The sequence below is a fragment of the Trebonia kvetii genome, assembly GCF_007827045.1.
In the GTDB taxonomy this organism is placed as follows: domain Bacteria; phylum Actinomycetota; class Actinomycetes; order Streptosporangiales; family Streptosporangiaceae; genus Trebonia; species Trebonia kvetii.
In genome coordinates this window covers 1-111,799 of sequence record NZ_RPFW01000012.1, presented here as the reverse complement: position 1 = coordinate 111,799, position 111,799 = coordinate 1, and the positions used below count along the sequence as shown (strand labels likewise).

At 68.7% G+C, this 111,799-nt stretch carries 104 protein-coding genes, 17 tRNA genes and 4 pseudogenes; 73 read left to right on the top strand and 52 right to left on the bottom strand.

What is annotated here, in order from left to right; all coding sequences use genetic code 11:
- Nucleotides 1-32: 32 nt before the first annotated feature.
- The gene (locus EAS64_RS41330; protein WP_145862178.1) at nt 33-1,424 is read left to right on the top strand and encodes an aspartate aminotransferase family protein; all 1,392 of its coding nucleotides are present in this window, start codon (nt 33-35) and stop codon (nt 1,422-1,424) included.
- Nucleotides 1,425-1,459: 35 nt separating this feature from the next.
- Here EAS64_RS41330 and ispD read toward each other — a convergent pair whose 3' ends face one another.
- Nucleotides 1,460-2,173: a 2-C-methyl-D-erythritol 4-phosphate cytidylyltransferase gene (ispD, locus tag EAS64_RS41325; RefSeq protein ID WP_145862230.1), complete on the bottom strand. Its 714-nt coding sequence runs from the start codon at nt 2,171-2,173 to the stop codon at nt 1,460-1,462.
- A gap of 108 nt (nt 2,174-2,281) precedes the next feature.
- Between ispD and EAS64_RS41320 the strand changes: the two genes are divergently transcribed.
- Nucleotides 2,282-3,475 (top strand): DUF5941 domain-containing protein, encoded by a 1,194-nt coding sequence (locus EAS64_RS41320; protein WP_145862177.1) that lies wholly within the window; start codon nt 2,282-2,284, stop codon nt 3,473-3,475.
- On the opposite strand, the gene EAS64_RS41315 is transcribed toward EAS64_RS41320, so the two are convergent.
- Nucleotides 3,446-4,201, bottom strand: a complete 756-nt coding sequence (locus EAS64_RS41315; protein WP_145862176.1) for an SDR family NAD(P)-dependent oxidoreductase — start codon at nt 4,199-4,201, stop codon at nt 3,446-3,448. The genes EAS64_RS41320 and EAS64_RS41315 overlap by 30 nt on opposite strands.
- A gap of 113 nt (nt 4,202-4,314) precedes the next feature.
- Between EAS64_RS41315 and EAS64_RS41310 the strand changes: the two genes are divergently transcribed.
- On the top strand, nt 4,315-5,598 hold the full coding sequence (locus tag EAS64_RS41310; protein ID WP_246116134.1) for a glycosyltransferase 87 family protein: 1,284 nt from the start codon (nt 4,315-4,317) through the stop codon (nt 5,596-5,598).
- On the opposite strand, the gene EAS64_RS41305 is transcribed toward EAS64_RS41310, so the two are convergent.
- Nucleotides 5,519-6,109, bottom strand: a complete 591-nt coding sequence (locus EAS64_RS41305; protein WP_145862174.1) for an HD domain-containing protein — start codon at nt 6,107-6,109, stop codon at nt 5,519-5,521. The two genes, EAS64_RS41310 and EAS64_RS41305, sit on opposite strands and share 80 nt — an antisense overlap.
- A 76-nt stretch (nt 6,110-6,185) precedes the next feature.
- Between EAS64_RS41305 and EAS64_RS41300 the strand changes: the two genes are divergently transcribed.
- Both EAS64_RS41300 and EAS64_RS41295 read left to right on the top strand, forming a co-directional pair.
- Entirely contained in the window at nt 6,186-9,068 is a 2,883-nt protein-coding gene (locus tag EAS64_RS41300) for a hypothetical protein (RefSeq protein WP_145862173.1), read from the top strand.
- A gap of 652 nt (nt 9,069-9,720) precedes the next feature.
- Nucleotides 9,721-10,320, top strand: a complete 600-nt coding sequence (locus tag EAS64_RS41295; RefSeq protein ID WP_145862172.1) for a hypothetical protein — start codon at nt 9,721-9,723, stop codon at nt 10,318-10,320.
- 16 nt (nt 10,321-10,336) lie between these two features.
- On the opposite strand, the gene EAS64_RS41290 is transcribed toward EAS64_RS41295, so the two are convergent.
- Nucleotides 10,337-10,936, bottom strand: coding sequence for a hypothetical protein (locus EAS64_RS41290; protein WP_222850005.1), 600 nt, complete (start codon nt 10,934-10,936; stop codon nt 10,337-10,339).
- 499 nt (nt 10,937-11,435) lie between these two features.
- Nucleotides 11,436-12,236, bottom strand: a complete 801-nt coding sequence (locus EAS64_RS41285) for a TetR/AcrR family transcriptional regulator (protein WP_145862170.1) — start codon at nt 12,234-12,236, stop codon at nt 11,436-11,438.
- Nucleotides 12,237-12,979: 743 nt separating this feature from the next.
- Here EAS64_RS41285 and EAS64_RS41280 point away from each other — a divergent pair.
- The 3 genes from EAS64_RS41280 to EAS64_RS46540 all read left to right on the top strand — a co-directional run bounded on the left by EAS64_RS41280 (nt 12,980) and on the right by EAS64_RS46540 (nt 14,528).
- Nucleotides 12,980-14,017 (top strand): LacI family DNA-binding transcriptional regulator, encoded by a 1,038-nt coding sequence (locus tag EAS64_RS41280; protein ID WP_145862169.1) that lies wholly within the window; start codon nt 12,980-12,982, stop codon nt 14,015-14,017.
- 169 nt (nt 14,018-14,186) lie between these two features.
- Nucleotides 14,187-14,263, top strand: a tRNA-Met gene (locus tag EAS64_RS41275).
- An 82-nt stretch (nt 14,264-14,345) separates the two neighbouring features.
- Complete coding sequence (locus EAS64_RS46540; protein ID WP_246116129.1) at nt 14,346-14,528, top strand: hypothetical protein; 183 nt, start codon at nt 14,346-14,348, stop codon at nt 14,526-14,528.
- Between the two features lie 18 nt (nt 14,529-14,546).
- On the opposite strand, the pseudogene EAS64_RS47795 reads toward EAS64_RS46540, so the two are convergent.
- Nucleotides 14,547-15,143, bottom strand: a pseudogene (locus EAS64_RS47795) (tyrosine-type recombinase/integrase); the annotation flags it as partial.
- 32 nt (nt 15,144-15,175) lie between these two features.
- Nucleotides 15,176-15,817 (bottom strand): TMEM175 family protein, encoded by a 642-nt coding sequence (locus EAS64_RS41265; RefSeq protein ID WP_145862168.1) that lies wholly within the window; start codon nt 15,815-15,817, stop codon nt 15,176-15,178.
- Nucleotides 15,818-16,038: 221 nt separating this feature from the next.
- Between EAS64_RS41265 and EAS64_RS41260 the strand changes: the two genes are divergently transcribed.
- Both EAS64_RS41260 and EAS64_RS41255 read left to right on the top strand, forming a co-directional pair.
- Nucleotides 16,039-16,464, top strand: coding sequence for a hypothetical protein (locus tag EAS64_RS41260; RefSeq protein ID WP_145862167.1), 426 nt, complete (start codon nt 16,039-16,041; stop codon nt 16,462-16,464).
- 271 nt (nt 16,465-16,735) lie between these two features.
- The gene (locus EAS64_RS41255) at nt 16,736-17,647 is read left to right on the top strand and encodes a hypothetical protein (RefSeq protein ID WP_145862166.1); all 912 of its coding nucleotides are present in this window, start codon (nt 16,736-16,738) and stop codon (nt 17,645-17,647) included.
- Nucleotides 17,648-17,669: 22 nt separating this feature from the next.
- Here the strand turns inward: EAS64_RS41255 and EAS64_RS41250 are convergent, their stop codons facing one another.
- The 3 genes and pseudogenes from EAS64_RS41250 to EAS64_RS47790 form a co-directional block, all read right to left on the bottom strand.
- Nucleotides 17,670-18,578, bottom strand: a complete 909-nt coding sequence (locus tag EAS64_RS41250; protein WP_145862165.1) for an SAM-dependent methyltransferase — start codon at nt 18,576-18,578, stop codon at nt 17,670-17,672.
- A gap of 150 nt (nt 18,579-18,728) precedes the next feature.
- Nucleotides 18,729-19,436, bottom strand: a complete 708-nt coding sequence (locus EAS64_RS46530) for a hypothetical protein (protein WP_246116127.1) — start codon at nt 19,434-19,436, stop codon at nt 18,729-18,731.
- Nucleotides 19,437-19,567: 131 nt separating this feature from the next.
- Nucleotides 19,568-20,002: pseudogene (locus EAS64_RS47790) on the bottom strand (RNA polymerase sigma factor); the annotation flags it as partial.
- A 449-nt stretch (nt 20,003-20,451) separates the two neighbouring features.
- On the opposite strand from EAS64_RS47790, the gene EAS64_RS41240 reads away from it, so the two are divergent.
- Nucleotides 20,452-21,786 (top strand): hypothetical protein, encoded by a 1,335-nt coding sequence (locus tag EAS64_RS41240; protein WP_145862163.1) that lies wholly within the window; start codon nt 20,452-20,454, stop codon nt 21,784-21,786.
- A 107-nt stretch (nt 21,787-21,893) separates the two neighbouring features.
- Here EAS64_RS41240 and EAS64_RS41235 read toward each other — a convergent pair whose 3' ends face one another.
- From EAS64_RS41235 to EAS64_RS41225, 3 genes are read right to left on the bottom strand one after another with little or no spacing between them, the layout of a single operon-like run.
- Nucleotides 21,894-22,292 carry a nuclear transport factor 2 family protein gene (locus EAS64_RS41235; RefSeq protein ID WP_145862162.1) on the bottom strand — a complete coding sequence of 133 codons (399 nt, stop codon included), beginning with the start codon at nt 22,290-22,292 and terminating at the stop codon, nt 21,894-21,896.
- A 35-nt stretch (nt 22,293-22,327) separates the two neighbouring features.
- Entirely contained in the window at nt 22,328-22,864 is a 537-nt protein-coding gene (locus tag EAS64_RS41230; RefSeq protein WP_145862161.1) for a histidine phosphatase family protein, read from the bottom strand.
- Between the two features lie 9 nt (nt 22,865-22,873).
- Complete coding sequence (locus EAS64_RS41225) at nt 22,874-23,380, bottom strand: GNAT family N-acetyltransferase (RefSeq protein ID WP_145862160.1); 507 nt, start codon at nt 23,378-23,380, stop codon at nt 22,874-22,876.
- A gap of 43 nt (nt 23,381-23,423) precedes the next feature.
- Here EAS64_RS41225 and EAS64_RS41220 point away from each other — a divergent pair, with 43 nt between their 5' ends.
- From EAS64_RS41220 to EAS64_RS41205, 4 genes are all read left to right on the top strand, one after another.
- Entirely contained in the window at nt 23,424-23,987 is a 564-nt protein-coding gene (locus EAS64_RS41220; RefSeq protein ID WP_145862159.1) for a GNAT family N-acetyltransferase, read from the top strand.
- A gap of 312 nt (nt 23,988-24,299) precedes the next feature.
- The gene (locus EAS64_RS45325; protein ID WP_222850004.1) at nt 24,300-24,476 is read left to right on the top strand and encodes a hypothetical protein; all 177 of its coding nucleotides are present in this window, start codon (nt 24,300-24,302) and stop codon (nt 24,474-24,476) included.
- Between the two features lie 58 nt (nt 24,477-24,534).
- Nucleotides 24,535-25,647, top strand: coding sequence for a threonine aldolase family protein (locus EAS64_RS41210; protein WP_187366550.1), 1,113 nt, complete (start codon nt 24,535-24,537; stop codon nt 25,645-25,647).
- Between the two features lie 21 nt (nt 25,648-25,668).
- On the top strand, nt 25,669-26,205 hold the full coding sequence (locus EAS64_RS41205; RefSeq protein WP_222850003.1) for a GNAT family N-acetyltransferase: 537 nt from the start codon (nt 25,669-25,671) through the stop codon (nt 26,203-26,205).
- Here EAS64_RS41205 and EAS64_RS41200 read toward each other — a convergent pair.
- The 3 genes and pseudogenes from EAS64_RS41200 to EAS64_RS41190 all read right to left on the bottom strand — a co-directional run bounded on the left by EAS64_RS41200 (nt 26,175) and on the right by EAS64_RS41190 (nt 29,296).
- A complete protein-coding gene (locus EAS64_RS41200) occupies nt 26,175-26,675 on the bottom strand; it encodes a GNAT family N-acetyltransferase (RefSeq protein WP_145862157.1) in 501 nt (166 codons plus the stop codon). The genes EAS64_RS41205 and EAS64_RS41200 overlap by 31 nt on opposite strands.
- 20 nt (nt 26,676-26,695) lie before the next feature.
- Nucleotides 26,696-27,181 (bottom strand): annotated as a pseudogene (locus EAS64_RS41195) (nucleotidyltransferase domain-containing protein); the annotation flags it as partial.
- A 198-nt stretch (nt 27,182-27,379) separates the two neighbouring features.
- Entirely contained in the window at nt 27,380-29,296 is a 1,917-nt protein-coding gene (locus EAS64_RS41190; protein ID WP_145862155.1) for an HNH endonuclease signature motif containing protein, read from the bottom strand.
- A 130-nt stretch (nt 29,297-29,426) separates the two neighbouring features.
- On the opposite strand from EAS64_RS41190, the pseudogene EAS64_RS41185 reads away from it, so the two are divergent.
- Nucleotides 29,427-29,540: pseudogene (locus EAS64_RS41185) on the top strand (VOC family protein); the annotation flags it as partial.
- Between the two features lie 62 nt (nt 29,541-29,602).
- Here EAS64_RS41185 and EAS64_RS45320 read toward each other — a convergent pair.
- On the bottom strand, nt 29,603-29,938 hold the full coding sequence (locus tag EAS64_RS45320; protein WP_222850002.1) for a hypothetical protein: 336 nt from the start codon (nt 29,936-29,938) through the stop codon (nt 29,603-29,605).
- 1,012 nt (nt 29,939-30,950) lie between these two features.
- Between EAS64_RS45320 and EAS64_RS43135 the strand changes: the two genes are divergently transcribed.
- From EAS64_RS43135 to EAS64_RS41100, 19 genes are all read left to right on the top strand, one after another.
- A tRNA-Trp gene (locus EAS64_RS43135) sits at nt 30,951-31,018 on the top strand.
- Between the two features lie 217 nt (nt 31,019-31,235).
- A tRNA-Pro gene (locus tag EAS64_RS43130) sits at nt 31,236-31,310 on the top strand.
- A gap of 1 nt (nt 31,311) precedes the next feature.
- Nucleotides 31,312-31,383: transfer RNA gene (locus tag EAS64_RS41175), tRNA-Phe, on the top strand.
- Nucleotides 31,384-31,539: 156 nt separating this feature from the next.
- Nucleotides 31,540-31,624 (top strand) — tRNA-Leu (locus EAS64_RS41170).
- A gap of 4 nt (nt 31,625-31,628) precedes the next feature.
- Nucleotides 31,629-31,705 (top strand) — tRNA-Thr (locus EAS64_RS41165).
- 1 nt (nt 31,706) lies between these two features.
- Nucleotides 31,707-31,783, top strand: a tRNA-Gly gene (locus tag EAS64_RS41160).
- A 1-nt stretch (nt 31,784) separates the two neighbouring features.
- Nucleotides 31,785-31,858, top strand: a tRNA-Leu gene (locus tag EAS64_RS41155).
- 470 nt (nt 31,859-32,328) lie between these two features.
- A tRNA-Ile gene (locus tag EAS64_RS41150) sits at nt 32,329-32,400 on the top strand.
- Nucleotides 32,401-32,457: 57 nt separating this feature from the next.
- A tRNA-Lys gene (locus EAS64_RS43125) sits at nt 32,458-32,528 on the top strand.
- A 6-nt stretch (nt 32,529-32,534) separates the two neighbouring features.
- Nucleotides 32,535-32,608: transfer RNA gene (locus tag EAS64_RS41145), tRNA-Arg, on the top strand.
- A gap of 11 nt (nt 32,609-32,619) precedes the next feature.
- A tRNA-Glu gene (locus EAS64_RS41140) sits at nt 32,620-32,692 on the top strand.
- A 6-nt stretch (nt 32,693-32,698) separates the two neighbouring features.
- A tRNA-Glu gene (locus tag EAS64_RS41135) sits at nt 32,699-32,770 on the top strand.
- Between the two features lies 1 nt (nt 32,771).
- Nucleotides 32,772-32,845, top strand: a tRNA-Met gene (locus EAS64_RS41130).
- A 205-nt stretch (nt 32,846-33,050) separates the two neighbouring features.
- A tRNA-Val gene (locus EAS64_RS41120) sits at nt 33,051-33,122 on the top strand.
- A 2-nt stretch (nt 33,123-33,124) separates the two neighbouring features.
- Nucleotides 33,125-33,201, top strand: a tRNA-His gene (locus EAS64_RS43120).
- Nucleotides 33,202-33,445: 244 nt separating this feature from the next.
- On the top strand, nt 33,446-34,468 hold the full coding sequence (locus EAS64_RS41115) for an LLM class flavin-dependent oxidoreductase (RefSeq protein WP_145862154.1): 1,023 nt from the start codon (nt 33,446-33,448) through the stop codon (nt 34,466-34,468).
- A gap of 131 nt (nt 34,469-34,599) precedes the next feature.
- Nucleotides 34,600-34,938 carry a hypothetical protein gene (locus EAS64_RS41110; protein ID WP_145862153.1) on the top strand — a complete coding sequence of 113 codons (339 nt, stop codon included), beginning with the start codon at nt 34,600-34,602 and terminating at the stop codon, nt 34,936-34,938.
- 172 nt (nt 34,939-35,110) lie between these two features.
- Nucleotides 35,111-36,739 carry an ABC transporter substrate-binding protein gene (locus EAS64_RS41105; RefSeq protein WP_222850001.1) on the top strand — a complete coding sequence of 543 codons (1,629 nt, stop codon included), beginning with the start codon at nt 35,111-35,113 and terminating at the stop codon, nt 36,737-36,739.
- Between the two features lie 65 nt (nt 36,740-36,804).
- Nucleotides 36,805-38,097 (top strand): NtaA/DmoA family FMN-dependent monooxygenase, encoded by a 1,293-nt coding sequence (locus EAS64_RS41100; protein ID WP_222850000.1) that lies wholly within the window; start codon nt 36,805-36,807, stop codon nt 38,095-38,097.
- Between the two features lie 52 nt (nt 38,098-38,149).
- Here EAS64_RS41100 and EAS64_RS41095 read toward each other — a convergent pair whose 3' ends face one another.
- Nucleotides 38,150-38,653: a flavin reductase family protein gene (locus EAS64_RS41095; protein ID WP_145862151.1), complete on the bottom strand. Its 504-nt coding sequence runs from the start codon at nt 38,651-38,653 to the stop codon at nt 38,150-38,152.
- Entirely contained in the window at nt 38,650-39,135 is a 486-nt protein-coding gene (locus EAS64_RS41090) for an NADPH-dependent FMN reductase (protein ID WP_145862150.1), read from the bottom strand. Before EAS64_RS41090 ends, EAS64_RS41095 begins: the two co-directional genes overlap by 4 nt.
- Before the next feature lie 216 nt (nt 39,136-39,351).
- Here EAS64_RS41090 and EAS64_RS41085 point away from each other — a divergent pair, with 216 nt between their 5' ends.
- From EAS64_RS41085 to EAS64_RS41060, 6 genes are all read left to right on the top strand, one after another.
- The gene (locus EAS64_RS41085; RefSeq protein WP_145862149.1) at nt 39,352-40,617 is read left to right on the top strand and encodes an MFS transporter; all 1,266 of its coding nucleotides are present in this window, start codon (nt 39,352-39,354) and stop codon (nt 40,615-40,617) included.
- A 158-nt stretch (nt 40,618-40,775) separates the two neighbouring features.
- Nucleotides 40,776-42,758: a dipeptide ABC transporter ATP-binding protein gene (locus EAS64_RS41080; RefSeq protein ID WP_145862148.1), complete on the top strand. Its 1,983-nt coding sequence runs from the start codon at nt 40,776-40,778 to the stop codon at nt 42,756-42,758.
- Between the two features lie 16 nt (nt 42,759-42,774).
- A complete protein-coding gene (locus EAS64_RS41075) occupies nt 42,775-44,088 on the top strand; it encodes an NtaA/DmoA family FMN-dependent monooxygenase (protein WP_145862147.1) in 1,314 nt (437 codons plus the stop codon).
- A gap of 13 nt (nt 44,089-44,101) precedes the next feature.
- Complete coding sequence (locus EAS64_RS41070; RefSeq protein ID WP_246116133.1) at nt 44,102-45,415, top strand: NtaA/DmoA family FMN-dependent monooxygenase; 1,314 nt, start codon at nt 44,102-44,104, stop codon at nt 45,413-45,415.
- Between the two features lie 48 nt (nt 45,416-45,463).
- Nucleotides 45,464-46,342, top strand: a complete 879-nt coding sequence (locus EAS64_RS41065; protein WP_145862145.1) for an ABC transporter permease — start codon at nt 45,464-45,466, stop codon at nt 46,340-46,342.
- 34 nt (nt 46,343-46,376) lie between these two features.
- On the top strand, nt 46,377-47,372 hold the full coding sequence (locus EAS64_RS41060) for an ABC transporter permease (protein WP_145862144.1): 996 nt from the start codon (nt 46,377-46,379) through the stop codon (nt 47,370-47,372).
- Nucleotides 47,373-47,417: 45 nt separating this feature from the next.
- On the opposite strand, the gene EAS64_RS41055 is transcribed toward EAS64_RS41060, so the two are convergent.
- The 3 genes from EAS64_RS41055 to EAS64_RS41045 all read right to left on the bottom strand — a co-directional run bounded on the left by EAS64_RS41055 (nt 47,418) and on the right by EAS64_RS41045 (nt 50,941).
- The gene (locus EAS64_RS41055) at nt 47,418-48,185 is read right to left on the bottom strand and encodes a GntR family transcriptional regulator (protein ID WP_145862143.1); all 768 of its coding nucleotides are present in this window, start codon (nt 48,183-48,185) and stop codon (nt 47,418-47,420) included.
- Nucleotides 48,186-48,287: 102 nt separating this feature from the next.
- Entirely contained in the window at nt 48,288-49,589 is a 1,302-nt protein-coding gene (locus EAS64_RS41050) for an NtaA/DmoA family FMN-dependent monooxygenase (protein WP_222849999.1), read from the bottom strand.
- A gap of 128 nt (nt 49,590-49,717) precedes the next feature.
- On the bottom strand, nt 49,718-50,941 hold the full coding sequence (locus EAS64_RS41045) for an MFS transporter (RefSeq protein WP_145862141.1): 1,224 nt from the start codon (nt 50,939-50,941) through the stop codon (nt 49,718-49,720).
- Between the two features lie 165 nt (nt 50,942-51,106).
- Between EAS64_RS41045 and EAS64_RS41040 the strand changes: the two genes are divergently transcribed.
- Nucleotides 51,107-52,420: an NtaA/DmoA family FMN-dependent monooxygenase gene (locus EAS64_RS41040; protein WP_187366549.1), complete on the top strand. Its 1,314-nt coding sequence runs from the start codon at nt 51,107-51,109 to the stop codon at nt 52,418-52,420.
- Between the two features lie 26 nt (nt 52,421-52,446).
- Here the strand turns inward: EAS64_RS41040 and EAS64_RS41035 are convergent, their stop codons facing one another.
- From EAS64_RS41035 to EAS64_RS41025, 3 genes are all read right to left on the bottom strand, one after another.
- Nucleotides 52,447-53,139, bottom strand: a complete 693-nt coding sequence (locus EAS64_RS41035; protein WP_145862139.1) for a riboflavin kinase — start codon at nt 53,137-53,139, stop codon at nt 52,447-52,449.
- Between the two features lie 302 nt (nt 53,140-53,441).
- A complete protein-coding gene (locus EAS64_RS41030) occupies nt 53,442-54,188 on the bottom strand; it encodes a DUF1707 SHOCT-like domain-containing protein (RefSeq protein WP_145862138.1) in 747 nt (248 codons plus the stop codon).
- Nucleotides 54,189-54,310: 122 nt separating this feature from the next.
- Nucleotides 54,311-55,213 (bottom strand): Gfo/Idh/MocA family protein, encoded by a 903-nt coding sequence (locus EAS64_RS41025; protein ID WP_145862137.1) that lies wholly within the window; start codon nt 55,211-55,213, stop codon nt 54,311-54,313.
- Nucleotides 55,214-55,270: 57 nt separating this feature from the next.
- Between EAS64_RS41025 and EAS64_RS41020 the strand changes: the two genes are divergently transcribed.
- Complete coding sequence (locus EAS64_RS41020; protein ID WP_145862136.1) at nt 55,271-55,867, top strand: Maf family protein; 597 nt, start codon at nt 55,271-55,273, stop codon at nt 55,865-55,867.
- Nucleotides 55,868-55,885: 18 nt separating this feature from the next.
- On the opposite strand, the gene EAS64_RS41015 is transcribed toward EAS64_RS41020, so the two are convergent.
- From EAS64_RS41015 to EAS64_RS41005, 3 genes are all read right to left on the bottom strand, one after another.
- A complete protein-coding gene (locus EAS64_RS41015; RefSeq protein WP_145862135.1) occupies nt 55,886-56,536 on the bottom strand; it encodes a pyridoxamine 5'-phosphate oxidase family protein in 651 nt (216 codons plus the stop codon).
- Nucleotides 56,533-57,468, bottom strand: coding sequence for a polyphosphate kinase 2 (ppk2, locus tag EAS64_RS41010; protein ID WP_246116125.1), 936 nt, complete (start codon nt 57,466-57,468; stop codon nt 56,533-56,535). The genes EAS64_RS41015 and ppk2 overlap by 4 nt, the downstream gene beginning before the upstream one ends.
- A gap of 86 nt (nt 57,469-57,554) precedes the next feature.
- Nucleotides 57,555-59,255, bottom strand: coding sequence for an amidohydrolase (locus EAS64_RS41005; protein WP_145862133.1), 1,701 nt, complete (start codon nt 59,253-59,255; stop codon nt 57,555-57,557).
- 50 nt (nt 59,256-59,305) lie between these two features.
- On the opposite strand from EAS64_RS41005, the gene rnhA reads away from it, so the two are divergent.
- Nucleotides 59,306-59,749 carry a ribonuclease HI gene (rnhA, locus tag EAS64_RS41000; RefSeq protein ID WP_145862132.1) on the top strand — a complete coding sequence of 148 codons (444 nt, stop codon included), beginning with the start codon at nt 59,306-59,308 and terminating at the stop codon, nt 59,747-59,749.
- A gap of 30 nt (nt 59,750-59,779) precedes the next feature.
- On the opposite strand, the gene EAS64_RS40995 is transcribed toward rnhA, so the two are convergent.
- Complete coding sequence (locus tag EAS64_RS40995; RefSeq protein WP_187366548.1) at nt 59,780-60,718, bottom strand: transglycosylase SLT domain-containing protein; 939 nt, start codon at nt 60,716-60,718, stop codon at nt 59,780-59,782.
- Nucleotides 60,719-61,043: 325 nt separating this feature from the next.
- Here EAS64_RS40995 and EAS64_RS40990 point away from each other — a divergent pair, with 325 nt between their 5' ends.
- The gene (locus EAS64_RS40990; RefSeq protein ID WP_246116124.1) at nt 61,044-61,517 is read left to right on the top strand and encodes a MaoC family dehydratase; all 474 of its coding nucleotides are present in this window, start codon (nt 61,044-61,046) and stop codon (nt 61,515-61,517) included.
- A 36-nt stretch (nt 61,518-61,553) separates the two neighbouring features.
- On the opposite strand, the gene EAS64_RS40985 is transcribed toward EAS64_RS40990, so the two are convergent.
- Nucleotides 61,554-62,282 carry a CTP synthase C-terminal region-related (seleno)protein gene (locus tag EAS64_RS40985; RefSeq protein ID WP_145862130.1) on the bottom strand — a complete coding sequence of 243 codons (729 nt, stop codon included), beginning with the start codon at nt 62,280-62,282 and terminating at the stop codon, nt 61,554-61,556.
- Nucleotides 62,283-62,357: 75 nt separating this feature from the next.
- Between EAS64_RS40985 and EAS64_RS40980 the strand changes: the two genes are divergently transcribed.
- Complete coding sequence (locus tag EAS64_RS40980; RefSeq protein WP_145862129.1) at nt 62,358-63,260, top strand: LysR family transcriptional regulator; 903 nt, start codon at nt 62,358-62,360, stop codon at nt 63,258-63,260.
- Between the two features lie 194 nt (nt 63,261-63,454).
- Here the strand turns inward: EAS64_RS40980 and EAS64_RS40975 are convergent, their stop codons facing one another.
- Together EAS64_RS40975 and EAS64_RS48105 are read right to left on the bottom strand one after the other, a co-directional pair.
- Nucleotides 63,455-64,591, bottom strand: coding sequence for an SPFH domain-containing protein (locus tag EAS64_RS40975; protein WP_145862128.1), 1,137 nt, complete (start codon nt 64,589-64,591; stop codon nt 63,455-63,457).
- Between the two features lie 4 nt (nt 64,592-64,595).
- A complete protein-coding gene (locus tag EAS64_RS48105) occupies nt 64,596-64,865 on the bottom strand; it encodes an NfeD C-terminal domain-containing protein (RefSeq protein WP_145862127.1) in 270 nt (89 codons plus the stop codon).
- An 84-nt stretch (nt 64,866-64,949) separates the two neighbouring features.
- Between EAS64_RS48105 and EAS64_RS40965 the strand changes: the two genes are divergently transcribed.
- Entirely contained in the window at nt 64,950-66,413 is a 1,464-nt protein-coding gene (locus tag EAS64_RS40965; RefSeq protein ID WP_222849998.1) for an MFS transporter, read from the top strand.
- Between the two features lie 6 nt (nt 66,414-66,419).
- Here EAS64_RS40965 and EAS64_RS40960 read toward each other — a convergent pair whose 3' ends face one another.
- From EAS64_RS40960 to metX, 5 genes are all read right to left on the bottom strand, one after another.
- A complete protein-coding gene (locus EAS64_RS40960; RefSeq protein WP_145862126.1) occupies nt 66,420-66,962 on the bottom strand; it encodes a hypothetical protein in 543 nt (180 codons plus the stop codon).
- Between the two features lie 165 nt (nt 66,963-67,127).
- Nucleotides 67,128-67,994 (bottom strand): L,D-transpeptidase family protein, encoded by an 867-nt coding sequence (locus tag EAS64_RS40955; RefSeq protein ID WP_145862125.1) that lies wholly within the window; start codon nt 67,992-67,994, stop codon nt 67,128-67,130.
- Between the two features lie 118 nt (nt 67,995-68,112).
- A complete protein-coding gene (locus tag EAS64_RS40950) occupies nt 68,113-68,595 on the bottom strand; it encodes a CoA-binding protein (RefSeq protein WP_145862124.1) in 483 nt (160 codons plus the stop codon).
- Nucleotides 68,592-69,944 carry an O-acetylhomoserine aminocarboxypropyltransferase/cysteine synthase family protein gene (locus tag EAS64_RS40945; RefSeq protein WP_145862123.1) on the bottom strand — a complete coding sequence of 451 codons (1,353 nt, stop codon included), beginning with the start codon at nt 69,942-69,944 and terminating at the stop codon, nt 68,592-68,594. The genes EAS64_RS40950 and EAS64_RS40945 overlap by 4 nt, the downstream gene beginning before the upstream one ends.
- 19 nt (nt 69,945-69,963) lie before the next feature.
- On the bottom strand, nt 69,964-71,175 hold the full coding sequence (metX, locus tag EAS64_RS40940; RefSeq protein ID WP_145862122.1) for a homoserine O-acetyltransferase MetX: 1,212 nt from the start codon (nt 71,173-71,175) through the stop codon (nt 69,964-69,966).
- 78 nt (nt 71,176-71,253) lie between these two features.
- Between metX and EAS64_RS40935 the strand changes: the two genes are divergently transcribed.
- From EAS64_RS40935 to EAS64_RS40905, 7 genes are all read left to right on the top strand, one after another.
- Nucleotides 71,254-71,805, top strand: coding sequence for an OsmC family protein (locus EAS64_RS40935; protein WP_145862121.1), 552 nt, complete (start codon nt 71,254-71,256; stop codon nt 71,803-71,805).
- Nucleotides 71,802-73,055 carry an NAD(P)-binding domain-containing protein gene (locus tag EAS64_RS40930; RefSeq protein WP_342782121.1) on the top strand — a complete coding sequence of 418 codons (1,254 nt, stop codon included), beginning with the start codon at nt 71,802-71,804 and terminating at the stop codon, nt 73,053-73,055. The genes EAS64_RS40935 and EAS64_RS40930 overlap by 4 nt, the downstream gene beginning before the upstream one ends.
- Before the next feature lie 190 nt (nt 73,056-73,245).
- Nucleotides 73,246-73,470, top strand: coding sequence for a hypothetical protein (locus EAS64_RS40925; RefSeq protein ID WP_145862119.1), 225 nt, complete (start codon nt 73,246-73,248; stop codon nt 73,468-73,470).
- 127 nt (nt 73,471-73,597) lie between these two features.
- A complete protein-coding gene (locus EAS64_RS40920) occupies nt 73,598-74,833 on the top strand; it encodes a glycosyltransferase (RefSeq protein WP_145862118.1) in 1,236 nt (411 codons plus the stop codon).
- A 37-nt stretch (nt 74,834-74,870) separates the two neighbouring features.
- The gene (locus tag EAS64_RS40915) at nt 74,871-75,956 is read left to right on the top strand and encodes an S-(hydroxymethyl)mycothiol dehydrogenase (protein WP_145862117.1); all 1,086 of its coding nucleotides are present in this window, start codon (nt 74,871-74,873) and stop codon (nt 75,954-75,956) included.
- An 8-nt stretch (nt 75,957-75,964) separates the two neighbouring features.
- Entirely contained in the window at nt 75,965-76,705 is a 741-nt protein-coding gene (locus EAS64_RS40910; RefSeq protein ID WP_222849997.1) for a sulfotransferase-like domain-containing protein, read from the top strand.
- Between the two features lie 17 nt (nt 76,706-76,722).
- Nucleotides 76,723-77,622 carry an aminotransferase class IV gene (locus EAS64_RS40905; RefSeq protein ID WP_145862116.1) on the top strand — a complete coding sequence of 300 codons (900 nt, stop codon included), beginning with the start codon at nt 76,723-76,725 and terminating at the stop codon, nt 77,620-77,622.
- A 17-nt stretch (nt 77,623-77,639) separates the two neighbouring features.
- Here the strand turns inward: EAS64_RS40905 and EAS64_RS47020 are convergent, their stop codons facing one another.
- Nucleotides 77,640-77,765, bottom strand: coding sequence for a hypothetical protein (locus tag EAS64_RS47020; RefSeq protein WP_281283395.1), 126 nt, complete (start codon nt 77,763-77,765; stop codon nt 77,640-77,642).
- Nucleotides 77,766-77,827: 62 nt separating this feature from the next.
- Here EAS64_RS47020 and EAS64_RS40900 point away from each other — a divergent pair, with 62 nt between their 5' ends.
- Nucleotides 77,828-78,028, top strand: a complete 201-nt coding sequence (locus EAS64_RS40900) for a hypothetical protein (RefSeq protein WP_145862115.1) — start codon at nt 77,828-77,830, stop codon at nt 78,026-78,028.
- Between the two features lie 90 nt (nt 78,029-78,118).
- Here the strand turns inward: EAS64_RS40900 and EAS64_RS40895 are convergent, their stop codons facing one another.
- On the bottom strand, nt 78,119-78,604 hold the full coding sequence (locus EAS64_RS40895) for a GbsR/MarR family transcriptional regulator (RefSeq protein ID WP_145862114.1): 486 nt from the start codon (nt 78,602-78,604) through the stop codon (nt 78,119-78,121).
- Between the two features lie 60 nt (nt 78,605-78,664).
- On the opposite strand from EAS64_RS40895, the gene EAS64_RS40890 reads away from it, so the two are divergent.
- The 3 genes from EAS64_RS40890 to EAS64_RS40880 all read left to right on the top strand — a co-directional run bounded on the left by EAS64_RS40890 (nt 78,665) and on the right by EAS64_RS40880 (nt 83,352).
- A complete protein-coding gene (locus tag EAS64_RS40890; protein WP_145862113.1) occupies nt 78,665-79,603 on the top strand; it encodes an ABC transporter ATP-binding protein in 939 nt (312 codons plus the stop codon).
- Nucleotides 79,600-81,252: an ABC transporter permease gene (locus EAS64_RS40885; protein ID WP_145862112.1), complete on the top strand. Its 1,653-nt coding sequence runs from the start codon at nt 79,600-79,602 to the stop codon at nt 81,250-81,252. The genes EAS64_RS40890 and EAS64_RS40885 overlap by 4 nt, the downstream gene beginning before the upstream one ends.
- A 252-nt stretch (nt 81,253-81,504) precedes the next feature.
- Complete coding sequence (locus tag EAS64_RS40880) at nt 81,505-83,352, top strand: hypothetical protein (protein ID WP_145862111.1); 1,848 nt, start codon at nt 81,505-81,507, stop codon at nt 83,350-83,352.
- Between the two features lie 102 nt (nt 83,353-83,454).
- Here EAS64_RS40880 and EAS64_RS40875 read toward each other — a convergent pair whose 3' ends face one another.
- Nucleotides 83,455-84,261 carry a hypothetical protein gene (locus EAS64_RS40875; protein ID WP_145862110.1) on the bottom strand — a complete coding sequence of 269 codons (807 nt, stop codon included), beginning with the start codon at nt 84,259-84,261 and terminating at the stop codon, nt 83,455-83,457.
- Between EAS64_RS40875 and EAS64_RS40870 the strand changes: the two genes are divergently transcribed.
- The 5 genes from EAS64_RS40870 to EAS64_RS40850 all read left to right on the top strand — a co-directional run bounded on the left by EAS64_RS40870 (nt 84,233) and on the right by EAS64_RS40850 (nt 87,966).
- Nucleotides 84,233-84,616, top strand: a complete 384-nt coding sequence (locus EAS64_RS40870; RefSeq protein WP_145862109.1) for a hypothetical protein — start codon at nt 84,233-84,235, stop codon at nt 84,614-84,616. The two genes, EAS64_RS40875 and EAS64_RS40870, sit on opposite strands and share 29 nt — an antisense overlap.
- 6 nt (nt 84,617-84,622) lie before the next feature.
- Nucleotides 84,623-85,147 carry a hypothetical protein gene (locus EAS64_RS40865; RefSeq protein WP_145862108.1) on the top strand — a complete coding sequence of 175 codons (525 nt, stop codon included), beginning with the start codon at nt 84,623-84,625 and terminating at the stop codon, nt 85,145-85,147.
- Nucleotides 85,148-86,027: 880 nt separating this feature from the next.
- A complete protein-coding gene (locus tag EAS64_RS40860) occupies nt 86,028-86,972 on the top strand; it encodes a hypothetical protein (protein WP_145862107.1) in 945 nt (314 codons plus the stop codon).
- Between the two features lie 333 nt (nt 86,973-87,305).
- A complete protein-coding gene (locus EAS64_RS40855) occupies nt 87,306-87,662 on the top strand; it encodes a RipA family octameric membrane protein (RefSeq protein ID WP_439333642.1) in 357 nt (118 codons plus the stop codon).
- Between the two features lie 228 nt (nt 87,663-87,890).
- Nucleotides 87,891-87,966 (top strand) — tRNA-Thr (locus EAS64_RS40850).
- A gap of 363 nt (nt 87,967-88,329) precedes the next feature.
- Here the strand turns inward: EAS64_RS40850 and EAS64_RS40845 are convergent.
- The 7 genes from EAS64_RS40845 to EAS64_RS40815 all read right to left on the bottom strand — a co-directional run bounded on the left by EAS64_RS40845 (nt 88,330) and on the right by EAS64_RS40815 (nt 95,116).
- On the bottom strand, nt 88,330-89,289 hold the full coding sequence (locus tag EAS64_RS40845) for an endonuclease III domain-containing protein (protein WP_222849995.1): 960 nt from the start codon (nt 89,287-89,289) through the stop codon (nt 88,330-88,332).
- Nucleotides 89,290-89,482: 193 nt separating this feature from the next.
- Entirely contained in the window at nt 89,483-90,298 is an 816-nt protein-coding gene (locus EAS64_RS40840; RefSeq protein WP_145862104.1) for an ExeA family protein, read from the bottom strand.
- Nucleotides 90,295-90,675: a hypothetical protein gene (locus tag EAS64_RS40835; RefSeq protein ID WP_145862103.1), complete on the bottom strand. Its 381-nt coding sequence runs from the start codon at nt 90,673-90,675 to the stop codon at nt 90,295-90,297. The genes EAS64_RS40840 and EAS64_RS40835 overlap by 4 nt, the downstream gene beginning before the upstream one ends.
- Nucleotides 90,668-91,516 (bottom strand): DDE-type integrase/transposase/recombinase, encoded by an 849-nt coding sequence (locus EAS64_RS40830; RefSeq protein WP_145862102.1) that lies wholly within the window; start codon nt 91,514-91,516, stop codon nt 90,668-90,670. The genes EAS64_RS40835 and EAS64_RS40830 overlap by 8 nt, the downstream gene beginning before the upstream one ends.
- 40 nt (nt 91,517-91,556) lie before the next feature.
- Nucleotides 91,557-92,183 (bottom strand): helix-turn-helix domain-containing protein, encoded by a 627-nt coding sequence (locus tag EAS64_RS40825; protein WP_187366546.1) that lies wholly within the window; start codon nt 92,181-92,183, stop codon nt 91,557-91,559.
- 93 nt (nt 92,184-92,276) lie between these two features.
- Nucleotides 92,277-92,897 (bottom strand): hypothetical protein, encoded by a 621-nt coding sequence (locus tag EAS64_RS47015; protein ID WP_187366545.1) that lies wholly within the window; start codon nt 92,895-92,897, stop codon nt 92,277-92,279.
- Nucleotides 92,898-93,682: 785 nt separating this feature from the next.
- The gene (locus EAS64_RS40815) at nt 93,683-95,116 is read right to left on the bottom strand and encodes an IS1380 family transposase (protein WP_145861536.1); all 1,434 of its coding nucleotides are present in this window, start codon (nt 95,114-95,116) and stop codon (nt 93,683-93,685) included.
- Between the two features lie 271 nt (nt 95,117-95,387).
- Here EAS64_RS40815 and EAS64_RS40810 point away from each other — a divergent pair, with 271 nt between their 5' ends.
- From EAS64_RS40810 to EAS64_RS40800, 3 genes are all read left to right on the top strand, one after another.
- Nucleotides 95,388-95,753 (top strand): hypothetical protein, encoded by a 366-nt coding sequence (locus tag EAS64_RS40810; RefSeq protein ID WP_145862100.1) that lies wholly within the window; start codon nt 95,388-95,390, stop codon nt 95,751-95,753.
- 149 nt (nt 95,754-95,902) lie between these two features.
- Nucleotides 95,903-96,661 (top strand): transposase family protein, encoded by a 759-nt coding sequence (locus EAS64_RS40805; RefSeq protein ID WP_145851078.1) that lies wholly within the window; start codon nt 95,903-95,905, stop codon nt 96,659-96,661.
- A 60-nt stretch (nt 96,662-96,721) separates the two neighbouring features.
- On the top strand, nt 96,722-97,945 hold the full coding sequence (locus tag EAS64_RS40800) for an HNH endonuclease (RefSeq protein ID WP_145862099.1): 1,224 nt from the start codon (nt 96,722-96,724) through the stop codon (nt 97,943-97,945).
- Nucleotides 97,946-97,953: 8 nt separating this feature from the next.
- Here the strand turns inward: EAS64_RS40800 and EAS64_RS40795 are convergent, their stop codons facing one another.
- Nucleotides 97,954-99,204 carry a serine/threonine-protein kinase gene (locus EAS64_RS40795; protein WP_187366544.1) on the bottom strand — a complete coding sequence of 417 codons (1,251 nt, stop codon included), beginning with the start codon at nt 99,202-99,204 and terminating at the stop codon, nt 97,954-97,956.
- A gap of 623 nt (nt 99,205-99,827) precedes the next feature.
- Here EAS64_RS40795 and EAS64_RS40790 point away from each other — a divergent pair.
- Nucleotides 99,828-100,364, top strand: coding sequence for a dihydrofolate reductase family protein (locus EAS64_RS40790; RefSeq protein ID WP_145862097.1), 537 nt, complete (start codon nt 99,828-99,830; stop codon nt 100,362-100,364).
- Between the two features lie 256 nt (nt 100,365-100,620).
- Here EAS64_RS40790 and EAS64_RS40785 read toward each other — a convergent pair whose 3' ends face one another.
- Nucleotides 100,621-101,097: a winged helix-turn-helix transcriptional regulator gene (locus EAS64_RS40785; protein WP_222849994.1), complete on the bottom strand. Its 477-nt coding sequence runs from the start codon at nt 101,095-101,097 to the stop codon at nt 100,621-100,623.
- Nucleotides 101,098-101,189: 92 nt separating this feature from the next.
- Here EAS64_RS40785 and EAS64_RS40780 point away from each other — a divergent pair, with 92 nt between their 5' ends.
- Nucleotides 101,190-101,813 (top strand): malonic semialdehyde reductase, encoded by a 624-nt coding sequence (locus EAS64_RS40780; RefSeq protein ID WP_145862096.1) that lies wholly within the window; start codon nt 101,190-101,192, stop codon nt 101,811-101,813.
- Between the two features lie 311 nt (nt 101,814-102,124).
- On the opposite strand, the gene EAS64_RS40775 is transcribed toward EAS64_RS40780, so the two are convergent.
- Entirely contained in the window at nt 102,125-102,700 is a 576-nt protein-coding gene (locus tag EAS64_RS40775) for a TetR/AcrR family transcriptional regulator (protein WP_145862095.1), read from the bottom strand.
- Nucleotides 102,701-102,808: 108 nt separating this feature from the next.
- On the opposite strand from EAS64_RS40775, the gene EAS64_RS40770 reads away from it, so the two are divergent.
- Both EAS64_RS40770 and EAS64_RS40765 read left to right on the top strand, forming a co-directional pair.
- The gene (locus tag EAS64_RS40770; protein WP_145862094.1) at nt 102,809-103,348 is read left to right on the top strand and encodes a cupin domain-containing protein; all 540 of its coding nucleotides are present in this window, start codon (nt 102,809-102,811) and stop codon (nt 103,346-103,348) included.
- 13 nt (nt 103,349-103,361) lie between these two features.
- On the top strand, nt 103,362-104,315 hold the full coding sequence (locus EAS64_RS40765; RefSeq protein WP_145862093.1) for an alpha/beta hydrolase: 954 nt from the start codon (nt 103,362-103,364) through the stop codon (nt 104,313-104,315).
- Nucleotides 104,316-104,547: 232 nt separating this feature from the next.
- On the opposite strand, the gene EAS64_RS40760 is transcribed toward EAS64_RS40765, so the two are convergent.
- Nucleotides 104,548-105,048: a DUF4188 domain-containing protein gene (locus EAS64_RS40760; RefSeq protein ID WP_145862092.1), complete on the bottom strand. Its 501-nt coding sequence runs from the start codon at nt 105,046-105,048 to the stop codon at nt 104,548-104,550.
- Nucleotides 105,049-105,458: 410 nt separating this feature from the next.
- Here EAS64_RS40760 and EAS64_RS40755 point away from each other — a divergent pair, with 410 nt between their 5' ends.
- Nucleotides 105,459-106,631, top strand: coding sequence for a hypothetical protein (locus EAS64_RS40755; RefSeq protein ID WP_145862091.1), 1,173 nt, complete (start codon nt 105,459-105,461; stop codon nt 106,629-106,631).
- Nucleotides 106,632-106,956: 325 nt separating this feature from the next.
- Here the strand turns inward: EAS64_RS40755 and EAS64_RS40750 are convergent, their stop codons facing one another.
- Complete coding sequence (locus EAS64_RS40750; protein WP_222849993.1) at nt 106,957-107,118, bottom strand: hypothetical protein; 162 nt, start codon at nt 107,116-107,118, stop codon at nt 106,957-106,959.
- Between the two features lie 699 nt (nt 107,119-107,817).
- Between EAS64_RS40750 and EAS64_RS40745 the strand changes: the two genes are divergently transcribed.
- Nucleotides 107,818-108,855, top strand: coding sequence for a transposase (locus EAS64_RS40745; protein ID WP_145862089.1), 1,038 nt, complete (start codon nt 107,818-107,820; stop codon nt 108,853-108,855).
- A 1,303-nt stretch (nt 108,856-110,158) separates the two neighbouring features.
- Nucleotides 110,159-111,634 carry a protein kinase domain-containing protein gene (locus EAS64_RS40740; protein ID WP_187366543.1) on the top strand — a complete coding sequence of 492 codons (1,476 nt, stop codon included), beginning with the start codon at nt 110,159-110,161 and terminating at the stop codon, nt 111,632-111,634.
- The last annotated feature ends 165 nt before the right edge of the window (nt 111,635-111,799 follow it).

Below are 111,799 nucleotides of genomic sequence, written 5' to 3'. Positions count from 1 at the left end.
GCGACCCCCGCACCCCCGACAAGGATCGTGTGATGGGCTTTGATCTAGGCGCTGAGCTGGCGGCGGTTCGCGGCCAGGGGTATGACCTGCACTCCAAGTACCTGAACCCGCAGCTGCCGCGCACGCTGCACACCATCGGCTTCGACAAGGACTACGTGCGCGGCGAGGGCGCCTACCTGTACGACGCGGAAGGAAACGCATACGCGGACTTCCTGTCCGGCTTCGGGGTGTTCGCCGCCGGCCGGTCCCACCCGGTGATCAAGAAGGCGCTGCAAGACGCCATCGACATGGACTTCGCGGCGTGGACCCAGTTCGACTGCCAGCCGATCATGGGCCTGCTCGGGCAGAAGCTGCTCGCCAAGGCTCCCGGTCTTGAGCGCGTTTTCTTCTGCAACAGCGGCACCGAGGCCGTCGAGTCGGCGCTCAAGTTCGCCCGCCACTCCACCGGCAAGGGCCGCGTCCTCTACGCCCGCCACGGCTTCCACGGCCTGACCGCCGGGTCGCTGTCGGTCAACGGCGCGGAGGAATTCAAGGCCGGCTTCGGCCCGCTGCTGCCCGGTACGGAGATACCGCTCGGCGACATCGCCGCCCTGGAGGCGGAACTGCGCAAGGGCGACGTCGCCGCGCTGATCGTCGAGCCGGTGCAGGGCCACGGCGTGCTGATGACGCCGCCCGGCTTCCTGCCCGCGGCGAAGACGCTGCTGCACAAGAATGGCGCGCTGCTGATCTGCGACGAGGTTCAGGTCGGCCTCGGCCGCACCGGCCGGTTCTTCTCCTACCAGTACGACGACGTCCAGCCGGACATCGTCACCGTCGCCAAGGCGCTGTCCGGCGGCTACGTTCCGGTCGGCGCGATGCTGACCACGGACAAGATCTTCTCCTCCGTCTACTCCTCGATGGACAAGGTCATGGTCCACTCCACGACCTTCAAGGGCGGACCGCTCGCCATGGCCGCGGGCCTCGCCGCCCTCGCCGTCATCGACGACGAGGGCCTGGTGGAGAACGCGGAGCGGCGCGGCGCCGAGCTGATGCGCGGCCTCGAAGGCCTAGCCGCCAAGTACGACCTGATCAAGGACGTGCGCGGCAAGGGCCTGATCATCGGCATCGAGTTCGGCCGGCCGTCGGGGCTGAAGGCGAAGGCCGGCTGGGCCATGCTGCAGAAGGCACGCGTCGGGCTGTTCGCCCAGATGGTCGTCGTCGCACTGTTCCAGCGGCACCGGATTCTCACCCAGGTCTCCGGTGACCACATGGAGGTCATCAAGCTCATCCCGCCGCTGATGATCGGGGAGGCGGAGGTCAAGCTGTTCGTGGACGGCCTCGCCGACGTGCTCGACGACGCGTCCAAGGGGTCGGGTCTGATGTGGGACTTCGGCCGGACTTTGATTAAGCAGGCTGTCAGACAACCACTCGTCGGACGCACCTGACATCACTTCCGAAGCATGAGTCCCACAAGAGCTGGCTATGGCGCTTGAGTTGGCCTGCGGATGCGGATTAGGGCTTCGGCTATTTCCAGGTCGGCGGGGTGGGTGATTTTGATGTTGTCTTCGCTGCCCGGGATTATGTGCACGGGGGTGTCCGGGAGGTAGCGGAGGACAACGCCGCAGTCGTCGGTGGGCTGGAACTCCGGGTCAGCGGCCGCCAGCGCGTGCGCCTTGACGATCGTTTCCAGGTGGAAGCACTGAGGGGTCTGCGCGCGATAGAGGGTTTCGCGCGGCGGAACATGTGCGATGACGCCGTCATGGACAGTCAGGATCGTGTCGGAGGTTGGTACCGCCGTGCCGATGGCCTCGTGGTCCTCGAGCGCTCCCAGGCAGTCGGCGATGATGCGCCGGGTGACCAGCGGGCGGGCCGCGTCGTGGATGAGGACGCCAGTCTCGTTCCCCCGGTGCCGGGCGCCTATGTACGCGAGGGCGGCGCGAACCGAGTCCGAGCGAGTGACGCCGCCCTCGATGATCGCGCTGACCTGATCGCCGACCAGTCGCTTTGACTCCTCGTGGTAGGCGAGCGGCATGACGAGCAGAATCTCGTCGATTCCCGGGGCGGCGGCGAACGCGGCGACGCAGTGCTCGACGAGCGTCCTGCCGTCGAGGGTGAGCAACTGCTTGGGCAGTGCCGCGCCGAACCGGGTGCCCACGCCGCCGCCGAGCACCACCGCCACCATGCGTTTCGCCATCACATCTGCGGACTTTACCCGGTGCGTCGCGCACCGATTCCCGAAGGATTCACTGCTGCGCGGCTACGCTGAGATAACGGCTCCGTATCAATGAATCCGAGGGCGGGCATGAATGGCCACCTGAGCGCGCGCCAGTCAGCAGCGCTCTCCCGGCTTTCGCCGCTCACACTGTCCCAGATCTCGGTGGGCTTCGCGATGATCGCGGCGGTATGGCTGACCGTCGCCTCGGTGCACGGCGAGGTGATCGCGCTCGTCGCGGCGATAGCCGTGGTGGTGTGCGGCCACGCGGGCCGCGTGCTGGCCGGCCGGCGTCCGGCCACTGTGGTGGAGTGGGGCCTGATCGGCTGCGGCATGCTCGCCGAGCTGATCATTTACGTGGCGATCGCGGCGTCCGTCAGCCTGCACATGGCGGGCTCACAGCCAGGCCTGGCAGCGACGGTGCTGCGCGGCACGTTCGTCGCAAGTCTGGGCGGCCCCGGCGCAGACGGCGTGTGGCAGCTGGCGATCATGGCGGCGATCATCACGCCGCTACTGCCCATGGTGGACCTGTGCGTGCACGGCCCCTCGCTGCCGGGCAGCCGGCTGCGGGTCTTCGGGCCGCCTGGTGACGTCAGGCTGCCCGTCGTGTGCGCAGCCGACCTGCTGTTCGGCGCCCGGGCGGCCTTCCTCGCCGTGTTCGTGCTCGGCCTCGCCGCCCTCGCCGCGACCGTCATCGACGGCAATCGCCAGGCGCGGGACCGCGGCGAGCTTCGGGGCTACCGCGGGGACGGCCGGATCTCGGTGTGGATCGGCGGATGGGTCGGCGGCCGGGTGCCGCCGCTCGCCCCGCTGGTCGTCGGGCTGCTGGTGACCGGGGTGCTGACCGCCCTCGGGCTGCGGAACCAGCCGGGCATCCTGCTGCTCACCCCGGTCGAGGCGATGCTGCTCGCCGCGTTCGCCTCCTGGCATCCGCACGACGGGCGGAGCGACTGGGTGGTGCCGCCGCTGCTCCACGCGGCCGAGTACGTGTTCCTCGCCGAGATAGGCTTCGCCTGCCGGGTCTATCCGCCGCTCACCTTCGCCGTGGTCTCGGCGGTCGGGCTCAGGCATCTCGACCTCGGCTACCGGGTGCGCGGCGGCCTCGCGGCTGGCATCGACAGGCGCGCGCTCGGCTGGGAGGGCCGGATGATCGTCGTCGGCATCGCCGCGGCGGTCGGCATCGCGCCGGTGGCGTACGGCGCGCTCGCCTTCTACATGTGGTGGCGGGTCCTCAGGGACTGGCTCGTCGGCTGGTCAGCTCGACATCCCGCCGTCAACCGCTAGCGTCGCTCCGGTCATGAAGGAGCTGTCGTCGCTGGCCAGGAAGACCATGGCCCGCGCGATCTCCTCGGGTCCCGCGTGCCTGCCGAGAGGGATCATGCCGTCGAAGATGGCCGCCGCGGTGTCCCTGTCGGCGCCGGTCGCGGCCTCCTCGACGATGTGCTGGAACTCGTTGTTCACCGGGCCCGGGTGGATCGTGTTGACCCGGATGCCGCGCGGCGCGAGCTCGGCGGCGATCGTCCGCATCAGCCCGACCTGGGCGTGCTTGGCAGTCGAGTAGCCGGCGATCTGCGGTGCGGCGGTGAGGCCGACCACGCTCGAGGTGAAGATGATGGACGCCCCGCCCGACAAGTACGGCACGGCGTGCTTGGCGAGCAGGAAGGCGCCGCGGACGTGCACCGCGAGGCTCTGGTCGAAGGAGTCCTCCGGATAGTCGGCGATCGGCCCGGTCGCGCCCTTGATCCCCGCGTTGGCCACCACCACATCGAGCCGGCCGAACCGCTCGACCGCCGCGTCGACGGCGGCCTTGACCTGAGCGGAGTCGGTAACGTCCGTCAGCTGCCAGGCGGCGCGCTCGCCGAGTTCCGCCGCGCCCGCCTTCAGGCCGGACTCGGAGATGCCCGCGAGGAAGACGCTCGCTCCCTCGGCTGCCATCGCGCGGGCGGTCGCCATGCCGATGGACCCCTCGCCGCCGGTGATGATGGCGACCTTGCCGTCTAGACGTCCCATGGCGCAATACTGGCAACACGCACAGCTACCCGTCTACCGTGCCCAGTTGTAATGATCACAGGGAATTGGGTTGACCCGGTTTGCGGCCGCCCGCCGGGTAGAATCTGCCGGTGATGGGTGGCACAAGGCCTGGTGCCGGATTCGAGTCACCGGCTGCCATGCGGCGACGCTGGCTGGCCGGCATCTTCGCCATCTCGCTGCTCTGGGCGGTTCTGGTCGCGGTCTTCAGTTCCGACCCGGTCCACCAGCTCTGGGGCGAGATGGCCGCGGTCGGATACGGGCTTGCCCTGCTCTGCGTGGTGGCGCTCAGGCACGGGCGGACCGCGGACCTCGCGGTTGGCCTGTCCTTCGCCGGGGCGCTGCTCGCGCCGCTGGCGTGGATGGCGGCCAAGGGCCTTGAACAGCCGGAGGTGGCGGTCGTCGCCAATTCCGGCTACACGCTTATCCACCAGGGCACCCCCTACGCGGACGCCGCCGTGCTCGCCGGGGCTCAGGATCCCAACCAGTACAACCCCTACCTGCCGGTGATGGCGCTGTTCGGGCTGCCGCGCGCACTGCTCGGTCACGGCATGCTCACCGATCCGCGGATTTGGTTCGGCGTGGTGTTCCTCGGCATATTCTGGCTCGCGCTGCGGCGCGGCGGTGCGCTCGACCCGGGCCGCTGGACGATTCTGGTGGCCGCGAGCCCGGTGATCGCCTTCGAGCTTGCCGTCGGCGGGACCGACGTGCCGATGGTGGCGTTCCTTTGCCTCGGATTCGCCTATCTGTGGCGGCGGCAGCCGGTCCTGGCCGGCTTCGCGCTGGGCATCGGCGCGGCGATGAAGGCGACCGCGTGGCCCGCGCTGCTCGTCGCCATCGCGCTGCTCGCGGTCCGCGACGGCAAGCAGGCCGTCGGCCGCTTCACGCTCACCGCGGTAGGCGTGGTCGTCGCATGCGTCGGCCCGTTCGTACTCGGCCACCCGAAGGCGCTGGTCGAGAACACGATCATGTTCCCGCTCGGGCTGGCTAGTGTCACCTCTCAGGCGTCGAGCCCGCTGCCCGGGCACATCATCTCCGCCACCTGGCCGCACGCCGGGCACACCGTGGTCGTCGTGCTGCTCGCGCTGTCTGGGTTGGCGGTGGCGGTGTCGCTTGTGGCCCGGCCGCCGCGAACGGTGTCCCGCGCTGTGGCGCTGCTCGCGGGTGCGATGACGCTCATGTTCGCGCTGGCGCCGTCCACCAGGTTCGGCTACTTCATCTACCCGGCCACGCTGGCGATCTGGCTGCTCGCCATCCGCGCGGGGAACGAGGTCAGGCAGCGGCAGGAGGAAGAGCCGCCTACGCCAGATCTCGATGAGCCTCCGCCCAGCTCGCGTACCATTCCGCCCACCATGCCCGCGCCGCGGCCAGTGGCATGATGTAGCGGACCGTCTGCGCGTAGTACTCCCGCTGCTTCTGCGGCGCGAGGTTGCGCAGCGTCTGCACGTTGGATGCCCGGTCGGCGAGCTTCACGAGGATCGCGTCGTCCGGCGCGTCCGCGAGACCCTTCAGGTACGCCTCCTTGGACGCCTTGCGGTCGGCGCCGCCGGCCGTCTCCGGCTTGGTGACCCAGGCGACCATGCCCGCGACCCGGTCGCCGAACGCAGTCCGTACGTCCTCGATGGTGCAGGGCGTGTCCTCGACCACGTCATGCAGCACGGCGGCGCACAGCACGTCGGGGTCGGTGACGCCGGCGCCGCGGACCAGGACCTCGACCGCCTCGAGCAGGTGCTCGGCGTAGGGCGCTCCGGTCGGGCGCTGCTGATCGCCGTGATAGGCGAGCGCGAACCCGACCGCCGCCGCCAGCGCGTCGCAGGTGGATGCGGGCAGCAGGCGGCGCAGCTCGGGCTCCGCGCGCTGCCACGTCTGCCAGTTGGTGAACACTTCCATACGGATTAGTGTGCGACGGCGCGGCCCTGCCGTGGCGGGAAAGAGTCGCATACGTTCTCCGTCTACAGTGGGGTCCGTGCGCCTACGACTGCCTGCCGTGCGCGTCCGTGGAGGCGATACCCCGGACGAGACGACCGCCCGCGCCGCATCGGCCGCCGGGCCGCGAGCGACGGCCCGGCCGCAGGCGGCCGCCGGGCCGAAAGCGGCCGCCGGAGAGCCGGGTGCCGTCGAGGCGAAGTACGCAACCGTTCGGGATCGAGATAAGCGGAAGCGGCCGGGAACGGTTAGCGGCGCGCGAGCCGCGGCGGGGCGGCTGCGGCCCTATTACTCGCGGTTGTCCGAGCCGGCCGGGCGGGCGGCCGCGCGCGGGCGGGAGCTTGCCCGCCGCTGGTGGTGGCTGCCTGGCTGGGCCTTCGCGGCGGTCACGATCGCGCCTGCGCTGCTGGCCGTGGCGTGGCTGGCGCCGGGGGTGGGGATGCTGCTCGCGGGGCGGCTGCTGCCGCTGCCGATGGTGATCATCTTCGTGCCACTTGCGGTCGCGCTGTGTTACTTCGCGATGCGGCGGCTGCCGGTCAGCTGGCCGAGGTTCGGCGACTCCATCGACGACGTTCCGCCCGCAGCGGCCGCCGCTCCTGCGCCGGCTGGCGATCCGGCGGTGACTGCCGATCTCGCGGATGCCGCCGAGCTTGCCGGGGCAGCCGGTCCGGAACGGCGTCAGGTGCCGCTCGGCGCGCTGCTGGCGACGGTGGCGATCGCGGCCGGGTTCGGAGTGTGGCAGGCGGTCTTCCGGTCCGAGCAGCTGTTCGCGGCCCGCGATCCCGGCATCTACCTGCAGTACGGCTACTGGATCGCCGAGCACGGCACGGCGCGGATTCCCACCTCGGCCGCCGCGTTCGGCAACGCCGCCGGGCTGAGCTTCGCGAGCACGGGCTTCACCGTGTCGGGCGGATCCCTCATGCCGGCGTTCCTGCCCGGGCTGCCGCTGGTCCTCGCCGCGGGGACCTGGCTGGGCGGCCTTGGCGGCACGCTGTTGATGCCGGCGGTGCTCGGCGGCTGCGCCGTGCTCGCATTCGCCGGGCTCGTGGGGCGGCTGTGCGGCGCGTGGTGGGCGGCAGCCGGCGCGCTCGTGCTCGCGGTGAGTCTGCCCGAGGTATACGCGTCGCGCACCCCGTTGAGCGAGCCACTCGTGCAGATCCTGCTGTTCGGCGGGCTGTCGCTGTTTACCGATTCACTGTCGCGGCCGCTAACGCTGTCACAGCCGCTTCCGCTAGGCGGGGCCGCATGGGCGCGGCGCGGCGGGCTCGCGCTTGCCGGGCTCGGCGGCCTCTCGCTCGGCCTGACCGTGCTCGTCTCCATCGGATCGCTCGGCGTCCTGCTGCCCGCCTTCCCCGTCCTTGCCTACCTGTTCGTGGCCGGGCGGCCGCAGGCTGGGCCGTTCGGGATCGGCCTCTTCATCGGCATCGGGCTCGGCCTGGCCGCGGGTCTCGAGCTGTCGCGCGCGTACCTGGCAAGTGTGTCGACCCAGTTGCACCTGATCGGACTGTGCGCGGCTGGGTTCGGCGTGGTCACTGCTCTCGTGGCGCCGCTCGCTTTCCCTGGCTTCCGCGACCGGATGCGGCGCATCGTGCGCGGCCGGCTGCACATCGTCGGGCTCGGCGGCGAAGAGGTAGCCCTGCCGTCGCTTGGGATGGTGGCGCAGTGGCTGGCCGTGGCGCTCCCGGTGCTCGTGCTCGTCGGCTTCGCGCTTCGGCCCTACTTCCAGACCGTCCGCGGCCAGACCGATCCGGCGGTAGCCAGGCAGGTCGCCTCGCTGCAACGGCTCGAGGGCCTCCCCGTCGACGGCCTGCGCCAGTACTTCGAATCGAGCCTCGACTGGGTGCTGTGGTATCTCGGCGTGCCGGCCGTGATTCTCGCCTGCGCGGGAGCGGCCGTGCTCGGTAGGCGTTCTGTGCGGTTGCTGATCACCGCGGGCACATCCGCCACGCCTTCTGGTCCATACACCGCACCGGGGTCGGCTGCCTCTCCCGCTTCAGAGTCATCCGCCGCTAGTTCGTCTCCCGCGTCTCCTGGTTCAGAATCACCGGCCGCTGGCGCCTCTCCTGCATCGGCAGAGGAACCTGCTCTCGACTCAACCGCCACCTTCAACACACCCGCCTTCCTTGAGGCGTCCGCCTCTTTTGAGTCCTCTCTCGCCGCGGCGCGGCTGTGGGGGCTGCCGTTCCTGATCATCGCCTGGTCCGTGGTCACCGTCCTGTGGGACCCGGCCGTCGTCCCTTGGCAGCCGATGGCAGTCCACCGCCTGGTACCCGTGGTCTTCCCAGGTCTCTTGCTGCTCGCGCTGTGGGTGTCGTCACGCCTGACTTCACGAGCATCGCTGCTTGGCGCCTCACGCCTGGCCGTCGGCCTTGTCGGCACCTGCTGCGTGCTGGCCCTGGCGATCCCGCCGCTCGTTACGACCCTGAACCCCGGTCTCGCTCCCAAGGCGTCGGTGAGCCGTTATTCGTCAGGGGTCGCGAAGCTGGTCAGCCGCATCCAGCTGCGCGGCGTCGGCGCTTCGTCCACCTACGGCGGCTCGGTGGCCGCCGCCACGAGGCTGTGCTCCGCCATCGGCAAGTCCGCAAGCGTGATCTTCATTGACGCCGCGACTGCGGCGAACTTCGCGCCGATCGTCCGCGGCCAGTGCGGCCAGCCAGCCGCGACGCTTGTCACGTCCGCGGCGTCCGCGGCCTCCGCCGCGGCGCTGCTCGAGAAGGCCGCGACCGCGATCGAGAAGGCCGGCCGCCGCCCGGTGATCCTCGGCCCGACTCGGTCCGCGGTGTCCCTGTTCGGGGTCGTGCCCAAGCACGTGGTCGCACTGAAGACGCAGCGGGACGCCGAGGTTCTTACCGGGCCGCCCGCTGGCACGTGGCCGGTTTATTACTCGGTATGGATGGCGTCGCCGCTCGGTTCTGACACCTGACATAAGCCGCAATTCTCCACATGCGACGGCCTCTCTGCTTACTGCGGGTAATTCCCTTGAGGATGTCGAGGCTTGCCCGGGGAGGCGATAAGGTGCCCTCCAACGGTGCCCTTTCACCGTCGGCGGTGCGATTCCGAGCACGTAAATCTGGCAAGGATTTGTTCCACATTGCGGGACGCTTCCATACCGCGCGGCCGCGGTTGCCGTCCGGCACGGGGCTCTGGGGGCTGCGCGCCCTTGCGGAAGCGGCCGCGGCTACGTCTCGCGTTTCCTTCAGGTAATGCAATGGGTATTGCATCTGCCAGTGCGGATGCACGTGAAGTCACAGGATCAGGCGCAAAACGGAAACTTTATGATAAAGAACGATGGGTTCGTCTTACTTGTCTTGACATAAGCCACGGTCGACCGCGTAGAAATCGTTCTTGGGGCGTCAGAAGATCCAGGGCGGGATCTTCTCTGCCGCCGACCGCGCAACGGGCCGCTTCCGGGTAGCCTGGCGCGCGGGACCGACGAAGCGATGAGCGGCGGGGGATCCTTGACGGAGTTTACAGAACCGGGGCAGCGTCCTCGTACCCGCGAGGCCAACTCAGCTGACGGGCCTGCGCCGCTGGCGAGCCGTGTGGTCCGCGTGTCACTTGGCCGCGGGGAGTGGATGCTGACGCTTCCTCCGTCCAGGAGCGCCACGGCGCAGCATCTGCGCCAGGCTGCCAGCATCCTGGCCGGCCGGATCCGGGGTGAGTCCGGCGCCTCCAGGCAGTGGATACAACGAGTCCCAGGCAAGACCATCGACGCGCAGCTCGGCCCGGCCGTGCTCTACTGCACCTTGACGCGCACCGTGCTGTGCTGCCCGGAAGAGCAGATCGCCGAAAGTGCCGCGCTTGGCATTTCGGCCCTGTCCGCGTATTTCGAATACAGGCACGACGGGATGGTGCTGGCGGTAAACCGGGTTCCCTGCGATGACTTGCCGGTGGTGCTGCATCCCGCGGCCATCGTTGCGCATGCGGCCGGAGCTGCCCTCCGGGCGCAAGTGTACGTTTGCGCAAGCCTGGTAAGCCGGCCGCTAGCCGCCGCGATCGAGCGGCTCGGCACCGCCTGGCTCGCCTACGCCGGGTCGGCGGGCGTGGTGGCGGCGAGCCGTCCAGCCGTATCCTGCCGTCGGCGGAAGGCACGTGGCCCGGCCGGCGCCTGCGATCCGCTCCCGCGCCTGGCCCGCGCCCCGCGGTGGACACAGCGCCCTGGTTACCTCGCCTGACCGAGGCGCCGCCGGTCTAGCCGCGCACCGCCACCAGCTGCGCATGAGCCGTCCACACGTGACCGATCATGTCGGCAAGCCCCGCGTCGATCAGCCGTTCGCAGATCAGGAAGACGCATGACCTGGGGCTCACCGCAACGGCGACAGGGTGCACCGGACTGTCGTGGCTGACTTGTTCGACCGTGATCGTGCGGGCTGCGTCCCCCGCACGGGGGCGGGAGAAGATCTCAGCCTCGTTGGCGACCGTCGACAGGGCCGCGGCGCCGAGGGCTTCCAGCTGGGCGGCCGGACAGTAGAGCACCGCGGTTCCGTGCCGGTAGTGCAGGACAGCGCCGATGTCCGGCGTTCCCTGACTGGAGCGCACGCGAACGATGGCCGTGGCCTGTGTCGGTGCGAACCGGAACCGCGCCTCCCCTGCCAGGATCCCGGCTAGCCCACGCGTGATCTCCGGGTTCGCACTGCCCGTTCCCGGCGGAGGAACGGCAAGGATCCACTCGTGAGCAGAAATAAGCGTCCTGGCCATGTTTCTGCTGCTCTTCGGCCACGCCGGACTGAGCAATGCCGCTCCGCCGGTTCCCGGCAGGGCCTCGATGGCCACAGATACATGCTGCTTCACGGTGCCCCCACCTGATCATCGCCGACGGCCGCGCGGACGGCGTCCAGCCTCGCAACGCAGTGCGCGGGGAGTCAGGCCAGACGGCTGGCCGAGGCCAGCCCACCAAAAGGGTGCAAGCGCAGGCTAAGCAATTGCGTCAACGGCTGTCAATGCCTTCCCGCGCCACGCTTCTGACACCTGAAACCCTTACGGCGCCGACGGTTTGGTCTCTCATATGCACCTGGGAACGATGCTCACCCAAAGGTCGGTATGGTTACCATCTCCTGTGGTATGGTCCTGCTTGATCACGGAAGGTAGTCAAGTAGCAGCCGTGAGGTGAGCAGGCTCTCCATCCGCGGCTGACTTCTGAACTTGCCGGTTCCCGTACTCGAACCAGCTAGGGAGCGATGATCAGGCCGCGCCCAATGAGGGAGAGAGTCGGCCGTCGCCGCTGGCCCTGCACCCGCGAACGAACAGGGGCCGTCCGCGGGTGCAGGGCCGCCGAATCCTGACAGGCGGACTAGCTGTCGGCCTGGCGCGGAATGGCCCCGACCCGGTCCTGGCCAGCGTCGTCCGGTGCAGTTAGCAGCCCAGGCATCTTCTTGTTCACGAAATCTGCGGCGGCGGCCAGTGTTTCGCGGTCGAGGGCTTTGCCGCCCTGGGGCTGGGCGACGATGACCATGACGGTGGCGCCTGGATCGCCATCGCTAGCCGGGATCTCGACTTCGGCGGTTGTCAGCGTATGACCGCGGACCGACCGGGCGAGGATGCCGAGCAGCACGTCGAACCCGGCCTCGTCGCCAAGCGGGACGGACGGGTCGCCTGGGCCGCTGCCGAACTCGCGCAGCAAGAACTCGGTCATCAGTTCCGGCTCACCGCGCGCCAAACCGAGGTCAGACATCGCCGCGGTGATCTCCGCATGGAATGCCTCACGCACCTCTTCAAGGGCTTTCGCGGCCGCGACCGCTCCCGGCACCGGCCGCGAGCCAGTTGCCGTGGCGGCCCAGTTTCGCATGGCCGCGTCGGCGGCAGGCGACTCGGCCGCGCGCCGCCGCAAGGCCCGTAGCCGGTCAAGCGGGTCGCGGATCAACTGAACATACTGCGCATCCCGCTCGCGCTGCTGGCGGCGATCTTCCGACCAGGCTGCCAGCACGACGCCGTACCAGTCCTCCGCGTTGCGGAAGTAATGGGTGAAGCTGCCCTTGGTCACGCCGAGTTTCCGTGAGGCCTCGTCGATGGTGATCTCTGCCAGGTAGCTGCCCTCGGCGAGCAGGCGCAGCCCGTGGTTCACCCACTCCTGGCGGTCCACCGCCTTAGTCATTGCAGGCCCCCACTCCTGGCCGGCACGACGGTAGTGCGAAGGATTGCATCCCTGCCGTCACTCATGGGCTTCCCCCCACAGTTACCGCCCCATGGTAAGCCCTGGGGACGGGATTCTCACGCTCGTGCCCGAGTGGCCAGTGGGTCGGCAGAGCGCGTGTACGGCCAGGCAGGGGGCCGCGGGGGGGTGTCTGGTTGCCTGTCATGACTTCTCTCGCAGAGCCGGCGTTGGCGTGCTGCCAGGAAACGGAGTTACGGTCAGACGGCCGGGAGGCTGAGGGGACATCCCGTACATACTGCCGCAAGAGTCCCGTACATACTGCCGCAAACGGGGCAGATGAAACATCCGTCATGCAACCGTTTGCCCGGCGAGTGCAGAGACAGGACGAAGCTTACCGTGCGCCGTCGGATTGTCACTGAAATGCAAGATTTCCCTGAACACGTTCCGTCACGGGTCATCATCCGTTTGCGAAATCTGGCTCACCAGAAGCTCCGGTTATCCCTTGACATACCGACGGGCTTGGTTAACATATCTCTCGGTATCACCCCTGTGACCCCTAGTACCGGTGTAGTCGGGGGGCTACCCGCTGGAAGGGGACACGCCGCCGCGGTACCGCGCCGTCAATCGCGGTGCCGCGGCGCAATTAAGCCTGCTCGACACCGCCTCTTTGGGAGCGTAATGACCCTGCTCGACGTGACGGCCGTCCCCGGTTCCCGTCGCCGTCATTTCATTGGATTGATCCCGTGAGCCACCTCGCGGTGGGACCGCCCGCCGTCCGGATCCGTGACGTCGCCGCCGCCGCAGGCGTCCACCCCTCTACCGTCTCGCGGGCGCTGAACGCCGCGACCCGCAGAATGATCACACCCGCCACCATAATGCGCATTGAGCAGGCGGTTAACACGCTTGGTTACGTGCCCAACCAGGCCGCGGTCACGCTCCGCACGCGCAGCAGCCGCACTGTTGGCCTATTGGCCAGCGGACTGGGCGGCCCGCTGCTGCGCGGGGCGGAAACCGTGCTGCGTAGCGCTGGCTACATGATGATCGCCGTCGCCGCGCCCACCGCCGACTCCACCGAGGCGGCCGTCAGCGGGCTACTTGGCCGGCAGACGGATGGCATTATCGTGGCCACGTCCTGGCCGGAGGGGGACCGGCCGACGTCGCTCATCGGCAGGGTCCCGGCGGTCTCGACCTTCGGACCTGCCCCTTACTCGGTTGCCCCTGACCTCAGAGCCGCGGCCTACCTGGCAGCGGCGCACCTGGCCGAGCTCGGTCACGAGACGGTGGCCTGCGTCAGCGCACCTGGCGCACCGCTCGACTGCGAGCTTCTCGCCGCCGCTGCCCGTACCGCAGGGCTTACCGTCCCTGAGGAACTCGTCGCGATCGCGGATGGCCTCACCGTCAACGGCGGCGAGCGCGTCTGCGGCAGGCTCCTCAGCTCCGGCGTCCCGTTCACAGCGGTTCTCACCGGCAGCGACATTCTCGCCGCCGGGTGCTGCACTGCCCTCAAGGCGGCCGGCCGGCCGTGCCCGGCCGCCGTTTCTGTCACAGGCGTCGGCGACCTGCCGCTGTCTGCCATCCTGCCGGTGCCGCTGACAACCATCAGGCTGCCCTGGTTTGAAGTCGGCGTGAAGGCCGCACAGTTGCTGCTCGCCCGGCTCCGCCACCCGAGCGAGCCCGAAAGAGAGATCCGCCTGCCTGCTGCACTCATTCCGCGAAGTTCGACGGGCCCGTTGTGCGTGCCGTACCCGAGAACTTCGGCGGACTCGTTGAGTGTGCCGTAGCGAGCAGAGGGGGCGGGCCGCGGGCGCGCAAGCGCCCGCGGCACGATCTCGCCAAGGCCAGGCATAGGTGCCAGGTGCCAGGTGGGCCTCGCGTGACTCTGGCCGTCTCCTGCCACACCGGCAACTGATTTGCTTACAACGCCAAGAGTTCATAGAGTGTGGTTACCGACGCGGGGTGGAGCAGTTCGGTAGCTCGCTGGGCTCATAACCCAGAGGTCGTAGGTTCAAATCCTACCCCCGCTACCAAGGTCAAGGCCCGGTTCTCGAACAGAGAGCCGGGCCTTTGACTTGTAGTTGTGCACGGATTTGTGCACGGGAACCTTCGTTCATGCCTCGTCGGCCCGGTCGGGCGCGTCGCCTGGTCGTCGGCCGTAGTGTCTTCGGTCACAAGCAGGCCGCCGATGATGAGGTCAGCGAGCGTGTTCGCAACCTCGCGGTCGGCTTCGAGGTCGGTCTGCACGTCCTGCTTCATCGTGAACGCGACGTCGGCATGCCCGATGCGCTTGGATAGCGACTTCCAGTCGATCTTCGCGTTGCGGCCCGCGGTCGCATAGCTGTGGCGGACGTCGTGCAAGTCGATCTCCGGCAGGTCGGCCGCCTTGGCCAGTCGCTTGAAGCGGCGGGTGATCGTGTCGGGATGCGGAGGCTTGCCGTTCTCCCAGCAGAACAGGACGCCGTCATCTTCGTACTCCGGCCCGAAGTCCTTGCGCTCCTGGTCGAGCATTTCGACGTGGGACTTGAGGACGGCTTGGGTGAACGGGTCCAGCGCCAGGAGGTGCTGCGCGTTCTCCGTCTTGCCGTCCGACTCGATCACCTTGCCGTCGACGACGACGCGTGTCTTCTCGATCTGAAGTGTTCCGGCGTCGAGGTCGAGCAGGTCGACGCGTGCGCCCGCCAGATCCGATGTGTGTTGACGACCGTCTTGGGTTCGAGACCAGGAGGCAGCGCCGCCTTGCGGTCGGCGTTCTTCGCTCCTTGCCGAATTGGCTTGCTCGACTCGACCGGCTGACCAAGGCGGCGCCTGCGGCGCCGCTGCCCCGCTCCCGCGCCGGGCTCGGCCTTGGGAGGCCCGCCCGGCGCAAGCCGGGCCACACCGGCAGTACACACGGATCAAGATGGCGCTCATACGCCACTCAGGCCGGTGCAGCGATTAGCGGTCTACGTATGCCGGAATAGCGCCCGTGCGGTCTCTCGGAACGGCACCACTAGGTACACCGCGAGACCGAAGTAAAGCGCTACCGCCAGTCTCGGCAGGGCGAGCCCGACGAGGATCGCGATCACGTACCCGGTGACGACGGGCAGGAATTTCCGTTGTGTGCTCTGCAGCTCCTCGCCCTCTCCTTTCTGCGAGTAGAGGTGCTCGCGCCGCGCATACGCGTCCAGGGCGGCCCCCAGGACGCGGATTGCCAGGAGCGTGAGCCCGTACAGGGTGACGTACACCCGTTCGAAGCTGGCGTTATGCAGGGCTTCCGCGATGAGCCGGGTCGGGAACGGCAGGAAGACCACCACGAGCAAAACGAGCAAGTTAAGTCGCAGGAAGAGCGAATCAGTCCGCGCGAGGCGATCGGTCAAGGCGGTGTGGGCGAGCCACGCACCGCCGATCGTCAGGAAGCTGATGACGTAGGCCAGGTAGAAGGGCCAGGCATGAAGCACCTGCTGCAGGGCTGTGCCCGGCGGGCGAACCGCGAGGTCCAGGACGAGCAGCGTGATGGCGAAGCCGAACACGCCGTCGCTGAATCCTTCCATCCGGTCCTTGCTGAGAACCCGGCCACCGTGCGGACGGTCTGGGTCAGCTGGCACGGCACTGCCTCCTTCCCGTCAGCGAGCCGGATCGACTCCCTGATTGTCAGTCGTCACAGGTCGGATGGTCTTCACTCCCAGGGGGTGAAGTGCGGCCACGACGCCAGCGCGCATCCTGGCATTGACCGACAAGACAGCGTGGCCCTGGGTTGGCGATATGTGCCTGCCGAGCACGGAGGTCTTTCGCTGCGTGACCGAAACCACCGCATCCTGGAGGACACATGAGACCGGTAAGTGCACCGGACACGCACAGGTGGCTGCTGCTTCCGGCCGCCGTCCTGATCCTGGCCGGGCTGGCCGCCGGATGCAGCAGCAGCAAGCCCGCCTACTGCACCGACGCCGCCAACCTCAAGACCTCCGTCCAGAACCTCGACAATGTCGACGTCGCCAAGAACGGCCTCAGCTCCCTGCAGACCGCGCTGAACAGCGTCAAGACCAACGCAGCATCGTTTTCCGCCAACGCGAAATCCGCGTACCCGTCGCAGACCGCGGCACTGAACACCTCGCTGACCGCCCTGCAGACCGCGATCACCTCCGCGAAGGGACAGTCACGCGTAACCGCGGCCAGAGCGGTCGCGCCAGCGGTCACCCAAGTCAAGAACTCAGCCAACGCGCTGCAAAGCGCCGCATCGGGCAAATGCCAGTGAACATCACCCCTGTGGGCGAAACCGGGAGACCGGCAAGGGATATCAGGAAGGCGACGGCCACCAGGACGACGAGCAGGTCAGCGAGACGCGCCGAGACGCGGGAGACGCCCAAGACGCACGTCGTATGGCTCATAACCCAGAGGTCGCAGGTTCAAATCCTGCCCCCGCTACCAAGGTGAGAGGCCGGATCCGAATGAGGATCCGGCCTCTTGCTTGTTGTCTGCGCCGGATGCCGCTTCTAGTTTTGCGGGAGCTGGTCCACAATCGGACCATGCGCACGCCGGAGAAGGTGCTGTCATTTGCCTGCCTGGCAGTGGGCGGTGCTGCTGCGGGGTATGTCTACTTCGTCCGAGTCCTTCGACCTGCGCCGCCTGCGGTCGCATGCCCTTCGGGGCTGGTTGACGACTGGCGCTGCGCCTCCTACCAGGTCATCGTCTCGAAGCCGTTTTTCCTTCTGGCCGGCGCCTTGATCGGAACCTGGTTCGCCTACGCGCTGGTGAGGCTCTACACGGCTCCAGGACCAAGCTTCACCTGGCGCGAGGGCTTGGTAACTGCGCCGCCGGTGCTGGCCATGACCGCCTGGATCATTGCGTTGCACCCCGGCGTGAGCTGGTTCTGGGCGGACAGTCTCGGGTGGTGGGAGGTGCTTTTCTTCCTCCTAGCGGCCGTCCTGGTTCGGCTTGCGATCGGAGTCGCATCGGTCGCGAAGGTGCGGGGCGGCCTCATCCTGGCCTTTGGCGTGCCGATCATTTTCGCTAGCCTCGGGTACGCCTACATAACGCTCTTCCAGTTGCCCCCGGTCGGGCATTCATGCCCGGCATTCGCACAGGCATCCGACTGCACCTACCACCCGCTCATCGGCGAGAGCAGACCGTGGGTCTTCCTCGGTCTCTTGGCAGGCATATGGCTGGCGTATGCCGTTGCGGTCGGCGTGGCGGGGGCGCCGCGGCGGACCCTGGACTGGATAGAGTGCGCGATCGTGCTGCCCACGATGACGGCTGTGATCTGGTGGGCGCTGGCCGTTGGCCCTGACCAGGCGGGCGGAGGCTACGTAGATCGCTTCGTCCTCGCGGTATGCCTTACCGCAGTCCTCAGGCTCCTCCTCGGTGCGAGGATCGTAAGTAGAGAGGTGTCGGGCATGCTCGCCAAACTCGGCATGGTAAGAAAGACGGCGGCCAGCTGACAGTTCGACCACCGCCTGCGCATCATGGGCGAGTCCTGAGCCGCTTCCTTCCTACACCGCCGAGGACGCGGATTTGCCCGGTTTTGGCGGGCGTGGTGCAGCGCCACCGGGCTACGTCAGTCAGGCCTGGCGCGGCGAGGTCCAGTTCGTTGAACAGGTCACGGATGGCGCTTCCGGCGCGGGGGACCACCGGGCTGGTTGCCCCCAGGTATGCGTCCGTGATCTCGTCGATGATGGTCTTGTCCGCGCCATCGGTGGCCACATGCGAGATGACCAAGTAACTGCCCGGGACCATCTGTCGCTGGAGCGCGGCGACGATCTTCCGGGGTTGTTCGTCCTCGGTGATGAAATGAAGCACCGCCACGCACAGCAACGCGACCGGCTGCGACAGGTCGATCCGGTCGGTTAGTTGCGAATTGGTGAAGACGGCCTCGGGTTGGCGGATATCGCCGTCGATCACCGTCACTCCATCGTCCTGGCCGCACAGCGCCCGGCCGTGAACCGTGACGACTGGGTCGTTGTCGACGTAGACGACCCGCGCGTCTTGCTGGATTCCCTGCGCAACCTCGTGCACGTTCGGCGAGGTGGGCAGCCCGGTTCCCAGGTCTATGAACTGCCGGATGCCCTTGCCGGCCAGGAACTTCACCGCGCGCTCAAGGAACCGTCGGTTCGCTAGGGCGAGCGTCCGGGCCTGCGGGTAGGCGGCGATGACCCGTTCCGCCGCTTCCCTGTCGGCGGGAAAGTGGTCCTTCCCGCCGAGGTAGTAGTCATACATTCGCGCCGGGCTCGGAACCCCGAAATCAGGCATCGTCGGCTGACTCCTGCTCATCCCGGCCCCCATCTCGAATCCGGTGAAGCGGCTGTGCCATGCCATCACCATGTCTCGCGAATCGGTGAACAGCCCGGCCTTGCCGAGCCCGACCCGGAACACGGCTCCTCAATGCGTTAAACCGATTGGAGCGCTAGAGGCGTTACCGAAGCGTGCATGACCGCGTTGATCATCGACCTGACGGTCCGTGGCAGCACATGCCAGTGCACGGGAACCCGGGCCAGGGCCGGCGGCGGAGAAGTAAGGAACAGCTCAGCTGCTCCCCTTGTCCTTACTCTTCCCCTTGCCCTTCCCCTTGGCCTTCGCCTTCCCGTTCCCGTTGCTTTTTGTTTTTCCTTTTGCCTTCCCGTTTCCGTTGTTGCCCTTAGCGTTGCTGCTCGCCGCGCTCGTGGGGGCCGTCGGAGTTTTCGCTCCGCTTGTGGCGGGACCCGCGCTCGGGCCTGAGATCTTCCCGGTGTCTCCGGCGCTTGGCACAAGATGACTGGCGCTCACGCTGAGAGTGGGCGCGCCGCTACCGCTGTGCGACGGGCCCGTCAGGGCGGGCGCGGGCCAGCCAGGCGCGGGCCCGGGCGCGCCGAACGTGCTGTGTGCGAACCGCTGCAGCGGCGCGGGCAGCGCATTCGCGACAGCCGTTCCGCACAGCCCCGCCGCGAGGGCCGTCGTGATCGCGGCGACCAGGATGGGAGTCTTTCTGGCGTGCGGGCGCTTGAGTGTTTGCTTTACGGCCCGGGTACGCAGGGGACTAGTTGCCAGCACGAACGCGTCGATGGCGGCTGCCTCGTCGGACAGCTCACGTTCAGTACCGGGCTGGGCTGCCGCTTTAAGGACCGCCGCCAAGGCGTGCTGGGAGCCGGAGGCATCGGGACACGGGTCGAGGCCTGCCAGCAGTCGCTCGGCGATCGCGTCATCGAGCGATCGTCCGGGAGCGCCAGGCCAGCGCAAGCGAGGGAGGTGCAGCATCTTAGCCAGAAGACTGTTGGACGCTGGCATAACGTTATGGCTTCCTGTCCAGATGCCACGGTCCTGATATGACGCGGCCTGTAGGTTGCGCGTCCCGTCACGGAGGCATCGCCGTCGAGCCGCGCGCTCAGGGAGCGCAGCCCGCGGTGGGTCGCGACGCGGACCGCGCCCGGGCTCTTACCGACGATCCTCGCGACCTTGGCAACGTCAAGCCCGGCCACGACACGCAGAATGACTATCTCGGCCTGCTCACGCGGCAGCGTTGCGATGAATGCGAGTGCTGCCTCGGTTGATATGCCTTCCAGGACCCTGGCGGCAGTGTCGTCGGGCGCGGGCCGGTCCATGCGCTCGGTATCCGCCGTGGACCGTTCCGGATGCCTTGTCTCGTATCGCCGCAGGTCGATCACCCGACGGCGGGCCATGGTGAAGAGCCAACCGCGGAATTCCAGCTCGCCGCCGCGAAACCGGGCGATCCGCCTCGCGACTTCAAGCCACACTTCGCTAGCTAGATCCTCGGCCGCCTCTCCAGCCGACAGTCGCAGGTAACGCAGCAGCATCGGGTGCATGTCCCGCCACAATCTGCCGAAGGCAGCGCCATCCCCAGTGGCCGCACAGCGTAGCACTTCGCGGAATTCCGGACCCACCACGGAATAAACGTAAGTGACGCATGCCTGCCTGTCACCTTTTTCGAGAGGCCTTCTCCGTTGCCCTGATCACATGAACCAGATGCAGGCAAATTTGAAACGTAAAAGTATCATTTCAAACACTGTGGACAACTGATGACTTTCTAATTCTCCGTTCCGGTGTAAGGGCGCCCCGCGGACCAGTATCCAGCTCATCGAGGTTTGCGGATGGACCCGGAGCCGCGGGCGGGTTAGGCTTCGCGTGTCGGCGTGAGAGGGCGCCGCCGGGTTCGCGGGCAGGACCTGAGTCCACCTCTGTTCCGGGTAGTACGTTCCGGCAAGACCGTCTTCTTACCGAGCCCACATGCGAGCCTGGGCCGTGAGGAGACATCATGCCCGAGCTTCCGGACCGCCCTAACCTCGACCAGCTTCGCCGCCAGGCCCGCGAGCTGCTTCGCGGAGCCGCCGACGGCGAGCCATCTGCCCTGATCCGGCTCCGTGCGGTCTCAGCACGGGTATCGCTGTCGGCGGCCCAGTTGGCGCTGGCCCGCGAGTACGGCTTCGCCAGCTGGCCAGCGCTGCACGCCGAGGTGCAGCGCCGCCTGACCGAGCTGCCCGCTCCCGGGGAGGAAGCTGGGCGGGCCGGGACTCGCTGGTCGTTCGGCGGAGCCGCCGCCATCCAGACGGCGGCGGGAACGCTGTATCCGGGCGTGCTCGTCGCGAGCCCGGGCGATGCCGCCTTGGACGCATCGCTGATGGTCAACGGACAGCGCCAGGGCCGGCTCGCCGTACCGCCTCGTGATGGAAGCGCGAGGCAAGCGTGGGCGTTCGCGGAGAGCGACGCCCTCAGTGCGCTCGCCGAGACCGTCATCGGAACCGTAGCGCTCACCGACGACCAGGGAACGACCTACGTCCTGCGGGTCAGGGAGATCTCGGGCAGCCCGGGGGGCCAGGGCAGAGAGGACGAGCCGGTGTCCCTGCGCCTTGCGGTGGAACCGGTTCCCGCTCGGGATCGCGGCTGGCTGGAACTGCGCGGCCAGCACGGATCCGCGGCCCGGCTGGTGCCGTCCGCGCGCCCGGATGCGCGCGTCAGCCGCCTGGCGCCGGTGCCGGAGGGTCCCGCCGCGCGGGAACTGTCGGATCTGGCCCTGTACCTGATCGGCCTCATCGGGATCGACCAGAATGACATGGAGCGGCGCTGCGCTGCCGTGCTCGCCAGGGCGGCGGATGTCGAGCAGTCAGCCGAGGCAGGTACCGCCGGCGACCTCCCCGGCCAGCTGGACCGGCTTTGCGCCTTCCTCACCGGCCGCGGCCCGGCCGACGGGCTTCCCCGCGGATGGTCCGGCATGATCAGCGCCGCGAAGCGCGCTGACGGGGCGCAGCTGCATCTTGACATCTCCGCCGCCTTGCCACCGGTCGACGACATCGTAGTGCGGGCCGACAGTCTTGTCTCCGAGCCGGAATCCTGGAGGGTGTATCTGCGCGCCGAACCCGGCTGGTGGACCTACAGCGCCGACCGGGACCACAAGTGGGCTGCGATGCTGGTCCGCGCCGAAGACGACCTCGGCGGCCTGTACCTGAGCCAGTTCGGCGGCAGCACTGGTGACGGCGACCACGAGGAACTTGTCTTGCGGTTCCTGCCCAGGCTCAACCCGCTCGCCCGCGCCCTGACCCTGACATTCACCCGTGCAGCCCAGCAGGCAACCATCGAACTGCGGCTGCCGTGACGGCGCAAGCCGGTGGTAGGGCTGAATGGCAACTGTCACGGGCGTGTCAGGTCGCGGGATAGGGCGGAGCCACGAAACCGTTCGGGATCACGAATTTGATCTTGTCGTCAGTCGGCGATCAGGTCCTCGTCGGAGACGGCGGCGGACACGTGCAGCTGCACCAGCTTCCACGTGCCGTGCTGCCGGACGGCTACCCCGGTCATGCGCAGCGGGATGGTCTTGGCGGGGAATTCGAGTGTCACCTGATCCGCGAACCAGCCGGTGTCGCCGGAGGCCCAGCCCACCGGGGAACCGGGCTCGAACGGAATCCCGCCGTGCTCGGCGAAGTTCTGGTCGACCCGCCTCCTGGCATACGCATCGCCGGTGAACCACTGGTCCGCGCCGTTGCCGACGACCGTGGTCGCCTCGCTCTCCGCGAAGAGGCCGGCCACGGCGACCGGGTCACCGGCCTTCATGCCGTTCAGCCACGACACGGCAAGCTGCTCAACCTCAGGGGACCGTTCCATGTGCCCAAATCTATTGCCTGCGCTGCGGACCCCGGCTAGCCGAGCCGGTACTCCCAGCCTGGCCGCCAGGCGAAGTCCTGCCCGATGAGGTCTTCGAGCGCCGCGCCGCCGATGAAATGGTCCAGGCCCCAGCGGGTGGCCACGTGCCCGATGACGAGAACACGCTGCCCGTCCCAGCGCAACGGCAGGTCAGCGAGAAAGCGGCCGACGCGCGCAACCGCCTGCCGCCAGCTTTCACCGCCCGGATAGGGCCGGTCCAGGTGCCCGAGCCGCCCCCGGTGCATCTCGTCTGCGGGCATCCCGTTCAGCTGCCCGTAGTCGCATTCGCGCAGCCTCCAGTCATGCAGCACCGGAATGCCTGACCCGTCGAACGCAATGGAGGCCGTCTGGATGGCACGGTCCAGGTCAGAGCTGAACACGGCGGCGATGCCGTCATCGCGGCGACGGCCGCCCATATCCCGCGCCTGCACCCGGCCCTGCCCGGACAGCTCGCCGGGCAGCCACCCGGTGGCGCGGCCAGATTCGTTGTCGACGGTCATGGCATGGGTCTCGAAGACAAGCGCGATTGCCACCAGGCAACCCTACGAACCGGGGGTCGCGGACAGGTCGCGCGCGTACCAGATGCCTTCCTTGCCGCCGATCTCGGCCGGATCTGCCTGGCCGACCGGGACGAACCCGGCCTTGGCCAGCACCCGCTGCGACGCGACGTTGTCATTGCTTGTCGCCGCCTTGAGCGTGCGGATGCCGTGCCGCGACGGCGCGAGCCTGCACAGCTCAAGCACCGCCGAGGTCGCCACGCCGCGCCCCGCGGCCCGCTCCGCTACCCGGTAGCCGAGCTCCGCCGAGCCGTCCTTGATCTGGGCCAGGTTGAACCTGCCGAGCACTGAGCCATCGTCGTCGACGAGCACGTAGCAGGCGCGGACGCCGGCCGCCTGCTCGGCGATCAGTTCGCTGTGCTGCTCGGCGAAATGCTCGAAGAACTCATCACCACGGTCAGAGATGGAGCGCGCGAAGAACGCGCGATTGACTAGCTCGAAGTCCAAGACCGCCGAGGCATGGTCGGCGCGCAGCAGTTCCAAGGTGGGCACTGGTCAACTGTAACGAGGAGCCCTGGCCGGCAAGACTCTTGCCATGACGACGACTCCCATGACGATCATGCGGAACAACGCGGAGATCAGGTTCCGCGTCGCCCGGCATGATCAAGCGGCGGACGTACTTTCCGTGCTCGACGAGGCGGCGGCCTGGCTCCAGACACGTGGCATCGCCCAGTGGCCCGCGCGCTTCGAGCCAGCCTGGGTGGAGGACGCGATCCGCCGCGGCGAGACCTGGCTGGTCGAGACTGACGGCTTGGTCGAGGCGACCGTCACGCTTGACTGGTCCGACCCCGTGTGGGCGGACACCGAAGGCAGCGCGGGGTACGTGCACCGGATGGCCGTGCGACGCCAGGGCGCGGGCCTCGGTCGCGTCATTCTCGACTGGGCGGCGGAGGTCGCGCGGCACCGTGGCTGCGGGGCGCTCCGGCTGGATTGCGTGACGTCCAACGGACGGCTGCGCGCCTATTACGAGGCGGCGGGATTCGAATGGCGGGGCGATGTGACGGTGGGCGGAGCCCCAGGCCAGCGGCTTGACGAGGGGCCGGTGACCCAGATCAGCCGCTACGAAATGCCGCTTCACTCGGCCGGGGTGATGGCCTAGCCAGGCGCGGGGCCGCACACTGCCAGCCATGGAGACCCTGCTGACGTCATGGAACGACGCCGAGGCCCGCGACGCGATCGTTGCCTTCGTCCGTTCGGTGAGCGGCGAAGGCTCCGCTTCCTTCGTAGTACCAGCGGAACGGGTGGCGGTCTTCGACAACGACGGCACCCTGTGGAGCGAGAAACCCATCCCGATTCAGCTCGACTTCACCCTGTTCCGCATGGCGGAGCTTGCGCGTCAGGACCGAGCGCTGCTGGACAGGCAGGCCGCCGCCCCATCCTGGCCTGCGGCAACTCCAACGGCGACCTGCCTATGCTGCGCTTCTCCCGTACCGCGGGCCGCGCCGCGCTTCCGTTGCTCGTCCTGCACGATGACGCCGAGCGCGAGTTCGCCTACACCGCGGGCGCCGAGGAGGCGCTCGCGTGGACGAAGCAGCACGGGACGATCGTGAGCGTCAAGCGAGACTGGTCTGCCGTCTTCCCCAGCTGAGGCCTCGCGCGAAACCGCGACGGGTCATTCGCGCGGTTTGCCGCCTAGCATGACGGTCATGTCCTCCGACGATCTCGCCACTCGCATCCGCGCCGCATCCAGGTCGTGTCCCCGGGCCGTCTCCGGGCCGGTCTTCCGTCCGCCGTCGCAGGCCTTCGCGGACCTCGCGCGCGCGTGCGCCGAGCTCGGCGTCGACGAATGGGATACGTACGGCGAATCCGGTCCGGTCGAACGGCTCGAGTCGGAGCTCACGGAGCTCTTCGGAGTGCAGGCGGCCGCGTTCTTTCCGAGCGGGGTGATGGCGCAGCAGGCGGCGCTCCGGGTGCACACCGACCGAGCCGGGACGCGCAAGGTGGCACTGCCCGACCTGAGCCACCTGCTGGTTCACGAGGAGGACGGCCCTCGCCTGCTGCACGGTCTCGAGATCAGCCTGCTGACCCGCGGCTTCCAGCCCCCGGCCGCGCAGCATGTGGAGGCGATCCCCGGCCGGCTCGGCGCCGTGCTCGTCGAACTGCCGCTGCGTGACGCCGGCTGCCTGCTGCCGAGCTGGGAGGACCTCACCGCGCTTTCCGAGGCTTGCCGTGCGCGCGGCGTCGCGCTGCACTTCGACGGCGCTCGCATCTGGGAGTCGCAACCCTGGTTCGGCCGCCCGCTTTCGGAAATCGCCGCACTCGCCGACTCGCTGTACGTCTCGTTCTACAAGGGGCTCGGCGGCCTGGCCGGCGCGGCGCTGCTCGGCCCCGCCGACTTCATCGCCGAGGCGAGACTGTGGCGGCGCCGCCACGGCGGCACCGTCTACCGTCTCACCGCCGAGGCCGTCTCCGCGCTGGCGGGCCTCCGCGACCAGCTGCCGAACATACCGGCCGCGGTGGCGTGGGCCAGGGCGTTCGCGGCCGAACTCCCGTCATTCATCGCGGTGCAGCCGGGTGTGCCGCACACCAACCAGTTCCACGTGTACGCCGCCGGCTCCGCCGACGCGGTCAACGAGCGCGTCCTGGCGATCATCGAGGAGCGCCGCATCGGCTTCCCCGCCTGGCACCCGGCGCAGGAGCCGGGCCGGATCACGACCGAGTTCGCGGTCACCGGTGCGGCGCTCGCACTCGATCCCGCCGAGATGGCGGCTCTTGTCGCCGCGGTGGCCGCGCCGAGCGCCGCCCCTGCCCGGCACTAGCCCATTGATTAATCTGAACGGGTGCATGGTGCCATGGTCAGGCCCGCACGCGTCGAAGACGCGGGGCAGATAGCGCTGGTCCATGTCCGGTCATGGCAGGGCGCTTATCGCGGCCTGATCCCGCAGGCCTTCCTGGACGGTCTCGATGTCGCTCAGCGGACGCGGACATGGGAGCGCGCGCTGGCGGAGACCGATAACCCAAGGGCCGGCGTGCTTGTCGCCGATGACGGCGGAAGCGTGGTCGGCTTCGTCGGCTACTTCCCGAGCCGCGACCCCGACGCGGACCCGGACCTAATCGGCGAGATCGGCGCGATCTACGTGCTGCCGGGCGCCTGGGGCGGCGGGAGCGGCAGGCGGCTCATGGAGGCGGCGCTCGGCCGTCTCGCCGGCGCGGGCTTCACGCAGGTGACACTCTGGGTGCTCGACTCCAACGACAGGGCACGCCGCTTCTACGAGGCGGGCGGCTGGTCCGCCGACGGGGCGGCGAAGCAGGACGACAGCCGGGGCTTTCCGCTCAGCGAGGTCCGCTACCGCAGGTCCTTGTCCAGTTTGAGCTGAAGCGCGGTGTTCCCTGGCTCGGTGAAGCCAAGCGAGCGGTAGAGCGCGATGCCGTCATCCGTCGCGTTCAGTTTGATCACAAGGGCCGGGGTTTCGTCGCGAAACCAGGTGAGGAGTGCCTCGAGGCACGACCTGGCATAGCCGAGGCGACGGAAGCGGGGGTCGGTGCTCATGTTGAAGACGTGGCCGTGCACGCCGCTTAGGTTGCCTGGCGTGGGAGCGTGGTCATCGCAGACGCCAACCGCGCAGCTGACGACCCCGAAGTCCGGTTCGTCGATGACGAAGGCGGCGAAGTCCTGCCCGTCACGCAGTCGCCGGGCGAACCACTCCTCGGTCACGCCGTGCCAGCGCGGGTCGCTGCCCTCGTGCAGCCGCCCCATGTCGGAAAGCATCTGGGCCCGCAGCCGGGTAAGCGCCTCCGCGTCACCGGCTACCGCCCGGCGCACCGCATGCGTCCGCCGCGTCGTCATTCCGTGCGTTCTCCTCTCTCGGCGCGACCCCACCAGACCTGCGGTGCGCGGCGCCGCAGCGCGTCCGGGTAGTCGGGGGTAGGCAATGTGCCGCACAGCACCCGCTTGACCGACAGTTCCGCGAGAACCAGGTAGGTCGGAATGCCCGCCAAGTGAAACAGCAACGGCTCGATGGCGAACCGCCCCTCACGGGACGCGGCGATCTCCCGGTCTACGACGTCCAGGTCGCGGTAGTGGACGTCGGAGCGGCGCCCGTCGATCTCCAGCCAGGCTCCGCCGTTGAACACGCCCCTGCTCCACCCGCCGACCTCGAAGACCTCGCCGGGCCAGCCGGTGTCCCGCAGCGCCTGCGGGTCGAAGTGCCCCCGGTAGTAGACGGAGAAGTCCCAGTCGCTGTCCGGCCGGTGCGTGCCCTCGGCCCGCGAGCCACCAAGCGTGACGGCCTCCACCGCCGGCAGTTCCCCGAGACGCTCCCCGACGTAAGCGAGGAATGCGTCATCGTCCACACGAGGACGCTAACAGCCGCCCCTGCCAGGGGGCATCAGGTTTTCAGGTGGCGGAGCTGCTGCTGGCGGGCCTGCTGCTGCTGGCGGGCCTGCTGCTGGCGGACCCGCTAGTAGCAGACTCGCCAGTCGGCGGGCGCAGTCCGTAGTCGCTGACCGCGCTTTCAGATGCTCGGCCCCGGGTTCGGGCGGCCCGAGTGTTCAGACTTCGTATTCCGTTGGCGTTGTGGTGTGGGTGCGCCCGGAGGGGAGGGTCCACCGCATGACGCCGGGTTCCGGCTGTTCTACGTGCCAGCCGGGTGCCTGCTTGCACCGGTGGTGCCGCCTGCATTTCGGGGCGAGGTTGCACTGGCAGGTGGGGCCCGATGGATGCGGCGTTGTGTGGTCGACGTCGCAGTGGACGGCCTGGGCTAGGCAGCCGGGTGCGGTGCAGGTCGCGGTGCGGGCGCGGACCAGGTGACGGAGCACGCGGCTTGGCAGGTACTGGCTCTCGGCGCTGGCGTGGTCGCAGCCGCCGTCGGCGATCGGGCGGAAGGTGACGTTGAGGCGGCGGAAGAGTGCGGCCAGCTGGGCGCCGGCCTCTGGCGGGGGATGCGCGGGCAGAGCGGTATGGGCTGCGCTGGCGGACCCGTGCGGCCGGGCGGCCGTCTGTGGTGGCGGATGCGCGTGGCTGGCGGGGTGCGTGCTGTCGGCGGGTAGGTCCGCGATCCAGGGGTGCTGGCCGTGGGCGCAGGCGTGCGCGATGGCGGTGCCCTCAGTGCCGATGATCGTCACGCACCAGCGGGTTCTGGGATGGCGGGCGGCGGCGCGGGTGATGTCGCGTGTCTCGTCGGCGTCGAGCAGCCCCCATGCGTCGGCCTGGGCGGGGGCCGTCGACCAGCCCAGCAGCGTGCCGGCCGGGACGAGAAGGTTGATCAGCGCCGGGACCGGAGCTTGGCCTGGGTCCCGGTCAGCGGCTGGGGCTTGAGTGGGCCCCGGCTGCCGCGGTCCTGTGCTGCCCGCGGCCGGTGAAGGGCTTGCGGGATCGCCTGTGGCCGGATCGCCTGTAGCTGGGTTGCCGGCGGCCGGATCGCCGGATGCCGGGTGGCCCGCGTGAATGAGGTCGAGCGGGTCGCGTCCTTGGGTGAGCTCGGCCAGGACGCGGAGCCTGAGCGTGCCGAGGGTGCCGTCCATTCCGGCGTTGCGCAGCCGCACCGCGATGGCGTCCATGTAGGCCTTAGACGCCATGGCGTCGGCGGTGTCCATCTCGCGGCCGGACAGTGCGGCGTTGCCGGAGAGCTCGCGGCGTACCTCGACTCGCTGGCTGATGCGCCGCTCGCGTTCCTTCCGTGCCCTGACCGCTTCGGGAGCGAGCTTCATTTCCATGGCCGCGGCCTTGCGGGCGAGCTGCTCGATCCGCTTCTCTACGGCGTATGCGGACAGCGCCTCATCGGCCGTCGCCACGTCGGTGTCGCTGAGGCTGCGGACATAGTCGGAGATGACAGCCGCCCGCCGGGCGTCGATCAGGCCCTGCGCCATCCCGGTGAGCGTCGCGGGAAGGCGGGCGGTCAGCTGCTGCGCCGTCTCGATCCTGGCCGCGGCTTCGCAGCCGGTGATGCGCAGTTCCGCGGCGAGTTCCTCGCCGGGGAACTCGCCGGCCCGGCAGTGCAACCGGACGCCGCGTGCCGTGTCCGCGGCGAACTCGGCCTCCCGGCGGCGGGCGAACTCGGCGATCACCAGCGTCTGCTTCCACGCCTCCCGGTTCTGCAGCCGCTGCGATGCGCGGAGCAGGCCTATCAGCTGGTCGTCGTCGAGTCGGCCCAGGTCATCGACCGCCTGCTCGGTAAGCGCGGCGAGCACCGGGCCGGGACGGAGCGTGTCCGCCGCCGTACCCTGCCCGAACTGCTGCCCCAGTGACTGCCCGCCAAGGCCATCAGGTCCGCACATGACGGCAAGGAGTTCCCGGTCGATGCCGGTGGCGTCGCCGAGGCTGATCGTCAGCCCCTGAGCCGACTCCCGCTCCGGCGGAACGGGGTTGCGTCCCGCGTCGATTTCCCGGGCAAGCCACGCGGTCCATGCGTCGAAGTCCGACTCGGGACCTGGATCGGGAAGTTGATCCGGCAGTACGAACTCGCTCACAGGTCGGACCTCCTTCCGAATGTCCGCGGCTCTATCGCTGACTATACGAACATCTTAGCGAGGCCATCCGACATTCCGCCGGAAGCGCGGTGCGAGTTTTCAAGATCTTTTCAAGTTGACCCCAGACTTTGTGGTTGCGCGCCTGAGGGATCTCGCCGCGACACCCGCCGATGTCGGCCAGGGCGACGTCTCGTGGACGGTACTCGCCGACCCGGAAGGCAACGAGTTCTGCCTGCTCGCGCCGGGCTAACCCAAACCCTCGTCACTCGCTCACGGCCGCGACTAACCCGGACTTTGCGACCAGGCCTAGCCCCGGACCGTGCGAACCACCTGGGCGTGCTCGCGCATGGTCTCGGTGCCGTCCTTGCCCGGCTGCCGTCCGAACCCGCAGTACATCGCAACGCCGAAGTCGGGGATGTACCTGGACGCGGTATCTACCCGGCGGCGCAGCCCGGCGACGCCGTCGATCGGCAGCACGACACCGAGGAAGACCCGGGCCTCCTTCGGCTCCAGGTCCGCCAGGGGCCGGAAGAACGAGCGGTCCTCGCTGCGCAGGTACCGCGGTCCCGCCAGGTGCAGCCAGTCGACGGTGCGCCCGGAATTGGCGACGGCGAAGTTCGCCATCCGGACCAGCAGCTCCATGTCCCGCGCCTCGTACATCGGCCACTCGGGGGAACGTCCCGTAGCACAGGTGGTAGCCGACGAGGACCTCGGATGGAATCAGCCCGGTCAGCCGCGTCACAGGCCCGGCAAACCGCTCCCATGCTCCCTCCGGCGTCCAGGCAAGCACCCGCTCAAGATCCTGGGTCTCATAGGCAAGGTCCCACTGGATGGCGAGGTCGGCCGGCGGGATCGCGGCGCAGAGCCGGGGAATCTCACGGCTAACCAGGTCCTCGAAACCGCTCGCGGCGATCGGGTAGTCGTGCGCGAAGTCGGCCTTGAAGGCGTTGAGCGCGCTGGCCGGGAACGGCAGGCAGACCTGGAAGCGGACCCCCTCGGGAATGACGCCCGCCATCCGCAGCTCACAGAACACGGCATAGGACGCGATGGCGTCGTCGATGCGCGGCCAGGAATCCCAGTGCAGCCGTTCGGTTCCCGGCCTGACGCCGAACACCGGAGTCTCGTACGCGTGTCGCGGCAACCCGGTGGGTGACTCGGTCTCCGAGAGGGTCACGATGCCCTCGTTCGGGCGGACGAGTCTTTCCCGTTCGTAACTGACCCAGCCCGCGCGGGGACCCGTCTCACCGTCGGGCAGTGCGAACACCAGGCCACCGAAGAAGCTGGCGGCCGATCGAAGCGCCGACTCCGCGGAGTCGGCGGGCAGGCTGCCGACAAGGAGCAATTCGCTGTTCACGCGCCGCGCGGCACCGGAGGCATCCATGATGCCGAACGTACTACAGGGCCTGGGATGCACGCCTGCGCTTCGCTCCCGTTTCGCCAAGCTTCGGAGACCGAGGAATAAATCCTTTGCGTCATGGCGCTACGCCGATTTAGCATGAATGCATGATGTTCAGGCGAGCGACCGAATGCAGCGGGTGGAATCACCCGCTATCGCAGCCTGCCCTGAGCATCGGGAAGGTTCCCTGATTGGATGAAATAAGCCATCCGGGAACCGCCCTCAGGAAACCCTGACGGGCGGTTTTCATTTTTATGCGGATCAGCCAGCGGTTAGGCGGCCTGGCTCCAGACCGGGCGAAATGCGGGTTCGACTCCTGCGGTCCCTGCGGGCCTCTCGTACAGGCCAGTTTCTTGACATGTCCATAGCGTGAGCATCAGCGGCAGGCGCCATCCTGCCGCAATTCGTGATGGCACGGCGGAAGATAGGCCAGCTACACCCGGGGACAGCCTGTACCGGGCGCCGTGCTACGGGGATGGCAGATATGGCATCGGTCGCGCCTTGCAAGCGCTGACGAGCCGGTTCGATTCCGGCCTTCTCCACCGGGAGCGAGGGAGACGGTAACCCGCCTGGCCTGGGACCAGGATGAACCCGGTTCGACTCCGGGGTTCCCGACCATGTGCCTTTAGCTCAACAGGCAGAGCATCCGGTTGAAGCCCGGAGGATGCAGGTTCGATTCCTGCGGGGTGCACCGTGCCTTACAAGCATTGTGGCGATGCGCCAGTCTTCCAAACTGGTGAGCGGAGTTCAATTCTCCGGTGAGGCTCTCAGGCGCTGCAAGCAGCACGGCTGCGGCTCCGCCTTCGTACGGCGGATGACCCGGGTCGGCACCGGGTGGCGGCTCCATGCGCTCGTGGCGGAATGGTAGACGCGCTAGCCCGAGGTGCTAGTGCTCCGCGAGGGGCGTTCCGGTTCAAGTCCGGGCGAGCGCACAATGCCTTCGTAGCTTCAGCGGCCAGAGCGCGTTCCTGGTACGAACGAGGCCACGGGTTCGAGTCCCGTCGGAGGCTCCATGCGGTTGTGGCTCGGCAGGTCAGAGCGTCGGCTTGCCAAGTCGAAGGTCACCGCTTCGAAGCCGGTCAGCCGCTCCAAGCCGTCCTAGCCCAATTGGCGGAGGCGCAGGTCCCAGGCACCTGGCGATCGGGGTTCGAATCCCCGGGACGGTACTCATGGAAGGTGAACCGGCCAGGCGGCCGGGCTCGCCCGCTAAGCGATGCGCCGGTTGCCCGGTGGCGTTCAAGTCGCCCGCCTTCCTCGGAAGATGAACCAGTCAGGCGGCTGGCCCCGGCCGGAAACCGGGCGGCTGTGAGAGCAGTGGCGTTCGAGTCGCCCGTCTTCCTCCATCCCCTGCCTGTTCACACCCGGCCGGGGAGCCGATTTGGAACGAGAACCTGCTAGGTAGCAGGCACCGCCCCGAAAGCGGCTGGCCGCGCGAGCGGTGGGGGTCAGGACCTCCTCGTTCCTCACGGGAAGGTGCGCCGCCGGCGCGGCAACGAGCCTTGAAAGCCCGTGCGGGTCACACCCGGGAGATCGACACTTCCACCTTCCGCTGGCCGCGACCCAGCCGGTCGACGGGGCCGTCCTGATAAGGCGGTATCGCTCGGTTCAACTCCGAGGCGGCCAACGCAGTCACCCTGGCCGGTAGCTCAACGGTCAGAGCGGCGTCCCTATAAGGCGTGCGCAGCGGGTTCAACTCCCGTCCGGCCCACACGAGAGGAGCAGCATGATGAGCAAACAGGCAGCCGGCAACCGAATACAGTTACCGGCCCCGCAAGCATTCAGGCGATGCAGCCGACTTTTAATCGGCGGACCAGGGTTCGACTCCCTGGCGGGGTACTTCAAGCGCCGCTAGCGCAACGGACAGCGCGCCCAGCTTCTAACTGGGGACAGTCGGGGTTCGACTCCTCGGCGGCGTACGCAAGATCATGCTCCGTTGGAGTAGCGGATATCTCACCTGGCCCTCAACCAGGAGATTGCCGGTTCGACCCCGGCACGGAGCACGCAAAGGCCCCATGGTCCATGGGTTAGGATCGCCGCCCTTCAAGCGGCGGGACGGAGTTCGAATCTCCGTGGGGCCACAGCGGGTTGGAGGAGTTCGGTCACCTTGCGGGCCTCATAAGCCTGAGACACGGGTTCAAATCCCGTACCCGCCACGAAGGCACGCCGCACGCCAGGGCTGGTAATGGACGGCAAAGCGCGGCAACTTCATTCCGGTATCCGTTAATGGCAAACGAGCGGGCCGTTAACCCGCTCCTCTTGGTTCGAATCCAAGTGCCGGAGCGTTCCCGTGGTGTAACGGAAAGCACGAGAGATTACGGATCTCTCGGATAGGGTTCGAGTCCTTCCGGGAATACGCGACGATCAGTAGCTCAGCGGCAGAGCACCGGTCCTACAAACCGCAACGCGGGGGTTCGAGTCCCTCCTGATCGACTGTGACCGATTCCGAAGCGGACGAGGAGCCGGGCCGTGATCCCGGTCAAAGAGGGTTGGAGTCCCTCCGGTCACCCCATGCCAGATGTGAGCGACGGCCGCTCAGCCGCCTGTAAAGCGGCCGCTACGGCATCCCCCGTCCGACTCGGGGATCTGGCTCCCTGCTTCCGGTGGCGGATTCCTCCGCTGGGTTTCCGAAGCCCGGGTGCCTGGTTCGACTCCAGGCGGAAGCACCAGGCGATGCTCATGCTGCGGACATGACGGAGGGGCGGGCCGGTTGCGGGGCGGAATGCCAGCACCGGCCCGCCGCGTTGAAGGCCCACGTGAAGAAGATTGGGTTCCTATCCTTCGGGCACTGGTCGGACGCGCCTGGGTCGCAGGTGCGGTCGGGTGCCGACTCGCTGCTGCAGTCGATCGAGCTCGCCGTCGCGGCGGAAGAGCTTGGCGCGGACGGCGCGTACTTCCGGGTGCACCATTTCGCGCAGCAGCTCGGCTCGCCGTTCCCGCTGCTCGCGGCCGCCGGCGCGCGGACCCGCCGGATCGAGCTCGGCACGGCCGTCATCGACATGCGGTACGAGAACCCGCTTTACATGGCGGAGGACGCCGGCGCCGCGGACCTGATCGCCGGCGGCCGCCTGCAGCTCGGCATCAGCCGCGGCTCACCCGAGCAGGTCATCGACGGCTGGCGGTACTTCGGCTACCGGCCGGAGGATGGCAAGAGCGACGCCGACATGGCGCGCGATCACGCCGCGGTGTTCCTCGAGGTGCTGAGGGGCGAGGGCTTCGCACAGCCGAACCCGCGGCCGATGTTCCATAACCCGCCGGGATTGCTCCGGGTCGAGCCGCACTCGCCAGGACTGCGCGACCGGATCTGGTGGGGCGCGGCCTCGCAGGCCACGGCCAAGTGGGCGGCCGCGCAGGGGATGAACCTGCAGAGCTCGACGCTGATCGCGCACGAGTCCGACAAGCCGTTCCACGTGCAGCAGGCCGAGCAGATCCAGGCCTATCGCGACGCGTGGCGGGAGGCAGGCCACACGCGCGAGCCGCGCGTCTCGGTCAGCCGCTCCATCTTCGCGCTGACCGACCGGCAGGACTGGCAGTACTTCGGCACGCGCAACCAGGACGAGGATCACGTCGGCTTCATCGAGCAGGACCTGCAGGCGATCTTCGGCCGCACCTACGCGGCGGAGCCGGACAAGCTGATCGAGCAGCTCAGGGAGGACGAGGCGATCGCGGCCGCCGACACGCTGCTGCTCACGGTCCCCAACCAGCTCGGCGTCGAGTACAACGCGCACGTCATCGAGTCCATCCTGACCCACGTGGCCCCGGCACTCGGCTGGCGCTGAAAGGCCGAAAACACCAAAAAGACCGCTCATCCCGAACGGGTCCGGGCTACTCCCGCCCAGGCCGATTCATCATTGAAGGCGGGCAGGCAAAGACGGGCATAGTGAACCCAGTCCGCCGCTACGATCCAGTCATGTTCGGGAATGACTGGGAACCGGCGACGGCGCGGATCGTCGCGAAGAAGTTCAAAGAGGGCGGCGAGCGGTCGGGCGTCTGGGAGTACGTCGCCGACATCACGCCTGCGTCTGGTGCGCCGGTGTTCCGCGCGAAGCTGACGCAGCCGCACCTGATGTCGCACGTGGTCTGGCTCGCCGAGGGCGCGGAGGTCAGCGTTCTCGCGGACGTCAAGAATCAGAAGGCCAAGTTCGACCGCTCGGACCCCGCGGTGAATGGCAAGGCGAAGCGGAGCGGCGCCGACCGGTTCGACGAGGCGCTGAAGCAGCCGCCGCTGACGCCGCCTCCCGCAAAATAGGCGCAATCTGCGCGCAATAGGTGTCCTGATGAGCTGAAACACGCCGCGGTCAAAGTCGAGGTTCACAACGTCCCCGTTGGCTTTGCCTCGTCAATTCCGCGCCGGAAAGCACGCCGATGTCGTCGTACGCCACCCCCCTAGAGGGCCCGGCAGTCATAGACAGGAGTGTGTTGTGTCTGAGCTCAAGAAAGTGGCGCACGTTTCGCTGGACCGCCGCGGCTTCCTCAAGGCCGGCGCGTGGAGCATAGGCGGCATCGGTCTCATGTCGCTCCTCGACGCCTGTGGCGCCGGATCATCCTCGCCGGCGACGGCCGGCGGCGGGACCACCGCGGTCCTGAACATGCCGTTCCTCGAGGACATGCAGGTTCCCGATCCCGACATCATGTACGAGGGCGAGGGCGTGCAGGTCATGCACGCCGTTTATGACGGGCTCGCCCAGTACAAGCCGGGCACGAACGAGCCGGTTCCGCTGCTCGCGGAGTCGTGGGAGATCTCCACGGACCAGCTGACCTACACCTTCAAGCTGCGGCCGAACGTCAAGTTCCACGACGGCACGATCGCCGACGCGGCGTCCTGGGTGGCGGGATTCAAGCGCCGCGCCGCGATCAACCAGGGACCCGCCTACATGGTGGCCGGGATCAAGGAGGCGGTCGCCAAGGACCCGACCACGCTGGTCGTGCACCTGAAGACGCCGAACAACGCGTTCCTGCACTACCTGGCGTGCCCGTGGCACCCGTTCGCGGTCAGTCCCACGGCCGTCAGGAAGCACGCGGTGGGCGGTGACCTGGCCCAGAAATGGCTGCAGACCCACGATGCGGGCACGGGCGCCTACACGATCAAGGAGTTCGTCCCTGGCAACTACTACCTGCTCGAGAAGTTTCCCGGCTACTGGGGCGGTGACGTGGCCTACGACCAGATCCGGATCACGATCACCCCGAGCGTCTCCACTCAGGAGCTGCAACTGCAGCAGGGGCAGTTCGACGTGATCACCAAGGGGCTGCCGATACCCGACGTGCTGAAGTACCAGAAGAACCCCGACTACGAGGTGCCGGTCACCCTCGGCGGAACCGGCAACGCCATCTGGATCAACCCGAACAAGCCGATGTTCGCGGACAGGAAGCTCCGCCAGGCGCTGGTCCAGGCGATCGACAGGACTCCCGTCGTGCAGACGTCCTACGGCGGACTTGTGCCGGTGCAGAAGGGCTTCTGGATCGACAAGCTCTTCCCGCCGAACCTCGACCCGATCTCCGACACCTTCGACACCGCGCCGTTGCAGGCCCTCGTGGCGAAACTGCCGGACAAGAACGTGGACCTGGCGTGGGGTGCCGACGGCGGGGCTCCGGTGCAGCAGATGGCCGAGCTGGTGCAGACGCAGCTCGCCGCCGTGGGCCTCAACGTCACGGTCCGCCAGCTCCCCACCGCGCAGGTCTTCGACCTGGCCAACCAGCCCCAGGCCAAGCGCCCCGACCTGTTCATCGACTGGCTTGGCGGCGACGCGCTGCACCTGGACACGGTCCTGCGGATCATGCTGCGTACCGGCGCCAAGCCGCTCAACCTATTCAGCTTCACCTATCCCGAGCTGGACAAGCTCATGGACGAGGCGATCCTCCAGCCGACAACGGACAAGATGAACGCCATGTATGTCGAGGCGACGAAATTCGTGATGGACCAGGCGATCTTCGTCCCGCTCTGTTCGCAGCCCTTCCCGATCATCGCGCGCAACTACCTCACCGGAATCGTGCAGGACTCCGATCTCCCCGAGGTCATCTACGCGGACAAGATCGGCAGGAAGCTGTCTTAGCGCCGCGTCAGTCCACACGCCATCAGCTGAGAGGACCAAGAGTCATGTTCCACCTCGGATGGTTCATGGGAAGCGGCTTCAGCGTGCAGACGTGGGCCGGCGACCCGTGGGCGGGAACGACAGGCCGTGACTGGATGAAGGGCGGCCTGTTCATCGACCTCGCGGCCGCCCTCGAGCGGGCCTGCTTCGACTATCTCCTCGTCGAGGACACCTCGATGATCGAGGACGCTCACGGCGGGTCGATGGAGACCACGCTGAAGTACGGCCTACTCGGTCCGAAGAATGATCCGGTGCCGCTGATTCCGCTGCTCACCCAGCGCACCAAGCACATCGGAATCGCGTGCACGCTGTCCACGAGCTTCTACCACCCGTACATGGCGGCGCGCACGATGGCGACGCTCGATCACCTCACCGATGGCCGGGTCGGCCTTAACGTGGTGACCGGCAGCAGTCGCCGGGCCGCGCAGCAGTACGGCTACGACGACCTCGAGCCGCATGACCAGCGTTACGAGAGGGCGCATGAGTGGATGGAGGCGGTCGGCGCGCTCTGGGAGTCGTGGGAGGACGGTGCGGTCCTCGTCGACACGGAAACCCCGCGGTACGCCGACCACACGAAGGTCCATCCGGTCGACTTCGCCGGGAAGTACTTCAGGACGCGCGGTCCGCTCAACACGATCCCCGGTCCGCAGCGGCGCCCCGTCATCGTCCAGGCGGGCGCGTCCGCGGCCGGGCGCGACCTCGCCGCCAAGTACGCCGAATCGATGCTCGCGCACGGGCACAGCATCGAGGCGATGAAGGCGTTCCGTGCGGACATGCACCGCCGGCTGAAGGAGTACGGGCGAGATCCGGGCCAGCTGAAGATCCTGTTTCTCGTCGAGCCCACCCTCGGCGAGACGGACGAGGTGGCCCGGGCGCGCGCCGAGGCTCAGCAGCGGTGGGCACGGACAGACGAGGCGATCGAGCGCCGGCTGTGGGGGCTGAGCTACACCTCAGGCGGCACCCACGACTTCTCCAGGTATGACCTGGACGGCCCGGTGCCCGACGTCTGGGGCAACGGCGAGACAAGCACATTGCGGAATTTCGTCGAGCGCGGGCAAGGTATGACGCTGCGCGAGGCGCTCGCCACGATCGACACCCATTCCGGGCTGGCGTTCACGGGATCGCCCGACAGCGTGGCGGCCCAGATGGGGGAGGCCATGCAGGAGGTCGGCGGCGACGGGTTCCTGCTTTCCCCGGTTGTCACCAGGAGGAACATCGCCGAGATCGCCGACGGACTCGCGCCGGCGCTGCGCAAGCGCGGCCTGATCAGGGACGGCTACAACCACTCAACCTTCCGCGACAACCTGCTGGAATTCTGATCCGCCCTAGTGAAGCGGCCCCGGAGGGACAGTCCCTCCGGGGCCGCGGCACTTAGGCGGCCATGGGGGTCAAGTCGCGGAAGCGGCTGCGGTGGAAGACCATCGGGGCGACGTCCGGATACATCGCGAGCGCCTCGATGGCGAGCAGCACGATGTCGTGGTCGCCGGCCTCGACGACGTTGTAGACCGAGCAGTCCAGCCACAGCGTGGCACCGTGCACGAACACCGAACCCGAGTCGGCAGAGGTCCAGTCGACCCCGCAGAAGCGGTCGCCGTTCTTCGACGCCAGCGAGCGTGCCACGGTGCCGTGTTCGCTCGCGAGGACGCTGAGGCCGAGCCGGTTGAGCCTGGCGAGCCTCGGCCACGTGCTGGAGGTTTTCGCGACGCAGACCGACACCAGCGCCGGAGCGAGCGAGACGGAGGTGAACGAACTGGCGGCCATGCCCTCGGGCGCGCCGTCGATCATCCCGCAGAACGCCGTCACGCCGCTCGGGAAGCAGCCGAACGCCTGCCGCAGCAGGTCCGTGTCGAACTGGCCGTCGCGTGCCGGAATCAACGTGCCACCGCCGGGACGAACTTCCGCGCGACCTTGAGCCAGGCATCGAGATCTGCCGATGTCTCATAATCGGAATCGAGCAGGTACAGGCCCGGCGCGGGGCAGCTGGCGCCGATCTCGACCAAGACTGGCCGTAGCGTCAGCTCGGGCGCCAGTGCGTGGTTGTACGCTGCGCCGAGCATCAGCGGGAAGGTCGGGATTCCGCCGAGCTCGCCTTGACCGAACTGGTCGAGGAAGAGCTTGAGCAGCCCCGTGTAGGTCGCCTTGAAGGTGGGCGACGCCACCACGAGAGACCCGGCCGACAGGACAGTCGCCTTCGCCTCGGCGACCTTGGGATCGCCCCAGCCGAGCAGGCCGGCGCCGAGTTCGACGACCTCGATGACGGCGCTCGGCTCCTGCCCGGTCAGTCGCCTGGCGACCAGCTCGGCGGCGGCACGGGTGCGGGAATTCGGCTTCGGGTTGCCGACGACGACGACGGTCATAGGTAATCCTCCCGGTGACCTGCGGAAGATTCCGGGGATGATCCGCGGAATCGCTACGCAAGCAGTCAAATCCCGGCGAGTTTCCCGCGGCCCGGCCGGGGAGTAAAGGTTCAATTGCGCCACGTCGTCGCGGTCACGGTCACCTGGTATCCGGCGCAATCGGAGCGGAATCACCGGGATCCGCCGGCGTCACCCGTGTCTCCTAACGTCTCGCACATGACAGCTCGACAGGTGGCGGTGCCGCCGGCGGGCGCCGAGGCCGGCGCCGAAGGCATGATCGTCGCACTGGCACGCGTGCCGGGTTATCCGTATCTGTGCGCCAGTTCCCTGCTGTGGCATACCACGCGGTGGGGAGGGCTGTTCCTGATCACCTACCTCATCACCAGCGTGGCGCACTCGCCGGTTCTTGTTCAGCTGGCCGGGGCCCTGCTCTTCATTCCCATGCTGGTCGGCGGCCTGGCTGCCGGGGCGATCAGCGACCGCTTCGAACGCCGGCGGATGGTTCTCACCGTCCAGGCCGTCCTCGTGCCCATCGAGTTCGCGATGTTCTTCCTCGTCCAGAGCGGACAGGTGCGCGTGTGGATGTGCATGCCGTACATGCTCGCGCTCGGCGTGGGCGGCCTGGTCAACATGACCGCGCAGCGGCCCCTCATCTATGAGATCGCCGGACCGAGGCTGGCGCCCGCGGCGATGGCCATCGAGGCGACGGCGCAGGCGGGCTCCTCGATGATCGGCACGCTCGTCGGCGGCCTGCTCATCTCCCACCTCGGCATGGCCGCCAGCTTCGCCGGCATGGCCGTCCTGCTGTGCGGCTCCATTGTCCTGCTATGGCGAGTGCCATCACCGGCGCGGCAGACCGCACGCGAGGACGCCGCCAGCCACGCGGTGCGGGCCCAGCTGGCGGCCTGCGCCGCCCTGGTGCGCGGCAGCCAGCGCCTGCGGGGCACGCTCACGGTGACCATCGTGATGAACCTGCTGTGTTTCGGCTACCTGCCGCTGGTGCCGCTGGTGGCGGACCGCTTCTCCGTCGGCGCCGCGCTCGCCGGGGTGCTCGCCGCCGCGACCGGGGCGGGACAGATCCTGTCGGGCCTGACGCTGAGTACGCTCCGCCTCTCGCGCCCCGGCGTGGTCTTCGCCGCGGGATCCGGTGTCGCGTTGGCCGGCCTGATCGGCTTCGCCCTCGCACCCACCTTCGCCCTCGCCGTCGTCGCCCTCTTTCTCGGCGGGCTCGGCCAGGGCTGCTTCGCCGCGATGCAGGGGCTCCTGGCCATCGAATCCGCTGGCGACTCCCAGCGCGGCGCGGTGCTCGGCATCCTGAGCACCTGCATCGGCGCCCTGCCCATCGGCATGGTGCTGATGGGGCTGGAAGCCGCGGCCGTCGGCATCAGGCCGGCCCTGGTCTGCTCCGCGCTCGCCGGGATCACCCTGCTCGGCTGCGTCCTCGGTACGCTGCCGCAGCTGCTCGCAGAGGCACGGTCGTGACCCACGACTCACGCCTTCCCGGTTAACACAAATGGCCCGCGGAGCGTATTACGCGCAATGCGAGAGGCATGGTCTTGACCCACGGCCGTCACCCCCGCGCGTTTTGATCGGTCTCACGACCCGCACCGCGACCGAGCAAGGAGAGGTGCAGCCAACCGATGACGACCACTCAGAACAGTCCGGCCGCAGCCGTCCTCGATGGCGAGACGCCTCGCGCGAAGATCAGAGATCTCACCGTTACGTTCAGCCGACGCGGCGCCCCCGTCCACTCCCTCCGCGGCATCGACCTCGACATCTACCCGGGCGAGATCCTCGCCGTGGTAGGCGAATCCGGCTCGGGCAAGAGCGTCATGGGGCTTGCCCTTCTCGGGCTGCTGGCCGGCCATCCGATGCCGAAGATCACCGGCACGGCGGAGGTATGCGGGACCGACATGGTCTCCGCCTCGCCCGCCGCTCGCAACACGGTCCGCAAGGCGCATCTGGGCGCGGTGTTCCAGGATCCGATGACCTCGCTCAACCCCACCATGCGGGTCGGCAGGCAGGTCGCCGAGGCCGCCGGCTCCGAGCAGGAGGCGCTGCGGCTGCTTGAACTCGTCGGCGTCCCCGACCCCGGGCGCCGGATGAAGGCGTTTCCGCACGAGCTCTCCGGCGGCCTGCGGCAGCGCGTCATGATCGCCATGGCCGTGGCCGGCCGCCCCGACCTGGTCATCGCCGACGAGCCGACCACCGCGCTCGACGTCACCGTTCAGGCGCAGGTGCTCGGCCTGATCAGGGACCTGTGCGACGAGCTTGGCACCTCGTTCATCCTGGTGACTCACGACATGGGGGTGGCCTCGCAGATCTCGGACCGCGTCGCCGTCATGTACGGCGGCCGCATCGTCGAGACCGGCAAGATGAGCGAGGTCATCGCCAGCCCCTCGCACCCGTATACGGCGGGGCTGCTCGGCGCGCGCCTCGACCTGAACCTGCCGGCCGGGCGCCGCATCCCAACGCTTCCCGGCGAGCCGCCGGACCCGCGAGCTCAGCCGCCAGGTTGCGCCTTCGTACCGCGGTGCCCCGCGGCGACCGAGGCCTGCACGGAGAATCTCCCTCTCCTGCAGCCGTCTCCCGTCCATGGCGGGCTGTCCGCGTGCCTCGTTCCCGAGGCCGCGGGCACGCTGGGCGGCAGGGCGGAGACTCCGGCCTTCGCGCCCATGATCGAGCTGGACAAGCAGCGCAGAGCGCTGGAGATCGACGGTGTCGACAGGACCTTCGACGTGCGCAGGGGGCCGTTCAAGACGGACAAACTGCACGCGCTGCGCAACATCATCCTCGAGGTTGAGCCGGGCGAGTCCCTGGCGGTCGTTGGCGAGTCGGGCTCAGGGAAGTCGACGCTGCTGCGTGTTGTCGCCGGGCTGATGAAGCCGAGCGGCGGGACGGTGGAGCGGTCCGACTCCCGGCCGCAGATGGTTTTCCAGGATGCGGGCGCATCGCTGACGCCATGGCTGACGGTCGGTGAGATTGTGGGAGAACGCCTGATCAAGACCACCAGCCGCGCGGAGCGGCGTGCCCGGGTGGACGCGGTCCTGCGCCAGGTCGGCCTGCCGCCCGACTTCGCCGGCGTCAAGGCCGGGCTGCTGTCGGGCGGTCAGCGGCAGCGCGTCGCGTTCGCCCGCGCCGTCATCGTGCCGCCCGCCCTGCTGCTTTGCGATGAGCCGACCTCCGCGCTTGACGCCTCGCTGGCGGCTTCCGTGCTCAACCTGCTGCAGGATCTGCGCAGGGAACTCGGCATCGCGGTCATGTTCGTCACTCACGACCTCGCCGCGGCCCGCTTCATCTCCGACCGGGTCGCGGTGATGTACCTCGGCCAGATCGTCGAGGTCGGCCCCACCGAGGAGATCATCAGCTCACCGCGGCATCCGTACACCAAGGCACTGCTCGCGGCGCTGCCCGCGCCTGGCACCGCTCCGGTGCGGCTGCCCGGCGAGCCGGCCAGCCCGCTCGCCGTGCCCGCGGGCTGCTCGTTCCACCCCCGGTGCGCGGAGCGGCTGGACAAGTGCTCCGCGGAAGAGCCGGTGCTCTACGCGATCGACGGCGCCCCCGGCCGTGTCGCGTCCTGTTTCCTCACCCAGTCCGCTTCGGAGCGCGTCGCCGCCCGGTAGGCAGAAAGGCAGTCTCATGACCAAGAAGTTCCATCTGGGCTGGTTCATGAATTTCATCCCGCCGGAGTGGGATAGCGACTACACGTCCCCCGACGTGGCCAGCTGGGCCAACGGCGACTTCTACGTCGACATGGCGCGGTCGATGGAGCGCGCCTGCTTCGACTTCATGATGATCGAGGACACCGTGATGGTGGCCGACGCGTACGGCGGGACCATGGAGGGGTCGCTGAAGAACTCCGTCTTCGCGCCCAAGCACGACCCGCTGCCGCTTGCCATCAAGGTGGCGGCGAACACCAGCAAGATCGGCGTGGTCGCCACCCTGTCGACCAGCTTCTACCCGCCGTACCTGCTGGCCCGGGCGTGCTCGACCGCCGATTCGATAGCGGGCGGCAGGTTCGGGTGGAACATCGTGTCCTCGGCCGAGGATCGCGCGGCGCAGAACTTCGGCCTGGACAGGCTGTACGAGCACGACGAGCGGTACAACATGGCCGACGAGTACTTCGAGCTGGTCAACCAGCTGTGGGACTCGTGGGAACCGGACGCGGTGGTGATGGACAGGGAGACCCACACCTACGCCGACTTCCGTAAGGTCCACACGATCGATTTCGCCGGAAAGTACTTCAAGTCCCGCGGCCCGCTGAACACGATTCCCTCGCCGCAGCACAAGCCGACGATCCTGCAGGCCGGCGCCTCGCCGCGGGGCCGCGCGTTCGCCGCGAAGGCCGCCGACGCGATCGTCGCGGTCGGGACCGGCATCCAGGGCATGAAGGAGTACCGCGACGACATCCGCCGCCGCGCGGCGGAGATGGGGCGCGATCCCGACGACATCAAGCTGATGTTCTGCGTCTCGCCGACCGTCGCCGCCACCGAGCAGGAGGCGAAGGCAGAGGTCGAGCGGATCGCCAACAACGACCTGTACATCCGCAAGCGCCTGGTCGAGATCTCCTCGAACACCGAGATCGACTTCTCCGTGTTCCCGCTCGACGAGCCGCTGCCCGCTGGGCTGACCACCAACGGCGAGCGCGGCTCGCTCGAGTGGTTCATGCGCGGTGACGGGTCAGGAAAGCAGACCCTGCGTCAGCTCGCCCTGCACATGGCCAAGCAGGGGATCGAGATGGTCGGCACGCCTGCCCAGGTAGCGGAGCAGATGGCCCAGGCGATGGAGGAGATCGGCGGCGACGGCTTCCTGATCTTCAAGCCCGGGTGGGACCTGAATCGCAAGTACATCACCGACATCTGCGACGGCCTCGTGCCCGAGCTGCAGCGCCGTGGCCTCGTGCGGAGCGAGTACACCAAGCCCACCCTGCGGCAGACGCTGCGCGAATTCTGAGAGCGAGCGCGTGATGACCAAGTTTCACCTGGGCTGGTTCATGAACTTCATCCCGCCGGAGTGGGACACCGACGACTCCTCACCAGACGTGGCCGCCTGGGCCAACGGCGACTTCTACGTCGACATGGCCCGCTCGATGGAACGAGCCGGCTTTGACCTCATCATGATCGAGGACACCGTGATGGTGGCCGACGCGTACGGCGGCACGATGGAGGGCTCGCTCAAGCACTGCCAGTTCGCGCCCAAGCATGACCCGCTCCCGCTCGCCGTCAAGCTGGCCGCCAAGACGAGCAGGCTCGGGGTGGTGGCGACGCTGTCGACCTCGTTCTATCCGCCGTACCTGCTGGCACGGGCGTGCTCGACGGTCGACTCGATCGCGGGCGGCCGTTTCGGGTGGAACATCGTGTCCTCCGCCGAGGACCGCGCGGCGCAGAACTTCGGCATGGACGCGCTGCCGGCGCATGACGAGCGCTACAACGTGGCCCAGGAGTACTTCGACGTGGTCAACCAGTTGTGGGACTCGTGGGAACGGGACGCGGTGGTGATGGACAGGGAAACGCACACCTACGCGGACTTCGCCAAGGTGCACACCATCGACTTCGAGGGGAAGTACTTCAAGTCCCGCGGCCCGTTGAACACGATTCCCTCCCCGCAGCATCGTCCCGCGTTCCTCCAGGCGGGAGCTTCGCCGAAGGGCCGTCAGTTCGCGGCGGGCGCCGCCGACGCGATCGTGGCCTCCATGAACGGGCTCGCCGCGATGAAGGAGTACCGCGACGACGTCCGTGCCAGGGCCGCAGCCGCGGGCCGCGACCCCGACGACATCAAGCTGCTGTTCACCGCGGGGCCGGTGATCGCGCCGACCAAGGCAGAGGCCGAGGCCAAGCTCGAGCGCATACTCGGCCACCCGTCGTACGTCGAGAAGCAGCTCGTCGGCATCGCATCGAATACCGAGATCGACTTCAGCCGGTTCGACCTGGACGAGCCGCTCCCCAGGGAGCTGACGACCAACGGCGAGCAGAGCTCACTGCAGCGGTTCATGGAGGGCGACGATTCCGGCACGGCCTACACCCTGCGCGAGCTGACCATGCTCCGCGCACGGCGGGGCCTGGACCTGGTCGGGACGCCACAGGAGGTCGCAAGGAAGATGGCCGATGTCATGGAGGAGGTCGGCGGCGACGGTTTCCTGATAACCAAGCCAGGCTGGAACCTAAGCCGCTCGTACATCACCGACATCTGCGACGGCCTCATCCCCGAGCTGCAGCGGCTGGGCGTGGTGCGTACCCAGTACGGCAAATCCACCCTGCGCGAGACCCTGCGCGAGTTCTGACCAGCCGCTACCCGTTGGCCCCGTCGACTGCGAGCTCTAGGAGAAGAAATGGCCGTCGCAGAACCCTACGCCGCAACCAAGCTGGTGCCCGTCAGGACCAGAATCGCGGCGTCGCCGCGGGAGTACCTCCGCGGTTCCACCGCCTCAAGCTGGGCCGCCCTCGGGGCGCTCGCGCTGCTGTTCGTGATCGCGATCTTCGCGAAGGAGATCGCGCCCTTCAACCCGCTCGTGCCCGCGGGACTGCCGCAGACCGGCCCGAACGCCACCAACTGGTTCGGCACCGACACGGTGGGCAGGGACATATTCAGCCGCGTCCTGGCCGGGATGGCGACGAGCTGGTGGGGCGCACTCGGCGTGGTGGCATCCGGAGTCTTCTTCGGCGGTCTCATCGGCCTTGTCGCCGGCGCCGTAGGCGGGTGGCTGGACAACGTCCTCATGCGCGTCACCGATGTGTTCCTCGCGCTGCCCGCCCCGATCCTGGCGATCGCCATCGTCGCTGTGCTCGGCCCGTCGTACCTGCACACCCTGATCGGCGTCGCCATCGTCTGGTGGCCGCTCTACACGCGCATCGTGCGGGCAGAGGTGCGAAGGCTGCGCGCCTCGCCGCATATGGAGGCGGCGAAGCTGGCCGGCGCCGGCTGGCGGCGGCTGCTCAGCAGGCACCTGCTACCCGGAGCCATCCCCGTGACGATCGTGACCGCGAGCCTGGACATCTCGGCACTGGTGCTGATGCTGTCGAGCCTGTCCTTCCTCGGCCTTGGCGCGCCAGAGCCGGCACCCGAGCTTGGCGCCATGGCCGCGCAGGGCATGACCAACATCCTGACGTCCTGGTGGATCCCGGTGTTCCCCGCCGTCGGGGTCGCCGTCATCGCGATCGTCAGCAACTTCGCCGGCGACGCCATCCGCGACCGCATCGCCAGTCGCTAAGTTCCGCCTCCTCCGCAACGAAACGGGTCATGACATGCTCCTCGTCCTCGGCCGCCGCCTCGGTGGTGCGGTTCCTGTGCTGCTCGCCCTCGTCCTGGTCGTCTTCATCCTGCAGAAGATCTCGCCGGTCGATCCGGTCGCCGCCCTGGTGGGGGCAAAGGCATCGCCTGCGGTGTACGCCGCCGCCCGCCACCAGCTCGGCCTCGACAAGCCGGTCCCTGTCCAGTTCTTCGATTACGTCGGGCGCGCCCTGTCCGGGAACCTCGGCGATTCGTCGGTCACGCGCACTCCCGTCGCCCAGGACCTGCGGAACTATCTCCCCGTCACTCTCGAGCTGATCGTCGCCGCGTTCTTCCTCATCGTCGTGATCGGCTTCTTCCTCGGCATCGCGACGGCCCAGGGGTGGCGAGGCTCGGGAGTGCTCAAGTTCATCATGGTGGCCGGCGCCTCGGTGCCGGTCTTCCTCGCCTGCCTGCTCGGGATGCTGGTCTTCTTCCGCTGGCTGAACCTGCTGCCGATCACCGGCCAGACATCGTCGTACAACGCGCCTACCGGCCCGACCGGCTTCCTGGCGATCGACAGCTGGATCGCCGGCCGCCCCGGCCTGTTCGTGGACGACATCCGCCACCTCATCCTGCCGGCCCTCTGCGTCGCGATCACGCCGGCCGTCGCGGTCGGCCGCGTGCTGCGCAGCAGCCTGGAAGGGGTGATGCGGTCGGACTACATGCGTACCGCGAGGGCCAAGGGCCTGAGCGAGCGGACGGTACTGGTCAGGCACGGACTGCGCAACGCGCTCGGCCCGGTCCTGGCACTGATGGGCCTGCAGCTCGCCGGCCTCATCGGCAGCAGCATCGTGGTGGAGATGATCTTCGCTCGCCCCGGCATCGGCCTCTACATCGCCCAGGCGATCACGGCCGGCGATTTCAACACCATCGCAGGCGTCACGCTGGTCGTCGGGCTCCTGTACGTCGTGGCGAACGTGGTGGTCGACATGCTGCAGGCGATCGCCGACCCGCGGGTGGCGATGTAGGGAGAAGTTGACGCCCCCGGACATTGAGTCCGGGGGCGCCGTCATTCACGATGCGCGGAACGCGTCCGCCTGGAAGGCCACCCGGTCGCTGCGCAACCGGAACTGGCTGATGGCCCTGGGGCGGCCCTGCTCGTCCTCGAGCACGTCCTCGAGGAAGATCATCGGAGCGCCGAGTTCCACGCCGATCAGTTCCGCCGACTGGGCGTCGGCGGCCGTGGCCCCGATCGTGGTGCGGCTGCTGGTGATCCTGGCGCCGAGGTACTTCTCGACGAAGAGGATCGCGTCAGGCTCGTCGACGGCGACGTCCCGTGATTCCTGCCGGGTCAAGGCGATGTAGCTGACCGTGATGCCCATGGGCACCTCGCAATGCGTGAGCAGGCCCTCGATCATCAGCACGGTGAAGTCCGTTGGCAGCGCTAGCCGCTCGCGGACCATCCGGGGACAGCCCACGGTCTGGATTTCCAGGGCACGCAGTTCGGTATGAATCGTGCTCCCGCTAGCCAGCTCCCTGACGGGAGAGAGCGAATTGACCCCGAGCAGCAACTGCTCGGCGGACTGCGTGCCGCGTTTGGGGCTCCTAGTGACCAAGCCGTCCTTGGCCATTTGCTGGAGGACGGCCCGTACCGTGTTCCGGCTGGCGGAGAGCGCGTCCATGAGCTCTCCCTCCACCAGGTAGACCGTGCCCTCCGCGCTCTGCAGTGTCGAGCGGAGCAGGTCATAGGTCCGGCGTAGCGAATTGTTCAGGCGCTCCGGCTTACGCCGGTTCCGCTGGAAGAGGGTCTCGGGGCGTGCGGGTCTGGCGGGACGTCCCATTGCCACCTCCTAGGCGACGGGTTTCTGCGATGGAAACAGATCCCTGTTTCTGCTGGTTGCCTCACATGCAACGGGCGGTTTACAGCCGGGATCGCGCGGGGCTCAGAACGCGTGCAGGTTCTCCCGCAGCAGCTCATGGTCGTAGGACGTGCGCGTCGCGCCCAGCTTCTGCAGCGCGGGGATGAGACCGTCGGCGATCTCGGTGACGTAGCGCCGGCTGAGCCGCATCACGGGGCTGGTGATGAGGAACCCATCCCCGCCGACCTCGTTCATGACCGCCACCATTCGCTCGGCCACCTGATCCGGGGTGCCGGTGAACTGGATGGCGCCGCCAAGCCCGTTGCCGGTGACAAGCTCGCGCAGGGTCTTGTCGCGGCCGCGGGAGAGGAAGCTTTCCAGGGCGCCGCGCTCGCCATTGGTTGTCACGCCATCCGGCACGGGCTTGTCGAGGTCGAACCGCGAAAAGTCCACCTCGGTGATGGAGGAGATCTCCGCGAGCTGGTATTCGATGTAGAGCGGGTCGTTGTGCCAGCGTTCGCGCTTGGCGTGCGCCTCTTCCTCGGTGTCGGCGACGATCGGGGAGACGATGTAGAGCACCTGGCAGTCGTCTGGATTACGTCCCTTGCCTTCCATCCGGGCGCGGATGTCCTGGCGGTAGGCCTTCATCGCCTCGATCCCGTTGGCGGGGGCGACGATGGTGTCGGCGTACTGGCTTGCCAGCTCCCTGCCGGGCACCGACGCGCCGGCCTGGGCGATGGTGGGCCAGCCCTGCGGGCTGCGCGCCGTGTTGAGCGGCCCGCGCGACTTGAAGTACTTGCCCTCGAAGTCGATGGTGTGCACCTTGGTGTAATCCGCGTAGGTGCCGGTGGCCTTGTCGCGGACGATCGCGCCGGGTTCCCAGGAGTCCCAGAGCTTCGTGACGACTTCGAGGAACTCCTCGGCGCGTGCGTACCGCTCGTCATGCTCGAAGAGCTTGTCCAGGCCGAAGTTCTGCGCTGCGCGGTCCTCGGCCGAGGTGACGACGTTCCACCCGAAGCGGCCCCTGGCCATGTGATCGATGGTCGAGCAGAGACGCGCTAGCAGGAAGGGCGGGTAGAACGACGTCGACATGGTGGGGACGACACCGATCCTGGTCGTGGCCATCAGCATGGCGACGGCGAGCGGTACGGGGTCGTGCTTCGGGTTCACGCCGTGCTTGAGGTCGTACTGCATGGTGCCGCCGAAGGCGGTTGAGACCATGAGCTTGTCCTCGAGCAGTATGTAGTCGAAGCAGGCTCGCTCGAGGGTCTTCGCCATCTCGACGTAGAAGTCACCAGTGAAGTCCTTGGCGCCGTCGCCCCAGGTGCCGTTCCACTCGTCGGCGACGAAATTCAGGAACCATCCAAGATGGAACTTGGTGACCACGATCGTTCTCCCTCGCGCTGCGGGTGCCTTTCGACGGCCGGCGGTATGCCTGGCCATAACCCGAGTTCAGCAGGGGTAGTTTGCGGCGAAAGATCATCGCCGTACCCGCGGGATTGCGCCGCAGCACATCAACCGGAAACAACCCGCGCCGGGGCGGCTGGCTGGGCCAGGTTCCTGACGAGGCAGGCGCCGCCTGCCAGCACGGCGGTCACCACCCAGAACAGCGGCGCAGGCCCGGCGGCGGTACCCAGGATCGCGCAGCCGACCGAGCCGGCCAGCATGCCCACGCCCGCCGAGATCCGGAACCGCGCGAGTCCGGCAGCGGAGTCGCCGGCGAGCCCCACCGCCACGAGCGGCAGTCCGATTGTCATGCCGGCGAGCGCCACGCCGAAGACGGCGGACACTCCGAGGTAGGCCGCCTGGCCGGGAATCAGCGCGAGGGCGGCGCTGCACGCGCAGCCGAGAACCGACGCCGCAAGCAGGACGCGGGCGAGCCCCAGCCACCTGAGCACCGCGCCCGCCCGGGTGAGGACGACAATCTCCGCCACCGACATGAGCGCGATCGCGATCCCGATGGTCAGCGTGGGGAAGCCGCGCGCGGCACCGGCCAGCGGCAGCGCGGTGAACAGGACTCCGCCGCGGAGGAAGTCTCCGATCATCGCGATCGCCAGCCCGGCCAGGTCGGCCCTGCCCCGTCCGAACCTGGGCAGCGACAGGCGGGGAGGCCCGCCGCCCAGCGGGCCCTCACCGAGTGGACAGGCGAGCCGCGGCAGGAAGCGGAGCACCGCGGCCGCGAGAATGAGCGCGAGGGCACCGGTGCCGACGAAGGCACCCCGGTCTCCTGCCGTCCCCCGGATGACGGCGGCGGCGATCAGGCCGGCCGGCGACCCGGCGGCGCCGCCGAGCAGGAAGCCGGCGTTGAAGCGCGCCAGCGCCCGTGCCGAGTCCACCGGGGCGACGCGGACCGCCGCCTGCAGGGCGCCGCCGAGCATCATCCCGGCCCCGAAGCCCTGGAGCAGCCGCACCGCCAGCATGAGCGGGAAGGTCCACGCCACCGCCATGCCGATGCAAGCGGTCCCGAACATGATGAGCCCGATGGTCACGCTTGAGCGCGCGTTCATCAGCGGGACGAGTCGCGTGCCGAAGACGTCGACCGTGATCACGCCGAGGCTGGAGAACAACATGAAGCCGCCGGCCATCGCCGGGGTGTAGCCGATCGACACCGCGAACAGCACCTCGAGCGGGGCGGTGAGGCTCATCGCGAAGCCCGCCCCGCACATCAGGATCAGGAACCGCGACGCGGCGCGATCGGGCCCGGTGCTGCACGCCTCGTAGCGGTCCTGATGTGCCATGGACGAAGCACACAGGACCGGAGTCACGTCGCGGAGTCCGGCCGGTTCCCGTGGAATTGCGCCGCACGGCAGCCCGCGGGGGCGGCGCGATCTGCCGCTGATGGCGCAATCGGCCGCTGACCGGTGCGACGCCGGGCGGAAATGTCCGCGCCATGGACTGAAGCGGTGAGCGCTGACCCCTTCCACCTCGCGTGGTTCCTCAACGGCTTCAAGGTCCAGACATGGGACTCCCCGTTCGCCGGACCAGGCGGACGGCACCTCAATTCGCCCGACCTCTACATCGACCTGGCCCGGTCTCTCGAGCGTGCTGGTTTCGACTACATCCTTCTCGAAGACTCCTCGTTCGTCCCCGACGGATACCAGGGGTCGATGGAGGCGTACCTGAAGAACGCATGGATGGTGCCGAAGGGCGACCCGTCGGTGCTCGCTTCCCTGCTGACTCAGTTCACGATCCGCCTCGGCGTGATACCGACGCTGTCCACCAGCGAGTACCAGCCGTACATGCTGGCCAGGCTGGTCGCCACGCTGGATCAGGTATCGCAGGGGCGCAGTGGCTGGAACATGGTGACGGGCAGTTCGGACCTGGCCGCGCGAAACTACGGGCGCGACGGGCTTCCACCGCACGCCGAACGGTACGAGCGCGCCGATGAGTTCGCCAGCGCCGTGTTCCAGCTCTGGGACTCATGGGCACCGGACGCGGTCGTCGAGGACCGTGCGGCAGGCGTGTACGTCGACCACGCTAAGGTGCGCACGGTCGATTTCGAGGGGAAGTTCTTCAAGACTCGCGGGCCGCTCAACGTGCCGCGTTCGCCGCAGGACCGCCCGGTGACCGTTCAGGCCGGCGGGTCGCCCGCCGGCCGCAACTTCGCGGGCAAGTGGGCCGACACGATCATCGGCTACGTGAAGACTCCGGAGGAGATGAGGGAGTACCGCGAGTACGTGCGGGACAGGGCCGTCGCGCATGGCCGTCGCGCGCAGGACGTGAAGGTCTTGTTCCTCATCGACGTCACGGTCGCCGAGACCGATGAGGACGCCAAGCGGGCGGACGAGGCCGCCCGTTCCGCCGCACTCGCCGACCCGGCCGAGGAACTCGCGATGATGGGGTTCACCACCAACCTCGACTTCTCCCGGCTCGATCTCGACCGCCCGGTCAACGAGCAGTCCGCGCACCTGGTGACCAACGGCCACAAGAGCGTGCTCGACCAGTTCGTGGCGCGCGCGGGCGACCGGACGCTGCGCGAGGTGCTCACCGAGCCCGCCACCCCCGTGCTCGTCGGGTCTCCCGACACCGTCGCCGCCCAGATGGACGAGTACATGCAGCATGTCGAGGGTGACGGCTTTCTGTTCACCCAGAACAATCTCACCCGCCGGTCCTTCGCCACCATCACCGACGGCCTGGTGCCCGCGCTGCAGCGGCGTGGTCTCGTGCGGCGCGAGTACAGCCATCCGACATTCCGCGAGAACCTGTTCGAATTCTGAACAGCGCGCGGGCGGCAGGTCCGGGCTCAGCCCAGCGCGATGAGGTCGGCCACCGAGGGAAAACGCCACCTGAGGTAGCCGAGCGGGATGCCGGTGCGCTCGGACACCAGCGGGTGCGAGACCCGGTGCGGCTCGGTGTCCCTGACCACCTGTGCGATCGCGGCCATCCGCTGGGCGTCACGCACGTCGGCCCGGGCGGCCCGGTCGATGCCGCGGGCACGGCCGACCCGGTGCTTGCGCCCAGCGGTCATGCCCGGTACGGGAGTGAGCAGATGCTCAAGGCGGTTGCTCATCGCCCAGGCTCTCGTCGCCGCCACGTCCAGGCGCAACTGGCGCACCAGCGTCGGGGTGTCGGTGAAGCGGTGCTGCGGGCGCAGGCGTACCCGCAGCTCGACCCGGACCCGCCGGCCGTACAGATCGCCGTGGAAGTCAAGGAGGTGCGCTTCGAGCAGCCGGACCCCGTCACGACCGTAATAGGTCGGCCGGCGGCCAACCGACACGGCGGCGACGTAGGTGAGACCGCTGCGGGCCGGGTCGATCTGGAAAGTCGCGGCGTACACGCCATCGAGGGGCACGGCTGATACGTCGTGGAGATTGGCGGTCGGGAAGCCGAGCTGCCGGCCGCGCTCATCCCCGTGCTCGACGAACCCCTCGATGACCACCGCATCGGCCGGGCCGCCCGCGGGGGGGTCCAGCTCGGCCGGTAGCTGCGCGCTCATGGCGGTTGCCCTCCTGCTTGCCCGACGTGCTGACTGACCTGCAGCCCATGGTGAGCAGCCGTGGTTGCCGTCCCGTCACGAAGCATTTGCGCACCCATTGCGCCGAGCGGACCGCCTACGGTTCGCCTGGAACGGGCAGGTCAGGCACGGGCAGGTCGGGAGCAGGGGCCGCTGCATGACTGGCCGGCTTGCCTCCGGGAGCCGCCCGCAGCAGCGGTTCCACGAGCGGTTGGCACGCAAGCCGGACAAGCCGCAAATAGTAGATGTTGCGTGATTACGAGGGAATTAGCGGCAGAAGCCCGTTAGTCGAGTTCGCCGTAGCGTCGTGCGTCGCGCCGGTCCCTGTGCAGCTCTCGGTGGTCGTGGTGAAGGTCCCGCCTGGCATCGAGGCGCTCTCGCCGGGCCTCGTGGCGCAGCTGGCGCGCCTGCCGCGCGGCCTCGACGGTTGGCTTGCGCTTGACGTCCACGCCGCCGAGGAGGGCCACCCCGTTGATGGTGATCACCGGGCCATCGGGGGTGCCCGGCCCGGCGTCCGAGTGCTCGAAGGCGCCCAGGATTCCCGCGCCGGTGACCCGGACGGTTGCGTCCTCGGGAACGACAATCTCGACGCCGCCCAGGATCGCCACCACGTGGATGGTCACCTCGCGCTCGGCGAACCTGGCGTCCCGCATGTCGATCTCGCCGCCGCCTAGCAGGACGAATGCGGTGAAGTTCTTGGGTACGGTCCACTCGCCCTTGCGTGAGAAGCCGCCAAGGATGGCGAACGCGCCGCTCGAGCTGCCCTCGCCGCCGAAGCGGGCCGGGTCTGCCATGGCGGCCGGCGCGGGAACCGGCGCCTGGGCGTCGCGGTGGGCGGGCAGGTCATGGGTGATCGGCTCAAGCTCGGCGTAGGTCTTCGCCGCGAACACCGCGTCGAGGCGCTCGTCGAGCTCGTCCATGGTCAGCCGTCCGTCACCGGCTGCCTCGCGAAGCACGTTCGCGACGCGCTCCCGGTCGGCGTCTGAGGCGCGGAGGTTGCGTGGATCTGGGACGGCGGGCGAGCTACTCATATCAGCCAAGCCTAGGCGTACATCAGTGCGCAGGTACAGTGGCCCGCCTGTGCGTTACGGGAACCTTGTGCGCAAAGCGGTCGGCGGAACGGAATGGGCACAACCCGTTCGGGATGATGATCTCACTCGGCGGGGCGGACGGGCAGCTGCGCCTCGGCCTCGGCCAGCACCTTCGTGATCTCCCGCCCGAAGCGGACGTCGCACGGGTGCGCCGGGCGGTCGACGGCCGCTTCCGCGATCAGCTCGGCGGCGGCGACGCGCAATGCGGCGACCGGGTCGACGAGTTCGACGGGCATGACAGACCGGCCGGCCTCGCCCCAGACGAATACCGTGACGCCGGTCGCGGCCTCCGGTGCGGACTGCGTCGTGGTCACCGTGGAGGTCACGCCGTTCTGGTGGCGCAGCACCAGGTGCACCACATCCGCCTTGCCCTGGACGGCGGTCACCTCGATGACCGGGCCGAGACAGGCCCAGAGCATGCCGACCAGGTGCGGGCCGAGATCCCAGAGCGCGCCCTTCTCCTGCCGCCAAGGCGTGTTGAACGGGTTACCCGGCTGGTTGGAGGTGCCCAGCCAGATCGCCGCGCCGCCCGACCAGCCCTGTCCCGACCAGCCGCCGCGGGCCTGCTCGTCGGTCAGCCAGGCGCGGATCTCGTTGTTGAACCGCCAGGTGAAGAACACGACAGAGGCGACCCCCGCCTCCTCGACGGCGGCGGCGAGCTTGTCCGCGTCGTCGGCCGACAGCGCGATCGGCTTCTCGAGCAGCAGGTGCTTGCCCGCCTGGGCGGCGCGGACCGCCAGCGGCGCCTGGGTGTGCGGCGGCACGGCGAACGCGACCGCGTCGACGCTGCCGAGAAACGCGTCGAAGTCCGCGTGCGCGGTCGCGCCGTGGCTTTCCGCGAGCGCCGCCGCGGCGGCTGGGTCGCGTCCCCAGACCGCGGTGAGCTGCGCGCCCGGAGTGCTCGCAAGGGCGGGAGCGTGCGTGATCTGTGCCCAGTAACCGGTACCAACGAGGCCGAAACGCATGGCTTAGATCCTATGCCGGCGACCTTGGCCGCCCGGTCCGCGTTAAGGTTCTGAGCCGTGCGTGTTGTTCTCGCTTCCGCGTCCTCCGCCAGGCTCGCCGTGCTGCGCGCGGCCGGCATCGATCCCGAGGTCATCGTCAGCGGTGTCGACGAGGACGCCTACACGGCGCCCGGCACCGGAGAACTGGCACAGCTACTCGCAGCGGCCAAGGCGGCCGCGGTCGCCGCGGGCCTGGACGAGGGGCTCGTCATCGGCTGCGACTCGATGCTCGACCTGGACGGGCGGGCGTACGGGAAGCCGGACTCGCCGGCCGAGGCGATCGGCCGCTGGCACGCGATGGCGGGCAAGACCGGCACGTTGTTCACCGGCCACTGCGTGGTTGACGCGGCAAGCGGTAAGCAGGTCACCGCCGTGGCCGCGACCACGGTGCGATTCGGCACGCCGACGGACGACGAGATCGCAGCGTATGTCGCCACCGGCGAGCCGCTGAACATGGCCGGCGCGTTCACCATCGAGGGGCTCGGCGGCTGGTTCGTCGACTCGATCGACGGCGATCACAACAACGTGATCGGCATCTCCGTCCCGCTGCTGCGCCGCCTGTTCCTTGACCTGGGCGTCACGATCCCTGACCTGTGGCGCCAGTACGGGCGCTAGTGTCGCGGTAGTGTCGCGCTAGTAGAGCATGCCTGAGTAGTTCGGCTTGGCGTAGTACGCCTCTAGCTCCTCAAGCGTCTCCGCCGGGTTCTGCACGGCCTTGCACAGCGCGGCCACCGACGGCATGTCCTCGATGGACGGCCATGACTCCGGCTCCCACAGCCCGGACCGCATGAACGCCTTCGGGCAGTGCGAGAAGACCGTCTCGATCTCGATCACGACGGCGAGGATCGGCCGCTTGCCGCGCACTGCAAGCTCGTCGAACCAGGGTGCGTCGCGCACCAGTCGCGCCCGGCCGTTGATGCGCAGCGTGTCGTTGCGTCCGGGGATCAGCGCGAGGAGCCCGACGTGCGGGTTGGACAGGATGTTCAGGTAGCCGTCGGCCCTCTTGTTGCCGGGCCGTTCGGCGATCACCACGGTGTTCGGGTCGAGCACGTGGATCAGGTGTCCGGCCGGGTCGCCCTTCGGTGACGCGTCGCAGTTGCCGTCCGCGTCCGAGGTCGCGAGCACGCAGAACGGCGAGGCGTGCAGCCACTCGATCTGCAGCGGGTGCAGCGCCGGCCGCTCTTTGGTGACGGCGCGTCCGCTCGGGTAACCGCCGAGCGCCTCGCGAAGTTCCTCGGGGGTCGTGATCTCGGAAACGGTCTCGGTCACTTCCTGCTGTGTCATGCCAACCTCGTGAAAGTCTGCAGTGACGTCTGCTCGGACAGCAGCGCCGACGGCCCGATGATCCTCCGGTCCGGCTTGCCAACGACCTCGGCGTCCTTGCCGTCGTACTCGAACTGCTCGAGTACGTGCCTGATTGCCTCGAGCCTGGCGCGCTTCTTGTCGTTGGACTTCACCACCGTCCACGGCGCGTCAGCCGTGTCGGTATAGAAGAACATCGCTTCCTTAGCCTCGGTGTAATCATCCCATTTGTCCAGCGACTGGATGTCCATCGGGGATAGCTTCCACTGCCGCACCGGGTCGACCTGCCGGATCACGAACCGGGTCCGCTGCTCCGAGCGGGTGACCGAGAACCAGAACTTGGTCAGGTTCAGCCCGGAGTGCACCAGCATCCGCTCGAACTCGGGCGCCTCCCGCATGAACTCCACGTACTCCTCGGGCGAGCAGAAGCCCATCACCCGCTCGACTCCGGCCCGGTTGTACCAGGACCGGTCGAACATGACGATCTCGCCGGCCGACGGCAGGTGCGTCACGTAGCGCTGGAAGTACCACTGGGTCCGTTCGGTTTCCGTCGGCTTGACCAGCGCGACGGTGCGCGCGCCGCGCGGGTTGAGATGCTCGGTGAACCGCTTGATCGTGCCGCCCTTGCCCGCCGCGTCGCGTCCCTCGAAGACGATGACGATCCGCTGCCCGGTGTCCTTCACCCAGTTCTGGAACTTGACGAGCTCGATCTGCAGCAGCCGCTTGTGGTGGTCGTAGTAGTCCCGGGTCATCCGCTCGTCGTACGGGTATTCCTCCCGCCACGTGTCGACAGGCGTCCCGTCCGGCCAGAGCAGCACGGGATCGTCGTCATCGTCATCCACAACCCGGAGCCCGGCGAGAACGGCAAGGTCCGCGGGGTCTTCTGACCCCGGCGATGGCAGCGCGTTGAACACGCTACAAATACAGCACATGATCTCGGCTGGGTCACGGCCGGGGCCGCGTGTTCACCGGCGTGTCTTCTCGTCTGCGGGGTTACCGGTCAGGTCTCCTGCTCGCCGTGCACGACCTGTCCGCTCGCCACCGTCAGCACGACCGACGAATTGCCGATCGCGCTGGCGGGGACGGCGAAGATGTCCTGGTCGAGAACCGCGACGTCGGCGACCTTGCCGGGCTTCAGGGTGCCCGCCATGTCCTCCTCGTGGTTCAGGTAGGCGACGCCTCTGGTGAAGGCGTCGACCGCCGCCTGCACGCTGATCGCCTCGGCGGGCAGCAGCGGGATGGTCGTCTCCACGGAGCCAGGATCGCCAAGCCGGGTCGAGAGCGTCCTGTTGACCGCCACGTGCAGCTCCTGCAGCGGGTCGGCGCTTGACACCGGCCAGTCGCTGCCGAACGCGACGCGCGCGCCCAGCCGGAGCAGCGAGCCGATCCGGTACTGCCAGTCCGCCCGCTCCTTGCCCACGAACGGGACCGTGAGCTGGTCGTTCTGCTCGTCCTTGCAGGCCCAGAGCGGCTGGAAATTGGCGGTGACGCCGAGTGGGGCGAACCGCCCGAGGTCGGCGGGATCCACGAACTGAAGGTGCGCGATGTGATGGCGGCCGGCCGTCCGCAGCGGGGCGGGCAGGGTGGCGAGCGCGTCAAGCGCCGCGGTGACGGCGCGGTCGCCGATCGCGTGGAAGTGCATCTGGAAGCCGAGGTCGGCGAGCCGGCCGACGATTTCCGCCAGCTCGTCCGGCTCGATGAACAGCGACCCGGCGTGCGCCGTGGCGTGCCCGTGGCCGTCCAGGTATGGTGCGCGCATCGCGGCGGTGAACGTCTCGCAGACGCCGTCGAGCATCAGCTTCACCGAGGTGGCGCGGAAGTAGCCGCCGCCGTCCGCCTCCTCCCTACGGGCGAGCAGGGTGTCGAGCTGGTGCAGGCCGCGGGACCGGTCCCACCACTGCGCCCCGGTGACGCGGCAGGTCAGCAGCCGGTCCGCGGCGGCGCGCCGGTAGGCGGCGAACGCGTCGGGCATGCCGATCTCGCCCGCCTCGCCGACGCACGCGTCCTGGATGCTGGTGATGCCGATCGAGTGCAGGTAGCGCTGGGCGGCGAGCAGCCCGGCGATCAGCTCGGCCTGGGTTGGCGGCGGCACGTAGTCGGCCACGAGCCGCATCGCGCCGTCGTGCAGCGCGCCCGTCGGGTTGCCCGCGTGATCGCGCTCGATCCGCCCGTCACCCGGATCCGGGGTGTCCCTGGTGACGTCGGCGATGGCCAGCGCCATGGTGTTCACCCAGGCGCTGTGGTGGTCGCGGTTGGGCAGGAACGCGGGCCGCCCGCCCGTGACCGCGTCCAGGTCCGCGGCCAGCGGCGTTCCGCCGGGGAAGGCGGGCATCGACCAGCCGCCGCCGAGCACCCAGGCGCCTGGCGGCAGCGTCTCGCTGTAGGCGGCGATCGCCGCCAGGTAGTCCTGCCTGCTCCGCATCTCGGTGAGATTGCAGCGCAGCGACTCGAGGCCGCCCTGTACGGGGTGAATGTGCCCGTCGCCGAAGGCGGGGATGGCGAGCCTGCCGCGCAGGTCGATCACCCGGGTGAACGGCCCGATGAGCTCGCGGATGTCGTCGTCGCTGCCGAGGCGGCCGATCACGCCGCCGCTGACCGCGGCAGCACGCACGAATCCGGACGGGTGCGCCGGCGTCCGGATCTTCCCGTTGACGAGGACAAGCTCCGCGTCCTTGCCGCGGGTGTTCCCGCCAATGGTCATAAACCGGGATGTTATCCGCCTGACCTGCGCGGCGGCGATAGCCTTCGCACATGAGCCAAGCCGTTATCTACACCGACGGAGCGTGCAGCGGGAACCCAGGGCCCGGCGGCTGGGGCGCGATACTCCGGTACGGCAGCACGGTCAGGGAAATGCACGGCGGCGAGCGCTCCACCACCAACAACCGGATGGAGCTGCTCGCCGCCATATCCGCGCTTGAGGCGCTGACCAGGCCCGTGCCCGTGGACATTTACACCGACAGCAAGTATGTACTCGACGGGATCACCAAGTGGCTGCCCGGCTGGCAGCGCAACGGCTGGAAGACCGCGGCCAAGCAGCCGGTCAAGAACGTGGACCTGTGGCAGCGCCTGGTCGCGGCGATGGCGCCGCACGACGTCTCCTGGCACTGGGTGAAGGGCCACGCCGGCGATCCGGGTAACGAGCGCGCCGACGAACTGGCGCGGCTCGGCATCAAGGAAGCCCTCGCGGCCAGCTGATCCCTGTTCTGGATCAGCTCCCAGCCCGGATCAGCACTTTCCTGAGTAGGCACCGCTGGTGTACGTGGTCCACGGGCCCCAGTTGGTGCCGTTGCCGGACAGGGCGATCGCCGACTTCGCGTTGGCATAGGGGTCGAGGGTAGCAAGCGAGCCGTTCGACGCGTTGATCTGCCACAGGCCGTAGTCGGAGGTCGGGCTGATCGCGTTCGGGTTGCCGCCCGACTCGGCCATCGCGATTTCCGCGGCCATGAACGCGTCGGACGGGTTGCCGCCCGCCGAGTCCCAGAGCTGCTCGAGCGCGGAGCAGCTGTAGCTGCCCTGCGGGGCGGGGGCGGACTGCGTGACCACGGTGCTGTCGGTGGTGGCCGGCGTGCTGCTGCTCTGGCCGCTGCCGCTCCCGCTGCTGCTCGTGCTGCCGCTGCTGCTCGCCGTGCTCGGCGCGGGCGTGCTCGCCGCGTGCTTCGGCGTGTAGGCGGTCGGCTTGAAGCTGGCAGGCACCGTGGCGGGGATGAAGAGCCGCTCGCCCGCGTCGATGGACTCCGGGTCGGCGATCTTCTTCTCGTTCTCGTGGTACAGGTACTGCCAGTCCGCCGCCTTGTGGTAGAACCGCTGCGCGATCGTGGACAGCGAGTCGCCGCTGCGGACCGTGTAATAGGTGCTCTTGGCCACCGCGGCGTGGCGTGCGGTGCTCGCGGTGGCGACGGTGACAGAGCGGGTGGCGAATGAGTCGAGCATCGCCCCGGTGACCGCGGGGCCGGTAGTGGTGATTTCCGTGAAGATGGTTGCCGCTGTCTCGTGCATCTGCGCCGCGGCCGTGGCCGGGGCGGCGGTGCTCGCCAGTGCCTGTGCCGTGGGGGCCGCGACCAGCGCGCCGGCGATGGCGACAGCGGGCGCCGCCTTCCCCGCTTGCTGGGCGACCTTCTCAACCTGTGAGGGGCTTGCGTGCCTGCCCCTGCGCTTGATCCGCACCGGCCGACGGTCACTGTGCCCAGCAGTCATTAATCTCCCCAGGTCGAAGTCTCGCCCTGCCTACGCGGCTGCTCGCGCACCTCTCGGCGGGCCTGTGGCGGCGAGCACTGTTCGGGGGCGCCCGCTCGGCGGTGGTTTCATACGGGAGTGTCGCTGTTAAAGCTGTTTTGTCCCGTACCGGCCATCGATGGAACTATTGCAGGGAGCCGCGTGGGCCCGCAGGCAAACCGAGTTTTTCTGTGATCTTCTCGTGATCGATGTGATCTTCTCGTGATCGAATCCCCCGTGGGTGGCGCATCCCCGGACCCTTGGGATACTTACGAGCGTGAATGATCACCCCGAGCGCGTGACCCGCTTCTTCGAGGACTACATCCCAGGCTCGACGATGGACTGCGGCAGCTTCACACTCAGCGAGGCGGACATCATCGCGTTCGCCAGCCAGTACGACCCGCAGCCGTTCCACGTTGATCCGGTGGGCGCCAAGGACGGGCCGTACGGCGGCCTCATCGCCAGCGGCTGGCACACCGTCAGCGCGACGATGCGGAAGCTCGTGGAGTTCTACGTCAGCGCGGAGTCCGGCCTCGGCGCGGCGGGCGTCGACGAGATCCGCTGGCCGCGGCCGGTCCGCCCAGGCGACACGCTGCACGTCCGCGCCACGGTGCTCGAGGCGCGCCGCTCCTCGAGTAAGCCTGACCGGGGGATTGTCAGGGGAACGGTCGAGGTGACCAACCAGGACGGTGACGTCGCGATGACGCTCACCGCGATCAACTTCGTCCTGCTGCGCGACCCGTCGGCTTGACGGCTGCCGGGAAGCGGGACAGGGTTCCGCGGACCGCTAGCTGGCCGAGGCCAGCACGGTGGTGTCGGCGTGGTTTGCCGCCGCCGCGCCCAGTGCGGCGATGATCGGGTGCGGCTGGGTGCCGTCGCCCTGGAGTTCCGGCTGGAACAGGGTGCCGATGAAGAACGGGTGCCCGGGCAGTTCCATGATCCTGACGTTTCCCGTGTCGTCGAAGCCGGTGAAGCGCAGGCCGCCGTCCGTCAGCGCCTCCAGGTAATCGGCGTTCAGGCCAAAGTTGCAGTGGTACCGCTCGACCCGCCGGCCGGCTCCGCAGATCCGCGCCGCCAGCGTGCCTGGCGCGATCATGACCGCCTCTTCGTGGCCCATCAGCGAGCACTCGAGCGGCACGATCAGCGGGTGCTTCGCGTCGGGGGTCACCTCGGCGTTCTCGACCTCGGACAGCCCGCAGACGTCGCGGGCGTACTCGAGCAGCGCGTGCTGGAAGCCGCCGCAGGTGCCGAGGAGCGGGATTCCCTCCTCGCGGGCGACGCGCGCGGCGCGGATGGCGCCATCGGCGCTCTCATAGGGGCTGCCGGGAACGATCCAGATGGCGTCGAAGCCGGCGAGGTCGGCCTCGACGGCATCCGGCGTGGCTATCCAGTAGGGGTCGAGCGCGATCGAGTCGCGCCGGAGCAGTGCGTCGATGAGACCGGGGATGCGCGCGTGCGCCCTGACGTTGGCTGACCGGTCACCCACGAGGGCGATCTGTGCGGCGTGCTGAGTCATGCGTCCATCGTGAGACAGCCATGATGTTAAGCGCCAACGATGATTTCTTGTCCGCCGATAAGCGATGCTTATCTCGTGGAGGCGCAACTGCTCAGGACGTTCGTCGCGGTGGCCAGGCTCGGCTCGTTCTCCGCTGCCGCGAGTGAACTTGGGTACACCCAGGCGGCGGTGTCGCAGCAGATCGCCGCCCTGGAGAACGACCTCAAGACCCAGCTGCTCAACCGCCGCCCGGTCGTGCCGACCGAGGCAGGTGCCCGGCTGCTTGAGCACGCAGAACCCATCCTGCTCCGCCTCGACGCGGCACGGGCCGACGTCACCCGCATGACGAGCACCCCGGCGGCGACCCTCATCGTCGGCGTCACGCCGCTGGCCGGCGCGACTACGGCGCCAGCTCTCGCGGCGGCGCTCGCCGAACTGCGCGAGCGAATGCCGCGCCTTGATATCAGCGTCCGGACGGGAACGCGCGCCGCGGTCGCGTTCGGTGTGGCACGCGGCGAGCTTGATATCGCGCTAACCGATGGCCTGACCGCGCCGGGTGATCCGCTTCCGGAACTCGCGCCGGTGGCCGCCACCGGCGTCAGCCAGGCGGGCGTCGCCGTCATCCTGCCCGCGGGGCACCCGCTCGCGGCACGCCGGGCTTTGCGGCTGCCGGATCTAGCTGACTCCCGGTGGATCGAGGCGGAGCAGGTGGCGCCGCCGCTCGCGGAGATCCGGAGGCTCGCCGGCGTAGACGGCTTTCGGCCCGCGTTCGGCTACGCGGGATCAGACACACTGACTCTGATCAGGCTCGCGGCAGCCGGCCACGGTCTGACCCTGCTACCGCAACCGGCGCTATCCCCAGAACCGGCCGCGTGGGCAGGCATCATCGCGGTTCCGGTGACAGCCCCACGGGTCGTCCACCGCATCGAGCTGATCCACGGCACCCTCCGCGAATCCTCCCCGGCCGCCGAGCTAGCCGCCATCCTCTCCGCCCGCTGAGCGATCCCGATCCAAGGGCCGTCATCTTGGGTCGGAAGCGGCAACAGCTATTCAGTGACACTCGATATAGGCGGTTTTGTCGTCCGGCGACGCTGTTCGCTTAACCGCCGACCCCGCGCACCACCTGGCGGCGCACACGCAGGCGCGGGCGTCAGCCCGCGTCTGCGTTGCTAGCTTCTTGCCTTGTCGTGCGATTACGCCGAGGGGGACTGGCCGTTGTTCAGCGCGACCGAGCCGCTCTCGCCGTTGACGGTGGGGACGCCGACGCCCTTGCGGACCGCCTCAAGGATGGTCAGGCCCTGGCTGACCAGCCCTGCGGCGATCTCGCCGAGGCCGTCCGCACCGTTGAGGACGGTAACGTTGGCGCCGGCCAGGCCGACTGCCGCCTCCTTGACGATCTGCGGGAGCTGGGCGATCAGCAACTGGTCGAGGGCGACCCGGTTGTTTGACGCGGCGGCCTCGGCCGCGATCCTGGTGCGCTCGGCGTCGGCGATGGCGAGGATCTTCACCTTCTCCGCCTCGGCCTCGGCGGGCCTGATCACCTCGGAGACCAGCTGCTGCTGACGGAGCGCGGCTTGGTGCTGCGCCAGCTCGGCCTGGGCGGAGATGACCGCGCGCTGCGCCGAGGCCTGGGCGAGCGGCCCGGCCTGCGCCGCCTCCGCCTGCGCCTTGTCGATCTCGGCCTTGTACTGGGCCTGGACGACCGCTGTCTGCCTGGCGAACTCGGCCTGCTTGCGTGCCGACGCCTGCTGCGCCTCGGCCGATGCCTGGTCGGCCGCCGCCTGGGCGATCTTCGCTTGCCGCTGGATCGCCGCGTTGTTCGGCGCGGCCATCGCCGCGATGTAGCCGGCGCCCATGTCATCGATGGACTGGATCTGCAGCGAGTCGACGGTCAGGCCGATGGTGGCCATCTCCGCCTTGGAGCCGTCGAGCACCTCAGAAGCCAGCTTCTGCCGTTCGGTAACGATCTCCTCAACGGTCATCGAGCCGATGATCGACCGCAGGTGGCCGGCGAAGATCCGGCCGGTCAGCACAGACATCTGGTCCTGGTCGGACAGGAACCGCTGCCCGGCGTTGACGATGGACTCCGAGTCGTAGCCCACCTTGAACGCGATCACCGAACGGACGTTCAGCGAGATCCCCTGCTTGGTCACGCAGGTCTCCGACACCTCGGCTTCCTGCATGGACAGCGTCAGGTACCTGACCTTCCTGAAGAACGGCGCGACGAACGCGCCGTGCCCGGTGACCACCCGGAACGGCGCGCCACTAGCCCCGCGACCACCGGAAATGAGCATTGCCTCATCGGGGGCCGGAACTCGGTAACCGAACATGATTTCACTCTCCTGAGCGGGGGATTTCGTTAGATCCGGGGATGCCGGGGGCCTCGCCGAGCGAATCGTCCCATGCCATGACGTCGACCGTTCGCGGGCCAAGGCAATCAGTGACCAGGACGGTGGCCCCCTTCGGGAGCGGTGTCGCGGACCAGGCAAGGAAGCTTTCTGAGCCACCGCGAATCCTGATCAGAACCTCGCCAGGGCCTGCCTGTCCGCGAGTGGCAACAGTGAGGACGCCGACCGTGCCGATCGCGTTTTCGTCGCGAGCCACAACCTGCCGCCCCTCACATGCGAACGCCGGATAGCAAGCCTAGTCATCACTGGCGGAAAAGCTACCTTTCGTTAGGCTAAGAAAGTGACTTTCTCCAAGACCGAGCGGAATCCACCGGCGTCGTCCGGTGCCGGCGGCGGGCAGCCGAGGGGCACCGGTCTCGCCATGGTGGTGCTCATGGCGGGCGTGCTGATGACCGCGGTGGACACCACGATCGTGGTGCTCGCGCTGCCGGAGATCCAGCGCAGCCTGCACGTGGCGCTGACCGACGTGGTCTGGGTCATCGTCAGCTTCCTGCTCGTGATCACGCTGCTTTCCACCCAGGTCGGACGGCTCGGCGACATGTTCGGGCGGGTCCGCATGTACGAGACCGGCTTCGCCGTGTTCGTCCTGGGCTCGCTGCTGTGCGCGCTGGCCTGGGACGAGGTGTCGATCATCGTGTTCCGGGTCGTCCAGGGCGTCGGCGGCGCGCTGATCATGGCCAACAGCGGCGCAGTCATCGCCGACCTGTACCCGAAGGAACGGCGCGGGCTGGCCTACGGGTTCACCTCGCTTGGCTGGACGATCGGCGCTGTGCTCGGCGTGGTGCTTGGCGGGCTGATCGTCACGTACGTGTCGTGGCGCTGGATCTTCTGGATCAACGTGCCCACCGGGGTCCTCGCGATCGCCGTCGCGCTGCGGGTGCTGCGCGACAAGGGAGAGCGGATCAGCCAGCGGCTCGACCCGCTGGGCATGGTGACGCTCGGCCTCGGGCTTTTCGGCGTGCTGTGGGCGATCACCAAGCTCGCCAACGGCCCGTTCGACGCCGAGACCGCCGGCTACCTGATCGGCGGCCTGGCGCTCATCGGGGTCTTCGTGTACGTCGAGTCGCGGGTGCCCGCGCCGATGCTGCCGCTGCGGATCTTCCGCGTGCCGATGATGGCGGCGTCGCTGTGCGCCTCGCTCTTCCAGGGCCTGGCCAGCTTCGCGGTGCTGTTCCTTGTGCTGATGTACCTGCAGGGACCGCGCGGCCTGTCGCCGATCAACGCCTCGCTGCTGCTGCTACCCGGGTACCTGATCTCCGCGGGCGTCAGCCTCTACGCGGGCCGCCTGGCCGACAAGCACGGTGCGGTGCTGCCCGCCACGGCGGGACTGGCGCTCCAGGTGGTGTCGCTGCTGCTGTACGCGCAGCTCACCAACGCGACGCCGCTGTGGTGGATCGTGTGCATCGGCTCGATAAGCGCGGTCGGCGCGTGCCTGTTCTTCCCCGCCAACAGCTCGGCGATCATGAAGGCGGCGCCGCCCGACATGTTCGGCATCGCGTCGGGCATGCTGCGGACGTTCTCCAACATCGGGATGGTGTTCTCGTTCTCCGTCGCCATCCTGGTGGCGTCCAGGTCCATTCCCCGTGAGGTCGCGTTCGCGATTTTCGTCGGCACCACTACGCTGCACGGCCAGGCCGCGGCCGACTTCACCACCGGGCTGCACGCCGCGTTCTACGAGTCCGTCGCCTTCATGGTGATCGCCGCGGTGCTGTCCGCGCTCCGCGGGCGCGGAGCGCGGAGCTGACACGTGCTACAACCAGCCGTTCCGTATGCTGTCGGCCGCGTCGTCGGCGGGCGCGGTGCCGAGCTCGCCGGCGCGGACCTTGTCCAGCATCATGCTGGCCACGCTCACGATGGCGGGCGCCATGGCCTTGAGGCTGCCCGCGTCGGCGGGGTCGGCGACATCCTGCGGCACGTCCGCCCGGTCGAGGATGCCGGGCAGGTCAGAGAGCTGGCCGGCCAGCCAGCCGAGCGGGTCCTGTGACAGCTCGCGGAGGAACACCCGGGGGTGCGGGTCCCAGTTCGGGGTGAACTTCTCGTGGTGGTGCGTGCGGTTGAAGCTGCCTGGCTTGCCGTCGACGGCCTCGAGCAGGTCGACGCGCCAGATGGGCTTGCCCGCCGCGATCGGGACCGCGGAGTAGATGGAGCTCTTCAGCTCGCCCCTGTCGAACACCCGCAGCTCGAGCCGGACGCCATGCTCGGGCCCCTCCTGTCCCGGGTGCGGATTGGGGTCGAGAAAGTACAGGTCGCCGACGACGACGCCGACCTTCTCGAAGACGAACGCCTGGAGCATGTTCTGAACCACCCATCGGTGTGCAGGCCCAGGCCAGCGGTCGCTGGCCGGGCACGTGGGACGCGGTAAGCGCCGTCTCCCACTATCACCCGGCCAGCGACCAGACGTCTACCCGTGATCGGCGCTACCCGTGACAGGCACTGCCGGTTACTTCCGTCGCGGTGCTTACTTCTGCCACTGGGCCTTGCCGTAGACGTGCACCTGGGTGCCCGGGGTCTTGACCATCTTGTGGAAGAAGTTCGCGACATCCATCGGGATACGGACGCAGCCATGCGAGGCCGGGCCCTGCGGCACGTAGTCGTCACCGTGGATGGCGAAGACCGTGCTGATGAAGAACACCGGGTTGTACATCGCGCCGAGCGGCACCTTGACCCAGCCGGACATGTAGACGGTCGTGTTGTAGGTGCCGTTGGGGGTGACCGCCTGCGCGCAGCCGTTGCTGCCGCAGTTGTAGTAGTAGCCCCCGCCGCTCGAGACGTGGCTGATCAGCCAGATCTTGTTGTTCTTGTACAGCACGAGCACCTCGAGGGCCTGGCTCACTTCAATGCGGTTGGCGCGCTTGCCCTTGTAGGAGGGCGACTTGTACGTCTTGGGGTGCGCAAGCCTGTACTTGGTGGCCGCGTCGATCACGCCGGTCACCTTGATGCCGTTGATCTCCTGGAACGCCCAGACAGCTGCCTGCGTGTCGGTGCCAAACTGCCCGTCGATCGGGCCCGGCCAGTATTTCAGCGCGGCGAGCCGCCGCTGCACCGACTTGACGTCCGCGCCCGTCATCCCCACGGCAAGGGTGCGCTTCGGCGCCACATACGTGGCGGTCGTCACCTTGGCGACATCCGTCGCCGTGGCGGACGGCGCCGCCTTGGCCGCGGATGCCGTCACCGCAGCGGGCTTGGCCGAGGCCGACGGCGCGGCAAGGGCGGTCCCCGCCGTGCATCCGCAGAGCGCGATGGCGGCCACCGCCGCCGCTGTCACGCCAAATTTCGCCAGCCTGCCGCCGTGCGTTAGCGCACCCATGTCAGTCACGTCCTTCATCGTCGGTTTAATCCCGAACTAGAAGACGTTTCAAGCGGCCCGGTTGTTGCGTGGGAACGATAACGAAACCGGCAAATATTGGCTACTGAAGCCGCTTCTGCGCCCGTTTCTGCGGCCGCTACTGCAGCCCGGCGCGGACCGACGTGATGCGCTGCGTGTTGAAGCCGAGCCAGTGCATGCGGCCGACATAGCGGGCGTGCTCCACCTTGATGCAACGGTCCATGATCACCGTCACTCCGCCGTCGGAGGCGATCCGCGCGCCCTCTTCGTTGATCACGCCGAACTGGCACCACAGGGTGCCCGCGCCGATCGTCACGGCGTCCCGCGCGATCTGCGGCAGCGCGTCCGGGGCGCGGAAGACGTTCACCACGTCCACCGGCTCGGGGACGTCGAGCAGGCTCGGGTACGACTTCTCGCCGAGTATCTCGGTCTCCCGCGGATTGACCGGGATCACGCGGTAGCCGTGCCGCTTGAGGTAGTAGCCGACGAAGTAGCTGGCCCGCAGTTCGTTGCCTGACAGGCCGACCACCGCGATGGTCTTCGCTCCGTGCAGCACGCGCTGGATGGTCAGCGGGTCCTGGTACCGCGCGAGATCGGTCATGACGTCGCCACCTTTCCCGTCGCTCCGGCGCCCGCCGCTCCGGATGCCGCCACCAGCGCGAAACCCTGTTCCAGGTCCCAGATCAGGTCACCGACCGACTCGGTGCCGACCGACAGCCGCACCGTGCCTGGCCCGACGCCCGCCGCGCTCAGCTCATCGTCGCTCAGCTGCCGGTGCGTGGTGCTCGCCGGATGGATGACGAGGCTCTTCGCGTCCCCGACGTTCGCCAGGTGGGACCAGAGCGACAGGCCGCGGATGAGGTCCTGGCCGCCGGCCCGGCCGCCCGCGCAGTCGAAGGAGAACACCGCGCCGGCGCCGCGCGGCAGGTACTTGTCCACCAGCGGCCGGTACCTGCTGTCCGGCAGTCCGCCGTAGGTCACGTTCGACGCGAGCGCGTGCGACTGGAGGAACGAGGCGACCGCGAGCGCGTTCTGCACGTGGCGTTCCATCCGCAGGGACAGCGTCTCGAGCCCCTGCAGGAAGAGGAAGGCGTTGAACGGCGACATGGCCGCGCCGAGGTCGCGCAGCGTCTCGGCCCGCAGCTTCATCAGGTACCCGTAGGTGCCGAACGTCTCGTGGAACTTGAGCCCGTGATAGGCCGGCGACGGGTCGGCCACCACCGGGAACCGCCCGTTGGACCAGTCGAACTCGCCAGACTCGACGACCACGCCGCCGATGCTCGTGCCGTGGCCGCCGATGAACTTGGTCGCCGAGTGGATCACGATGTCCGCGCCCCACTCGATCGGGCGGCATAGATAAGGCGTCGCGAAGGTGTTGTCCACGATGAGCGGAATCCCGCGGGAGTGCGCGATGGCGGCGACCGCCTCGATGTCGAGCACGTTCCCGGCCGGGTTGCCGATTGTCTCGCCGAAGAACGCCTTCGTGTTGTCACGGACCGCGTCCCGCCACGCGCCGGGGTCGTCGGGATCGACCCAGGTCAACTCGACGTTCATCTTCCGCAGCAGGTGCTTGAGCTGGTTGACCGTCCCGCCGTAAAGCGCTGCGGAGGAGACCACGTGGTCGCCGGGCTCGAGCAGCGTGAACAGCGCGCCCGCCTGGGCGGCGATGCCGCTGGCGAACGCCACCCCGCCCGCGCCGCCCTCCAGGTTCGCCACCCGCTCCTCGAACACCGCGACGGTCGGGTTCATGATCCGCGAGTAGGTGTTGCCGTACTCCTGCAGGTTGAAGTAGGCGGCGGCCGACTCTGGATCCTCGAACACGTAGCTGGTCGTCTGGAAGATCGGCACCGCGCGCGCGCCCGTGTTGGGGTCAGGCCGCTGCCCGGCGTGTAGTTGCCGGGTCTCGAAGCCGAACGCGCGGGCTTCCTCGGCACGGATCTGGTCGGTCATGTTTCCATCTTCCCCGATGTCAGCCGGCGGCCGGGCCCGCGGCGAGGAAGCGCCGGATGATGGGGGTCTGCCGTGCCTCCTCAAGCAGGAAGCAGTCGTGTCCGTAAGGCGCCTCGATCACGTGGCATTCGACCGGCTTGCCGAGCGCGTCAAGCGCGGCGGCGATGTCCCGCGACGCCGACGGCGGGTACAGCCAGTCGGAACTGAACGCGATGAGCAGGGTCCGCGCAGACACGTCGCGCAGCGCCGTGCCGAGCGATCCGCCGTGCTGCCGCGCGAGGTCGAAGTAGGTCAGCGCGCGCGACGTATAGAGATAGGTGTTGGCGTCGAACCGCTTGACGAACGACTCGGCCTGGTGCCGCAGGTAGCTTTCGACCTCGAACTCGGGCTCGGTGATCGTGTACCGGAGGTCGTCGGCGAACTGAAGGCGGCGGCCGAACTTCTCGTCCAGCGCCTGAGCTGACAGGTACGTGATGTGACCGACCATCCGGCCCACGCCCATGCCGGCGTCCGGTTTGCGCCCTGTGCCGTAGTAGTGGCCGTCCTGCCAGTCCGGGTCGCGCAGGATCGCCTCGCGCGCGATCGCGTTCCACGCGACGCCCTGCGGGTGCAGCGCGTGCGTGCTCGCGATCGGGATGATGGCGTCGACCTGACAGGGGTAGGACACCGCCCACTCAAGCGCCTGCATGCCGCCGAGCGAGCCGCCGGCCACGGCCGCGAGCCGCTCGATGCCGAGCACGTCGAGGAAGGCGCGCTCGGTGCGCACCATGTCGGCGACGGTGATCACGGGAAAGTCCGAGCCGTACGGCCTGCCAGTCGCCGGGTCCGTGGATGACGGCCCCGTGGTGCCGCGGCAGCCGCCGAGCAGGTTCGTGGAGATCACGTAGAACCGGTCGGTGTCGAACGCCTTGCCCGGGCCGATCATGCCGTCCCACCAGCCGAGCCCCTTACGGGCCGTGCCGTCGCGGTCCTCGGCGCCGAACCCGTCCCTCGTGCCCTCCTCGGGCGGCGTCTTCGCGAATCCGGCCGCGTGGGCGTCGCCGCTGAGGGCGTGGCAGACCAGGATCACATTGTCGCGCCGGGGTGACAATGTGCCGTAGGTTTCGTATGCGATGCGAACCGGGTGCAGCTTTAGCCCGCAGTCAAGCCGGACCGGCTCCGGCAGGTCGAGGTACTGAGTTTCGACAGTGCCGACCGACCCGGCCGCGAGCGACGATGCTGCCTCCGACATGGGGCTATGGTAGCTCCCCCGACCAGGTGTATTGTCAATCAGATCCATAGGGAATCAAATCGGAGGGGAACACTCGTTATGACCACGGTTGCCGACAACGGCGTCAACGTGCAGGCGCTGCTCGACGCGCGCGAAGTGCTGAAGGGCGCCCCCGAGGCCGCCCAGTTCACCTGGCGAGCATCCGCCAAGTGGCAGACCGGCGTGCACAGCGAGATCAAGGTGCAGAGCTTCTACGGCCTCGGTGAGGAGCGGGCGCACAGGGAGGAGTCGGCGTTTCAGGCCGACCACCCCGCGGAGTTCGCCGCCACCGACAACGGCATCACGCCGATCGAGTACCTCCTGGTCGGCCTGGCGAGCTGCCTGTCCGCCGGCGTGGCGTCCGTGGCGCAGAACCGCGGCATCCAGCTGAACTCCGTCGAGGCCACCGTGGAGGGCCACCACGACGTCCGCGGCATCCTGGGCGCCGACACCGACGTCCGCAACGGCTTCAACGACGTCAAGGTCACCTTCCACATCGACGCGGACGCGTCGCGCGAGGAGATCGAGGCGCTGGTGGCCCAGTCGCAGAAGCGGTCGGCCGTGTTCGACGCGCTCACCAACCCGACGGACGTCACCGTCGAAGTCGCCTGAGGGGTCCTGTCATCGAGCGCATTACCACGGTCGTCATCGGCGCGGGGCACGCGGGCCTCGCGGCGAGCCACTTCCTTAGCGACCGGTCGATCGATCATGTCGTGCTGGAGCGCGGGGAGGTGGCGAACTCCTGGCGGCGCGAACGCTGGGACTCGCTGCGACTGCTCACCCCGAACTGGCAGAGCCGCCTGCCCGGCCTGAGCTACGACGGCGCGGACCCGGACGGCTACATGACCATGGGCGAGGTGACGGAGTTCATCGAGCGCTCCGCCCAGTTGTCTGGCGCCCCGGTCCGGACCGGCGTCACCGTGACGTCGGTGCGGACCGCGGGCGACGGCTACGTCGTGGCGACGAGTCACGGGGAATTCGAGTGCCGTGCGGTGGTCATCGCGAGCGGCGCCTGCAACCGCCCGACCGTGCCGGCTTTCAGCGGTGCGCTGCCCGCCGGCGTCGAGCAGGTGACGCCGTTCGACTACCGCGATCCCGCCAAGCTTCCCGAGGGCCGCGTGCTCATCGTCGGGGCATCGGCGACCGGCGTCCAGCTGGCGGCGGAGATCGCGCGCTCAGGGCGCCCGGTGACCCTCGCGGTGGGGGAGCACGTGCGGCTGCCGCGCGTCTACCGCGGCAGGGACGTGCTGTGGTGGATGGACGCCTCCGGCGTCTGGGACCAGCGGCACGATGAGGTCGACGACCTGACCAGGGCGCGCAGCCTGCCGTCGCCGCAGCTGGTGGGGACGCCGGAGCGGTCAACGCTCGACCTGAACGCGCTTGCCGCGCTTGGCGTGGAGTTCGTCGGCCGCTGGGCGGCGGTCCGTGACGGCCGTGCCCTGTTCTCCGGCGGCATGCGCAACGTGTTCTCGCTCGCGGACCTCAAGATGAACCGCCTGCTCGACACGTTTGACGAGTGGGCGCTGACCAGCGGGCGCGACGGGGAGTTCGCGCCGCCCGAGCGCTTCGAGCCGACCGCCGTGCCGCGCTCGCCGCGCCTGCAGCTCGACCTGACGAGCGGTGAGATCAAGACGGTCATCTTTGCGACGGGCTTCCGTCCCGAGTACGGCTGGCTTGACGTGCCGGTCGTCGACGAGAAGGGCCGGCTGCGCCACGACGGCGGCGTGACGAGCAGTCCCGGCCTGTACGCGCTCGGCCTTCCCGTGCTGCGGCGGCGCAAGTCCACGTTCATCTACGGCATCGAGGACGACGCCCGCGAGGTGACCGGCCACTTGGCGGACCACCTGGCGGTACCCGCGTAGACCGGCTCTCGCTTACCCGGATCTTTACCTTTATTCCGGTGTCGCCCGATGCTGAGACCCTTCCTAGGGACGCCGGATATGCAGAGTCACGGCAGAGGGCGATCTCCGCGTTCACGGAAATCCCGCGGGCAATCTAGGCAGTGTGACAACGAAAGACCTGCGACAAGGTGGCGGGTCGAGGGAGGTAACAATGTCCGCTGTCCTGTGGATGAACATTCCGCTGATGGTGCTCGCGTTCGGCCTCATGGCCGGCATCCCGCTGTGGATGGTGCTGCGCCGCCAGGATTGGCACGACAAGCACGAGACCCGCACCGTTCCCGCTTACATCGTCCGGCAGCGCCGCGAGGCGACGGTCCAGCGTCAGGCGCGCGGCCGTCGTCCGGTCCGCCCGGTGACCGGTGGCGCGAACTGGTAACCGCGGGTACCGCGACAACCAATCAGCATGCAGAACGAGTTCGGCTGGCTCCGGAACGGCGCGCTGTTCCGGGGCCAGTCGCATGCCGCGGGTCCGTGCGGTGCCCGGGATATGCCAAGCTTCTGAAATGCTCGGACTTGCAATCGCTTGCGTCATCAGCGCCGTCGCCTGGCTCTACCTGGTGGCGGCGCACGGCGGCTTCTGGCTGACGGACCAGCGGCTGCCCGTGGCGTCGGCCGACCCGGCTGACCCGGCCGACCTGGCCGACCCGGAACCGCGGCGCTGGCCGTCGGTTGCCGCCGTGGTCCCGGCGCGGAACGAGGCGGACGCAATCCCCGGCACGCTGCCCGCGCTGCTCGCCCAGGAGTACCCGGGCGAGTTCCGTGTCTTCCTCGTCGACGACAACAGCGACGACGGGACCGGCGCGCTGGCGGCCGAACTCGGTGAGAAGGCGGCGCGGGACGGCGGCGCACCGCTGACCGTCGTGCCTGGCAAGCCGCGCCCTGACGGCTGGGCGGGCAAGGTCTGGGCGATGGCGCAGGGGCTTGCGGCCCTCGTCGCGGTGGCGCCGATCGGGCAGGAACCGGACTATGTGCTGTTCACGGACGCCGACATCGCGTGGGCGCCAGGCGTGCTGCGCGACCTGGTGGCGAGCGCGGAAGACGGCGACCGCGCCATGGTCTCCCAGATGGCAATGCTGCGCGCGCAGACCGCATGGGAGCGGGTAATCGTGCCCGCGTTCGTCTACTTTTTCGCCCAGCTCTACCCGTTCCGCAAGGTCAACGACCCGAAGAGCCGGGTCGCGGCCGCGGCGGGCGGCTGCATGCTGATCAGGCGCCCCGCCCTGGAGGCGGCGGGCGGTCTCGAGCCGATCAGGGGAGCGCTCATCGACGACGTGGCGCTCGGCACCCTGCTGAAGCGGCACGGCAACCGCATCTGGCTCGGCTTCGCCACCGAGGTGCGCTCGACGCGCCCCTATCCGAGCCTGGCCAGCCTCTGGCACATGATCGCCAGGTCCGCCTACGTGCAGTTGCGGTACAACCCGCTGCTGCTCGCCGGCACCATCGTCGGCCTGCTGCTGCTCTACGTGGCGCCGCCTGCCGGGCTGATCGGCGCGATAATCGCCAGCGCCGTCGGGCACGGCGGGCCAGCCACCGGGATCGCCGGGGTCGCCGGCCTTGACGGCTGGGTCTTCATGACGCTGAGCTACGTGCCGATGCTCCGCTTCTACCGGCTGTCCGCGCTGCGCGCCCCTGGGCTACCGCTGATCGCGGTGCTCTACGCCGCGATGACCGCCGACTCCGCGCGCCGCCATTACTCGGGCCGCGCCGTGTCCTGGCGCGGCCGCGCCGCCACGCTGTAGAAAGAACATCGGAGTCGCGACAGGAGAGGAACCCCGGATGGCGAGCAGTGTGCAGGGTGTGGTGTCCCGCGGCAAGGGCCAGCCGGTCGAGGTGACCGAGGTGCTGGTGCCGGACCCAGGCCCGGGGGAGGCACTCGTCAGGATTCAGGCGTGCGGCGTCTGCCACACTGACCTGCATTACAAGATGGGCGGCATCGGCGACGACTTCCCGTACCTGCTCGGGCACGAGGCAGCCGGCGTGGTCGAGGCGGTCGGCGACAACGTGACCGACGTGGCGCCGGGGGACTTCGTGATCCTCAACTGGCGTGCGGTGTGCGGGCAGTGCCGCGCCTGCAAGCGGGGCCGCCCCTGGTATTGCTTCGCGACGCACAATGCGACGCAGAAGATGACGCTTGCCGACGGCACCACGCTGTCGCCCGCGCTCGGCATCGGCGCGTTCGCTGAGAAGACGCTGGTCGCCGCCGGGCAGTGCACGAAGGTCAACCCGGCGATCGCGCCGGCGACCGCGGGCCTGCTTGGCTGCGGCGTGATGGCCGGCATCGGCGCGGCGATCAACACCGGCGGGGTCGGCCGGGGGGACACGGTCGCCGTGATCGGCTGCGGCGGCGTGGGCGACGGTGCGGTGCTCGGCGCTCGGCTGGCGGGCGCGAAGACGATCATTGCGGTGGACGTGGACGACAGGAAGCTTGAGTGGGCGCGCGAGTTCGGCGCGACGCACACGATCAACTCGCGCACTGCGGACGCGGTGGAGGGGATCAGGGAGCTGACCGGCGGTTTCGGCGCCGACGTCGTGGTTGAGGCGATCGGCCGCCCGGAGACCTACAAGCAGGCATTCTTCGCCCGCGACCTGGCAGGCACCGTGGTCCTGGTCGGCGTGCCGACGCCGGAGATGCAACTTGACCTGCCGCTGCTCGAGGTGTTCGGCAGGGGCGGCTCGCTCAAGTCCTCCTGGTACGGCGACTGCCTGCCAAGCCGGGACTTCCCGATGCTCGTCGACCTGCACCTGGACGGGCGGCTGCCGCTGGAGAAGTTTGTCTCTGAGACGATCGGGCTCGGCGACGTGGAGGCCGCGTTCGAGAAGATGGAGCACGGCGAGGTGCTGCGCAGCGTGGTGGTCTTCTGACCGCTGAGGTGGCGCGGATCGCGATGTGGTCGGGTCCGCGCACGGTGTCCACGGCGCTGATGCGCTCGTGGGAGAACCGGCCGGACACGGTCGTCATCGACGAGCCGCTTTACTCCTTCTACCTATCGTCTCTGCCCGGGCTCGACCACCCGGGCAGGGACGAGGTGATCGCCAGCCAGTCCCCGTCGTGGGAAGTGGTGCTGCACGGCCTGGCGACAGATCCGCTGCCGGACGGCGTGACGGTCAGCTACGCCAAGCACATGACGCACCACGTGCTGCCCGCGGTGGACCTGGCGGCGTTCGCGCCGTTCCGTCATGCGTTCCTGATCAGGGACCCGCGCTCGCTGCTCGCCTCCTACGCGAAGGTCCGTGCCACGCCCACCCTCGACGACCTGGGGCTGCGGCAGCAGGCCTGGCTGTTCGAGGAGTTCGGTGGCCCGGTCATCGACTCCACTGATCTGCTCGCCGCGCCCGAGGCCGGACTCCGCGCCTTGTGCGCGGCGCTCGGCGTGCCGTTCTCGCAGGCGATGCTGTCCTGGCCGGCCGGGCCGCGCGACAGCGACGGCGTGTGGGCTCCGTACTGGTACGACAGCGTGTGGCGGTCGACCGGGTTCACCGCGCCCGCTCCGTCGCGGACCCGGCCCGCGCTCGACCCCGCGCTCGAGCCGCTGCTCGCGCAGTGCCTGCCGTACTACGAGCGGCTCAGCGAAAATAAGATCAAGATCGATATCCCGAACGGGTTGGGCTGACTCTTGGGAGCGCCACCTTGCTGCAGCAGTTCGACGAGCGCAACCGCGACCTCATCGTCAACGTGGGCGGCACGCTTACCCACCGGGACCAGGCCGGGGTAAGCCCGTTCGACTCGGTGGTGCAGGGCGGGGACGCGGTGTGGGAGGGGCTGCGCCTCACCGGCGGCCGTATCTTCGCGCTTGATGAGCACCTCGCGCGGCTGCGCCGCTCGGCGCACGCGCTCGCCTTTTCGTCCGTGCCCTCTGATGCGGAGATCACCGAGCAGATCCGGCGGACCCTGGCCGCCAACGAAATGGTCGACGGGGTGCACATCAGGCTCACGCTGACCCGCGGCGTCAAGATCACCTCGGGCATGGACCCCCGGCTGAACCAGTCGGGCCCGACGCTGATCGTGCTGGCCGAGCACAAGGACCCGGTCTACGACAAGTCCGGTATCAGGCTGATCACCTCCAGCGTGCGACGGTCCGCGCCGGACAGCCTGGACCCGAAGATCCACCACAACAACCTGCTGACCTCGATCCTCGCCAAGATCGAGGCCAACGTCGCGGGGGCGGACGACGCGGTGATGCTCGATAACCGCGGCTTCATCGCCGAGACCAATGCCACGCACATCTTCATGGTCGACGAGGGATCGTTGCAGACGCCGACGACCGTCGCGTGCCCGGAGGGAATCACCCGCGCGACCGTGCTCCGGCTTGCGTCCGAGGCGGGCATCGGGTTCTGGGAAGACGACTACACGCTCCCGCAGCTCTACAACGCCGCGGAGGTGTTCGTGACCGGCACCATGGGCGGGCTTGCCCCAGTGGTCGCCGTCGACGGCCGGACGATCGGCTCCGGCAGCATCGGGCCGGTTACCAAGCAGCTCACCGAGCTGTACGCCAGCCACACGGCCACCGCGGGCACCGTCGTCGTGTGACCTGGCGGGCGGCTGCGTCAGGCTTGCCCGGAGTAGGCGGGGGCGAAGACAACCGGCCCGCATCCAAGCTCGCCCGGGCGCGCGCCGGTGAGCACGAGCAGCGACCTGGCGACCGCCAGGTTCTGCGCGGTCCCGGTCAGCACACCGGGCAGGCCGGTGCTGAGAGCGGCGTGTCCTTGGCGCAGGCCCGGTCGCGGCGAGCGCGGTGCCAGAGGCCGCGGACAGGTCGTGCGTGACCGCCCGCGGCAGCGCCTGGCCGGCGAAGACGGCCAGGGCCGCGGCGACCGCCGCCGCGACGAGCGTGGTCAGCGCGGCCGCCGCGAGGACAACCCAGTGGGCCGTCATCCGCCGCAGCGGCATGGGACCACGGGGACCGATCACCCGGACAGGATTCCCCATTCACTGAAACCTGAGCAATTGCGCTCAGGACACAACTTACGGCGGCGCAACTGTGCCGGAAACAGCGAGGGGCGGGGCGCGGCCGTTCGGCCAGGCTCTAGCCGGCTTTACCGGGACTCGCCTCGGGCCAGCGCGCGAGCATTGAGCGGAGTTCGTCGGACAGGAAGTCGAAGAACTCGGCCTGTTCGGACATCCGCTGGCCCGCGGCCGTGCCGGGACCGCCGACGACGGCCACGCCTTCGCGCAGCAGTTCGGTCCAGCGGCTGAGTACCTGGTTGCGCATCTGCATCACCCGGTGCCAGGTGTCGACGGGCATCCGGTAGTACTCGCGCCTGCTGCCGGGCACCCGCTCCTTGCTCACCAGGCCGAGTCCGGTCAGGTACCGCACCGCTCCGGACACCGCTGCGGGGCTGATCTGCAGCAGTTCGGTGAGCTCAACGGAGCTCAGCCGTCCGGAGTCCGTGACGATAAGCGCGACGAACACGCGGGCGGGCATGGGCGGGAACCCCGCCGTGATCAGCAGCGCGGCGAACCGTTCGATGAATTCCGGCACGCTCTCGCGCGCCGCTTCCCCGGCCGTCATGTGCTGAGGATATCATTCTGAACTTTCACAAACTTCTGAATAAGCGATAGGCTGGACGGCATGGCGAATGCGATCGAGGCCCGCGGGCTGCGCAAGCGCTTCGGCAAGGCGACAGCGCTCGACGGCCTCGACCTCACCGTGCGCACCGGCGAGGTACACGCCTTCCTCGGGCCGAACGGCGCGGGCAAGACCACCACCATCCGCATCCTGCTCGGCCTGCTGCGCAAGGACGGCGGCGAGGTCGCGCTGCTCGGCGGCGACCCCTGGCGGGATGCCACCGCGCTGCACGCCAGGCTCGCCTACGTGCCGGGCGACGTGACCCTGTGGCCGACGCTGACCGGCGGCGAGATCATCGACCTGCTGGCCAGGCTGCGCGGAGACGGTGCTGGCAAACACGGGGCCGACCGCAAGCGCCGCGACGAGCTGATCGAGCGCTTCGAGCTCGACCCCGCCAAGAAGGCGCGGGCCTACTCCAAGGGCAACAGGCAGAAGGTCGCGCTGATCGCGGCCCTGGCGAGCGACGCGGAACTGCTCGTGCTCGATGAGCCGACCTCCGGACTTGACCCGCTGATGGAGGCTGCCTTCAGGGACTGCGTGAGCGCCGAGCGGGAAGGCGGCAGGACCGTGCTGCTGTCCAGCCACATCCTCGCCGAGGCCGAGGCGCTCGCGGACCGGGTGACCATCATCAGGTCGGGCAGGACCATCGAGACCGGGACGCTCGCGGAGCTGCGGCACCTCAGCCGCACGACGGTGGAGGCGGAACTCGGCGCGCCGGTCAAGCTCGACGCGCTGTCCGGCGTGCATGACGCCGTGCTCGACGGGACCAGGCTCCGCTGTGAGGTGGACAACGCCGCGCTCAACGAGGTGCTTCGGCGGCTGACCGCCGTCGGGGTGCGGACGCTCACCTGCCGCCCGCCCACCCTGGAGGAGCTGTTCCTCAGGCACTACGCAGGACAAGACCAAGGTACGGAACGGGATCGGGTGACTCCGGCACCATGACCACCCTGCCTGCTGTTCGGCCCGCCGGTGAGCGCGCGGGCTCCGCCGGCGGACCGCTGACCGGGACCGGCGTCCTGGCCAAGCTCGCGCTGCGCCGCGATCGCATCATGCTGCCGCTCTGGGTGTATGTGGTGGTGATCGGCGTCGCGTCGAATGCGTTCACTTTCGCGCGGCTCTATAAGACGGAATCGTCCCGGCAGTCCCTCGTCGCCTCGGGTCTGGACAATCCGGCGCTGATCTTCCTGTACGGACGGCTGAACGGCGACTCCGTCGGCGCGCTGACCGCCTGGCGGTACGGCGTGTGGGGTGCGCTCTTCGCAGCGCTCATGTCCGTCTTCCTCGTGGTCAGGCACACCAGGGCCGACGAGGAGGCGGGCCGCCTTGAGCTGATCGGCTCGGCGCGGGTGGGCCGCCAGGCGCCGCTCGCGTCCGCGCTCGCCGTGGCGGTGCTCGCCAACGCGCTGCTCACCGTGCTGCTCTGCGTGATACTGCCGCCGCTCGGCCTGCCCGCGGCGGGATCGGTCGCGCTCGCGCTCGCGATCGGTACCTGCGGGCTCGCGTTCACCGGGGTGAGCCTGGTCGCCGCGCAGCTCACGGCGGGCGCGCGAGCGGCGCGCGGGCTGGTGATCTGCGTGCTCGGCGTCTCCTTCCTCGCCCGCGCGGTCGGCGACGCGACCGGAGCGAGCGGTCCGTCCTGGCTCACCTGGACGCTGCCGCTTGGCTGGACGGAGATGCTGCGGCCGTACTCCGGCGAGCGCTGGTGGGTGCTGGCGCTGCCGCTCGCGCTGTTCGCGGCCTGCGTCTGGCTGGCGTTCTGGCTTGCCGCCAGGCGGGACCACGGCGCCGGCCTGTTCCCCGACCGGCCGGGCAGGCCGGCCGCGTCCGCCGCGCTTTCCGGCCCGGCACCGCTGGCCTGGCGGCTGCAGTGGCCGGCGCTCGCGGGCTGGGCGGCCGGGTACGCGGTCATGTTCGCGGTCTGCGGCGCGGCGGCGAAGGGCATCGGCCAGCTCGTCGGCACCAGCAGCGCGCTGAACAAGGAGTTCACCAGGATCGGCGGGCAGTCCGCGATCGTCAACGCGTACCTGGCCGCGCTCATGCTGCTCGCCGGGCTCGTCGCCGCGGCGTACGGGGTGTCCGCCGTGCTCCGCTCGCACGCGGAGGAGACGGCGGGCCGCGCCGACCCAGTGCTCGCCGCCGCGGTGGGGCGCGTCCGGTGGGGGCTCAGCCACCTGCTCGTCGCTTGCGCTGGCACCGCCCTGCTTGTCGCCGTGGCTGGCGTCGCGACCGGCCTCGGGTACGGGCTCAGCGCGGGCGGCGCCGCGCACCAGACGGCCCGGATGCTTGCCGCGGGCATCGCCCAGTTTCCCGCGGCTATGGTGATCATTGGTGTCGCGGTGCTCGCACTCGGTGCGGCCCCGGACGCGTGCGTCGCGATTGCATGGTCCGCGGTCGGGCTCGCGGTTCTGCTCGACATCTTCGGCCAGGCGCTTCAGCTATCACACTGGGTGCTAGATGTCTCTCCCTTCACACACGCACCGCGATTGCCGGGTGGTGCGGTCAGCAGTGAGTCGATCATATTGCTGATTGTGATCGCAATATCACTGTGTGTTACTGGGCTGGCCGCGCTGCGGCGGCGCGACATCGGCTAAATCACGGTCGCGGGCGCCACGGCGCGCTACGTTTGGTGGCGGATGAGTCACCGGGATGTGGTGAAATGTCTGCTAGTGGGGCATCTGAGCAAAATGTTTACCCCCGCGACACGCCGATATGCCCGTTCAGGTAGCGAAGATGAGCAATTGCCGAGATGATGTTGTGACCTTGCCGAACCGCAGGTACCACTGACAACACGAGGTGACCGCCATATGAGGAGCGGATGGCCGCATTCTGGGGATGGCCAGGGGATGCAACCGGCCGACCAGCGGCACGCGCCGTTCGGGCCGGAAGTCTCGTGGCCGACCGGGTACTCCAACCTTGAGTACCGGAACGGCGACTACCGCTACGAGCCGCAGGCGGCGCAGCCGTCGGCGGACGGCACGGGGCAGCACCCGTACGCAGCGTTCGACGCCTCAGGGTACGGCGACGACGGCTACAGCGACCCCGGCTACCAGGGACCGTCAGCCCAGGACTCGGGCATCGCGGGCACCAGGACGGTGCGCGGTTTCGTAGAGGCAGGCCAGGGACAGTCCGGCTACGCACCCGATGCCGGGTACGCGCAGTCCAGTTACCTTTCCGGGTACGAGCGGCCGGGTTATGCCGGGTCGAGCTACACGGCGGGCGGAAACATCGAGCTCGCCTACCCGGCCGGCACGTCCGACGCCTACCGCGGAGACCTCTACCAGCAGCCGTGGGACTACGACCAGCCGCTCCGTTACGAGGGCGAGGACGAGGCGTACCCGGTTCGCGGCGGCTACCAGCAGGACAGCGGTTACCGCGGCCAGGACGACCGCGCGGAGCGGTACCAGCCGCCCGCATTCGACCCCGCCGCCTACAACGGCTCCGACTACTCCATGCCGGGCGTCAACGGCCCCGGCTACGACCTGGCCGGCATCATCGGCACCAGCGACTTCGAGGCCATCGGCTACGACGAGCCGGGCTACGGCCGCCTTGCCTACGACGACCCGCGCTACGATCAGCCCCGTTACGACGGGCCCCGGTTCGACGAGACCCGGCTGGACAATCTGTGGCTGGCAGGGGACGACGTCAGGCGTGAGGCCGAGCCCATCGGATACGGCAATGACGGGTTCGGAGACAGCCCCAACCGTTCCGGCTACTCTTCAGGCTTCCCCTCGGGAAGCTTCGCTTCCCTCGGCAGTGACCGCGGTCGCGGCATGCCGGCCGACACGCGGTTCGACATGAAGGCGCTGGCCGGGCCGGTCACCGATCACACCAGGTTCGACGTGCCGGCGTTCGACGAGACCCGGCTCGACAACCTGCGCTCCCAGCCGCGGCTCACCGGCCCGCAGCGGTTCACCGGCCCGCAGCGGGCGGCGACCGCGGTGCTCGCGCCGCCGGCCTTCCAGCCGCGCAGCTGGGCCGAGGACACGTCGCTCGACCACTTCGCGGACCTGGACCTGACCGACGAGCCGGTGCCCGCCGCGTTCACCCGCACGCTTGAGCGGCCCGACCGGCTCGAGCAGGACGACGACACCGCCACCAGGCGGGCGGTCGGCCGTCGCCGCGGCCGCAGCGGCGACCGGCGGCAGTGGATGGCCCTCGGCGCCATCGCGGTAGTCGCGGCCGGCGCGATCAGCGGTGTGCTGATGAAGTACGTATTCTCCGGTCCGAGCGGGCCCGCCCACCAGGTCGTGGCGCCGCAGACGGTGGACGGGTTCGCCCGGTCGGCGAACCTGGAGAAGCAGCTGCACGTCGCCGCCGAGGCGGCCCAGGTGACCAAGGCGAGCTCCGGGCAGGCGCGCAACGTGGTGTCCGCCGTGTACGAGCAGGGCAAGGTCATGGGCGTCGGCGCCCAGGTGTTCATGTTCGTCGGCGGCAACCTGCAGGGTGCTGATCCCACCGCATCGGTGGCCAACTTCGAAGCGACCTACCCCGGATCGGTAACCGTGTCGGCAGGACCGCTAGGCGGCCAGGCGGCGTGCACCGAGACGCACCTCAACAACCAGAGCGCGGCCATGTGCGTGTACTTCGACAACGACACGTTCGGCACCGTGGTGTCGTCGACGATGACCACCGCGAAGCTCGCCGCCACGATGAACGCCGTGCGGCCGAACCTGGAGCTGCTCGCGAAGTAGCCTCACACATAGAGAAAGGTCGGTGCCGTCTCCGGACGGCGCCGACCTTTTGCTTTGTTGCCCTTGGGGGGTCCGTCCGGGCGTGACCTCTGTACTGCGGGGTTACTTCGAGTCGGCCGGCGGGGTCTCGCCGGTGCCTGGCTGCTTGTCCTCAGGCTGCTTGTCCTCAGGCTGCTTGTCCTCAGGCTGCTTGTCCTCAGGCTGCTTGTCCTCAGGCTGCTTAGCGTCGGCCGGCTTGTCCTCGCTGGGTGTCTGCGCTCCCTGCGCTCCCTGCGCTCCCTGGGCTCCCTGGGCTCCGTCGGCGGCTGGAGTTCCCGCTGCCGGCTGGCCCGCCGGATTGCGCCGGATGGACAGGCGGGTTACCGCGAGCACGAACGCGAGGCCGAGCGCGGCCAGGCCGACGAGCTGTGCCCCGACGACAGGGGCGCTCTCCGGGAGCGCGGAGGTGTTCGCGACCGCGCGTGCGCTCGCCTTCTGTGACGCGTCAGGGGACGGCGACGGGTCGACAGTCGGGAACAGCCCGGCGGCGTTGCCGCCAGGGCTCAGGCTCGGGCTCGGCACGGGAGCCACGCCAGGAATGCCGGGCAGGCTGCCGACGGGCAGCGGCGAGGTCACCGTGATCGGCGCCGCCGGCTCGGTGATCGTGATCGCCGCGGTTGCCTTGGGATCCTTTGGCAGGTGCGCCGCGCTGCCGATGACGGTCAGGCTGACCGACGTGACGGACGACGCGGTGGCAGGGACCGTGACCTGCGCCTGCAACTCTCGCGGCGCCGACTTCGCGTCCACCGCGCCCAGGTCACACGACGAGGTCCCGTCGAAGCTGCCGCAGCCGAAGCTGAATCCCGGTATCACGCTGGCCGGCGTCGCCTGCAGCCTGATGGTGGCATCGGGCACGTTTCCGCCGGTCATCCAGGCGCTCACGGTCCAGGTGGCCGCGTCGCCGCGCTGGCTGCTCGCCTGGGCGCGGGCGATCTGGACGCAGAGACTGACCCGCGAGGTGCTCGCCACGGTCTTGGCGCCGGGATGCTTCTTCAGGCTGTGGGTCGGCGTCGGCGTGGGGCTCTTGGTCGGCGTGGCCTTGTGCGTCGGCGTGGGGCTCTTGGTCGGCGTGGCCTTGTGCGTCGGCGTGGGGCTCTTGGTCGGCGTGGCCTTGTGCGTCGGCGTGGGGCTCTTGGTCGGCGTGGCCTTGTGGGTCGGGGTCGGGCTGTGCGTCGGGGTCGGGCTGTGGGTCGGCGTCGGCGAATGGGCCGGCGTGGACGAGTGAGTCGGTGTGGCAGTCGGCGTCGCGGTGCGGGTGGCCGTTCCCGTGGGCGTCGCGGTGCCCGACGGGCTGCTAGGCGTGCCGGTTAGCGTGGCCTTCGCGCTCTTGGACGCGCTGGCTGACGCGCTTGCCGACGGGCTGGCCGTGCCCGTGGGTGAGGCGGAGCCGGATGAGGCGGACGCCTTGATCGCGGAGCCGGTCGGCGTGCCGGTTGCCTTCTTAGTCCCCGATGCCGTTGGCGTGGGCGTTGCCGTGGGCGATTGGGTGAGCGTCTTCGTCTTGGCCGGCGTCGTGCCGACTCCCGGGCTCTTCGACAGGGTGCGCGTCGCGGCGGAGGTGTTGGAGGAAGAAGGCGAGGGGGTGGTCGAGTGCGCCGTCGGGCTGGGCGTGGTCGTGGTGGGAGTGGGGGTCGGCGTCGGCGTATGCGTAGCGGTGTGCGTCGGCGTGGGCGTCGAACTCGGCGGCGGCTTGGGCAGCCAGAGGGCCTGGCACGACCCATCGCTCACCGTGGCCGCGGTGACCGCGGCGGAGTAGCCGGACTCAGCCGTTCCCGAGCCGCCGGCGCCCTCGACGGTGGCAAGGGCAAACCCGGAGGCGGCGGTGACCAGGACACCTCCCGCCAGGAGGGTGACCGTTACGGGTCGTGCGTGCCTGAAACGCATGTAACGCCCTACCTGTGCTGCTCGTTACTGCCACGGGACGACTCATTCAGTATGGATGGTCCCGTGCCGCGCGATGCGTCCGCCCGGTGATCTAGGCCGTCTTGTTGCCGGGAGGCGTCTACTTGCGGCGTTCGCAGGGTCTCCTACCCGGTTGATCGCGCGGATCACCACGGGCGGTGCCGGTTGCGGCCCGCCGCTGTCTGGGCAGAGGCGAAAACTTCCCGGGCAGAGGCGGGAACAACCCAGAGGGGGGCACGGTTACACCTCGTGCGGACAGTGAGTTTGTCAGCACGGTGAGTGAGCTAGTACGATGAGCGTGGCGCTCCGGACACGGAGTGTGTTACTTCCGGGGTCGCTAGGCGGCCGGGGGCCGGAAGGCAAGTTGGCGAAGAGTTCACCCTGGGGCGGGGTTTTGGCCGCCCGGGGAGTGCCGCGGGCCGGGGGAGCCGCGTGCCAGAATGCCGCCACAGCAAGGGATGTAACTCTCTGTGACCTAGGTCACGGATTGTTTTCGTTGAAATCTGGCATGAACTGTCGCCGCCTGAGGTTTACTACTCACAGTTAAGCACCCAGGCGTGCGATGGTTGCTCCCCCGCAACACTGTCGCCCTGACCCGCGTCAACGTCCACGCCCCTGCCGTTGCTACGGTGCGTCGTACCGGCCGGCAGTGTTAACGGGTGATCACCGGAGCGCCACCCGACTAACGGCGCCACACCAAGGGTTATCTCTTGCTCAGCCGTATTCACTCCGCCATGTCCAACTCCCCTGTCTACCGCGCCACTGCGGGTCTGACGCGGAAGCACGGTCGTCTCCCAGTTATCGCGGCTACCGCCGCCGCCACCGGCGTCATCGGCGCCACTGTCGCAGTCAGCACCGCCCCGTGGAGCCACGAGGCCCTCGGCAGCGCCGCGCACACCGCTACGGCCGACGCGCACATCCAGTCGGCCGCCACCCAGCAGCTCGACTCGCTGCGCTCCGCCGCCACCGGCGGCAGCACCGGCGTGCTGCCCTCCGTCAGCCAGTCCGCTCAGCAGAAGCCGGTTACGGCCACGGCGGACGCCGCGACTGCCAAGACCGTCGCCAAGCCCGCAGTCGACGCCAAGGCGCAGGCCGCGGCCAAGGCCAAGGCCGACGCGGCCGCCAGGGCCAAGGCTGCCGCCGCCGCCAAGGCCAAGGCCGTCGCGGTTGCGCACGCCAGGGCTGCCGCCGCGGCGAAGGCCAAGGCCGCTGCGGTGAAGAAGCTCAAGCCCTATTCGATCTACGACTCGGTGACCCCGAGCGTGCTCCCCACGGACAAGGCGACCGCCGTTTACGCCAACGGCTCCTACGCGGCCTCTGCCTCCCAGATGGCGCACCACAAGAACGTGCTGTGGATCGACACCAACGGCAGCAACCCGAACGCCAACGTGCTTGACGTCGAGCCGGGTGACGCCACTCCCGCTGGTGCTGCGGCCTGGGCGCAGCACCGCCTGTCCGCGCACCCCCACGACGTGGCGATCATCTACACGATGAAGTCCGCCTGGGGCGACGTCCAGACCAACGTGGGTCATCTCCCGTCGTGGATGCAGCACAAGGTCCGCTACTGGATCGCCGACCCGACCGGTAACCCGCACGTCGTGCCCGGTTCCGACGCCACCCAGTGGTACTGGGGCAAGAGCGTGGACATCACGACGGCCAACCCGAGCCTGACCCGATAACAGGCACCTGGTCGAGGGTCAGAAAGGGCCCGCTGGGTGCCGCCGTTCCCCCGCGGCGGCACCCGGCGCAGGCGCAAAAGGAGTGTGACTCAGGTCACACTCCTTTTGCGTGTTCTGGCTGCCGCGGATTAGCCGAAGAGGAAGCCGCCTTTTCTTCGCTACCCGTGCCGGCTGCGCTAGCGGTAGCGTTCCCCGGGCACGGCAGGCCCGACATGGAGGCAAATGTTGTCTGGGAACGTCTTTCGTCGCTACTTCGCATCAGGGCCGACCTGTGGTCGGATCCGGTCCAGGTAGTACTGACGACGAAGGATCCGACCGGCGCGGGACTCCTGCTTGAGCAATAGCCTCAACTCGGCGATTTTCGCAGCCATCGGCTTCGTCTGGGGGCGCGAGACCCATCCGGCGTCTTCCTGGATTCTCATAGTTCCGATGATTGTTTTCGTGGCACAGTGCCTTTCATGGTTCTGGCTGGTGCGGTCTTATCGGCAGCTCAACGGCGCTAAGTACGCCGTCGTCGGGGCCATGGAAGAGCGACTGCCCGGCTCCCCATACTGGCGGGCCGAGTGGAAGGCGCTCGGCGAGGGCAAGGATCCTGCGATCTACTGGCCGCTGACGCACCTCGAGCAGTGGGTTCCCCTGCTTTTCGCCCTGGTCTACCTGGGCGGCTTCATCGACCTCATGGTGGCGTAGCGACTGCGCCAGGCCATGGCCCTGCCGCCGTGGTAGCCGCGGGCAGGCGGCGGGCCGGACCGCTGCCGGGTCGGTGCGCCGGGACTCCGGAAGTACGGTATGGTTACCTACGCCAGGAAGTGCTCCGGTGGTCGCCACGTCTGCTACTGTTGGACGCCGTAGCACTGATGTCCGAAACCTGACGTAGACCTCGCATCAGGTGTAGCCGTGGGTCACAAGTGAAGACTCGCCCCTTTAGCTCAGTCGGCAGAGCGTCTCCATGGTAAGGAGAAGGTCAACGGTTCGATTCCGTTAGGGGGCTCCAGCTGCAAGGCCAGGTCAGAAGCTCACTGGACAGCCCTCATCCTACGCGGCGGATGGGGGCTTTCGCGTGCCTGGGAGGAATTTGGGAGATCGCCTGCTCCTGTGCCGCAGGATGTGGCTGGAGCAGGTGCGGGCGCGAGGGCGAGGCGACCTGATGGGGCTTAACGGCTGAACCTCCCCGCAGACGCCCTAGCCTCACGGCGAGATCGCCTGCCCAGGCGTCTCCCCCGGCGGAATGTTCGCCTCATCGGACTACCCGCCTCAAGTCGGTGGCAGTGCCGGTGTTGCGCTCAGATCTGGGTGATCTGCCTAGAGCACTTGGACTGTGGCCCCAGGGTGGTCACAGTTGGCGAGGAGATTCTGATCAGGGCCCTTGACGACTGCACGCGGGCGTTTGCATCGGGCACGCCGTACTCGGCTGTTCCTTGTCAAGCCTCGTCACATCCTTGCCGGTTCGCGCGTAAGCGCACAGGTCGCGTAGGTGGCATTCCGGGCATCGTGGCTGGGCAGGGCGGCACAAGGTGCGGCCCACATTCCACAGCGCGAGATCGAAGATGCCAGGGAAGTCGGGGTTGAGCTCGCGGGCTGCGTAGATCACGACTGCCGGGCTGGAGCCGGGTTCGACGAAACCGAGCCGGGTCATGACGCGGTCAACGTGAACGTCGGCCGAGATGTCGATGTAGCGGTAGTCACGGAGCGGAACGTGGAAGCCGCGGACCAGGATGTTGGCGGCCATGGTGGCGATCTTGGGTCCTGCGCCGTGGAACTCCAAGAACCGCCGGACCACGCGGGCGCTGGGTGGCATGTCGGCCCAGATCTGTGCGGCCTCACCGGAATACTGGGCGCGGATGCGGTGAATTGCCCGGTGCAGCACCCGGGCCATTGTTTCGGGCATCCGGTGCGCGGGGGTTGGATGGCGCAGGAGGGAGAGCCACTGCTGCTCCGACAGCGGTTCTAGGTCACCGATCTCGAATGACCCATGGCGCTGCCTGATCAGCAAGGGCATCATCCAGGCGCGCTCGGCTTTCACCTGCCGGTCCACGAGTGCCGCGAGGACGAAGGCATGGGGATGGCCGTCCAGGTCATTGAGCAGCTCGTCAGCGTCGTGGTTTCCGGTGAAGCGCACTATTCCGTTTCCGGCCGTCAGCGCTGCCTGACCCTCTGCTATCAGCAGGTCCGTAAGTTCCGTCAGCATTGCATTACTGTGCACCAAACCGCTGGCCCGTGACATCCCCTGCTCCGGCCAGCGGCTCACACTTCGCCTCGCGTCGCTCTTGTAGGCCGTCCGCCACAGTTGCCGAGCGCGCCGGTCCCGTGTGGCCATACATGACCACCCGTGCAGGCGGAGCCAAAATGAATGAGCTTGCCCCCTCTTCCCGGACACCGGCGAACGGGGGTGTTGCGCGTCGTTGAAGATGAGCATGGCGGCGTCATTGGGGTTGAGCATGTGCTCGCAGTGAAGAGCCCCGCCCGGCGGAGCCGGGCGGGGCTGGGTGTTCAGGGTGTCGCGGGGATGGTCAGTCTGTCGCGGTGATCTCGGCGATGGCGGCTCTGGCGGCTGCCTGGTCGACGAGGTTCTTGCCTGCGCCGGCGGTCGCGATCAGGGCGGCGACGGCGATGTTGTTGACGGTGCGGGGCTTGCCGCGGGCTGCCTGGTGGATCTGGGTGACGGCGTCGTCGGTGAACAGGTCGGCGGTCCGGCCGGCGGCTTCCAGGTGGTGGCGGATGTAGCTGGCGGTCTCGTCGCCGGTCATGCCCTTCATCTGGCATCTGACGGTGATCCGCTGGTCCAGGGCGGCCAGGACGCCGAGCTTGATGTTGTGCCGCAGGGTCGGCTGCCCGGCCAGGATCGTCGCGAACGGGGTGCTGCTGTCCATCTCGTGGTTGGTCATCATCCTGACGGCTTCCAGCTGCTCGTGGTCCAGCAGGTGGGCCTCGTCGAGGATCAGGACCGGGGTCCGTCCTCGTTCGGCGGCCTCGCCGGCCAGGACGTTCCAGGCCTGGATGGCCAGGGCGGCGGTGCCGTGGGCGGGCCGTCCGCCGAGCGCGGTGACGATGCTGGTGAGGATGCCGCGGACCCCGGTGGCGGGGTTGCCGATGTAGATGACGTTGTGGCCGGCGGGGTCCAGGCCGGCGACGGCGGCGCGGATCGCGGCGGTCTTGCCGGTGCCGACCTCGCCGGTGATCACGCCGATGGTCCTGCAGGCGACTGCCCAGGTGATCCGGGCGGCGGCCTCGGCGCAGTCGGCGTGCCGGTGGAGCCGGCCGGGGGGCAGGTCCCGGCCGAACGGCATCCGGGTGAGGCCGAACCTGTCGATGACGGCGTCGATCATGAGCGCGGGTCCTTCCGTGACGGGCTGCCGTTGACGGCGGCGAGCTGCTGCTGGGCCAGTTGGAGGTCGCGGGCGAGGGCGGCTGCGCTGCCGCGGGCGTCGGCGATGAACAGCCAGGCGCCGCTGACGGCGGCGGCCGGGTCGGTGCCGTCGTCGCAGCCGAGCCGCCCGCCGGCCAGCGCCGCGGCGAGCCAGGTGCCGACCTGGCCCAGCAGCTGCGGGAGCCGGGAGGCGGCCAGGGACAGCTCGCCGAGGACCTCGTAGGCGTCGGCGGGCTGGTCCAGCCCGTCTTCGCCGAGGGTGGCGTGGTTCAGGCTGCGGATCGCCTCGGCTGCGCACCGGGCGAGCGCCAGCGTTCCGTCCGGGCAGTCACTCACGGCCCTCTCCCTTCTCCTTCTCTTCCTGTTCCCGGGGGCCGCCGTCGATGAGGGACCGGTAGCTGACCTGGTCCTTCAGCCCGGTGTCCCAGTTGTCGCCGAGGGCGGCGAGGTAGTCGATCCCGGTCGGGGCCGGCTCGGCGCGCTGCTCATCGCCGCGGGTGCGGGTCTTGGGGTGACGGTACCGGCCGACCGTGAACGGGACCGCGGTCCCGGCGGGCTTCCCGCCGGCCCGGACCTCGACATGGCCCAGGTCGAACGGGTCGAAGACCAGCTCGACATACCGCCCGGCGAGCCACGCGTCGACCTGGTAGGAGTTGCCGTGCAGCGAGACCAGGGCCGTCTTCGATGCCCTGCGCCGCTCCGACCACAAGAACGCCTCCCGCAGCCTGCCCGGGTCCGGGACCGCCCGCTCCGCGGGCGTGGCCCTGGCCCAGCGGGCGATCGGCTCCTCACCGGTCTCGGAGTGGACGCCCTGGTGGTAGGCGGTCTCGGTCCAGGCCTGGAACAGCCGGTTCATCTCCGCCAGGTCCCTGATGGCGGCCCCGTCGCCGACCTCGACGAGGAACTGGTCCCGCACCGTGCGGAAGAACCGCTCGATCTTGCCCCTGCCCTCTGGTTTCCCGGGACGGGAGTGGATCAGCCTGATGCCGAGGACGGCGCAGCCGCGCAGCAGCCACGCGTCGACGAAGGGCGAGCCGTTGTCCAGGTAGATCGCCTGCGGGACGCCGCGCCGCTGCAGGGCGGGGCGGAACGCCGCCGCCATCCGCACCGTGTCGTCGTGATAGGCCCACCGGGCGCCCATCACGGCCCGGGAGTGATCGTCGATGAACGCGAACATTCTGTGGAATGCTCCTTCGTCGCAGTCCACAGAATCCGTGTTACGTGGGAATCCTCGCAGGTGAGGACGGCCTTCGGCCGACAGTGCCTTCCGCGCTCGGATTCCACGTAACTGATAGGTAGCACTTCCCGCCCGCTATGACCGGGCCGTGGAGCGTGTCGCCGGTCCACATCTCGTTCGGCCTCGTGCACTCGAACCGGCCGAAGGCCCGGTCAGGGACCTCGCCCGGAGCCGGGGCGTTCAGCTCCAGCCGCCCGAACAGCCGCTGCAGGGTCCGGTCCGACGGCGCCCAGCCCGCGGCCGTCTGCAGGATCCGCCGGACCTGCGCCGCGGTCCGCTCCGGCTTCTCCCGCTTCAGCGCCTCCGCCAGGGCCAGCACCTCGCCAGGGGTCCGCGGGGCCGGCTGCCGCGGCGACGGCACCAGCGCGTCGAACCCGCCGGACTCCCAGACCCGCCGCCAGCGGTCCAGCGTCCCCCGCGACACCCGCACCGGCTGCCCGCCCGGGCCGTCATGGACACGGCCGGCCAGCTCCCTGGCCCGCCGGCCCCGCTCCGCCGCGGTGATGCCCGCCCCGGCGAGCTCCTGCACCAGCGAGTACCGGAACAGGCCCGCCTCCCGGGCCCGCTCCAGCCTCGCCTTCTTATCCGCCTCGTCCGCAGTCGTCACGCCCTGTCCCTTCTCTCGCGCCCGCCATCGCGGGCCCGACGACAGTGACAGGAAGGCACGCTCCCCGGGCAGGGGCGAGGTCGCGTTGAACCGTCAGGCCAGGGCAGACGCCCGCAGGACGTCACGGACGCGGGTGAAACGGACAACCGGGGACAGGAGCGACCCCGCCGTGAGCACCGCCGCCAGCTCCCACCCCGACACCGTGACCATCCCCGGCCAGCGGCCCCGGGCCGCGGCCGCCGCAGCGGCGGCCGCCACCACCGCATCAGCCAGCACGCCGCCCGCCGGGTCCAGCGGCACCGGATCCACCGCCAGGACCCCGGCCAGCCGGGTGAAGAACTCCCGGACCCGGGCCGCCGACCCGCGGAACCGGCGCAGCCTGGCCCGCACCGTGCCCTCCGGCACCCCGGACGCCGCCGCGATCCCCCGGAACCCCTGGCCCCGCGCCGCCCGCGCCAGCATGTCCCCGATCACCGCCGTCCCGTCGCACCGCCGCGCCAGCAGCCACGCCGGAAGCAGCACGTGCGTGACCCCGCACGACGCGCACCGCGCTCTGCGCGGCCGCACCGCCACCGGGATCCGCCCGGCCGTGAACACCGGCCGGCGGGCCGCATGACCCCACCCGCCCAGCCGGCCCCCGCAACCCGGACACGAAAGCAGGCCGTTACCGAGCAACTCCTCGACGCCGGCCGTGTTGTTGCCTACCGTGAGCACTGGTGCCTCCGCGCACCCTCACGGCCCTCCCCGAGCTTCGCCAAAAGATAACGGGGAGGGCCGACCCCGTTCCGACATGCTCAAGGTGTCGTCGCACACCAGCCACCCGCAACCCGAACGCCGCGAAAACCCCTATGCTCACCGTCAATGACGCAACCGAGCCCGGCGGTGCTCACCGTGAATGGCGTCTAACAGGGGGCAAGGTTAGCTTCCGCAGATCAGAGACGAGCGCTATGCGCTGCTGCCGATCGTTGGCGTAAATCGGTGGTTGCTGCTGTTGCTGTCACCGTTGCTGTCGGATGGGGCATCTGCTGCTGTCACGGCATGCGCTGTCAGTGGTAGCTTGTACCTTTTCTCGCATGACAGCCGCAGGTTCACAGGGACCGCTCTCCTTTCCGCAGCCACCCGGCAGGACGCATCCAGTGCGAAGTGCTGACAATGTGTGGAGCCAGATTCAAGCCGTCTGCCGTGAGGCGATAGCGACTGGCCGAACCATCGCGACCATTGATTGGGGCGTCCCTAACCGCATTCTCGAGGTGCGGCCCAACGCAATCATCCGTGCATCCGCCGAAGCGCGCACGGATGATGGCCAAGGCGCACCAGCCTCAATCGTTCAGGCGGTTTGAGGTCTGGTTACTGATCGTGCTGGAGCCTGTTTTTCGACTTCATGTCTGTTTGTCCTGGGGGCGGGCGGTACGTGGTGCGCCCGGTGTGCCCGGGTGCGCACCGGCTCCGACCGCGCCGGGGGTGGTCCTCCTTCCTGTCGCTGGGGTTGCTCGTGCTGGTCAGGCGGGTGCTGGCAGGGCGCAGAGCCGCTGCCAGCAGGCGAGGAATGCGTCTTTCCATGGCCAGTCGGTGCTGATGGCGAGGGTGCGCTGCCGGGCGTGGCGGGCCAGGCGGGCTGGCAGGTGCCAGATCCGGTAGCGGAGGGTGTCCGGGGTCGCGTCGCGGAGCTCGCTGTCGTGCAGTCCGAGGAGGCGGGCCCATGCCGTGAGGTCGGCGGCGATGTTCGCGGCCAGGACCCAGCCGGCGTTGACCTGCCAGGTCTTGGAGGGCAGGTTCCGCAGTCCCATGGCCTTGGCGGTGCGGACGCCGCTGGTTTCGACGACGGCGTGCTCGCGGTGCAGGACGTCGATGTACTGGGCGTGGTGGCTGCCGGGGACGCCGCTGATGCCGTCGTCGGGGATGTTCGTGCAGGTGATGGAGTACTTCCAGCCGGTCTTTCTCTCGTAGTCGGTGAGGTTGCGCAGGTGACGGCGGGAGGGCTTCACCCTCCGGGCGATCCAGCGGAGCCCGTCTGGCCAGTTCCCGGCGCGGGCCGTCAGGCCGGTGATCTCCGCGACGTCCTTGTCCTGCTCTGCCTCGCCGTCCTGCGTGATCCCCGGCTTCCACGCGGCGGCGGGGAGCTGCCGAATAGCGTCCTCGTCGGCGGGCATGATGGTCCAGCCGCAGGTGAACAGCACCTTCCTCCTCGGAGAGGAGAGGGACAGCAGGTGGCCGATGAGATCGTGGCTGGCGCCGGCCCCGTCGACGCGGACCAGGGTCCTGCGCCTGAACCGGGCCGGTACGCCTCTCAGGGCCGCCGCCAGCACCTCCTTGTGGTCGGTGAACGTGTTTGACCCCGCGTTGCCGGGCCGCAGCAGCATGCTCAGGCACTCGCGGGTGTTCGCGCACCAGGCCGCGAGCGGGTGGAAGCCGTATCCCATCTTCCACGTGGGCGCTGCTCCTTCCTTGTCGGAGCTGGCGGTGACGAGGGTCGCGTCCATGTCGATGACCAGCCAGCCCGTGAGCGCCTTGCCGGCGACGGCGAGCCAGGGGAACCCGGCCGGCGTCTCCTCGATCAGCTTCCAGGCATGCTCCCTGGCCTTCGCCCTCGCCCGGGCGACCCGGTCCAGCATCCGCGGGGACCCGGCCAGGTCGAGGGCACGGCGGACCGTCGGCCCGCTCGGGGCGGCCCCCAAGACCGGGGACAGGTGCGCGAGCAGGGCGATGTCGCTCATGGACGTGGCGCCCAGCGCGATCGCGACGGCCAGCGACGCGAGCACCGTCCCCCGGTCCAGCAGCGGCGACGTGCCCTTCTTCAGCAGGGCTGCGGACAGTCCGGCGGTAAGGCCGAGCTGGTCGGCAGCCTTGCGGAGCAGGATCGCGCCGGCGTGGCCGACGAGCCCCTTCCCGTCCGCGGTGACCTTCAGGGCATGGTCCCACCCGTTAAGCTGCATGGCGAAGAGCGCTCCAGGCTTGACGATTGCATGGTTGTGGTGACCCGTAATCTCCCAGGCACAGGGCGCTCTTCGCTTGTAAAGCCAGGAAGGGACGGCCGCTTCGCGGCCGTCCCTTCTCTCTCTCGTGACACCGGATCGCCCCGCACCCATAAGGTGCGCCATCCGTAGACCCTCCGCTTGTTAAAACTCAAGCTCACGCCTACCGGAATACCGTCAAACCCGCCAGCTCGCCTTCAGCGCTGAATGCCGGAGGCCAGTGAGGCGGCGCATGGTCGAGCGCCTCTGGCATGCTCTGGCCAGCGACGGCCGGGCTAGTCGCGTTCCCGGCGTGGACCGTTTTGCGTACGCACTGGTGGCGGAGATCCCAGGAGTCGCGGTCGACCTCGCCCAACAGGGGCTTCAAATTGTTGACTGGGACCTGGCGATGACCCAGTACCAGGCCGGGAGTGATGCAGGCGCCACCGTATCCCACAGGCAGTTCTGGACGCTGGCCGCTCATCCTGATCGGTACCGGGTAGTTGAGGCGGTCCGCAATCTCGATGAGGACTGGTGGACTACCGGCGGCCGTGATCTCCACGCGGGCGACCGCGTTGCGATCTGGAAGTACAAGGAGCCCATTCCAACTTGCTTGTAAACAATGAATCACTTTGAGTGATGATAACGTTGTCGTCTCGCGGCGACGGCACTGTGGCCACAGGGTCACGGTTCGCCGGCGGACACGGCGAAGCCCCTGGTAGATGAGGCAATCGACCAAGAACGACTCATCACCCCCAGGGGCTTCACATGCTGTTCTACCGTGCCGCGCTGCCGTTGTCGTCCCGGACCCTGAACTACGCGGCCGGGCTGATCCGCCGGCACCTGAAGGCCGTCGGGTCGCGGTGGCGGAAGCTCAGCCCTGGGCAGCAGGCCCTGCTCGTGCTCGCTCACCTGCGCAAAGGCGAGACGTTCGAGCACCTCGCGGCCGGGTTCGGGGTCGGCAGGACCACGGCCTGGCGGTACGTCAACGAGACCGTGGAACTGCTCGCGGCCCGCGCCCCGAAACTGAGGAAAGCGGTCCGGGACGCCAAAAGGGCAGGTCACGCCTACGTCATCCTCGACGGAACCCTCATCCCGATAGACCGGGTCGCCGCGGACAAGCCGTTCTACTCCGGCAAGCACAAAAAGCACGGCATGAACCTGCAGGTCATCGCCAGTCCTGACGGCGAGGTCCTGTGGGTCTCCGGTGCGCTGCCCGGCTCGGTCCACGACAAGAAGGCCGAGTGGATATGGGGCGTGCTGAACGAGCTAGAGAAAGCCGGGCTGGTCACCCTCGCGGACAAGGGATATCAGGGCTCCACCTGGGCAAAGGTCCCGTACAAGGGCCGGAACAAACCGGAATCCCAGAAAGAAGCCAACCGGGCCCACGCCAGGCTCCGCGCCCCCGGCGAACGAGCGAACGCCCAGCTCAAGGTATGGAAGATCCTCGCGAAGCTCCGCTGCTGCCCCTGGCGCGCCGGGAAACTCGCCAAGGCCATCCACGCATTGCAACTCCACGGCGCCTAACCAGGTTGGAATGGGCTCAAGGGTTCCGACGATCGCCGCGGCATTATCGCTTTCGGCGAGGTGCTCACGGATCCTGAAATCCATGACGACGATCCCACGTACTGGATCGAACCTGAAGGCACGGCAGCTGGTCCGCGAGTCCGTGTGCGCTATGCGATCAAGCCATCTGATCCCCTGTGGTACGAGTCCGCGCTTGCTGACTCTGTCATCCGCGAGTTGCCCGTATCACGTGCTCAGGGCGGCACTGCCCATCGCGTTACGCCGGATCAGTGGGTGCGACTCATGGCGCTCGTGGGCGGCTGGCCGGGGCCCGACGCAGGCGAAGACGATGAAGCATCTGATGTGCCGACGTTCAAGGCTTGGGGCTTTAAGACACTCACTAAGACGGGTAATGGCATACTGCACTACCCTGACGAGCCTGCAGAATTCTATGTGTATGACAACAAAGTGAAGAACAGCCGCCAAGTGAAGGTAGGCGATCTTGTTGTAATACAGGATAGTGATTATGTTTTCGGCGCGGGGTGGATCGACAGTATCGAGGTCTCGGCGCAGGAGAAGATCAGGTACCGGTGCCCGTCCTGCAAAGAGACCGATATCAAGGAGAGGGCTACGAAACAGCCTGCCTACTGGTGCTCTGGCTGCCATACGGCCTTCGATGCCCCTGTCGAAGAAATTCTGGACGTAGAGACGTACACGGCGAATTATTCCCGCACCTTCGAACTGGCCGATCGATACTTTCCCGTCATCGCGCTGGAGCCTGCCTTTGTCGCTCGCTCCAAGCGGAATGCTATTAGGGAACTTGATGTCTCGCTATTGCGTCCGCTCCTAGAAGAGAAATTGGGGATTGGCGCGGCGTGGTGGGATGCCAAGGTAAACGAAGATGAAAGGATCGCCGGAGGTCATAAGGTGGGAATGCGCAAGAATCGCATCGGTCAGCAACGGTTCCGTGAGGCTTTGCTTGCACGTCACGGCGAGGCTTGCGCTTTCACTGGCAGGCAGCCAGCCGCGGCCCTGGAAGCAGCGCATTTGGTGCCCTACAGCAAGCTTGCTGAGCATGATGTCAAAGCGGGACTGCTGCTTCGCCGCGACCTGCACGTACTGTTCGACAAGCATCTAATCGCCATCGACCCTGGCACCTGGGAGATCCGGGTCGCCCCGAAACTCATGTCGTACCCGGACCTGGCGATTCTGGACGGACGTTCAGTACTGATGAGGGAGGAACTTCGACCGCCGCGAAAGCTAATCGAGGAGCACGCAGCGGCCGCTCGCGTCTCATGGGAGTGATCCGCTGCTTAGAAGGTCGTGGGCCGGATCGTACGGAGCTGCGCGATCGCAGGTCGCCGGAGATTGGTCCTGACACTGAGTAGCCATGAGAAACCCTGGGTTGCTGCCTTATCGGGCATGCCGTGAGCTACGCTCACAGGAACCCCGATAATTGTGGCTACTTCTGTAGCAGACAAGTCCGCGCGGTGTTTGACGGCCTGAAGCGCTTGCATGAACTCTGCACGGGTCGTGATGACGTCGGGGTCGACGATGACCGCTCCCGAAATGAATTCTGTAACGTCCATGACGGTGGTCGTGACACCATCCAGGAAGCTGTCATCATGGGGCTCGTCGGGCTCCGCCGCAGACGCCCCTGCGCGAGGTCGTTTTGGAGGGATAGGCGGCACAGGAGGAACAACGGCACCCTGCCCGTCCGCAGTAGTCGCGCTTTCTGCCCCTTCGGGGCGAACTGGGTGATACGAGGAAAGCGCCCGTTGGACAGCCGACGCATCTGGGCGCTGGTTGGGATCTTTGGATAGGAGTGCTTCGAGCAACTCCCGCAATGGACCGGCGTGCTCTGCGGGAGCGGGAGGTCGAGTGAGTATGGCAGCCAAAAGGCCTGAGAACTCGGCTCCCTTGAAAGGCGCCCTACCCTCTACAGCCATGTAAAGCGTGACACCAAGCGCCCACATGTCGGTGGCTGGGCTGGCTGCTTGTCCGTTCAGCATCTCTGGCGCGATAAATTCCGGGGTGCCTATCACGAGTCCTGAATCGGTAAGACGAGGTGCGTCGATAGCCTTAGCTACGCCGAAGTCAACAAGGACAACGCGTCCTTCTTCGGTCAGCAATATATTGTTCGGCTTCACGTCACGGTGCACGATTCCGCCCCTGTGGACGGCAGCCACCGCTTGGGCGACCTGCGCACCTATCTCGGCGACACGCGGCCACGGCAGACGCCCGTTGTCAGCGATCACGTGCCCGAGGTCTCGGCCGTTCACGTACTCCATGACGATCCAAGGATCTCCGTCATGCAGCAACACATCGTGAATGGTGACCAGCCCAGGATGCCGCAGTCGGGCCGCAGCTCGCGCTTCGGCCATGAGTCGCGCGACCATCTCCTCACTACGTTCAATTCCTCTGGAGGAGTATGCAAACTGCTTGAGCGCCACCGACCGCTCCAGGAGCGTGTCTTCGGCCAGCCACACCGTTCCCATGCCGCCCTGGCCGAGCCGATAAATCAGCCGGTACCGCCCTAGCAGCGTGCGCCCCTCATCCGACATAGCTTGATGATAGGCACGGGCAGCCGCTGTGTCGGCAGGTCTGGTCAGTGTTGATAGGCGACCAGCAAGTCCAGTCATGTTCGAGTGTCAAACGTGATTCGAGTAATTTTGCATTGGGCTCAGGCTGAGCGGCTCATCATGCCATGAAAGTTCATCCGGCGACCCGATAGGGTGCACATAATCAAACAATAGACACAAGTCTGCACATATTGCAGCATGGCTACCCGGTCGCGCGCGCTGCAGGAATGACGAAAGAACTTTGCGCTGCTCCAATGTTCCTATCGGCATGCGGGCCAGCGCATAGATATACGCACGGGCAATGCCCACTCATCGGCTGATGCGGGCGCCATCGCCATGAAGCCAGGAGCGTCGCCGGGCGCAGATCACCCGGTTCGGCGTGGCATCGGATGTCCATCTCGGCAACCAGGTTGCCGAGCATATCGGCGGTTCGCGCACATCCCGTTGGTGACGAATGGTGACCGCAGCAAATGTGCGTGGCGCCTGGCCGTCATCGGGGTGGCCGGGCGGCAGCATCGCAGTCGACGCACGATGACCTCACCGATGAGTTTTGGTCGCGCGAGCGGTCCACGTAGCAGGGTCCACGTGAATCGGAGGTGCTGAACGTGCGCAAGGTCGTCGCGTACGAGCTGTTGTCCCGCGACGGCGTCGCGGAGAGGCCCGATGGGTTCTTCGCCGACTGGGACGACGCGATGGATGCCAACCTCGGCGCCGTCATCGCGACGCAGGACGCAGTCATCCTCGGCAGGCGCAGCTACCGCGAGTGGGCCGAGTTCTGGCCCGGCAGCGGCATCGAGCCGTTCGCGACGTTCATCAACGGGGTCGCGAAGTACGTCACCACCTCCGCGCCGCTCGACCGGAAGTGGGCCAATGCGACTGCGATCGACGGCGACCTGGCCGGGTTCGTGAGGGACCTGAGGAACCAGCCCGGAGCCGACATCGGAGTGCACGCAAGCATCTCGGTCACCCAGGCACTGCTTGCCGCGGGCGTCGTCGACGAGCTCAGGCTGGTGATCGCGCCGGTGATCGCGGGCAGCGGGCGCAGGCTCCTCGACGGCTTGCCAGCGATCCGCCTTGAGCCGATCCGAAGCACCACCTCGCCGGCTGGCTACCTGCTCGTCGACTACCGCATCATCAGGTAGGCGAGCAGTCCGCCGCGGACAACCGCGCGCAGCTCGCCCTGCTATATGCGCGACCGCGGACGGCCAAGACAATCAGCGCAGGCGTGCCGAACGGCGGATATCCCCCCGCAACTGTCGCTGTAAGAAGCCGGTCCCGGGCCGTCCGCTGCCGGTTGGCGCGCGGGTTCCGGTGGATGCCTAAGGCGGCGACTGCCGGGTGGCTGCACCTGGAGCTGATGAACGGCGTGAGCGGCACCGCCACGATCAACGTCTGCGCTCACGCTGACAGCCCTGCGTCGGTCGGTAGCCGACCGGGCCGGCGCTGGGCCGTCATCCCGACGCGAGACAGGCCGTTCGATAATGTCTGCGAAGGGCGCCTGTGACGTTCGTCGGCGCCCGCGCACCGCTCGGCGGGGAGGTTTTCCTGTGCCCAGGTCGTGAGGGCCCGCAGCGCCGGGAGGATCGCTTGGCCGTTGACGGTAAGGGTATAGGAGACGGCAACCGGGGGGCCCGTGTCGACCGTGCGCTCGACCAGGCCGGCGCGGGTGAGCTCGACGAGCCGGTCCGACAGCACCGAGTCGCTGATGCCCAGGCCGCGCTTGAGCTCGGCGAAGCCTGCCGGTCCCTGGATCAACGTGCCCAAAAGGACGCCGTTCCAGCGCTTGCCGAGGAACTCGAATGCCCGGGAGAGGGCGGCGTCGCAGGCGCGCGGCTCGTGCCCGAGGGCGGCGGCGGCCTCCGGCGACATGGTCATGTGACTCATCTTACCCGCTTTGGATTTGCATGTGTCTTCTAAATTCGAAGTAGCATCGAATCTGCAAGCACTCGACGACCCGGGAGAAACTGATGACCACGACCGCCGGACCCGCCACGCTGGGCACCCTCGACGACACCGGCCGCACGCTGCTGTTCACCGAGGCCCGCACCGCCAACGCCTTCGCAGACGTCCCGGTGACCGACCGGGAGCTCGCCGGCATCTGGGACCTGGCCCGCTGGTCACCGTCCATGGCCAACAGCCAGCCCCTGCGCGTGCTCTTCGTGCGCACGGCAGAGGGCCGCGAGCGCCTCGGTGCGCACATGGCCGAGGGCAACCGCGACAAGACGCTCACCGCCCCGGCCGTCGCCGTGCTCGCCTACGACGCCGAGTTCCACCAGCACTTCCCGACCGTCTTCCCCGAGCGCGGCGAGATGTACCGCGACCGGTTTTCCGGCATGCCGGGCGAGGCCCTCGAGGGGATCGCCAAGTACAGTGCCGCCATCCAGACCGGCGTGTTCCTGCTCGCCGTTCGCGCCCACGGACTCGCGGCCGGCCCGATGGCCGGGTTCGACGGCCCCGGCATCGACGCCGAATTCTTCGCAGGCACAAGCTGGAAGACGCACCTCGTGGTCAACATCGGCCACCCCGGCGCGGCGCCCTGGTTCGACCGCCTGCCCCGCCTCGACAGGAACACAGCCCTCGCCTGGGCCTAGAGACCAGCCGGCGTGCACAACCCCCTGCCGACTGCGCTATGGCCGCGGTCGAGGTGGTGCATCGCCCGCTTTGCACCGGTAAGGAATGTTCTTAAAAGAGCGCATAACGCCGATTACGAGCGCTTTGATTCCGTTCCGGCCTGGCGAGCGGCTGCACGCAGATCGTTTGTTTCGGCGCGCCTGCTCGGAAGGCCGAAAAGAAGGGGAGACCCGGGCCGCCAGCGAGCTACTGGCCTGGGTCAGCACGCTTGACGCGTGCAAGGGCACGGGTGGTGGACGCCCTCGGCCAGGGGAGGTCAGGGAAAGATCCCTCACCTGAGGGCGGGGCCCAGGCCCGCCAGGTAAGTGGCGAGCAGCCGGCGGCATGTCGCATCCCAGTCTGGGTCGGACCGGCGCGGCTGGGCGAGCATCGCGCCGAACGCGACGATGTCGTGCGGGGTCACGTCCCGGGCGATGGTGCCGTCAGCGCGCCCCCGGTCGATGATCTGCTGGACGGTCTGGTGGACCTGCTCTCGCAGGACGCGGGTCCTCTGCCAGGCCGGGGGCGGTCCGCCGTGGAGCGGCAGCACGAGCTCGTTGCGCTGGCTGATTGCCGCCTCGATGAACTGCCGGAGCGCCTCAGCGGCGGTCGCGGCCTTGCTCTCGGCGGCCCTGGCGTTGGCGAGCACCTGCTCGAAGGACGCATGGGTGAGGTAGCCGAGCAGGTCCTCGCGGGTGGGGAAGTGGCGGTAGAGGGTGCCGATGCCGACTCCCGCGTCGGCAGCGATCGTGGCCATGGGGACGCGAGGGCCCTCGCGGTGGACTGCCGCAGTGGCCGCTTGGACGAGGGCCTGGTGGTTGCGGGCCGCGTCACTGCGCGGTTCGCGCGAGTTACCATCCGCGAGCATGACTTCATTTAACCCCCACCGGACCCTGGCACGCGCCCCGTGCTAGAGTTAAACGGACGAAATGCTCCGCTTTAGCACGAGCCGAACAGCTCACCGCAAGGAGGAACCATGCCGGAACAGCCGGATCCGGTCCCGCCCGACGACCTGTCACGCGGGCTCACCGTCGCGCGGCCGGACGAGGATCAGGGCCTGCCGCACATCGGGCTCGTCGGCGACACGTACACGATCCTCGTGACCGGCCAGGACACCGCCGGCAAGTACACCCTCATCGACATGCACGTCCCGCCCGGCGGCGGGCCGCCTCCGCACCGGCACGACTTCGAGGAGATGTTCACCGTCCTTGACGGAGAAGTGCGGGTGACGTTCCGCGGGCAGACCATCACCGCCCGGGCCGGGCAGACGATAAACGTGCCGGCCAACGCGCCGCACTCCTTCACCAACGCCACCGGCACGCCATCACGGCTGCTGTGCATGTGCGCACCCGCCGGCCAGGAAGAGTTCTTCACCCTGGTCGGCCAGCGGGTCGCCACCCGGACGCAAGCGCCGCCGCCGCTCAGCCTGGACGAGCAGGCGGCGTTCATCGCAACCTCGACCAGGCTCGCCCCGCAGTTCAAGACCGAGCTGCTGCCGCCGCCCCCCAACGACTAGCAGGAGCCCCGAATTGACGTTCACCCTGGATGCTGAGGTGGCCGCGGTCCTGCAGGCCGCACTTGAGGAGAACGGGCCGCCTCCGGCGTGGCCGGCCGGCGACGTGCAGGCCCGGCGCGTGGCCCTCGATGCGATGCTGGACTACTTCAACAACCAGGCGCAGCCGCCCGCTCAGGACGTCGAGATCACCGACCATCAAGTCACCGCGGCAGACGGCGCCACGCTGCTGGCCCGGTGGTACAGGCTGCCGTCAAGTGACGTCGGCGCCGCCGTGCTTTACCTGCACGGCGGCGGGATGATCCTGGGCTCGGTGCCGATCTTCGACGGGCCCGTGTCGCGCTACGTGGCCCGGACCGGCGTGCCGATGCTGTCCGTGCAGTACCGGCTGGCGCCCGAGCACCCGCACCCGGTGCCGGTCGAGGACGCCTATGCCGGGCTAGCCTGGCTGGCGGGCCACGCGGCAGAGCTCGGCATCGACCCGGGCCGCATCGCGGTGATGGGCGACAGCGCGGGCGGCGGGCTGGCAGCGGGCGTCGCGATCGTGAGCCGCGACCGGCAAGGCCCGGCAATAGCCGGCCAGTTGCTTCTCTACCCGATGCTCGACGATCGCACCACGGCACCCGACCCCTTCATCGCCCCGTTCGCCGGCTGGTCGTATGGCGACAACGCGACGGGCTGGGACGCCCTGCTCGGAGCGGGACACGAAAACCGCGACGTCGACCCCGCGGCCGCGCCGGCGCGACTGAAGGACGCGCGCTCCCTGCCCCCGGCCTACATCGAGGTCGGCCAGCTCGACGTCTTCCGCGACGAGGCCCTCCGCTACGCACTCACCCTCAGCCAGGCAGGCGTGCCCGTCGAGTTGCACATGCATCCCGGCGTGCCGCACGAGTACGACGCGATCGCCTTCGACGCCGACGTGTCGCTCCGCGCGCAGGCAGACCGCAGCCGCGTACTGCGAAGCCTGTGACACTGCCGGTCACACTCAGCAAGCCATCGGTGACGGCACTCCCTCACCTTCCAGACGCCCAGCCCAGCCCAGAATCCTCAGCTATGCGCGGCCTTAGCAATCGCAGGGATGAGCGCTTAAGGCGCGCCGAACGGCGGGAGTGCGCGCGGCGGTGACGTCGATAGGGGTTGTCGAGGAGGGATCGCCGGCCGGCACGCCCGGTGTCAGCGGTTGCCGTGTCGCGATATAGCGGTCAGTAGGGCGCGACGGCAGGCTCATCGGTGGTGCTGGCGCCGATGCGTGCCGCTGCCGTGTTGCCCTTGCGGGCGGCGGGCACGTGTGCGCCGGCGGCCGCCAGGCCGAAGACCGGCATGTTGCCGTAGACGGCCTCGTACTCCCCGGCGCGGACACGGAACGTCTCGTGCCAGATCCCGACCTCGCCCGAGTCCCTGGCGGCACGGTTGAACTGCCGCCACGGCTCCAGGTGTGGCAGGTCCTTATCCCGGGCGAACTTGTCGAGGGAATCGAAGTCGCGCCAGTACTGGACCAGCAGGGTCGTCCGCCCGAACCACTGCTGGAAGCCCAGGCAGCCCAGTTCGGGATGCCGGCTCAGCACCTTCAGCATCTTGGGCATGGCCGTCGCGACCGGCAGCCACTTGCGGAGCCGCAGCGGATGGTTGAAGCGCATCCCGATCAAGAAGACAACGAAATCGCCCTCGATGTCTGCCGTGTAACGGCCTGGCCGGACCTCCATGGACACTCTCCCTCCGCAGCGATGTCGTCCCGACCAGCATGAACCAGCACGACCGGCCCTTGCCACCTGCCGGCCCGGGGTTTCCCGCCAGATACTCATCGGAAGCGCCCGTTTCCCGGTACCCGCAAGGCGATGTCACCATGGTCGCGGACACCGGCAGCGGCCAGCATGCGCAGGCGACGATGCGTTCAGGCCGTCTGCCCGCCACACGTCCCGAACCGGGGTACCCCAGCCGCCAGCCTCGATCAACCCAGCGTGACAGATAGCCGCAAGTGCACCGAAAACACGCACGCGGATCGACTCTGTCCTTGGCGGCCGTGGGCATATGGTGCGCTTAGCGCACAGATTGTACGTTCCGGCGCGCCATGCGGACGACCCGGACCCGGGGAGAAGAATTGAACCATAGAGCAATGGCGTCAGCGCTGATCGCTGTGGTGACCGTGCTCGGTGCCGCCGTGACGGGTGTCCTGCCGGCGTCGGCCGGGACAGCCGCTGCGCCGCCGGCCGCCCGCGAGTTGCTGGGCGTATCCTGCGTGACGCCCAGGAACTGCCTCGCCGTCGGCATCGATCACAACGCGCTCAAGGGTGCGGGCGGCCCGCTGGCCGAGACGTGGAACGGCACGACGTGGCGGACGGTCGGCGTGAAGCTGCCGCGGGGGGCGACCGCAGGCATCCTTCGCGGCGTCTCCTGCGAGTCCGCCGCTCGCTGCGTCGCGGTCGGCTGGTTCTCCGGCAAGGGCACAGGCAAGGAGTTCGCGCTCGGCGACACCTGGAACGGCAAGGCGTGGACGCCAGCGCAACTGCCCGCGCCCGGCGCTGCGGACGCCTCGCTGTCCGGGGTGTCATGCACGTCGGCGGCAAACTGCGTGGCCGTGGGCTCGTCCACGAGCGGCGGCCTCGCCGCCCCGCTGGCCGAGATCTGGGACGGGAAGCGGTGGACCCAGACCAGCCCGCCCGCATCCGGCGGCGGCTTGGCGATCAGCGGACTTGACGCGGTTTCGTGTGTGTCCCGGGCCCGCTGCGTGGCAGTCAGCGCAACGCGTCCCAGGCCGGTGGCGGTGATCGAGTCTTGGAACGGCAAGGTCTGGTCGATAAGGAAAGGGCCGGCCCTGCCCGCGGACATAGGCGCCGTGCTGACCGGCGTGTCATGCCGGTCGGCGGGCAGCTGCGTAGCGGTCGGCTCCGCGATGTTCGCCACGGCGACCGTGAGCTTCAGCGTGATCCTGAACGGCACGAGCTGGCGGGACGTCGCCGTACCGTTGCCGGGGGGAGGAATGAGCGGCTCGCACCTTTACGGTGTCCCCTGCGCGGTCGTGAACCGGTGCGTCGCGGTGGGGACCATCGAGTCGTACCCGAAGGGGGTGACTACGGCGGCCGCCGTGACCTGGAACGGCAAGGCTTGGAAGGTGACCGGAGTCCCTGCGCCGGGCAGGGGCAAGGCCAGCTTGTTCCAGGACGTGACCTGCCTTTCCGCGACGGACTGCGTCGCGGTCGGCCACGCGGGCCCCGCCGGGCTGGCGAACGGCACCGGCCTGTCCGGCCTCTGGAACGGCAAGAGCTGGCGCCTGGTCGCCGCGGAGTAGAAATCGCTATCCCGAACGGCTGCCCGATGTCCCTGGGCCAGCTCCTGTTGAGCTCTTGAATACCAGTTATGTGCGGTGAGCCCAAGCCAAAACGGATCACCTCTCAGGGTGCCGAACGGCGGGACTGGGCGGCGGCCCCAGATTAGGATTGATCACGCATCGCGAGTGAACGCCGGGGTGCAAGGTCCGACGAACTGGACTGGATCGGGTGGAAGAGCCAGCCCAGGCGCGTACCCCGGCCGACTGCCGCTGGTGTGCTGGCCGGTGGCCGATACCCGTGTGCACAGCGCTGCCCGCCGAGGCTGCGCGGACGCGTAGACGGTGGTCATGCCTCGCCGCCGTACTCGGCATCCTCGTCGTCGCCGTCCGCAGGCTCAGCGTCCTGGACGGTGAGGTCTTTCAGGAACTGCAGCCCCGGCGACGACGCGCCGCGGAGCGCCCGTTCGGCGGCCTCGATGACCTGTTCCCTGTCCCAGTCCGCTGGCACTTCTGCAAGGACAGACACGAAGTCGATGCGCCAGGGCGCTGTCTGCGGGTGCGATGATGCTGGCATTTGGAGCGCTCCGTTCACTTTGGTGCCCGCGCCCCGGGTGCCAGCGCAGGTGAGAGGGTCGACTGAGCATCCGGGAGGTCGTCGTGGTGGTGGTCAGGGGCGGGGTCGAACCGCCGACCTTCCGCTTTTCACTTGATCTTGCCCCGCACCCGGGCTTGCGTTGCTTCTGTGTTGGCCCTCAGGCCTGCTCAGCAATCACGACGACGCCCGTCAAGGGCACCGGCAGACCTGTCCCCGCGGCGCAAATCAGCAATCCCACGTCCGGCAACCCATGCCAGTTGCCCGAGCCACACGTCAGGCTTCACTCACAGGTATGAACACAAGAGCGTGCAATCAACCGAGCCGCGCATAACGACTCTGCGCACCGGTATTCATTGTGGGCGGCCGCCAGAATCTCCCCAGTGGCGGTCACAAGGCTGGCACCGTGGCCATCACACGCGGTGATCGAGTTCGCTGGCCACTGCGCCGCGAGTCCGCGCCGATTAGATGACATGCATCGGGCCGGGCTGAGCTTGAGGTTGGCGGCCCGGGTGCGGGAGACCTCCCCAGCTCAGGCGCGCGTCACTATGGACCGCGTAGGCAATTCGCATGGGGGCGTGTGCCCGCGCCCCTCCGGAGCTTGAGGAGGTCCCGATGCCCATCGTAGGCGGGCTGGATATCCACCGGAAGCAGATCACTTTCGACTACCTCGATACCGGGACCGGGCAGGTGCAGCTCGGCCAGGTCTGCCCGGCTGACCGGGAGCACCTGCGGGCCTGGCTGGCGCGGTTCGCCGGCCGCGATGACGCCGCGTTCGCGGTCGAGGGGTGCACCGGGTGGCGGTACGTCGCGGAGGAGCTGGCCGCGGCCGGCGTCGCGGCGCACCTGGCCGAGCCGGCCGACACCGCCTTCGCGCGCGGCCGCAAGCGGCACGCGAAGACCGACAGGACCGACTGCCGGCACCTGCGGACGCTGCTGGCTGAGGGCCGGCTGCCGGAGTGCTGGATCCCGCCGGCCCGCATCCTGGAATGCCGGGCCCTGCTGGAGACCTACCATGACCTGCGGGCCGAGCACACCGCCTGGGCGCAGCGTATTCACGCGGTCTTGTTCCACCAGAGCGCCCCGGCCCTGGGCGGGGGCGCGCTGCCCAGCGAGCAGGGCCTGGCCGGGCTGCGGGCGGCCGCGGCCGCCTGCCTGTCCCCTGCCGGGCAGCTGCAGGTCGCCGCTGCCCTGGAGATGACCGCCGTCCTGGAGACCCTGCTGCACGAGCTGCGGCACCAGCTGCTGGACGCGGCCCGGCACCTGGCCGGCGCCAAGGTCCTGTCCGAGCGGCTGTACGGGGTCGGGCCGGTCACCGCGCTGGCGATGACGTGCTGGCTGGCCGGGGAAGGCCGGTTCTCCTCCTCCCGCCAGGCGGTCCGCTTCGCCGGGCTGGACATCACCGTCCGCTCCTCCGACCGCAAGGGGCCGCCCGGGCGGCTGTCCCGGCAGGGACCGCCGGTACTGCGCTGGGCCCTCTACGAGGCCGGCAAGACCCACGCCCGGGCCTCGGCCCCGGACCACCGCTACTACGCCCAGGTCAAAGACCGCTGTAACGGCAAGCGCGCCGCCCTGTCCGAGGCCCGCAAGATCCTCCGGCAGGGCTGCCACATCCTGGCTGAGCTCGGCAACGACGCGCTCGCCGCCGCCTGAGCCCCTCCACGCCATGGCGACCAGCCGTGACCGCGCCGGCCCGGCCGGGCACACCGCAGCCGCATTCACCCGATGGGGACCACCGCGGCCAGCTCCCGCCGAACCGCTGTCAGCCGCCGCCGGCCCTTGCCAAGGGGCCCGGCGGACGGCCTGATTAGACTGAGCGGCCGCATCCCCGCAGGCGGGGATACCCAATCAATCATCATGTCGCCGGGGCACCCGCGCCCCGCGGACCTAGGTAAGGCTGGCTGCTCCCCGCCCCGCCCCCTGCCGCCACGGCCGATCACCCGCACAGAAAGGCCACCAGCCTGAACCGCTGAACCGGCCCCCGCACCAAGGGACTCCCTGCCCCCGCCACCGGGCATGATCCGCTCCGCGGGCGGCCGGGTCAAGGGCGCCTGCGGCGCCGCTGCGCGCCCCTATGACCCGCCGCCCCGCTCGCAGAACCCGGCGCCTGTCAGGGACAGGGAGCGGACTCAGGCATCCCCGGACCAGCCCGGCATTGACTGCACAAACCCCAGATTGCACGCTTGCGATCACCGGCGGATGCAGGTAGGAGCGCTCCGTTCACTTTGGTGCCCGCGCCCCGGGTGCCAGCGCAGGTGAGAGGGTCGACTGAGCATCCGGGAGGTCGTCGTGGTGGTGGTCAGGGGCGGGGTCGAACCGCCGACCTTCCGCTTTTCACTTGATCTTGCCCCGCACCCGGGCTTGCGTTGCTTCTGTGTTGGCCCTCAGGCCTGCTCAGCAATCACGACGACGCCCGTCAAGGGCACCGGCAGACCTGTCCCCGCGGCGCAAATCAGCAATCCCACGTCCGGCAACCCATGCCAGTTGCCCGAGCCACACGTCAGGCTTCACTCACAGGTATGAACACAAGAGCGTGCAATCAACCGAGCCGCGCATAACGACTCTGCGCACCGGTATTCATTGTGGGCGGCCGCCAGAATCTCCCCAGTGGCGGTCACAAGGCTGGCACCGTGGCCATCACACGCGGTGATCGAGTTCGCTGGCCACTGCGCCGCGAGTCCGCGCCGATTAGGCAGTTGTCAAGCCGACCGATCCACGAGCGCGTTGCGGACGCAGAACACGCATTTCGGCACCGCTCTACGGCTACCAGCAGATTATGAGTCCCGTCGTCCACTGCGCAACGCCATAGAGGTTTACCTGAGCAAATGGGATATTTCGCAACCCTTCGCCAAGTCGCTTGACCACGTATTTGCCACGTGGGATGGTTTTGATCGCCTCCCGAATACGATCCGCGACGAAGGGTGTGCGTTCAGTGGATGCAGCAGGTGGGCGGGTCATGGCGGTGACAGGCAGCCGGGTCCTCGGCGGCCGGTACGTGCTGGCCGAGGTGCTGGGCACCGGCGGGATGGCGACCGTGTGGCGGGCGCACGATCAGGTGCTCGGCCGCGAGGTCGCCGTCAAGGTGCTCAGCCAGCAGTTCGCCGCCGACCCGGGGTTCGCCGACAGGTTCGAGCGCGAGGCCCGGCACGCGGCCTCGGTCAGCCACCCCCGGCTGGTGACCGTCTTCGACTCCGGGATCGACCGCGGCACGCCGTTCCTGGTGATGGAACTGGTCACCGGCCGCACCCTGCGCCAGGTGCTGGACGACGCCGGCCCGCTGCCGGCCGGGCAGGCGGTCGCGATCGCCGCGGGGGTGTGCGAGGGCCTGGAGGCGGCGCACGCCGCCGGGCTGGTGCACCGCGACATCAAGCCGGTCAACATCATGCTGGCCGGCGGGGAGGTGAAGATCCTCGACTTCGGCATCGCCCGGGCCGACGGCACTGCGGCCAGGACCGCGACCGGGACGGTGCTGGGCACCCCCGCCTACCTGTCCCCGGAGCAGGCGGCCGGGCATCCGGCCGGGCCGGCGTCCGACCTTTACTCCCTCGGCTGCGTGCTGTTCGAGATGCTCACCGGCAGCCCGCCGTTCACCGCCGAATCCCAGCTCGCGCTGGCCTACCGGCAGGTATACGACGATCCCGGCCCGCCGTCGGCGCGCCGCCCTGGGCTGCCCGCCAGTTTGGACCAGCTAACCGCCCGGCTGCTGGCCAAGGCCCCCGCCGCCCGCCCGGCCAGCGCGGCGGCGGCCCGCGCCGGACCGCTCGCCGTCCCGGCCCAGGGCGGCACGGCCCTGCCCCCAGCCACCCCCGCCAGGACTCAGGGCAGCCGGCAGCGGCTGCGGCGGCCCGAAACCCTGCTGACGGCAGCGCTCACCGCGGCGCTGGCCGCTCTGGTAGCGGTGCTCCTGGCCGGCCCCGGCAGCACCAGGCCCGCCGGGCCTGCCCCGGCCGCTGCCGGAACGACCGCCCGCACCCACGCAGCCACCCGCCCGGCCACCCCGACCCGCACCCACGCAGCCACCCGCCCCGCCGCCTCGACTCCCGCCCCCGCAGCCACCCGCCCGGCCGCCTCGACCCGCGCCCCGGTGAGCCGGCCGCCTGAGTCAGCCGCTCCCACCCGCACCCCGGCACAAACGGCCACCGCCCCAGCCCTCCCCCCGACCGCCACGGCGGCCGCCGCGCTGGTCGGTAACCTGCAGGCCGGCGTCGCTGACGGCCAGGTCACCCAGCAGGCCGGCCAGGACCTGTTCAGCCACCTGCAGCCCCTGCTGTTCGGCCCGCCCGGCCCGGGCGCCCAGCAGACCCAGAAGCAGTTCACCCAGCTCGTTCAGGCCTACGACAAGCACCAGTCCCAGGGACAGATCACCGGCAAGGCAGCCACCACAGTGCCGAAGGCGATCGCCGCCCTCGGCGCCGCCCTCGGCGTCCACTAACCTCCGCCCCGGCCAGCAACCCGCCGGGTTATCTGGAACTAGTACTACAACAGCGCCTCGTGATCTCTGATTCGGCGGGCGTAATGCGATTTGCGGGCGGCGGCCTGACGGCGGCGTCTCCAGTCTGACCAGTGCTCGTGGAATGCCGCAGGGCGGGCGACGCGG

Bases quoted from the DNA above. Each gene is read 5' to 3' on its own strand.
- EAS64_RS40915 (WP_145862117.1), top strand. From the start codon at position 74,871: ATGGCGAGCAGTGTGCAGGGTGTGGTGTCCCGCGGCAAGGGCCAGCCG.
- EAS64_RS40755 (WP_145862091.1), top strand. From the start codon at position 105,459: ATGGCGTCAGCGCTGATCGCTGTGGTGACCGTGCTCGGTGCCGCCGTG.
- EAS64_RS40845 (WP_222849995.1), bottom strand. From the start codon at position 89,289: ATGGCCACACGGGACCGGCGCGCTCGGCAACTGTGGCGGACGGCCTAC.
- EAS64_RS40920 (WP_145862118.1), top strand. From the start codon at position 73,598: ATGCTCGGACTTGCAATCGCTTGCGTCATCAGCGCCGTCGCCTGGCTC.
- EAS64_RS41255 (WP_145862166.1), top strand. From the start codon at position 16,736: ATGCGCACGCCGGAGAAGGTGCTGTCATTTGCCTGCCTGGCAGTGGGC.
- EAS64_RS40775 (WP_145862095.1), bottom strand. From the start codon at position 102,700: ATGCTCGCGGATGGTAACTCGCGCGAACCGCGCAGTGACGCGGCCCGC.
- EAS64_RS41035 (WP_145862139.1), bottom strand. From the start codon at position 53,139: ATGAGCGCGCAGCTACCGGCCGAGCTGGACCCCCCCGCGGGCGGCCCG.
- EAS64_RS41060 (WP_145862144.1), top strand. From the start codon at position 46,377: ATGCTCCTCGTCCTCGGCCGCCGCCTCGGTGGTGCGGTTCCTGTGCTG.
- EAS64_RS40740 (WP_187366543.1), top strand. From the start codon at position 110,159: ATGGCGGTGACAGGCAGCCGGGTCCTCGGCGGCCGGTACGTGCTGGCC.
- EAS64_RS41330 (WP_145862178.1), top strand. From the start codon at position 33: ATGGGCTTTGATCTAGGCGCTGAGCTGGCGGCGGTTCGCGGCCAGGGG.
- EAS64_RS40780 (WP_145862096.1), top strand. From the start codon at position 101,190: ATGACCACGACCGCCGGACCCGCCACGCTGGGCACCCTCGACGACACC.
- EAS64_RS46530 (WP_246116127.1), bottom strand. From the start codon at position 19,436: ATGCTGCACCTCCCTCGCTTGCGCTGGCCTGGCGCTCCCGGACGATCG.
- EAS64_RS40805 (WP_145851078.1), top strand. From the start codon at position 95,903: ATGCTGTTCTACCGTGCCGCGCTGCCGTTGTCGTCCCGGACCCTGAAC.
- EAS64_RS41305 (WP_145862174.1), bottom strand. From the start codon at position 6,109: ATGGAAGTGTTCACCAACTGGCAGACGTGGCAGCGCGCGGAGCCCGAG.
- EAS64_RS41100 (WP_222850000.1), top strand. From the start codon at position 36,805: ATGGGAAGCGGCTTCAGCGTGCAGACGTGGGCCGGCGACCCGTGGGCG.
- EAS64_RS40810 (WP_145862100.1), top strand. From the start codon at position 95,388: ATGGTCGAGCGCCTCTGGCATGCTCTGGCCAGCGACGGCCGGGCTAGT.
- EAS64_RS41015 (WP_145862135.1), bottom strand. From the start codon at position 56,536: ATGACACAGCAGGAAGTGACCGAGACCGTTTCCGAGATCACGACCCCC.
- EAS64_RS41310 (WP_246116134.1), top strand. From the start codon at position 4,315: ATGGGTGGCACAAGGCCTGGTGCCGGATTCGAGTCACCGGCTGCCATG.
- EAS64_RS40840 (WP_145862104.1), bottom strand. From the start codon at position 90,298: ATGATCGACGCCGTCATCGACAGGTTCGGCCTCACCCGGATGCCGTTC.
- EAS64_RS40830 (WP_145862102.1), bottom strand. From the start codon at position 91,516: ATGTTCGCGTTCATCGACGATCACTCCCGGGCCGTGATGGGCGCCCGG.
- EAS64_RS40895 (WP_145862114.1), bottom strand. From the start codon at position 78,604: ATGACGGCCGGGGAAGCGGCGCGCGAGAGCGTGCCGGAATTCATCGAA.
- EAS64_RS40770 (WP_145862094.1), top strand. From the start codon at position 102,809: ATGCCGGAACAGCCGGATCCGGTCCCGCCCGACGACCTGTCACGCGGG.
- EAS64_RS46540 (WP_246116129.1), top strand. From the start codon at position 14,346: ATGCCTCGTCGGCCCGGTCGGGCGCGTCGCCTGGTCGTCGGCCGTAGT.
- EAS64_RS40785 (WP_222849994.1), bottom strand. From the start codon at position 101,097: ATGACCATGTCGCCGGAGGCCGCCGCCGCCCTCGGGCACGAGCCGCGC.
- EAS64_RS41285 (WP_145862170.1), bottom strand. From the start codon at position 12,236: ATGACTAAGGCGGTGGACCGCCAGGAGTGGGTGAACCACGGGCTGCGC.
- EAS64_RS40935 (WP_145862121.1), top strand. From the start codon at position 71,254: ATGACCACGGTTGCCGACAACGGCGTCAACGTGCAGGCGCTGCTCGAC.
- EAS64_RS41080 (WP_145862148.1), top strand. From the start codon at position 40,776: ATGACGACCACTCAGAACAGTCCGGCCGCAGCCGTCCTCGATGGCGAG.
- EAS64_RS41075 (WP_145862147.1), top strand. From the start codon at position 42,775: ATGACCAAGAAGTTCCATCTGGGCTGGTTCATGAATTTCATCCCGCCG.
- EAS64_RS40745 (WP_145862089.1), top strand. From the start codon at position 107,818: ATGCCCATCGTAGGCGGGCTGGATATCCACCGGAAGCAGATCACTTTC.
- EAS64_RS40815 (WP_145861536.1), bottom strand. From the start codon at position 95,116: ATGCAGCTTAACGGGTGGGACCATGCCCTGAAGGTCACCGCGGACGGG.
- EAS64_RS41065 (WP_145862145.1), top strand. From the start codon at position 45,464: ATGGCCGTCGCAGAACCCTACGCCGCAACCAAGCTGGTGCCCGTCAGG.
- EAS64_RS41220 (WP_145862159.1), top strand. From the start codon at position 23,424: ATGACGACGACTCCCATGACGATCATGCGGAACAACGCGGAGATCAGG.
- EAS64_RS40760 (WP_145862092.1), bottom strand. From the start codon at position 105,048: ATGGAGGTCCGGCCAGGCCGTTACACGGCAGACATCGAGGGCGATTTC.
- EAS64_RS40945 (WP_145862123.1), bottom strand. From the start codon at position 69,944: ATGACCGACCAGATCCGTGCCGAGGAAGCCCGCGCGTTCGGCTTCGAG.
- EAS64_RS41045 (WP_145862141.1), bottom strand. From the start codon at position 50,941: ATGGCACATCAGGACCGCTACGAGGCGTGCAGCACCGGGCCCGATCGC.
- EAS64_RS41005 (WP_145862133.1), bottom strand. From the start codon at position 59,255: ATGACCATTGGCGGGAACACCCGCGGCAAGGACGCGGAGCTTGTCCTC.
- EAS64_RS41315 (WP_145862176.1), bottom strand. From the start codon at position 4,201: ATGGGACGTCTAGACGGCAAGGTCGCCATCATCACCGGCGGCGAGGGG.
- EAS64_RS41235 (WP_145862162.1), bottom strand. From the start codon at position 22,292: ATGGAACGGTCCCCTGAGGTTGAGCAGCTTGCCGTGTCGTGGCTGAAC.
- EAS64_RS40860 (WP_145862107.1), top strand. From the start codon at position 86,028: ATGTCCAACTCCCCTGTCTACCGCGCCACTGCGGGTCTGACGCGGAAG.
- EAS64_RS45325 (WP_222850004.1), top strand. From the start codon at position 24,300: ATGCTGCGCTTCTCCCGTACCGCGGGCCGCGCCGCGCTTCCGTTGCTC.
- EAS64_RS40985 (WP_145862130.1), bottom strand. From the start codon at position 62,282: ATGACTCAGCACGCCGCACAGATCGCCCTCGTGGGTGACCGGTCAGCC.
- EAS64_RS40950 (WP_145862124.1), bottom strand. From the start codon at position 68,595: ATGACCGATCTCGCGCGGTACCAGGACCCGCTGACCATCCAGCGCGTG.
- EAS64_RS40875 (WP_145862110.1), bottom strand. From the start codon at position 84,261: ATGACCGGCGGAAACGTGCCCGATGCCACCATCAGGCTGCAGGCGACG.
- EAS64_RS41070 (WP_246116133.1), top strand. From the start codon at position 44,102: ATGACCAAGTTTCACCTGGGCTGGTTCATGAACTTCATCCCGCCGGAG.
- EAS64_RS40890 (WP_145862113.1), top strand. From the start codon at position 78,665: ATGGCGAATGCGATCGAGGCCCGCGGGCTGCGCAAGCGCTTCGGCAAG.
- EAS64_RS40975 (WP_145862128.1), bottom strand. From the start codon at position 64,591: ATGTTCGGTTACCGAGTTCCGGCCCCCGATGAGGCAATGCTCATTTCC.
- EAS64_RS41110 (WP_145862153.1), top strand. From the start codon at position 34,600: ATGTTCGGGAATGACTGGGAACCGGCGACGGCGCGGATCGTCGCGAAG.
- rnhA (WP_145862132.1), top strand. From the start codon at position 59,306: ATGAGCCAAGCCGTTATCTACACCGACGGAGCGTGCAGCGGGAACCCA.
- EAS64_RS41055 (WP_145862143.1), bottom strand. From the start codon at position 48,185: ATGGGACGTCCCGCCAGACCCGCACGCCCCGAGACCCTCTTCCAGCGG.
- ispD (WP_145862230.1), bottom strand. From the start codon at position 2,173: ATGGCGAAACGCATGGTGGCGGTGGTGCTCGGCGGCGGCGTGGGCACC.
- EAS64_RS40880 (WP_145862111.1), top strand. From the start codon at position 81,505: ATGCAACCGGCCGACCAGCGGCACGCGCCGTTCGGGCCGGAAGTCTCG.
- EAS64_RS40925 (WP_145862119.1), top strand. From the start codon at position 73,246: ATGTCCGCTGTCCTGTGGATGAACATTCCGCTGATGGTGCTCGCGTTC.
- EAS64_RS41025 (WP_145862137.1), bottom strand. From the start codon at position 55,213: ATGCGTTTCGGCCTCGTTGGTACCGGTTACTGGGCACAGATCACGCAC.
- EAS64_RS41210 (WP_187366550.1), top strand. From the start codon at position 24,535: ATGTCCTCCGACGATCTCGCCACTCGCATCCGCGCCGCATCCAGGTCG.
- EAS64_RS41260 (WP_145862167.1), top strand. From the start codon at position 16,039: ATGAGACCGGTAAGTGCACCGGACACGCACAGGTGGCTGCTGCTTCCG.
- EAS64_RS41320 (WP_145862177.1), top strand. From the start codon at position 2,282: ATGAATGGCCACCTGAGCGCGCGCCAGTCAGCAGCGCTCTCCCGGCTT.
- EAS64_RS41200 (WP_145862157.1), bottom strand. From the start codon at position 26,675: ATGACGACGCGGCGGACGCATGCGGTGCGCCGGGCGGTAGCCGGTGAC.
- EAS64_RS40960 (WP_145862126.1), bottom strand. From the start codon at position 66,962: ATGCTCCAGGCGTTCGTCTTCGAGAAGGTCGGCGTCGTCGTCGGCGAC.
- EAS64_RS41295 (WP_145862172.1), top strand. From the start codon at position 9,721: ATGCTGACGCTTCCTCCGTCCAGGAGCGCCACGGCGCAGCATCTGCGC.
- EAS64_RS41030 (WP_145862138.1), bottom strand. From the start codon at position 54,188: ATGAGTAGCTCGCCCGCCGTCCCAGATCCACGCAACCTCCGCGCCTCA.
- EAS64_RS41090 (WP_145862150.1), bottom strand. From the start codon at position 39,135: ATGACCGTCGTCGTCGTCGGCAACCCGAAGCCGAATTCCCGCACCCGT.
- EAS64_RS40885 (WP_145862112.1), top strand. From the start codon at position 79,600: ATGACCACCCTGCCTGCTGTTCGGCCCGCCGGTGAGCGCGCGGGCTCC.
- metX (WP_145862122.1), bottom strand. From the start codon at position 71,175: ATGTCGGAGGCAGCATCGTCGCTCGCGGCCGGGTCGGTCGGCACTGTC.
- EAS64_RS40795 (WP_187366544.1), bottom strand. From the start codon at position 99,204: ATGTCGGATGAGGGGCGCACGCTGCTAGGGCGGTACCGGCTGATTTAT.
- EAS64_RS45320 (WP_222850002.1), bottom strand. From the start codon at position 29,938: ATGGAGCTGCTGGTCCGGATGGCGAACTTCGCCGTCGCCAATTCCGGG.
- EAS64_RS41240 (WP_145862163.1), top strand. From the start codon at position 20,452: ATGCCCGAGCTTCCGGACCGCCCTAACCTCGACCAGCTTCGCCGCCAG.
- EAS64_RS41085 (WP_145862149.1), top strand. From the start codon at position 39,352: ATGACAGCTCGACAGGTGGCGGTGCCGCCGGCGGGCGCCGAGGCCGGC.
- EAS64_RS40955 (WP_145862125.1), bottom strand. From the start codon at position 67,994: ATGAAGGACGTGACTGACATGGGTGCGCTAACGCACGGCGGCAGGCTG.